Here is a 115343-nt window from a genome sequence, read left to right as displayed (position 1 = left end):
ACGCCACTTTCCACCCAGGCCCGGGCATGCTCGCGCAGGTAGTGCACGCCGGCCTGCAGCGCGCCGGCGGCAATGCCGGTGTCGATGGCGGCGTGGAGGATCTGCGGGAAGGTCAGGCCGGTGCGTTTCATAGGACCGCTACGCCGCGACAGGTAGCGCTCGTCGAGCACGATTTCGTCGAAGTTCACCGTGCCGCTCACCGAGTTCTGCTGCCCGAAGGCCTGCCAGTCGTCGACCAGGGTCAGCCCGGGCGTGTCGCGGTGCAGCAGGATACCGACGCCACCGTCTGCGCTGGCAGCGGTCAGCGATATCCATTCGGCCAGGTAGGAGCCGGTGGAGTAGAACTTGCTGCCATTGAGCACCAGCTTGCCATCGCCACGGCGCTCGACGCGGGTCTTGAGGGCGAACTTGTTCTTGCCGCCGACTTCGGCCAGGGCATTGCCGAAGCGCTTGCCAGACAGGACATCGGCGATCAGCCGATCACGCACGTCATCGGCGTAGCTGGTGTAGATGCCGCGCAGCATCACGTTATGGATCTGCAGCAACTGGCCGACGCCACCGTCCGCGGCGGAGATCAGGCGCACCGTCTCGACGAGGGTCTGCACGGAGGCGCCGAGGCCGCCGAACTCGGCTGGTACCCCGATGGCGGTGAGACCGCTGCTGGACAGCAACTCGGCCTGGCGGTACGGCAGTTGGCCATTGTTGATCGGGTCGGCAGCGAGTTCGGCGATCTGCTCGGCGACCTGGCGGGCAACGTCGATGGCTTCGGCTTCGCTGGTCAAGCGTCGGGCGGGGCAGGGTTCGATGGCGCTCATGAAGTGGTCTCAAGTTTGTTTGGTAGGGCCAGTGCGTTCCTTTCGCGGGCAAGTCGCATCGGCGAACCGCCGCTCTCACAGGTTTCGCGTCGACCTCGAACCTTGGAGGAGCGGCGGTTCGCCGATGCGACTTGCCCGCGATGGCTGCACCGCGGTCCTCAACCCTTGAGCAAGTTCTTTGCCATTACCCGCAATGCCCCATGCTCCAGGGCTTCGAGCCTCCGCCCTGTTGCTCCAGCACCACACCGTCACGCTGCGTCTGCTGATCTGGCAGCAGTCCACCCGCAGTCTTGCTCCCTGCCCAGCACTGTACGCCGCCCGGCGATCCCCGAAAGCCCGTAAACCGGGCCACCGAGCGGTTGGCACGCACGCTGCAATGGCCGTGTGACGACGCACAAAGGAGCCACCCCATGACCCTCGCCACGCCCACGCTGCAAGCGCAAGATCCCTCCGCCCTGGAGCGTATCTGGTTCACCCGCTGCCCCGTTCCTACCGCCTCGGGCATCGCCTACAGGCTTGGCTGGTTGGCGGAAGAATTCGCCCGCGACGGCCTGCCGGTCTCGACCCTGCAGGAGGCCCGCCAGCTCGGCCACCACCATTACGATCACCAGCTCCCAGGCCTGTTTCGCGAAGGCGGCAACGTGCCTGCCCTGGCAGCTCGCGCGTCGGGCTCGCCCAGCCAGCTGATCGGCCTGACCTGGATCGAGGAGTGGCAGACCATTCTGGTTCGCCCGGACTCCGGCATCCGCAGCGCCGCCGACCTGCGCGGCAAGCGTCTGGCCTTGCCGGCCTGGGCCGACAGCCGGCCCGGCAGCATCGCCCGCGCCATGAGTCTGCAGGGCTACAAGGGCGCTCTGGCCTCGGCGGGCCTGTACCTGGAAGACGTGCGGTTGGTCGAGGTGGCGCTGCTCGATCAGGCCGGTGCCGCCACGCCTCAACTGGGGCTGCAGCGCCTGTGGTCGGGCCTCGACTACCTGGCACGAGGTGAGGTCGATGCCGTCTACGTCAAGGGCGCAGCGGCTGCCGATGCGGCGCGCCGACTGGGCCTGGTGGTGGGAGTCGACCTCGACCTGCTGCCTGACCCGCGCCACCGAATCAACAACGGTACGCCAAGGCCGATCACCGTGCATCAGCACCTGCTCGACAACCACTTCGACCTGGTGGTGCGTTTCCTCGCCCAGACCTTGCGTGCCGCCGAGTGGGCCGCCGGCAACCGCGACGCGCTCAACGGCTTCCTCGAAGACGAGACCCGCGCCGGCAGCCAGGGCGTGGCCGACGCCTACCGGGGTGACTTCCACGCCACTCTGGCGCCGGACCTGTCCGAGCAGCGCCTGGCCTTCCTGAGCACCCAGAAGGACTTCCTTTACCTGCATGGCTTCCTGGAAGGCGATTTCAGTATCGCCGACTGGGTCGATCCACGCCCCCTGCACGCTGCTCATGAACTGCTGGCCCAGCGCCGCGCCTGACGTCGCAATCGAACCACCGTATCCAGAACAGGAAAACCGACATGACCGTACTGATCAAGGAACGCCCCGTCACTGCCGAGCTGCAAGCCTTTATCGACCACGTGGTCGCCGAAGCCGAGGCAGCCTTCACCGTGTTCCGCGAAACCAACACCATTACCGCCAACGGTACCGTGGGCTTCATCGAGCGGGTGCCCGGTGAGGAGCTGCTGGTGTCGGTGAACTACGGCGGTCCGTGGAATCATCGCAAGCCCTTGCAGGCCACCGTCACGGACTTCTCCGGCAACGTGGTCGTCGGCAAGGGCAAAGGAGGCCTGGGCCGCTACACCAAGCTGTTCCAGACCCACGCCGATGTCACTACCGTGTCTCACGTACACAGCCCGTACCTCGGCGCCTGGGCTCAGACCCACCGTACCCTGCCATTCCACTATGTGCCGGTGCAGCGCTACCAGCTGGCCCGCGAGCTGCCGGTGTACATCGACCGTCGCCAGGCGGAAGTGGACTTCATCCTCGACAAGATCGCCGAAAACCCGTTCAACCTGGCGATCCTCGAGGCCAACGGCGGCTCCACCGTGTGGGGCAAGCAGGGTCTGCGAGCGACTGCCGAATTCATCCTGCTGCTGGAGGAGGGAGCGCAGATCCAGCTGCTCGCCGACGCGCTGGGCGGTTCTCGCCCCTATGGTCCTGGCGTGCTCACCCAGCAATGGAAGATGAGCGGGTTGTACGAACGCGCCAGCGAACTGGGCCTGGTGCCGGGCATCGACCGGCGTAACTGATCCCCTCATTCGACGCAAGGAGCAGGCACATGGCGGTAAAGATCCTGTGGTACCTCACCACCCCCGACGGCCCCTATCCGTGGGAGCCCGAAGGGCGCTGGAAGACCGACTTCGAGCACCTCAAGCAACTGGCCGTGGCGGCTGATCGGCTGGGCTACTATGGCTCGTTGCTCGGCTCCAGCCCCAACGAAAGCCTGGCGGTGTCGGCTGCGCTGATCGACGCCACATCGCGGCTGCGCTTTCTCGTCGCACAGCATCCGGGCGAACTCTCGCCTGCCGTGTTGGCCAAGTGGGCACTGACCTTCGATCAGTTCTCCAACGGCCGTCTGCTGTTCAACGTGGTCAACGGCAACGACGCCGGCCTGGCGACACTCGGGGTGCACTACCCACACGATGAGCGCTACGACTTCAGCCTGGAATACTGGCGTGCCTTCCAGGGCTTCTATGCAGGGGAAACCGCTGGCTATGACGGGCGCTACGTCAAGCTCGCGCCGCGCGTGCCCGCGGCGGCCGGCCATCCGTTGGGCGGCTGGCATCCACCCCGGCAGAAGCCTGGCATCCCGCTGTGGGGCGCCGGTACCTCGGCGCCGGGCGTGGCCCATTCGGTGCAGTTGCTCGACGTCTACCTGAGCTTCGCCGACACCCCGCAGAAGCTGGGCGACAAGTTCCGTCGGGTCGCGGCCGAAGCGGCGAGGATCGGCCGCGAGCTGACCTACGGCACCCGGCTGCAGGTGATCGTGCGCGAGACCGAGGAAGAAGCCTGGGCGCATGCCGAGCGCCTCTTGCAGCGCACTTCGCTGGCGACCGCGCGGGCGGCTATCGAACGCCAGCTGCCGCCAGGCGAGACGCTCGACAGCTATGTCAGCGACGATCCACGCATCCAGCGCAACCTCGACAGCATCCGCGCCGGGCACCTGCCCACGGCGCGCGAGCTGGAGATCCATCCCAACGTCTGGCTGGGCCCCAGCCTGTTCGGTTTCAACATCCTCGGCCCGGCCGCTGGCACCTATCTGGTCGGCAGCGCCGAACAGGTCGCCGAACGTATTCGCGAATACGAAGCCCAGGGCACCTCGGCGTTCATCCTGTCGGGCTTCCCGCTGATCGACGAGGCCCATCGGGTGGCGGACCTGCTGTTCCCGCTGCTGGAGCTGGACCACGGTTTCGACGTACCGCGTCTGGCGGTCAAGACGCAGCCGACCGCGGTTGAACCTGCGTAAGGAGAGGGTAATGAGCGAGCTGTTTTCGCGCCGGGTGTTTCTCGGCAACAGCCTGGCCGCCGGCGGTGGTCTGCTGCTCGGCGGTGGGCTGCTCAGTGGCTGCGACAGCGGGGCGCCAGCGGCCACGGCCGCCGGCATGACGCTGTCGACAAACCCGGTGCGCGGTGGCCGCCTGCGGGTGGGCATCATCGATGGCGACCAGGCCGGCAACCTCGATGCGCACAAGCCGGTGGGCGGCGGCATCATCCGCGGTTGGGCGCTGTACGCCAAGTTCTGGGAGTGGAACCCGGACGTCAGCACGCGCCTGGCGCTGGCCGAGTACGCCGAGCCAAATGCCGACGCCAGCGCCTGGACCATCCGCATCAAGCCGGGGCTGGAGTTCCACCATGGCAAGAGCATCACCGCCGACGACATGCTGTTCTCGATCCTGCGCCTGACCGATCCACGGTTGGCTTCACCCTTCGCCGGACTGGTCGGCGCCATCGATCGCCAGGCACTGCGCAAGCTGGACGCGCGCACCATCGAGATCCGTTTCAAGCACGGCCAGAGCTTCTACCCGCTGGATGAAACGCTGATCAGCTTCGGCGGCATCGTGCCCACCGATTATCATCCGGTGACCAACCCCGTCGGGGCCGGGCCATACCGTCTCAAGCGCTTCGTGCCCGGCCAGCGTTCGCTCTACACCCGTTTCGAGCATTACTACAAAGCCAACCAGCCCTATGCCGAGGAGCTGGAAATCATCGAGTTCAAGGACCAGGTATCGCGCGCCGCTGCCTTGCGTGCCGGGCAGATCGACGTGGCCAGTGGCGTGCAGGCCGAGCACAGCGCGCTGATCAAGGCCGACCCCCGCTTGCGCCTGTATGCCTCGCCAAGCACCTCGTTCACCGGGTTCAATCTCAACCTGGCCAAGACACCTTTCCAGGATGTGCGCGTACGTCAGGCATTACGCCTGCTCGCCGACCGTCAGGAGCTGGTGGCGCGTGGGCTCAATGGCTTCGGCCGCATCGCCAACGACCTGTACTCGCCACATGACCCGACCTACAACCACGCCATTGCCCAGCGCCCCTACGATCTTGATCAGGCCCGTTCCTTGCTGCGCCAGGCGGGACAGGAAGATTTGCGGCTCGAATTGACCACCCCCTCCGGCCCTGGAGTGAACGCCGCCCTGGTGTTCGCCCAGCAGGCGCTGAAGGCGGGAGTGCAGGTCAAGGTCAATCAGGTCGATGGCTCGATGTTCAATGGCCCGCAGCGCGAGCAGTGGCAGCTGTCGCCAGGCTCGACCCCAGCCCGCGGCTTTCTCGCCTCGGCGCTGCACAACGATGCCCCTCAGGCCATCTACAACCGCAGCAACTTCCACGATCCACGCTTTACCGAGCTGTTCGACCAGGCGCTGGCCCAGCCGGATCTGGAAAAGCGCAAAGCCTTGGTGCACGAAGCCCAGGTCATTCAACACGAGCGCGGCGGGCTGCTGATCTGGGGCTTCTCGGACGTGCTCGATGCCGCGTCCGTCCAGGTCGGCGGGCTCACCCCGGAACAGACCACCTTCGCCTCCTGGCGCTTTGACGAACTCTGGTTGAACCATGCATGAGCCTCCTCTGCGTTCCCCCCGCGCGCCAGCCTGGCTGGCCTGGTTCATCGGTCGGCTGGGCTACGGTCTGCTGACCGCCTGGGTGATCAGCTTGGTGGTGTTCATCGCCACCCAGGCGCTGCCCTCGGACCCCGCGCGGGTGATTCTTGGGCCTGATGCGCCAATAGAAAGTATCCTCACCCTGCAGCGCCAGCTGGGCCTCGACCAGCCGATCCTGGTTCAGTACCTGCGCTGGCTCGGTGCGGCGCTCAGAGGCGACCTGGGTATTTCGCTGGATTCCCAGGTGCCGGTGGCCGACCTGCTGTTCGGCCGGCTCGGCCACACCCTGGCGCTGCTGGCCGGGGTACTGGCGCTGGTGGTACCGCTGGCGCTCGTACTGGGCGTGAACCTGGCCCTGCGTCGTGATCGGCCGCTGGACCGTTGGGGGCTGTCAACGCTGATCCTGTTCAAGGCCACGCCGAGCTTTCTGTTGGCAATCGGCCTGGTTCTGCTGTTCTCCATGCCCGGCATGGGCTGGCTGCCGGCAGTCTCGATCCTTGACCCACAACAACCGCTGTGGCGGCAGTTGCACTATCTGGTGCTGCCGGTGATTGCCCTCGGCCTCTCGGCGTTGCCCTACCTGACCCGGATGGTGCGCGCCTCGATGATCGAGGCGCTGGAGTCCGACTACGTGATCGCCGCACGCCTGCGTGGTATTCCCGAGCGGCGCATCGTCTGGCGGCATACCTTGCCCAACGCCCTGACCCCGGCGATCCAGGGCGTGGCCTTGACCCTGCGCACGCTGGTCGGCGGTGCGCTGCTGGCCGAGGTGATCTTCAGCTACCCAGGCATCGGCACCGCCCTCAATGCCGCGATCCAGGTGCGCGACCTGCCCATGATCCAGGGCATCGTGCTGGTGATCACGCTGGCCGTGGTGTTGATCAACCTGCTGGCCGATCTGTTCACCGTCCTGCTCACACCCAAGCTGCGCACCGCGCGCCGGGTCAAGATGATCCGGCGCAACCGGCGCGGCCTACGCCCCTGGTGGCGACGCGTCCGTAGCGCACCCGCCCAGGAGGCGACTCATGACTGATTCCCGCTGGCTGGCCGACCCACAGGTGCGGCGTGGGACCGTGATCACCTTGCTGGTGATGTCGCTGGCGTTGTTCGGCCCCTGGCTCGCGCCCCATGCGCCGACGGCCATGGTAGGCCCGGTCTATGGACCGCCGAGTGCGAGTGCGCCGCTGGGGCATGATTTTCTCGGCCATGACCTGCTGTCGCGCCTGCTCAGTGGCGGCCTGTCCGTGCTGTGGATGTCGCTGGCGGCGGCGACCATCGCCTTGCTGGTCGGCGGCAGCCTGGGCCTGCTGGCCGGCTTCTCGCGGCGCCGTCTCGACCAGGCGATCAGTTGGGCGACGGATGTCTCGCTGGCGTTCCCGGACCTGATCCTGGTACTGCTGATCGTCTCCATGCTCGGCCGGGCGCCATGGCTGATCGTGTTGACCGTGGCGATCGCCTTTACTCCTGGGGTCATCCGCCTGGCTCGTGGCAGCACGGTGGCGGTGGCCGGTCAGGAGTTCGTCGAGGCGGCGCAGATGATGGGCTACCCGCGTTGGCGCATCCTCTTCAACGAAATCCTGCCGAACATCCTCACGCCGCTGCTGGTGCACTTCGGCAACATGCTGACCTGGGCGGTGGGCATGCTCTCGGGCCTGAGCTTTCTCGGCTACGGGGTGGCCCCGCCGGCAGCCGACTGGGGCCTGATGATCAACGAAAACCAGGCGGGCCTGCTGGTCCAGCCGTGGGCGGTGCTGGCGCCGGCACTGCTGATCGGTGTGTTTGCCTATGGCACCAACATTCTGGCCGAGGGTATCGGCCGAGTCAGTGCGCGAATCGGGGAGAAACAGCCGTGACGGCAGCGTTAAGGGTCGATACCGAGGTGCTGCGGGTCAGCGACCTGCGGGTGGAACTGGCCGGGCAGGTCGAGGTACTTGCGGAGGTCTCGTTCGGCCTGACGGCAGGCGAGATCGTTGGCCTGGTGGGCGAGTCCGGCTCGGGCAAGACCACCCTGGCCACGGCCTTGCTGCGCCATGCCAGGCAGGGCGCGCGGATCGTCGGCGGCCGTATCGAGGTGGCCGGGCAGGCCGTGCTCGAGCTCGAGGGCGAGGCGCTGCGCCTGGCCCGTGGCGGGCTGGTGGGTTATGTCGCCCAGGATCCGGCAACGGCGCTGAACCCGGCGTTGCGTGTCGGTGCGCTGTTGCATGAAACCTTGTTGGCGCATCAACCAGGCGCGACGCGCGACGAGCTGCGCCAACGCATCGTCGAGACCTTGCTCGATGTCGGGTTGCCCGATGACAAGGCGTTCCTGCGGCGCTTCCCGCATCAGCTTTCCGGGGGGCAGCAGCAGCGGGTGATGCTCGCCCTGGCGTTTGTCCTGCGCCCCAGGCTGATCGTCCTCGATGAGCCCACCACCGCACTCGACGTCACGACCCAGGCGCATGTGCTGGAGACGCTGAAGCGCCTGTGCCGTGGCCATGGTGTGGCGGCCCTGTACGTAACCCACGACCTGGCGGTGGTGCGCGATCTGGTTGATCGCGTCCTGGTCATGTACGCCGGGCGCCTGGTGGAGATGGCGGGACGCGAGGCGTTGTTCGTACGGCCCGCGCATCCGTATACCCGCGCCTTGCTCGCCGCCATCCCGGATATTGCCCGGCGTCAGCCGCTGCAGGCCATTGCCGGGCATGCGCCGGCGCCAGGGCAGCGACCCGTTGGTTGTGCATTCGCGCCCCGGTGCCCAAGGCGCCGGAGCGAATGCCTGGTGGTCGAGCCCGCGCTGCTGGCGCACGACGGTATTCACCAGGTTGCCTGCCTGGTCCCGCACCAGGAGCCAGTGACCCTGACCGATACCGTTTCCGAGGCCGCTGCGCCAGTGCCGGAGGGCGAAGCAGTTCTGCTGGAGGTGCGAGACCTGGACGTTGCCTATGACCGCCAGGTGCTGTTCGATGTCTCGCTACAGGTGGGGCAGGGTGAGTGCCTGGCGCTGGTGGGAGAGTCCGGCTCGGGCAAGACCAGCCTGGCCCGGGCCATCGCCGGGCTGGGCGAGAACGTGCAAGGGCATCTGCGCTACGCTGGCGAACCACTGGCCTTCAGTGCAAGGCGGCGTGATGCGCGGCTGCGTCATCAGATCCAGTACGTTTTCCAGAATCCCTATCGGGCGTTGAATCCGCGTCAGACCGTGCTGCAAACCCTCAGCGCGCCGTTGGCGCACTTCTTCGGCGTACGTGGCAACGAGGCGCGCCGTCGGGTCGAGGCGGTGCTGGAACGGGTGTCGCTGTCAACGCGGGTGGCTCACCTCTATCCCCATAGCCTGTCAGGCGGCGAGCGGCAGCGGGTGGCGATTGCCCGAGCGTTGATCTGCGAGCCGCGCTTGCTGGTTTGCGACGAGATCACTTCGGCGCTGGATGTATCGGTCCAGGCGTCGATCCTGGCACTGCTGCGGCGCTTGCAGGGGCAGGGGCTGACATTGCTGTTCGTGACCCACGACCTGGGTGTGGTCCGCGCGATTGCGGATCGGGTGCTGGTGCTGCGCCAGGGGCGTGTGGTGGAACAAGGCACTACCGAACAGGTGCTGGGGCAACCGGCTGATCCCTATACCCGAACCCTGGTGGCGCACTCGCCCAGCCTGATCGATGCTGGCCAAACATAACCTGGTGATGTGCACCGTGTAGGAGATTCCAGGGTGCATGGGAAGCCTCTCCGGATTCGGTGTACCCCTTGAGAACTGGATCAACACCGATTCCCCTGGCTTGCAGGGCTCCAGATGGGAACAACGGTCTTGCTCAAAATTCGAAATGCATGCGTTCCCTGTGGGAGCGGGCTCGCCCGCGAACACGGGCGAAGCCCGTGCCATCCAACGCGTGGCCAGCTTCGCGGGCAAACCCGCTCCCACAAGGATTTTGAGCAAGACCGTTGCTCCCACCTGGAGCCCTGCGAGCCAGGAGCCAGGAGAATCGGAGTTGTACCCGATTCTCAAGGTGTGCATGGAATCCGGAGAGGGCTTCCCATGCACCCTGGAGTCTCTTACACGGGTGCGCGCTGCTCTTGGAACCGGTGGTTACCCGGCGAACCGAGCCTGGCGCCGCAGCACTTCCTCTCGCACCGCCGGAATCACCCAGCGCCCGTAGTCCACCGTGTCATACAGGGGGTCATACCCGCGGTTGAGGAAGGTGGTCACCCCCAGGTCGACATAATCCAGCAACGCCTGGGCCACGGTCTCCGGCGTCCCTACCAGCGCCGTGGTATCACCGTAGGCACCCACCGCCGTGGCGGTAGGCATCCACAACGCACGGTCATGCCGGTCGGCGCGGGCTGCGGCGGCGAGCAGACGCTCGGAGCCGGTGCCTTTGATGCGTTTCTGCCACGGACTGCTCGCCGCGAACTGGGGGTTGGCCTTGATCTGCGCGAGGATGGCTTCTGCCCGCTGCCAGGCCAGCTCCTCGGTGGCACCGAGAATCAGGCGCACCGACAGGCTTACCCGTGGTGCCGCAACGCCGGCGGCGCTGGCCGCGGCCTTGAGCTTGCCAATCTGTTCGGCGACGCCGCTCAGCGGCTCACCCCACAAGGCATACAGGTCGGCGTGCTTGACGGCGATCTGGTAGGCGATGTCGGAAGAACCACCGAACGAAATCGGGATATGTGGCTGCTGCAACGGCTTGACCGGCGAGAAGGCACCTTTGATGTTGAAGTAGCGCCCTTCGAAATCGAACGGCTCTTCGGCTGTCCAGGTACGCCGGACAATTTCCAGGTATTCGTCGGCGCGCCGGTAGCGCTCGGTCTTGTCCAGCAAGGTGTCGCCTTCCTGCGGCTCGGCGGTGATACCCGTGATCGCATGCAAGCGGATACGTCCCCCACCGGTGGTATGGTCGAGGGTGGCGAAGGCCCGCGCCGCCGCCGTGGGCGCGGCAAGGGCGGGACGGTGAGCGATCATGAAACCCAGGCGCTCGGTGTGAGCGGCGGCGTAGGCGGCGATCTGCAGGCTGTCGGCGCTACCAGGACCGCTGGCGATCAGCACCCGGTCGAAACCGGCGTGCTCATGGGCGCGGGCATGCTGGCGGATGAACGGCAGGTCGAAGTCAGGCGTGCGAGCGCCGCGAGTCTCGGACCATTGGCTGGGAAAGATCATACCGACGAATTCAATGGACATGACAAGTGCCTTTACTGTGGAGGAAGAGAATCAGAACTGGTAGTCGACCTGCGCCAGCAGGGTTCGACCAGGCATGGGTTGCAGGAAGGTATTGGTCGAGCCGGCCAGCCCGCTGACGAAGTTCAGCTCGTCGGTGACGTTGAGCATGCGCAACGTCACGCCCCACTGGGGGTGGCGGTAGTACACGGCGAGGTCGAGGTTGTATTCGTCCGGCACTTTCACTGTCTTGCTCAGGTTCAGGTACCAACTGCTGGTCCACCAGCCCGACAGCTCCACGCCAAGACCCGAGTCGAAGCGGTAGTCGAGGTAACCGCCAGCGTTGTACTCGGGAATCTGCACCGCATCGAACTTGCCGGATGGCCGCTGGTTGAGGCTGTTGTTGTCGCCGAACACGGTGCCGTTGTCGGGGATGAAACCCGCCGAGGCGAACCCGGCCTGGCTGGTGAACTCGTTATAGGCGCTGATGCGGCTGAGGTTGAGGCCGCCGCGCAAGTGTTGATCCTGATAGCGCAAGGTTGCCTCGAGGCCTTTGACGATCAGCCGGGCGATGTTGTTGTTGCTGTCGGGCGACTGGTCGCGCGCCTGTTTGTAGGCGGCCAGGGTGAGGAACAGCTGGTCGGGTACAGCCTCGACCTTCAGGCCGATTTCATGCAGCACGCTCAGGCTTTCGAAAGCCAGCGGATTGAGCAGGTTGGCCCCGGTGCCGCTGCCCCAGCCAAGGCCATTGGTGAAGAAGCCGGTGTTGACCGCCAGCGAGCGGTCGAAGGTGTAATACAGGGTGCTGTTGTCGGTTGGCTTGACGTAGGGGCTGACCTGCACCGAGAACAGCCGGTAGTTGTCCGAGTCCTTGCGCGTGTTGCCTCCCGCGAGGACCAAGGGGTTGTCGATGCGCGCAGCGATCCAGCTGCGGCTGGCACCGATGTTCAGGCCCACGCGTTCGCCCAGACGCAGGTTGTGCTGGGTGAACAGTGTCTTGGTGGTCCAGCTGCTGTCGGCGGTGTAGGGCGCCACGGATTCGGCGTACAGACCGTGCCCCGCCGGGTACATCGCGGGTAGATTGAGCCAGCCGTAGTCGCTCGAGAATTGCGCCACGCCAGGTTGACCGATCCAGGCGCCGTTGCCGCCCGCCGGGTTGCGTCCGGCAAGGCCGAGCAGGTCGCCAGGGTTCTTCTGCGAGGGGTCGAGGGTGAGGTCGTAGGCGTTGATGGTCGAGCCGAAGTTGTTGTTGGCAGCGATCGACTCGTTTGACTCATGGCGATAGATCAGCCCGGTGTTGCTGTCATCGACGAGAGTCAGATCGCCCAGCTGCCATTGCCCGCGTGCGCGCAATTCGAAGCGGTTGTCGAAGATGTCGTCCTTGCCCTGCACCTGGAAAGCGCCGACTGCGTCGGTGGTGTCGCTGGAGTGCTGGTAGAAGGTGCTGTTGGCCAGGGTGATCGCCGGGGTCAGCTCACCCTCGACACGCAGTTGCGTGGTGAAACGTCGCGAGCGGTTCTCGTCCTGGGCACGCTGGCCGGTTTGCGACGACATCGAGGTCTGGCCATTGCCCGCCAGGGACGGGTCGTAGACCCAGCCACGCAGGTTGCCGGGGTTGGCCTGGGTATTGGGCGAAGCCCCCTGGAAGCTGCCATTGACCACCTGGTACTGGCCCTGGGCGTTGCGCTGGCGCTGGACCCAGCCCAGTACCTGGGCATCGGCGGTGCCTGAAGACAGCACCGGCGACCACAAGGTGGTGCCGTTCTGGATAATGGGGGTAGCGCGACCGGCGTTGTACTGGCCGTGGTCGACCAGGTCCTGGGTGGCGCGGTTCCAGCCGTGTGTGATGTTGTAGTCGTAGTAGTCGTCGTAGGCCGCGTTCCAGTCCACTCGCACACCGTCGTTACGCCAGGCGAGGGCACCGTAGAAGGCGTCGAAGTTGTTCTCGACGTTGTCGTAGAAGTCCTCCTGTCGCTGACGGGTGATGCTGACTCGATAGGCCAGGCTGTCGCTCAGCGGGCCGGTGTTATCGATGCTGAACCGGGTGGCATCGCGCGATTCGCCATCGGGAATCCAGCTGCCGACTTCACCCGAGAGCTTGGTGCGAAAGTGGATGAAGTCAGGCTTCTTGCTCAGGTAGTTGACGTAGCCGCCGCTGCCGCTGACCGAGCCATAGGTCACCGAGGAGGGCCCGGCGACGATGTCGGCGCCTTCGTAGGCGTTGAAGTTGGCAGGGTGGCGCACGCCGTAGGCACGTTGGCCGTCCTGGAATACCTCGGAGTTCTGGCCGCGCATCTGCGGGGCGATGCCCGCGTTCTGGCCGCCGCCGCGGGTGATGCCTGGGGCGTACTTGACCAGGTCGTCGGAGCTGCGAATCGGATCGCGAGCCAGTTGCTCGGCGTTGACCTGGGTGACCGAGCGCGGCGTGTCGAGGACCTTGGCTTCGAGGCCTCCGTAGATCGAGGAAGGCGCGCGCGTGGGCAGGGCGTCGTCGTCGGTCTGTCGAGCCTGGACGGTGACCGCCTGCAGCACCGTATCCTCGGCGTACGCAAGCGGCACGTTTGCCGCGAGCATGGCCAGGACCAGCGAGCTGGGACGGTGTTTCGGGTGCAGCAAGGCAACGCGGGGCATGGGGCTGGGCCTCGTCAGGATCGGGGGAAATGGAAAGAACGAGGGCGCAGCCGCGCCTGCGGTTAGGGATGGGCAGGCATAGCCCTTGCTAGCGTTTCACGCGTTCAACCAGAGGCTCTCGAAGCGCCAGGTACTGAACAGCGACTGCTCTGCCAGCGCTCCGCCCACGCGGGTACTGACGCTGTCGAGCAGGTCGACGTAGCCCCAGATCAGCATGCCGCCGCGTTCGTACTGGATGCGTTGGGCGCGGTGCACCAAGGCCTTGCGTTTGTCCAGGTCCGGCTGGGCCATGGCAGCGAGAAAGGCTTCGCTGAATTCGGGGTCGTGGAAGTGGGTCTTGTTGGCCACGGCGAAGGGCGCGTCGGTGTGGATTGCGCTGGCCAGGAATGGCGCGCCGATGCTGCCACCGGTGCTCAGGGTCCAATCGTCGCGCTGCGGCCCCTGGAACGTCGCCAGATCTACCTGGCGGACCTTGATCGTCACACCGATGCGCCGTGCCTGCTCGGCCAGTACCAGGGCCGAAGCAAGCCCCGGCCCTGGCGTGGTCACGAGCTCGACTTCAAGCTGCTCGTGTCCGGCCTCACGCAGCAACCGTGCCGCCCGCTGGGGGTCATGCGGGCGTGGTCCCAGGCTGTGGTCGAACGTCGGGTCGAATGGCGCGTAGAGGTCGTTGGCCACCCGTCCCTGGCCGTTGAGTGCCCGACGCACCAGCTCGTCGCGATCCGCCAGCAGACGGAACGCCTCGCGTACCCGCGGATCGTCGAACGGCGCCCTGGACGTGTTCATGTCGAATGACAACCAGTTGCCACTGACCGATTTCAGCAGGCGCAGGCGCGGGTCGGCCTGAAGGACTTGCAGGTGCTCGGTGGACATCACGTTGGCCATATCGATCTGCCCGGCGCGCAGGGCTGCCAGGCGACCGGTCTGGTCCTTGAAGTCGATGATCTCCAGTTCGTCGGCATACGGCTTGCCGGGCTTGTAGTAATTGTCAAAGCGGGTGAACAGCGAGCGCTGGCCTGGGGTGAAGCTCTTGAGCTTGTAGGGCCCGGCACCGACCGGATTGCTCACCGGGTGATAGTCCACCGGCACGATGCCGCCGAAGTTGACCCAGGTCTCGGGCAAAGGCAGGTAGCTGCGCCCCTCACGAAAAGCCAGGCGTACGGTACGGTCATCGAGCTTGATCAGGTTGTCACGGTCAACCCAGTGCAGCAGCGCCGCATAGGGCGAGGCCAGTTGTGGATCGGTCAGGCGGCGGATGGAGAAGATCAGGTCATCGGCATCGATGGTCTTGCCGTGGTGGAATTCCAGGTCCGGCTTGAGCCGCAGTGTCCAGCCGCTGGCGTCGGCGTTGGGCTCGGCGAACTCGGCCAGGGCCAGGCGCGGCTGCATCTGCTCGTCCCACTCCCACAGCTTGCTGTACAGGGCGAAGCCGCGGACGATGCCGCTGCCGACAGGTTTGTGAGCGTCAAGGTTGCCGCTCTGGTTGCCATCGATGATGCCCAGGCGCAGACGTCCGCCATGGCGCGGCTGATCGGCAACTGCGTTAACTGGGCTGTCGCTCGGGCCGCAGCCGGCCAGCAAGCCGCCGGCCAGCAGGCTGGCGTTGCCGAGGAAGCTGCGTCGGCTGAGTGGATAACCGTCGCTGGCCATGGGCTCAGGCTCCGTTGGTTGCGTGCAGTTGCACGGGTGTCTGCGCTGCCCGGGTCAGGGCGGCCCGTTCGCCACGGAAGTGCGGCAGGATGTGTTCGCCGATGCGATAGGCCTCCTCCAGGTGCGGATAGCCGGCCAGGAAGAACAGGTCGATGCCGATACCGTGGTACTCACGGATACGCGCCACCACATTGGTGTAGCTACCCACCAGCGCGCAGCCCGGCGGGATGCCGATGTAGCCGAAGCCGGTCCACACATTGGGGTGGATGAAGAAGTCGTCGAAGGCCTGCTGCTCGTCGTCATCGCTGTAGCCATGCTCGTAACTCAGCTTGCGTGCCGTGCGCAGGCCGGCGTGGGCGGCGCGGGCCCTGACCGTGCCCTTGGCCACGCCCTCGTCGAAGAAGCGCTTGGCCTCGGCCAGCGCAGCCTCTTCGCTTTCGCGGGCAATCACATCGATGGACAGGCCGAAGCGGATGTCCGTGCGGCCCCACTTCAACGCACGGGCGCGTATGTCGGCGATGAGCGCGGCGATCTCGTCCGGATGTTCGGCGCGCATCAGGTAGAAGTCCGCATGCTTGGCGGCGAACGCTCGCGCCGCCGCCGAGGAACCGGCGGTGCAGATCAATGGCAGCTCGGCTTTTTTCAGGGGACCACGCAGGCCGCCGCCGTCGGCGCGGTAGTAGGTGCCCTCGTAGTGGAACTGCTCGTTGTGCCAATAGCCCCGGACCAGGTCCATGAACTCGGTGGCGCGGGCATAGCGCTCGTCGTGCCCTTCGAAGTCGCCGACCTGGCGCTGGAGGGCGTCGGAACCACCGCTGATGATGTTCCACACCAGCCGGTTGCCGGTGGCGCGCTGATAGGTCGCGGCCTGCTGCACAGCCACCCAGGGCGTGTAGTGATAGGGCTGGAACGCTGTAACGAACTTCAGCGTGCGGGTTTCCCGGGCCAGCAGCGAACATACCGTCCACGGCTCTTCGCCGCTGGGCGCATTGACCATCAACGCACCACCGAAGCCGTTGATTTCCGCCGCGCGGGCGATCTGCCCGAGGTAGTCGATATAGGTGAAGTGATCGCCCACGGCGAACCCAGACACCGCGCCCGTGCTGGGACCGCCGGCATGCCAGTCGCCGCGGTTGCGCGGGTCGCCCGGGAGGAACTGGGTTTCGCCATGCAGCGGCAGGCGGGTGAAGAACTCGATGCTCATGGGCGGGTTTCCTTACTGAACGGCAGGGCTGCAATTGGGGGTGACCGGCTGGCCGCTGATCACCTGGCGGGCGAAGGGGATCGAGTCCTTGAGCGAGGCGTTGACCGTTTCGCTATGCCCCAGGCCCTTGTACAGATGCCCCTGCACCACGGAACCTGCCTTGCAGGCGTCCTGCATCAGCGCGACCTGGGTCGCGGCGGTGGGGGTCTTGTCCTCGGCGCCAGTGCCGATGAAGATCGGCTGGGCCAGCTTGAGAGTCGGGTACGACACCTGCGCCAGCCAGGGCTTGAGTTTGTCTCCCTGGTAGTCCTTCTTGGCATTGGCTGGGGTCAGACCGCTGCCGACCACGTCGCTGACCAGCGAAGACAGGCAACTGGTGCGCGCCTGCTCGAACAGCGGCAGCGCCTTGTCGGTGTAGAAGTCGCGCGGATCGATACTGGGGTCGTACTGCTGGGCGGCGAGCAGGCTATAGAAACCGTAGGCCAGGGCCGGATCGACCTTGTTCTTATCCTGTTCGCCGACGTTCTTCGAACCCACGGTATAGATCACGCCGGTGCCGATGCTGCCCTTGACTCCCAGGTCGGGGGCATAGGTCGCCGCGTAGGCACCGGCGGCAAAGGCTCCAGCACCGCCCTGCGACTGGCCGATGATCAGCACTTTGTCAGCCAGCCCTGGCACGCCTGCGACCACTGCCTTGGCCGCATCGAGAATGCCGTAGGCCGCCATGCGGTTGTTCAGCAGCGGATGGCCACCCGGTACGCCCAGGCCCTGGTAATCGGTGGCGACGATGGCATAGCCCTCCTCGAGCCAGCGATTGAGGTATTGCACATCTCGGTATGACCGGCCTGCCCAGGACGGTGCGCAGATATCCGCGATACCGACGGTGCCGTGGCCCCAGCTGGCAACTGGCCAGCCGCCGGCTGGCGCCTTGCCCTTGGGAATGAACAGTGCGCCCGAGACCACGATTGGCGACTTGCCGTCGATGCCGTCGAGCGAGGTGTAGAGAATGCGTTGCGCACTGGCGGCGTTGGGCAGACTCAGGGCCTGCTCCAGCGGTTCGCTGCGCAGCAGTTTGCCGAGGATGGCGGGGATCGCCTTGGTCCAGGTGTAGAAGCTCGAGACACGTCCGTCGCCCTGTTGCGGGTCGGGTTTCGGGGCATGGCTGTCCGCGGCCAGGACGCCTATGGAAAAGGCCAGGGCGCTGAAGCCGAAAACGACTGAAGCAGGCAGTTTCATGTGTGATGCTCTCAAGGTTGTTGGCTGAGTTGAGCGTCCAGGGACGGCCAGTAGTGGGTGAGTTGCAGGTCGATCAGTGCCTGGCGGGTGAAGCCTGTGGCCAGGTCCGCAGCGATGTCGTAGGGCGTGCGAATCAGCCGGTTGTCCAAGGCGTACTGGCCCAGGGCGTCGTAATGGGCCTTGAGCTGGGTATCGCTCTTAGGCGCCCAGCGAGCCTTCCAGGCCACGGGGTCGTCCTGGTCGTCACGGCGCAGCACGCTTTCGGCGACGCCAGCACGGGACGACAGCGCGTAATAGGCGTCGCGGTTCTGCTCCTGGGAAATCCACCAGGCCGCGCGGACCCAGGCGGTGGCTACCAGCTGCGTCAGCTCCGGGTACTGCTCGACGAATGCGTCCGTACTCCACAGGTCGGAAACCAGCCGCCAGTCATTGGCGCCTTGCTTGGTCGACCAGAGAATGCGTGCCACGCCTTTGTCTTCGAGGGCGTAGGCCTCATTGAGCAGCACCGCCGCATCGACCTTGCCGGCCGACACGGCTGCGGCGCCCACCTGCGGATTGAGGTTGGCGATCTTGAAGTCGGTGAGTTTCAGCCCTTGGCTGGCGAGAAAGTTGTTGAAAGCGAACTCCCAGGGGCGTCCACGGTGCAGTGCCAGGCGTTTGCCTTTGAGGTCCTGGATGCTATGCACCGGGGAATCGGCCGGCACCACCAAGTAGATATTGTTGCCGTTACCGCCTGGCACGATCAGCTTGCCTGGCACTTGACCGGCCCCGGCGATCACCGAAGGCAGATCGCCACGTACGGCAAAGTCCAGGCTGTTGTTGCTGAAACCCTCGTTGATTTGCGGGCCAGCGCCTGCATGAGGCAGTGCGGTCCACTGCAGATGTACGCCACGAGCGACCAGTTGCTGTTCAAGCCAGCCTTCTTCGATCACGCGCCCGGGAATACCACCGAATACCGGCGCTCCGCCCTGGGTGAAAGCGACGATAGCGATGCGCACCGCTGCCGGTGGTTCAGCGGCCAGTGCGGTCAGGCTGAAGAGCAGGCCGCTCAGCAGGGCCAGGCCGTGACGCCAAAGATTGTTCATGTGCGGCTCCAGGCAATGATTCAACAGGCCCAGACCGCATACTTGAGCGGACCAGGCGTTGTGAGAGCAGGAGCGAAATGCATGCCATTTTCCTGAACATGGGCTGCAGGCCTTGAGGGGCATGGTTTTCAGTCATGAAGAGGGCGTGGTGGAGGGGTCCTTGCCTGCTGGTTGGCATGCAGGGGAGTGCTGGTGCGTTGCTGCTCCAGCAGCAGTCAACTGCTGAAAACTCATATATTCCATAAATGAATATATAAATATTAATTAATAATTTTTTGATCTAATTTGTTTCATGCACTATTGGAACGCGCTCCAACTGCCAGGAAAGCCCCATGTCGCTGATCACCCACCCCAATGCTCGAGAGCTGACCAAGTCGGTACGTGCCACCGTGCTTGTGTTCAAGGATCCACGCTCCCAGGAGCTGCTCAGCCGCATCGAGCGCCTGGCGCCTAGCGAAGCCAATACCCTGATAATCGGAGAAACAGGCACAGGCAAGGAGCTTGTCGCCCGCCATATCCACCACCTCAGCCGCCGTGGCCGCGAGCCATTCGTGGCCGTCAACTGCGGCGCGTTCGCCGAAACCCTGGTGGAAAGCGAGCTGTTCGGCCACGAGAAAGGCGCCTTCACCGGCGCCACCACCACCAAGGCGGGCTGGTTCGAAACAGCCAACGGCGGCACCCTGTTTCTCGACGAGATCGGTGACCTGCCCCTGAATATCCAAGTCAAGTTGCTGCGTGTGCTGCAGGAACGTGAAGTCGTGCGCCTTGGCTCACGCACCCCCATACCCATCAACGTACGGCTGGTTGCCGCGACCAACGTCAACCTGGCCGACGCAGTGGTGGCGGGGCACTTTCGCGAGGACCTGTTCTACCGCCTGCACGTAGCGACCATCCGCCTGCCGCCGCTGCGCGAGCGGCCCGGCGACATCCTGCCGCTGGCGGAATTCTTCATCGAAGAGCATTGCCGGCGGCTGGGTTACGAGCGGGCGTCACTGAGTCCGGATACCGAGCGCAAGTTGCTGGCGCACAGCTGGCCGGGCAACATTCGCGAACTGGAAAATGCGATCCACCACGCCTTGCTGGTATGCAGGCAGCAGGTGGTCGCACCCGCGGACTTGCACCTGGTGGACATGAGGCCGCAGGGGTCGCTTACGGCACAGGCCAGCCAAGTCGCTGCGCCCACGCTGATCGCCTCGCCGCCCAACCTGGAAAGCGCCTTGTTGGCGTTGTTCGAGCAGAATGTGCCGGACCTTTACGAGCATATCGAGGAAACCGTGTTTCGTGAGGCCTATCGCTATTGCCACGGCAATCAGTTGCAAACCGGGCGGCTATTGAACATAAGCCGAAATATCGTGCGTGCCCGGCTGGAGAAGATTGGCGAGTTGAGCAAAGTGTGAGGCCTGCAGGTCCAGGGCACCTTGTCGCTCGGCTCGCGCAACCGAACGCGGTATTGCTTGATTCAGCCTGGCAGGAGGTGATCGTCGCGACTCTATGAGCCTGGCCTTCGACACGCCGTTCACCGCCTGTGGTGTGCAGCCCCCTTCATGTCGCCACTGGTGGCGTAATCGGGTGATGGGGTCAATGCTGCTCATCGACTTCAGCGCCCTGGCGATCACTCTCCACCGTAAACTGCGTATCGATGCTGACCACCACCGACATGCCGGGCCGCAAGCGCTGCGCTTCGGGTTGCTCGGGATCGACGCTGATGCGCACCGGGATACGCTGGGCGATCTTGACGAAGTTGCCGGTGGCGTTATCGGACTGCAACAGGGCAAATTCGGAACCGGTGGCCGGCGAGATGCGCTGCACGTGGCCGCGCAACTTCAGGTGGTTCAGTGCATCGACGGTAAAGGTTACCGGCTGGCCCACGCGCACAGTGGCCATCTGGGTTTCCTTCATGTTGGCCATTACCCAATGGACATCCGGCACCAGCGCCATCAATTGTGCACCGGAGTTCACATAGGCTCCCAACCGAACGCCGATCTGCCCGAGCTGGCCATCACGCGGTGCGGTTACCCGGGTATTGTCCAGGTCGATGCGAGCCAGTTCCACCGACGCATTGGCATTCTCTACCGAGGCTTCAAGGGACGCGCGGTTGACGATCACCGTCTGCAGATCCTGGCGGGAGATTTCCAGCGCCGCCTTGGCCTGGGCCAGGGCGGCAACCGCCCGTGCATGAGCGGCGCGGGTGACGTCCAGGTCGCTGCGCGAGACTGAACCATCACGGACCAATTCTTCGTTGCGGCGCAGGTCGGCGTGGCTCTTGCGTACTTGCGCATCGTTGTCGGCAATCGCCGCCTGGCGTTGAACGATGGTGGCCTCGGCGCTCTTGCGCTGCTGCAGGTTATTGGCCAGTGCTGCCTTTTGCTGCTCCAGCTGGGCCTGGGCCTGATGCTGTCGCTGCCTGTAGATGCGGTCATCGAGACGCACCAGCAAGTCGCCTGCCTTGACGAACTGGAAGTCCCGCACCGGCACCTCGACTACGTAGCCGCTGAGCTGCGGCCCGATGATCGTGACCTGGCCGCGCACCATGGCGTTCTCGGTGCTTTCGATGGCGCTGCTGAATGGCGGCAGCTGCCAGGCATACAGCACGATCAACACACCGATGATGGCCACACTGGCAAAGATCAACGATGAGAGCACGCGCCTGCGCAGCGAGCGCGGTTTGCTGAGGGCAGCGGCAGGCGGGGTGGCCCCCTCGGGGGTTTCGGCAATGGCGGTGGTGGTCGTGGTGGTCGGTTGGGTCATTGAGCAGGAGCGCCGCGGCTAGGGTTCAGGGTCGCCACCGCGCGGACAGCGCGAGCGGTATGCCACAGCCACAGGCTGCGGATGAAAATCCAGATCATCGTGAGTATGGCGATGCTGCCGATCATCATGAAGACATCGTTGTAGGCGAGAATGTTCGCCTCACGTGTCGCCGCGTTGGCCAGCAGGCGACTGCCGACCGAGGTACGCAAGGCCGGGTCGGTGATGACACCGGCATAGGCCGCTGCGCCGCTTTCCACTCGGTTCAGCACCAGCGGGTCGAGTAGGGTCAATTGTTCGACCAGGTAGCTGGAATGGAACTTTTCCCGCGCGATCTGGAACGTGCCCAGCAAGGCTGCGCCAATCAGGCCGCCAAGGTTGTTGCAGATACCGAACATGACCGAAAAACTGACCAGGTTGCGCGGGTTGGTGAGGATATGGCTGATGCCCAGGACCATGGTCGGTCCGAGAAAGAACGTGCCGCCAAAGGCCAGCAGGAACTGACTGAAATACATCTGCGCCGGGCGCGTCAGGTTGCTCGATGAACTGTCCATGAACGACCCGATCGCCATCATCGCCAGGGAGATGAACAGCGGTATCACCAGGTGTTGCGGGTTGATGGTCAAGGCACTGACCGCCAAACCGCAGACCGCGCCCAGCAGCATCACCAGGTACAGGCTGCGCAACTGCTCGCTGCCCAGGTTCAAGGCTTGCAGAAAACCCACGGCGCCGGTGGACTGCTCGGAGGTGACCATACGGATAAGGATCACGCAGAGTGCCAGGCGCATGGCCACGCCGCTGCCCAGCCAGCGGGTCATGAGCAAAGGGTTGCGGCGATTGTGTTCGATGGCCAGGCCGGTGATGATCAGGGCGATCGAGGCGGCGAGGGCGACACCGATCCAGGGCGCTTCCAGCCACCAGTCGATGCGTCCCAACGACAGCACCGCGCAGAGCAGGGCAACGCCGCTGGACATGATCGCGAAGGTAAGGAAGTCCAGCGGCTCGAAAGTCTTGAAGCGATCACCCGGCGGCAGCTTGAGCATCAGCACGCAGCCCAGTGCCGTCAGCGCCAGGCCCAGTTCGAACAGGTACAAGCCGCGCCATTCGGCAATCTGCAGCAGGTCTTCGGAAAAGATCCGGGCCAGCGGCAACGCCAGTTGCGAGGCGCCCAGCCCCAAGACCAGGGCTTTCAAGCGCCACTTGGCCGGGAAGGCCTGGATCATGTAATACAGGCCCAGCGAACTCAACGCCGCGCCCACCATGCCGTGGGCGGCACGTACGGCGATAGCCGAATTCAGGTCATTGACGAACAGATGGGCGAAGGTCACCAGTGCGTACAGCGCCAGGAAGATCTCGGTAAAAGCGCGTAGGCCGAACTCTTGACGAAACTTCACCAGCAGCAGGTTCATCGACACGTTGGTCATCACGTAGGCGGCGGGCAGCCAGGCCATTTCCGCAGTGGTTGCGCCCAGGGCGCCTTGCAGGAACTGGAGGTTGGCGGTGACCAGGGCATTGCCCAGGCCACCCGTGATCGCCACCAACAGGCCTACCAGACCAAAGGCCAGGCGCTTGGAAGTAGAGTGCAGGGGTGTCGACGGCGAGCCTGGCATCGAAGGTTTTTCATGGGGAAGCCACTCGCGCGAAACAAATTTAGCCATTTCTTAGCCTTGGAATTCTGAACCGGCCCTGCGGTGAGGCGGCGAAATCACGATGTACTGCGTCCATCTCACCCAGACAAGTCGACAGGTCAACACCGAACCTGCGGCCCCGAAGTGGCGCGATTCAAGGGATGTCGAGGCTGCAGACGATTGTTTGATAGCGTAATCGACCTGGAAGTTCTCATTTCGGTAGGGAGTGTCTACTTTCCTGAACAGGCGTTTTAATTGGATGGCGCCGTCGCGACCCTGCATTCATCCAAGGTGCTTCGGATACTTTTTGCAGCGATGATCGCCCTGCGTATCACCGCCGTGCGCGGAACATCCGACATTCAGTTTGCCAGGATGGGATTGGTTGCGCTGACAGCCACGGCAGCCCAACAGCCCAGTCGACAGCCAACCGGACAATCGAGCGATCGACGTGTTCTTTTAATGTAAAGCGGCCACCTGTTTGCGTTCACCAATGGGTGATACACCGAAGAAGCGGCTGTAGCACTTGGAGAAATGCGCGGGTGACACGAAACCACAAGCGAGCGCGATGTCGCGTACTTGTGATTCACTGCGCAACAACAGCTGCCGAGCCCGCGACAGGCGTAGTTCGAGGTAGTACTGACTGGGTGTCCGTTGCAGATGTTTGTGGAACAGGCGCTCCAGTTGCCGAACCGATATCTCGTTCACCCCTGCGAGTTCTTCCAGTGTCATGGGCTCTTCAAGGTTGGACTCCATGATCGCGACGACCTGACTGAGTTTGGGCTGCGAGGTGCCCAGCTTCTGTCGCAAGGGCACGCGCTGTCGCTCTTGAGAGCCGCGTACCCGATCACACAACAACAACTCGGCTGCGTGTGCGGCTATATCCCGCCCACCAGGCTCTCGGGCGATCAACTGCAGGATCATGTCCATGGACGCGACACCACCGGAACTGGTGTAACGGTCCCGGTCAAGCTCGAACAACTGGTTGGAAATGATGATCCCGGGGAAGCGCTCTTTCAGCGCCTCGATATCTTCCCAATGGATCGTGCAGCGATAACCGGTGAGCAAGTTGGCGCGCGCCAACAAATGGCTACCGGTACAGATGCCACCCAGTGGCACCTGTTCATGCGCCAGCTTGCGCAGCCAATTGAGTAGTGGGCGAGTACTGTGGTTGGAAACGATGGGGTTTGGCCCAACCACGAACAACATGTCCAGCTTGGGAGCATCCTTGATGCTGAAATCCGGCAGGATGCGCATACCGTTGCTGGCACCCACCGGCTCCATGTCGGCTGCAATGATAAGGGTTCGGAACATGGGCCTGCGCGCCGCCAGATTGGCCATTCGCAAGGTTTCCACCGCCGAGGCGAAGCCAATGGTGGTGAAATTGGGCATCACCAGAAAACCAACGACTTTTACAGGGTTTTGGTCACTGACCGGGTATCCCATGGCGGGGGTCGAGGCCTTCAATTTCCCCATCGATAGTGCTCCTGGTTGTTATTGTCTGATCCTGCTCTTGACTGGATCTTACACCCGGCTTCCGGGCTTTGGGAGCTGTGCTGACGAACACCTGCTGGCCCGCGGCCTGCATGGGGATGCGAAGTTTCGCCTGTTCGTGCCCGAGAAAACCAACACCCTGCGAGCGCCTCCTTCTCGCAGGGTGAGAACGCTGTTATCAAGCGGGTCCGGCCCATTAGGCGGAACAGTCGGAACGACCTAAAAAGGAATGTGAGTCTTGGCGCAGTCCGTGGCGAGGGCTACGAATCTGTTCTATGCGGTTTCAGCCTGTGGCGGCCTGCTTTTTCTGGCCGAGGAAATCACGCTCATGCCCACGATAGACAGTGTCAGAACGCCTGTTGCCAGGACTTCCATCCGATGCTCCGGCAGCACCAGCATCATCGTGAGAATGCTCAGTATGGAGAAAATCACCAGATAACTGAGCCAGGGGAACAGCCACATCTTGAACGCCATCGCGTCACCCTGGAGGTTCGCCCGTTTACGCAGCAGCAGTTGAGAGACGGCGATTGCCAGATACACCAGCAGCGCTACAGCGCCTGAGCTTGCCAGCAGGAATGAGAACACTTCGTCGGGTGCGAAATAATTGAGTGCCGTGGTCAGAAAGCCCACCGCCGTGCTAGCCAGCACCGCAACATAGGGCACGCCAGCCGAAGAGGTGCGCTGAAGCATACGCGGACCATCGCCACGTTTGCTCAGCGAGTACACCATGCGTGATGCCGTATAAATGGCCGAGTTGAGGCAACTGGCGACGGCGATCAGGACAACGATATCCACGATCATCTTGGCGTGCGGGATATTCATCAGTTCCAGCGCTCTTTGATAAGAGCCGACCTGGACGAGCATGGGGTCGTTCCACGGGACGATGGAGACGATCAGGAACACTGACACGATGTAGAAGATGCCCATTCGCCAGACCACCGAATTGGTGGCGCGGGTGATCTGTTTGGACGGGTTCTTGGACTCGGCGGCGGCAATGGTCACAATTTCAGTGCCCATGAAACTGAATACGGTAGTGAGCATCGCTCCGACGACCGCTGTCATGCCGTTGGGCATGAAACCGCCGAATTCGTTACTCAGCTTAACGACACCACTGACCGTCAGGTCTGGCACTATCCCTGTCAGGGCCACGGCACCAAGGGCGATAAAACCCAATACCGCGATGACTTTGAGCATGGCGAACCAGAACTCGAACTCACCGTAGCGCGCCACGCTGAACAAATTGGTCAAGGTCAGGAGGCCGGTAACCGCCAACGCGAACTCCCACGTCTGGATAGCGGGAAACCACGTGTGCAGGATCGCAGCCGCTGCAATGGCTTCGATGGGAATGACCAATACCCAGAACCACCAGTACAGCCAGCCGATGGTGAAGCCCGCGGTGCGTCCCATCGCACGTTCGGCATAGGTCGAAAACGATCCCGTGTCTGGCGACGCGACGGCCATTTCTCCCAGCATTCGCATAACCAGGACAACCAGGGTGCCTGACAAGATGTAAGCCAGAATCGCCGCCGGGCCAGCTGCTGCGATGGCATGCCCAGAACCGATGAACAGACCGGCACCGATAGCGCCAGCGATTGACAGCATGGTCACGTGACGCTGCTTGAGGCCCGGGGCCAGAGCGGAATTGCTGGACATATGAGTACCCTTTTTATTATTGAAGGAGGGTGAACAGCTATCGGTAGCGGTGTCGTCGGCGTGTAATGAGCGCGTTACTGTTACAAGTCGAATGCCTCTCGCACGGCGGCGCTGATGCCCGTCACACAGACGCGCATGATCAACTCGCCTTTCTCTGCGCTGGAGCCTTTGGGCGATGAGAGGGTTCCGCACGCTGGCGTGCGCTCTGCAATGATGGGGAAAACATCGTAAGGCGGGAAAGTGGCGGGGGGGTGATCGATGGCGCGGCTCAGATCGACTTTGTCAGGGTGCAGGGCCAGCATCAACGAGGTCTCGAAAACGCCACCATGCTCTATATCCCAGCCGAGAAATCCATCGGGATAGAGTTTTTCGATCACGGCCGGGTCGTTGACGAAGTCCCAGTAAGACAGCACGACCACCTTGAAATTATCGATACCTCCATAGCGAAGTTCGCGAAGCGCCAGGTCGATGCCTTCAACGATGAACATCGAGTTCTCGTAGTGGCCGTTCATCATGACCAGCTTGCGCGCGCCATGGCGGGCAAGCTCTCTGATGATGTCCTGTATGGTATGGGTCAGCGTAGCGCCATCCAGGCTTGTAGTGCCGGGGAAATGATTGCCCCCTCCTGACTTTTGCTGTGACTTGTAACCGTATGCCAGGGCGGGAAGCACCAGCCCGTCAACTTCGGTCGCAACGGCCTTGCACAGGGCCGTAGGCAACAGAACATCCACCTCCATGCACATGTGATGACCATGCTGCTCCAATGCGCCTACCGGCAAGAATATCGGGCTGCCGGACGCTACCTTTTTCGCGTATTCGGGCCAGGTAAGCTCCCCAATCACTACGCTGTCGTTCATTGGTGTAGCCTCTTGAGGACTTGTATTTGTCAGGGTTGCCATCTGCAGCAAGCATTGCGAGAGCCGATTCGAACAGATCGCAAGGTGTCGAGATTGTCAGTTTCCGACCTGGAATTGACTAAATCTGCCGACACCTCCAAGGCTGCTTGCGCGAGCCCATATTGCGCTCTGCAAGAAGGGGGTAGCGAACATTTAGAGGTCGAAATCGGACAGTTCCGCAAAGGCGGCCGCGTCGACAATCAAGTCATTCGCGGACAGGTGCTAGCAGCATGCCCCGATGACGAATCTTCTCCAAGGCCTGGCTAACGGCTACCGAAGACTGATCCAACCTGATGCAGGAAACTGAACATGCGGCAGCTGACTGAAACCAGCCAAAAAACGCCTATCGTGCTGCGTGTGGGTTTCTGGCTGACGGAAGGGTTCGACTTTTACGCTTTGTCTGCCGCCCTGGAGCAGTTGCGCCTGGCCAAGGAAACTGCGGTTTACAGTGCCTGTGAATGGCAAATTCTCAGCCTTGAAGGCCAGCCTTTGAAGGCCAGCAACGGCATAGCGACCGCCACGGTACAACTGAGCCGGGCACAACCGCTGGACGTTTTGATTCTCTGTGGTGGCGACAATCTGCACCGGGTCGGTAACGACGAAGCGCTTCGCCAGCAAGTGCAGCATTGGGCGTCGCAGCCAATAGCGCTGGGTGCGCTGGGCCGAGCCGGGCAGCCTCCAATCAAGCTCAGTGACTTGGATGATCTGCGTTGCAGCGTGACGGGGCACGGCTCATTACTATCTTGCGCTCACTTCAACGTTCTGATGCCAATGGCCACGCTGTTTCGTATCGGCAATCAGCGCCTGGCCTACGGCGATTGCCAGGAAATCCAGCGACTGATGCGGGCCCTGCTTTTCGGTACGTACCCTCTCCATAAAAATGCGCCTTCGTCGTCATTTCACTGAGCACTTCCGCCTTTTTCCATACCCCTGAGATGCGGTCCGCAAGGCCCGCCCCAGGGGTATGTCGTTTCTATGGCGAAGCCTGGACGGGGAAGGCGGATCTGGTCATTTACAGGTCGGATGCGTGCAAAAAAAGCCGCGACAGATCTGTTCGAATGATCTCCAGCAGCACCGACAACTGGGCAATCTACCGCTCAACCCACCGAAGGATCAAAAGACATGCAAATGCCGAAAACAATTCAAATCAAGAACGGCGAAAAAGTTAAGCCGACGTTCTCTCTACAGGAATATGCCAATCGCCTGTCCACACTACGCAGTTACCTGGCCCAGAACGATATCGACGCTGCGGTCTTCACCTCTTATCACAACGTCAACTACTACAGCGACTTTCTGTATTGCTCGTTTGGCCGTCCCTACGCGCTGGTCGTGACGCCGGACAACGTCGTGTCGATCAGCGCCAACATCGATGGCGGCCAGCCTTGGCGGCGCACGGTCGGTACCGAAAACATCATTTACACCGACTGGCAGCGCGATAACTATTTCGTCGCGATCCAGCAGGCGTTGCCCAAGGCCGGACGTATCGGCATCGAGTTCGACCATCTGAACCTGCTCAATCGCGATAAGCTGGCCAGCCGTTATCCTCAGGCCGAGCTGGTGGACATCGCGGCACCGTGCATGCGCATGCGCATGATCAAATCGGCTGAAGAGCATGCCATCATCCGTCAAGGCGCCCGAATCGCCGACATCGGCGGCGCTGCGGTCATCGAAGCCCTGCATGATCAAGTGCCTGAATACGAAGTGGCGCTGCACGCCACTCAGGCCATGGTGCGAGAAATCGCCCGCACGTTCCCTGATTCCGAGCTGATGGATACCTGGACCTGGTTCCAGTCAGGCATCAACACCGACGGTGCCCATAACCCGGTGACCTCGCGCAAGGTCAACAAGGGCGACATTCTCAGCCTCAACTGTTTCCCGATGATTGCCGGTTATTACACCGCTCTCGAACGAACCCTTTTCCTGGACCATTGCTCCGATGAGCATCTGCGCCTGTGGGAGGTTAACGTGAAGGTGCATGAAGCTGGTTTGAAACTGATCAAACCTGGCATGCGCTGCTGCGATATCGCCCAGCAGTTGAACGAGATTTTCCTGGAGCACGACGTGCTGCAATACCGCACCTTCGGTTACGGACACTCGTTTGGCACACTGAGTCATTATTACGGTCGTGAAGCGGGTCTTGAACTGCGTGAAGACATCGACACCGTGCTGGAGCCAGGTATGGTGGTCTCCATCGAACCGATGATCATGCTGCCTGAAGGTATTCCGGGAGCGGGCGGTTATCGCGAGCATGACATTCTGATCGTCAACGAGCACGGTGGCGAGAACGTCACCAAGTTCCCATACGGCCCGGAACACAACATCGTCAAGAAGTAAAACGATCATGCCGCACAAGCCAATTGTGCGGCATTTTTTATTCCATTGTCCCGTCCTGAACAAGGTTCATACCTTCCAGGCCGAATTCCCGGAGGGGAAGATGGAGCAGGGTGTAACGCGAACGCAGCGCGAAGTCTCAGAGCTGGCTGATGCTTTCATCGGGTCTGAAGCCGGCGCGTCGCCAGTTTTCATCGCACCTGCGACAGGCTTATTCTATCTGGCCTCCAGCCTTCTTTTGGTGGCCTTCAATCTGCGCACTGCTTTTCCAAGTATGGGGGCCGTGCTTGCCGAGGTGAAAATCGATCTGGGCTTGACGTCTGTGGCCACCAGTGCGGTGACTACCTTGCCGGTCCTGTGCCTGGGATTATTCGCGCCGTTGGCACCATGGCTGGCCAGAAAAATCGGAGCGGAGCGTACTATTCTTGGATTGATGGTGCTGTTATCTGCTGGCCTATTGGGTCGTGGAATGGGGGGTATTCCTGGCCTCATCGTCGGCTCGGTCGTCGTCGGTGGCGCAATTGCCATCATCAACGTCCTTCTTCCCGGGCTCATCAAGCGAGACTTCCCCACGTCAACTGGCCTGATGACCGGCCTCTATTCCATGGCGCTCTTGGGCGGCGCCGCCACTGCCGCGGGTATTACCATACCGCTTAAACATGCTCTGGGCGGCGGCTGGACTATGGCTTTGGCGCTCTGGTCCTTGCCTGCAGCCGTAGCCTGCGCCTGCTGGTTCTTTCAGCTTTCCAAGGGGACGGCTGTTACGCGCATGGCGACACCCCATATAAGAGGCCTGTGGCGTTGCGCGCTTGCCTGGCAACTCACGCTGTTCATGGTTCTGCAGGCCATGTATTCCTTCACCGTCTTCGGCTGGCTTGCCCCCTTTCTACGGGACCGCGGATTGGCGCCGCTGGAGTCGAGCCTCATCGTGTCCAGCTCAATCCTCCTGCAAACCGCTACGTGCCTGGCCGCGCCATTGATAGCCACTCGATTGCCCAATCAATCCTGGTTCAATGTAATTGTGGTTTTGCTTACGACAATCGGTTTCCTGGGATGCCTGGCTGCTCCAATCCAGTCGGTTTGGTTCTGGGCTGGGGTGCAAGGCATTGGGCAAGGCGCATTGACGTCCATCGCTATCGCAATGATTGTCTTGCGCTCCGAGAATGCGCATGTCGCGGCTGAGTTATCCGGCATGGTACAAGGAATCGGCTATGGCGTAGGGGCGCTCGGGCCCCTGTTGGTCGGAATGCTTTACAAGCCGTCCATTGGTTATGCCCACGTAGAGATTTTCCTTTCTGCGGTAGGTGTGGCTTTGCTGTACTTCGGGTACACCTCAGGTCGCCCTCGGTTCGTCTCGGTCCAGTTCGAGGTGGATCAAGCAGAAGCGGCAGCCAGGGAATAATCGGCCCAGGCATCTGCCATTGGTTTCGTCACGTTGGCTGGATCAAGCCCCAGCGTTGCCATCCACTTGGCTTGGGGAACCGGGCCAGCCTATGCCGGATAGGCTGCTTGGTCGGTAGTATCCGCCCAAAATCTGTATAATCCGCTCGGTTCGTGTCAGAGCTGTTCTGATGCAGAACCTATCTTCCGGCTATTGTCGGCCATTGCTACAAGCACCGGGCTCAACGTGCTAGCGCACGCTTTGCCTTCAGACGTGGAGCGTCCTTTGCGCTCCGTCTCTTGTCAGCCTTCACGATACAACCCAGCGGACCGCTGTCCGCTCTTACCTGCCTGGCAGGAATCCTGGGTTGTTTTGCGCCTGTCGAGATCGGTCCCTCATTGCGTGTGGGGTGACCGTGGCGCACATAAAGGAGAAAGGAATGTACCAACTTTCCACCCCTACCGTTTTGCTGCTTCTGCTGTGTTTCTATGGCTTGACTTTTCTGGTGTCGTTGCGCGTGGGGCGCAAGGACGAAAACGTCGACGGCTATATGGTTTCCAATAACTCAATCGGTTTTGGCATGGCGGCTGCCAGCATGACCGCCACCTGGATCTGGGCTGCCTCCTTCTATGCGGCTGCCAGTTCTGGCTACAAGTTCGGCCTCTCCGGCGCGCTGCATTACGGTTTCTGGGGCGCGTTGATGATTCTGTTTATCTATCCCTTTGGCCGGCGCTTTCGCGCACTGGCGCCCAAGGCCCATACCCTGGCAGAGATCATGCACGCCCGTCATGGGCGTTCCAGCCAGATGATTCTGGCAGGCTCCAATATCGTCGGCAGCATGATCAGTTTGATGGTCAATTTTACTGCTGCCGGCGCCCTGGTTGCCGTGCTGTCTCCGCTGAGTTTTGTTCACGGGGTGTTGATCGCCGGTTTCGGGATTCTGGGTTACACCATTTGGTCAGGCTTTCGCTCTTCAGTCCTGACTGACTTCGGCCAGTTGTTCGCCATGATCTTCGCCGCGGTAGTGATCATTCCAATTATCTTCTTTCAGTTGGGCGGTCCGGAACTCTTTGCCCAAGGCATGCCGACCCTTTCCCCGGAGCAAGCCAGCTTTTATTCGAAAACCGCCATTCTGGAACAGGGTGCACCCTATTTCGTTGCAGTACTGGCTTACGCCATTGGTAACCAAACCATTGCTCAGCGATTGTTTGCGGTGCGTGAAGACTTGATGAAGTCGACCTTTGTCACGGCCACCATTGGCTACGCTTCGATTGTGATTGGTTTGGGCATGTTGGGTTTTCTCGCCTTGCTGGCCGGGGTGCAACCGGTGGAGGGTGACTTGAATAATCTGATTCCGCAAATGGCCTCGACCTACTTGCCGCCGTTTGCAATCGGGCTGTTTTTCATCATGGTAATCGGCTCGCTGTCATCGACCGCCGATTCGGATTTATCGGCGCTGTCCGCGCTGGTGATGACTGACGTATATGGCAAGAACCTGGCCAAAGGCAAGCCGAACGCCAAAACCATGTTGTTCGTAGGGCGCCTGACCATGGTCGTTGCAACGATGCTTGCCGTCGTATTCGCCAGCCTCAAGTTGGACATCCTGACCATGCTCATCTTCGTGGGCGCGTTATGGGGCGCCATCGTGTTCCCGGTCATCGCCAGTCTGTACTGGGGGCGGATCACCAATGCCGCTTTTACCAGTGCGGCCTTCGCAGGCTTTTTGATGTTTCTGGTCGCGCGCTTCGAGCTGCTCGAGTTAGAAGGTGTCGTGGCATTGTCTTTCGAGCTGTTTGCATCGATCGGTGGCGGGGTGGTAATTGGCTTGATGGCCTTCGGCTTCTTCGGGCGCAAGGTGGGATTCATACTGGGTGGACTCGCGTTCTTGATTCTCGCGCCTTTTGCGTTCGGCTTTTTGCGTGATTACCCGGTCTTGCTCAGCTCACTCACAGCCTATGGCGTCAGCACGGTGGTTTGCGTGTTGGTGAGCTTGTTGTCCAACGAAGATTTTGACTTTGACTGCATCAACGAGCGCGTCGTGGCCTTCCACGGGAATACCGATGCCGCTACTGAAGACGAAGGAGTTACCCCATGTCCAGTTTTGCGTTAACCCTGTATGTATTGATCTGGCCCGTTATTGCGGCAGCCGTGCTGATCACCTTGTGCGTCAGTTTGTACCGAGACATGCGCAAGGCTAAACGTGACGGCACGGATCTGGTGTAAACCGATTCGCTGTGCAGGCTAGCGACAGGCGCTTGTGCGACGCCTTTAGCGCCATCAAGCAAGCGCGAATCCCTTGAGCAGGTCACGGGATTCGTGCTTTGGCGGGTCTTGCAACGCTGTGGTTTGTATAACCAAAGCCTATGCGTTATTAATTTCCCGCGATCCTTTATAGGGTGTCGTCCGATCAGAAGCTTTGAGTGTAAAACAGTAATTACGACTCGATACCATCGTTGGGATTCTTGATCCTGCGTTAGAGAAGTGAATGGCAGGCCGACCTTCTGGCTGTCGGAAATCTTCAGCCCATGCCGATGAGCTCCTCGAAGTTGAACGAAGAGCCCAGCTGCTGTTCACCCATATCGGTCTTGGAGAAGAAGTCGACGCGATGCCGACTTCGATATAGGGCATATAGCGGTGGAGATCAACATGCCAATGGAGTCATTTCCGGATGGATTTCGCGCGCTTGTGATAGGTGCCTCTGGAGGCATCGGCGCGGCGCTGGCTGAAGCCTTGCGTAATAACCTGCGATGCGGCGCAGTGATCGAGCTCGGCCGCTCGACGATACCCACCCTCGATCTGTCCGATGCTGCAAGTATCGAACAGGCCGCTGGTGTGCTGGCACAGCAGGAGCCATTTCACCTGATCCTCAACGCCGCCGGCGTGCTCCACAACGCGGATTTCATGCCGGAAAAACGTCTTGATGATCTCGACCACGGCCAACTGCTTGCCACCTTCGAGGTCAACACCTTCGGTCCTGCATTGTTGCTACGTTATTTTACCGGGCTGTTGGATCGGCAACGTGGGGTGCTGGCAATGCTCTCGGCCAAGGTCGGCAGTATCGAAGACAACCGCCTCGGTGGTTGGTATAGCTACCGCGCCTCCAAGGCCGCGCTGAACATGTTGATCAAGACGGCTTCGATCGAAGTCCGACGCAGCCAGCCGAATGCGGTGCTTTTGGCGTTGCATCCGGGGACAGTGAATACGCGGCTTTCGCAACCCTTTCGTGGCGCCGAGATCGGTCGATCCGCTGGCGTTGCGGCGCAGGACCTGCTGCGGGTCATCGACAGTCTCGGGCCGGACGCCAGCGGCAGCTTCCATGCCTACGATGGAACGCCATTGCCTTGGTAGTGGCTGCGGATGGCGTCATGGTCTCGCGTAGGTGACACGAGCGACCGGCTCACCGCCGGACGCAAGCCAGACGCAGCTAGTACTGCTTGAGTTTGCGCCAGTCATCCGATGCCTCGGTGTTGGCGGTCACGTGGCGTCAGGTGATCTTGCGATAGTTCATGGCTACCTTGACCAGTTGAGTGTAGGAGGCGTTGCTGGGGTTCTGTGCGTGAGGCAGCACTGTACTGATGTCGACGACGATAGCGTCCTCGAGAAAGGTGGTGAATAAGTGCTCCTGCGTGCCATCGGTTGACGTGCGGTACCACATCACCTCTACCTCGGTCAGCATTTCGCCGGTGGCCAGCGCCCCATACAACAGTGGCGTGGCCCCAGCACTTTAGCGGCGTTTCTGCGGCGCAGTTGAGCAATGCCAAGGGTGACATCATCACGGCCGAGACGCCCGAAGCACTTGGCCAGTCCTTGGCGGAGCGGGAGTTCTGGCAGGACTACCTCAGGCAGATGTATCCATCGCGCTTCGATGCGGCCGATCGCACATTCTACGAACGCCTGGCGGCATTGGAAGCGCAAATGGATTGGACGTCTGAGCAGACCTGCCTGGAACGCGTCGAGGAGGTCGCAAGAGACCGGCGGGCGACACAGCATCGCTTGATCATCGAGCTCACCAAGGAAGCGCTAAGGCGCCATCGCGTTTAAGCATCGTTGCCAATGTGGTGTTTGCCAGGGCGGCGGATGGTGACTGGCAGTCATGCACCGCTTCGGTACTTCGCCCGAGACGAAACAGCCCGCCAGAAGGCGGGCTGTCGCAAGAACGATCGGACCGGAAGGGTAACCTGTGGGCGGTGGTTCGCCGATGCGATTTACCCGCGAAGCAGGCACACGCGGGTTATGGCACCAGCTTCGCCGTTGTTCACGGGTAATTCGCATCGGCGAACCGCCGCTCCCACAGGGTATGCACCGCACTTGAGAGGTTTGTTCTTTGTGCGACAGTGCCGCTCAACGGGTCAGACAGATTCTTACCCGTTGGGCGGCAATCCGCACGTTTTCCTGTAGGTACAAACGCCGGATCACCCACAACGACAACCGGATGGTTTCCTTGGTTGGCCTACCGTAACGAATCAGCGACGGCGGAACAGCGGCAGAGGCTCGTCGGCGGCCGCCTGGTAGGTCACCGAGAAGTCCTTCAGGCCTTGCAACGCATCTTCCGGGTCCTTGTCGGGGCGGATCGCGAAGGCATCGAAACCGCAGCGAGCCAGGTAGAACAGCTGGTCACGCAAGACGTCGCCGATGGCGCGCAACTCACCCTTGAACTTGTAGCGATCACGCAACAGACGCGCGTTGGAGTAGTTGCGCCCGTCGGTGAAAGCCGGGAAGTTCAACGCGATGACCTGGAAGTGCTCGACGTCGTCACCGATTTCCTCGGCCTCTTCGTCGCTGTCCAGCCATACACCCAGGCCGCCATCGCGGGCCTTGAGCGCGTGGCCGTGATCGCGCCACAGTTGCAGCGGCACGATGTAGTCGTCGCAGTTGGTCAGCTCGTCGAACGAGGCGTCCTTGGGCAACAAGTGCCAGGTTTCATCGACGAGCTGGTTGTTCTTAATGATTCGCTGCATAGACGCGCTCCTTGAAGGGGTCGATGCCGATACGCTGGTAGGTGTCGATGAAGCGTTCTTCTTCGGTGCGTTTTTCCACGTACACCGAGATGATCTTCTCGATCACTTCAGCCATCTGCTCCTGGGCAAAGGATGGGCCGAGAATCTTGCCCAGGCTGGCACCGCGTGCGGCATTGCCGCCCAAGGACACCTGGTAGAACTCTTCGCCTTTCTTGTCCACGCCAAGAATACCGATATGGCCGACATGATGGTGGCCGCAGGCATTCATGCAGCCGGAAATGTTCAGGTCCAGCTCGCCGATGTCGAACAGGTAGTCCAGGTCGTCGAAGCGACGTTGGATGGATTCGGCGATCGGGATCGACTTGGCGTTAGCCAGGGAGCAGTAATCGCCGCCAGGGCAGCAGATGATGTCGGTCAGCAAACCGACGTTCGGGGTAGCGAAACCTTGCTCGCGCAACACCAACCACAATGCATGAAGCCGACTCTGCTCGACGTCGGCGAGGATGATGTTCTGCTCGTGGGAAGTGCGCAGCAGGCCGAAACTGTACTCGTCGGCCAGGTCTGCCACGGCATCCAGCTGCTTGTCGGTCAAGTCGCCTGGCGCGACGCCAGTAGGCTTGAGCGACAAGGTCACGGCGATATAGCCGGGACGCTTGTGGGCCTGGGTGTTGCGCGAACGCCAGCGAGCGAAGCCAGGATGCTCCTGGTCCAGGGCGCTGTAGTCGACGTTGGCCAGGGCCTTGTATTCGGGATCGACGAAGTGGCGCGACACACGCTGCACTTCTTCCTCGGTCAGCGTGTTGCTGCCGCCGCGCAGGTGGACCATCTCGGCCTCGACCTTTTCGGCGAAGACTTCCGGGGTCAGGGCCTTCACCAGGATCTTGATCCGTGCCTTGTACTTGTTGTCACGGCGACCGTAACGGTTGTACACGCGCAGGATCGCGTCGAGGTAGCTGATCAGGTCCTGCCACGGCAAGAACTCGTTGATGAACGAGCCAACCACCGGAGTACGACCCAACCCACCACCGACCAGGACGCGGAAGCCCAGTTCGCCTGCTTCGTTGCGCACCGGCTCGAGGCCGATATCGTGCACTTCGATCGCCGCGCGGTCTTCCTTCGAGCCGTTGATGGCGATCTTGAACTTGCGCGGCAGGTAGGCGAATTCGGGGTGGAAAGTGGTCCACTGGCGCACGATCTCGCACCATGGGCGCGGGTCGATGACTTCATCGGCGGCCACGCCGGCAAACTGGTCGGTGGTGGTGTTGCGCAGGCAGTTGCCGCTGGTCTGGATCGCGTGCATTTGCACGGTGGCCAGCTCGGCCAGGATATCCGGGATGTCTTCCAGGGCCGGCCAGTTGTACTGCACGTTCTGCCGGGTGCTGATGTGCGCGTAGCCTTTGTCGTAGTCACGAGCGATCTTCGCCAGGGTGCGAACCTGGCGAGAGCTCAGCTGGCCGTAAGGCACGGCAACGCGCAGCATCGGGGCGAAACGTTGGATATAGAGGCCGTTCTGCAAGCGCAGAGGGCGGAATTCTTCTTCGCTCAGCTCACCGGCCAGGTAGCGGCGGGTCTGATCACGGAACTGCTTGACGCGGTCCTCGATGATCCGCTGATCGTACTCGTCGTATACGTACATAAAAGTCCTGTCTCAGGCTGCATGCAGCAAGTCGCGCGCACGGCCGCGCACTCCGGAACGGAGCCGAGGAACGATAGCAGGTTGTGTTTATGCGCTAAAGTGAAGTTTTAGCATATGCAAAGAACTATTTGGACTAAATAAGGCTGGTTGTATGGCCGCCAGTGCATGCCTTTGTTTTTATGGCGCCCTTGAGATCGAGCGCCGCCAGCGCGGCGCTTCGCGGGTAAACCCGCTCCCACGGCTCTGCATACCGCAGTTTAGTGTGATCGGCACGGCCGCAGTGGGAGCGGCTTGCCCGCGAAGGGGTCAGCTGACATAGCAAAGACAGTCGCCCCCACAAATTAGATTGCCCCCAAAAGTGGGACAGTTTCAGCCAACGGCATGCGCTCCGCGGCCATCACGCAACCCAAGCTCTGGATTTTTTGAGACAGATGATGCCCAAAAGCCGCACTGTCACCTGTCGCGTAATGAAAGACCCTGCTTGAGAGAAGGGCATTGCTAGGCTTAACTGCTGAGTGTGAGAAATGCATTCCCATAATCACTACAAGAGGCAATGCAATGGGAAACCCAACCAAGACCCGCAAGCCCGACAGTAGCGTCGATGCATGGGCGATCCTCTGCCTGATCATTCTGGTCGTCGTGACAGCAGTCTACTGGGTCAGTCACCAGTAGAACTCTGGGACCTGAGCGAAGCCTGGTCGCCTGCAGAACGCATCTGAGCGAGCTGCGGTTTCTAGTGGGCGGTAAGGTGCATTGCCAACTGGACCAGTCCGATCAGCACCAGGACGAATACCAGGAGGAACCCCGTGCCCAGCAGAATGAAATGACTGGCTTTCCCATGAGTGAAATCCCGCTCGCGGTTCTTTCCACTCTGCACGCCGAATGCGGCTGCAAGAATGCTCTGCAGCATTTGCCAGAAAGTGGGGGGTGTGCTCGGGTCACGTTCGTTCATCGAAGGTTCCAGATCAGGTGGCGATCAAGAACAGTGTAGGCAATCGACGAAATGCGTGAAGGATCACTCGGAGCGGTCTGAGGGAAGCTCGGGTTCTTTTATCGAACCTTGTAGCTGTCCGAATGGCGGCCTTCGATTGCGTCCGAAATGAAGGGGGCCGTAGAAACGGCCCCTGTCGGCATCAGCTGTCGTAGCCCAGGTTCGGCGCCAGCCAGCGTTCGCTCACGCTGACTTCCTGACCCTTGCGTTCGCTGTAGCTGTCGATCTGGTCCTTGTCGACCTTGCCCACCGCGAAATACTGGGCCTGAGGGTGAGCGAAATACCAACCGCTGACGGCCGCCGCCGGGAACATGGCGAAATGCTCGGTGAGGAACACACCGCTGGGCCCCGTCTCACCGATAGCCGTGCCGTCCAGCAGACGGAACAGCGTTTCCTTCTCGGTGTGGTCCGGGCAAGCCGGATAGCCTGGGGCAGGGCGGATGCCGCTGTATTGCTCCTTGATCAGCGCAGCGTTGTCCAGATGCTCGTCACGGGCATACCCCCAGTACTCCTTGCGCACCTGCTCGTGCAGCCATTCGGCACAGGCTTCGGCCAGGCGGTCGGCCAGGGCCTTGACCATGATCGAGCTGTAGTCATCGCCCTTGTCCTGATAAGCCTTGGCGACTTCTTCGGCGCCGATCCCGGCTGTGGTGATGAAGCCACCCACATAGTCGGTGACGCCGCTGTCCTTGGGCGCGACGAAGTCGGCCAGGGAGAAGTTGGGCTTGCCGTCGGGCTTGATGGTCTGCTGGCGCAAGTGATGGAGGCTGGCCAGCGGCTGGCCGTCGTCGCCATAGACCTCGATGTCATCGTCCCTGACCTGGTTGGCCGGCCAGAAGCCGAATACCGCACGGGCGCTGATGAGCTTTTCATCGATCAGCTTGTCGAGCATCTCGCGGGCGTCCTGGTACAGGGCGGTCGCTGCTTCGCCAACGACTTCATCGGTCAGGATGCGCGGGAACTTGCCGGCCAGGTCCCAGGAGATGAAGAACGGGGTCCAGTCGATGTACTCGGCCAGGGTGCGCAGATCGATGTCCTGCAGGACCTTGACGCCGGTGAAAGAGGGTACCGCCGGCGTGTAACCGGCCCAGTCGTACTGCGGTTTGGCGGCGATGGCCTGGGGATAGCTCAAGCGCTCGGTGCGGGTGCTGCGGCTGGCGGTACGTTCGCGCACTACCACGTATTCCTCGCGGGTCTTCTCGACGAACGCAGGCTTGAGCTCACGCGACAGCAACTGGGTCGCCACGCCCACTGCGCGCGAGGCATCAGTGACGTAGATCACCGCGTCGTTGCTGTACTTGGGTTCGATCTTCACCGCCGTGTGCGCCTTGGAGGTGGTGGCGCCGCCGATCATCAACGGCAAGTGGAAGTCCTGGCGCTGCATCTCGCGAGCCACATGCACCATCTCGTCCAACGAAGGCGTGATCAGGCCGGACAGGCCAATGATGTCGCACTTCTGCTCGCGAGCGGTCTGCAGGATCTTCTCGGCAGGCACCATCACGCCCAGGTCGACGATGTCGTAGCCGTTGCAACCCAGCACCACGCCGACGATGTTCTTGCCGATGTCATGAACGTCGCCCTTGACCGTGGCCATGAGGATCTTGCCCTTGGCCTCGGGCTTGTCGCCTTTCTCCAGTTCGATGAAGGGGATCAGATGCGCCACTGCCTGCTTCATGACCCGCGCCGACTTGACCACCTGGGGCAGGAACATCTTGCCCGCGCCGAACAGGTCGCCTACCACGTTCATGCCGCTCATCAGCGGGCCTTCGATGACCTCGATCGGCCGCGCGCACTGCTGTCGGCACTCTTCGGTATCCTCGACGATATAGACAGTGATGCCCTTGACCAGCGCATGTTCCAGACGCTTGCCGACCGGCAGCGAGCGCCATTCTTCGTTCTCCACTTCCTTGGCCGCGCCGCCGCCCTTGTAGTCGTCGGCAATGGCCAGCAGGGCGTCGGTGCCTTCCGGGGTGCGGTTGAGCACCACGTCCTCGACCTTTTCGCGCAGGGCCGGCGGGATCTCGTCATAGATCTCCAGCTGGCCGGCGTTGACGATGCCCATCGTCAGGCCGTTCTGGATCGCGTGATACAGGAACACCGAGTGGATCGCTTCGCGCACCGGGTTGTTGCCACGGAAGGAGAACGACACGTTGGACACGCCGCCCGATGTCAACGCGTGGGGCAGGTGGTCGCGGATATAGGCGCAGGCTTCGATGAAGTCCACGGCATAGTTGTTGTGCTCTTCGATGCCGGTGGCCACGGCGAAGATGTTCGGGTCGAAGATGATGTCTTCCGGAGGGAAGCCGACTTCATCGACCAGGATGTCATAGCTGCGCTGGCAGATTTCCCGCTTGCGTGCCGCGGTATCGGCCTGGCCGACCTCGTCGAATGCCATGACCACCACGGCCGCGCCATAGCGCTTGCAGAGTCGCGCGTGATACTTGAAGGCCTCGACGCCTTCCTTCATGGAAATCGAGTTGACGATGCCCTTGCCTTGAATGCACTTGAGCCCCGCCTCGATCACTTCCCATTTCGAAGAGTCGATCATGATCGGGACGCGCGAGATGTCCGGCTCGCCGGCGATCAGGTTGAGGAAACGCACCATGGCCGCCTGGGAGTCGAGCATCCCTTCGTCCATGTTGATGTCGATCACCTGGGCACCGGCCTCGACCTGCTGCAGGGCGACTTCCAGGGCCTCGGTGTAGTTCTCTTCGCGAATCAGCCTGGCGAACTTGGCCGAGCCGGTGATGTTGGTCCGCTCGCCCACGTTGACGAACAGCGAGCTGCGATCGATGGTGAACGGCTCCAGGCCCGACAGGCGGCATGCCTTGGGGATGTCCGGGATGACCCGCGGCGCGTATTTGGCCACGGCCTCGGCGATCGCCTGAATATGCGCGGGCGTGGTACCGCAACAGCCGCCGATGATGTTGAGGAACCCGCTGGCGGCGAATTCTTCGATCACTTCGGCCATTTCCGCTGGCGTCTCGTCATACTCGCCGAAGGCGTTCGGCAGGCCGGCGTTCGGGTGCGCCGAGACATGCGTGTCGGCCTTGGTGGCCAGCTCTTCGAGGTAAGGGCGCAGGTCCTTGGCGCCCAGGGCGCAGTTCAGCCCCACGGATATCGGCTTGGCGTGGCGCACCGAGTTCCAGAAGGCCTCGGTGGTTTGTCCGGACAAGGTTCGCCCGGAAGCGTCGGTGATGGTGCCGGAGATCATGATCGGCAGTTCGACGCCGTCATCCTCGAACACCTGCTGCACGGCGAAGATCGCCGCCTTGGCATTGAGGGTATCGAAGATGGTTTCGATCAGGATCAGGTCGGCACCGCCTTCGATCAGGCCTCGGGTAGCCTCGATGTAGTTCTCTACCAGTTCGTCGAAGGTAACGTTGCGGTAGCCGGGGTCGTTGACGTCCGGGGAGATGGAGCAGGTGCGGCTGGTCGGACCCAGTACGCCGGCGACGAAACGTGGACGGTCCGGCGTTTCCAGGGTCTTGGCATCGGCGACCTGGCGAGCGATGCGGGCGCCTTCGACGTTCAACTCGTAGACCAGCGACTCCATGCCGTAGTCGGCCTGGGAAATCTGCGTGGCGTTGAAGGTGTTGGTCTCGAGGATATCGGCACCGGCATCCAGATACGCCTTCTCGATGGCCGCGATGATGTCCGGCTGGCTGAGCAACAGCAGGTCGTTGTTGCCCTTCACATCGCTTGGCCAATCGGCGAAGCGCGTGCCACGATAGTCGTCTTCCTCGAGACGGTAGCCCTGGATCATAGTGCCCATGCCGCCATCGAGGATCAGTATGCGCTCCTTGAGGGCTTGCTGAAGTGCTTGGTAACGAGCGCTGCGATCGGACATAGGACTACCTGGTCGGGCATAAACAGAAGGTGCGGCATGATAGCAAAGCTGCGCGGTTTTTAGACGCACTGCGCTTTTGCATGAATTCTCTTCATGTTCACGCACTGGATACCAGTAGATTTCGAGACAGTAATCCCAGCTAGGACATTAGGTACATGGTGCACCGTTTTCTTGTCGGCGTTTTCGCCCTGCTCATCAGTGGCGTGACGCTCGCGCAAGCCACTCTATCGAGTTCAACGATTTCCTACACCCGCGACATCCAGCCGATCCTCACGGAAAAATGCGTGGCGTGCCATGCCTGCAATGACGCGGCCTGCCAGCTCAATCTGGGCAGTGCCGAGGGTGTCGAGCGCGGCGCGACCAAGGTGCCGGTCTACCAAGGCGAACGCAGCCAGGCGGTACCGACCACGCGGTTGTTCTACGATGCCCAGGATGAAGAGGCATGGCGCCGCAAGGGTTTCCATTCCGTGCTGGAGGGCCAAGGCAGTCAGGCGGCGCTGATGCAACGTATGCTCGAGCTGGGCCACAAGACCCCGCTGCAACCCAACGCGAAGTTGCCCGAAGAGATCGTTCTGGGCCTGAACCGCAACAACATGTGCCCCCTGCCGCATGAGATGGACGCCTATGCGGGCGCTCATCCGAAAGAGGGCATGCCGTTGGCCGTCACCGGTCTGACCGATGCCGAATATCAGACGCTGCAACACTGGTTGGCGGCCGGCGCCCCCCTCGAGCATGACGCGATCAGCCCCAGCGCGAGCGAAGCCAGTCAGATTGCCGAATGGGAGGCTCTGCTCAACCGTCCGGGCTCTACCGAAGCCTTGGTAGGTCGTTGGCTCTACGAGCACCTGTTCCTGGCGCACATTCATTTCGTCGGTGGCGAATCGGGGCATTTCTTCCAGTGGGTACGCTCGCGCACGCCAAGCGGCAAACCGGTCGACATCATCGCCACACGCCGTCCCAACGATCCGCCTGGCACCGATTTCTACTACCGGCTCATTCCGGTGCAGGGCGTGATCGTGCACAAGACCCACATCACCTACCCCATGGGGCCGCAGAAGCTCAAGCGGGTCAAGCAGCTGTTCTACAGCGGCGACTGGCACGCCAGCTCGTTGCCCGGGTATGGGCCTCGGCACCGTGCCAATCCGTTCGAAACCTTCGAGGCGATTCCGGCGGTGGCCCGCTACCAGTTCATGCTGGACAACGCCGAGTACTTCGTCCGCACCTTCATTCGCGGCCCGGTCTGTCGCGGTCAGATCGCCACGGACGTGATTCGCGACAATTTCTGGGTCCTGTTCCAGGAGCCCGCCCAGGACCGCTACATTACCGATGCCCGGTACCGAGGCGCGACGACCCCCTTGCTGGCCATGCCTGGCCAGAACGACGATGTCGGCAGCGTGCTGTCTCTCTGGTATGCCTACCGCGACAAGCGCAACGAGTACGAGGATTTGCGTCGCGCCACCTATGCGGCAATGCCGCCGCCCGGTTGGTCCACCCTGTGGGCTGGCAACGACAATGCCATGCTGAGCATCTTCCGCCACTTCGACAGCGCATCGGTGCACAAGGGCCTGGTCGGTGATGTGCCCCTGACTCTGTGGCTGTTCGACTATCCCTTGCTCGAACGCACCTATTACCAGTTGGCGGTCAACTTCGATGTGTTCGGCAATCTGTCGCACCAATTGCAGACGCGCCTGTACTTCGACCTGATCCGCAATGGCGCTGAAGTCAACTTCCTGCGCCTGATGCCTGCCGACCAGCGTGGAGCGATGCTCGGTGACTGGTACCAGAACGGCGGCAAGGTCAAGATGTGGCTGGACTACGATGACATCGACACGCGCACGCCGAGCGGGCTCAAGCTCGATCCGCGCGATCCGCGACGCGATTTCGCCCTCAAGCTGCTGCAGCGCTCCGCCAGTCTCGATGCGGCGCCCGACCCGATCAACCGCTGCAGAGGCGCTCATTGCTCGAGACCGGAGATGAGCGCCGAATTTCGCGACGTCGAACAATCGCTCAGCCGACTGGTCTCGCGTCCCGCGGCGGGGCTCAAGGTGATCGGCCAATTGCCCGAGGCGAGCATGCTGAGGATCGAAGGGCAGGGCGGTCAGCGCCAGGTCTACAGCCTGCTACGCAACCGGGCCCACAGTAACGTCGCCTTCCTGCTCAACGAGGCGCATCGCTACCAACCAGGTCTGGATACCTTGACCCTGTACCCTGGTGTGCTGAGCAGCTATCCCAATTTCATCTTCAATATCCCGGCCGCCGAGGTGCCGGAGTTCGTCGAGGACATGGAGGCGGCCCGAGACGACACGACGAAGTTCGAGCGCATTGTCCGGCGCTGGGGCGTGCGTCGCAGTCATCCACGGTTCTGGTACTACTTCCATGACCTCACTGCCTATATCCGGGAAACGGCCCCGGAGGAGGCGGGAGTGCTGGACATGAACCGCTACGAGAACCTCTGAAGATGGACCGCTGGGAAGGTCACCCGACCTTTCCCGGTTTTCCGCGGTCCCAGACCCACGCGGTTCCGGTTGGACACCGGAACCAGAATGGGCTTCAGATGTAGGTAAAGGCATGCTGTATTCGCTTCAGGCATTACGGGCGTTCGCCGCCTGGATGGTGGTCTGCCACCACTTCATGCAGATCTTCTTCGACTTTCACGCCAGCGGCCCCATCGGCCATTTCCTCTCCCACCGTGGCGCCGTCGGCGTCGACATCTTCTTCGTCATCAGCGGGATGGTGATCTACCTGTCGACCCGTGACAAACCGCAGGCACCTCATCGCTTCCTGCTCAACCGGGTGCTGCGCATCGTGCCGGCCTACTGGTTCTACACCGCCTTGATGACTTTACTGCTTCTTACGGCGAGCCGTTGGATGCCGCACCAGGTGTTCGAATGGCAGCACCTGTTCCTTTCGCTGCTCTTCATACCTGCGGAAAATCCAGGCGGCTACGGGTTGTATCCGACCCTCAACGTGGGCTGGACGTTGAATTTCGAGATGTTCTTCTACCTGCTGTTTTCCCTGGTGTTCGTGGTGCCGCAGCGCTTTCACCTGTTACTGGTGACGGGCGTGCTCCTGGTGGCCAGCGAGGTGCTGAGTCGATTCGGGTTGATCAGCGGCTTCTACGGTAATGACATCATCTATGAATTCCTTCTGGGCATCGGTATCGGCATGCTCCACCGACGCGGTCTGATCGTTGAAGGCCTGTGGTTGCCGATGGCGATCCTGGCCGCGGCCGGTCTGGCCATCTACCATCTCGACGCCTCGATGCGCCTGTTGCACTGGGGGCTGCCGAGTGCCCTGGTCGTGTTGGCCTGCGTCGCGCTGGAGCCCAGCTTCGCCGGCAATCGTGTACTCAAGGCGCTAGGGGATTGCTCGTACTCGGTCTACCTGATTCATGTACTGGTCCTGTATGGCGGCTGGTTCGCCAGCGAACGCCTGGGGCTCAACCCCTACGCCGTATTCGCCCTGTGCGTGCCCTTGATCGGTATCGCGTCATGGGTCAGTTACCAGAAGCTCGAGCGAGGCCTGTACCGGCGCATGAGTGCCTGGTGCGAGGCGCGACGGGTGGCGAGACCCGAGCTGGCGCTATCCCGAGTCAATTACTAGGACTTTGTTCGGCCGCCAGGTTGGCGTAAACTGCACGGCAAGTCTGAGAGGAACTTCCATGAGCGCTATAACCATTACCGACGCCGCCCATGACTACCTGGCCGATCTGCTCTCGAAGCAGAATACCCCGGGCATTGGCATTCGCGTCTTCATTACCCAGCCGGGTACCCAGTATGCGGAAACCTGCATCGCCTACTGCAAGCCGGGCGAGGAGAAGCCCGAAGACGTTGCCGTGGGACTGAAGAGCTTTACCGCCTACATCGATTCGATCAGCGAACCGTTCCTCGAGGACGCTCTGGTCGACTACGCCAGTGATCGCATGGGCGGCCAGTTGACCATCAAGGCACCGAACGCCAAGGTGCCGATGGTCAACGAAGACAGCCCCATCAACGAGCGAATCAACTACTACCTGCAGACCGAAATCAATCCGGGGCTGGCCAGTCATGGCGGCCAGGTGAGCCTGGTCGAAGTGGTCGAGGACGGGGTCGCCGTACTGCAGTTCGGCGGCGGCTGCCAGGGCTGCGGCCAAGCTGACGTCACCTTGAAGGATGGCATCGAGCGGACCCTGCTCGAGCGTATTCCCGAGCTCAAGGGCGTGCGTGACGTCACCGACCACTCGCAGAAAGAAAACGCCTACTACTGAGTTTGCGTAGCGGTACGGTCCGCGGGCCAGGCGGCGCCCACCCGACCTGGCCTTGTCTGGATCGACCCCGGTGCCGACCTCGACTCGGTCGATGCGATTGGTATCGGGCAGGGCGCCAGTCGACCACGCTTGCTGCTGTGGTCCCTGTCACCAGGACGCGCCTTGGATCAGTTGTCCTTAGCAATAAACTGTTACGGTTTCAATCCCTGCGACAACAGGCCGCAGCCCGTATTCAAAGGCTTGCGGCGTTATTCATCCCGCCTTGGGTAGATGCCCCCAGGGTGTCATGCCAGAATGCCCCCCGGTTTTTCGTCCGACCCTGCCCAAGGGCGGCACCTTCCCTGCAAAGGATGGTTACATGAATGATCTAATGACCCGGCGCACAGTGGTTGCCGGGATGGGCTTGCTGGGGCTTGGCTTGCTTGCCGGTTGCAGTCCGGCGCGAGGCCTGGAATTCAAGTACGGCAAGAACATGAGCAATGAAATCCTGGGCCGTTCCTTCAAGCTCAAGGACACCCAAGGCAACGTACGCACCCTGTCGAGCTACTATGGCTCGATGCCGATGTTCTTCTTCGGTTTCACCCAATGCCCGGCAGTCTGTCCGACGGCGCTGGCGCGCGCGGCGCAGATCAAGAAGCTGATGGGGCGCGACGCCGGCTTCCTGCAGGTGGTGTTCATCACCCTGGACCCGGAGCGAGATACCCCGGAAGTGCTCGACGCCTACGTCAAGGCGTTCGATCCGTCCTTCACTGCCCTGACCGGCACCCAGGAAGAGATCGATGCCGTCGCCAGGGAGTTCAAGGTGTTTCACGAGCGGATACCCGCGGGCGATACCTACACGATTTCCCATTCCTCCACCAGCTATGTCTACGACTCGCGCGGCACGCTGCGCCTGAGCCTGTCGCACTCCCTGAATGCCAAGGAATGCACCGAAGACCTGCTCACCCTCATGGAGATCTGCTAATGACTGTTTCGATGCGACTCAAGCGCGGCCTGGCCATGCTGGCCCTTCTGGGCATGGCGGTTCCGGCGCTGGCCGAAACCACGGTGAGCGATGCCTGGGTTCGCGCCAGCGTGCCCCACCAGCAGGCGACTGGCGCTTTCATGATCCTTACCGCCAGTAATGACAGCAAGCTGGTCGGCGTCGACTCCCCGATTGCCAAGACCGTGCAGATTCATGAAATGACCATGAATGGCGACGTCATGGGCATGAAGCAGGTGTCCGCCGTGGAGTTGCCAGCGGGCAAGCCCGTGGCGCTCGATCCGAACGGATACCACGTGATGCTCATGGGGTTGGTCAGGCAAGTCAAGGAAGGCGAACAGGTGCCTCTGACGCTGACCCTGGAAGATGCCAAGGGCGAACGTCAGACCCTCGAGGTCCAGGCACCGGTGCGTCCGCTGACGGCAGGCGCCGACCACGACCACTCGCACATGATGCATTGAACGAAGTCGCGCGGTCGCAAGGCTATCGAATAACTCAAGGGATGATGCACGGCGATCAAGCGCCTTGCATCATCAGGCGGCATGGCTACCAGGCGTCGATTGGTGAGGCCTGAAAGGCGCCGCGTAGCGGCGACCGATCAACCTGTCAACCACGAAACCGCGGCAAGGGTCTTTCTCGGGTCAGGGAAGTCAAGGTACTGCGGACCTGCCTTTCGTCAGCCTCCAGTGCCTTGAGACTGTCGCGAATCTTTCCGGCGCCAGACACATCACCCTGGCGGTCGATCCAATCGGCAATTTCCTTGCAAGCGCTGGTCAGTCGGACCTCGCGCTGGTTCATCAGAGTGAGAAGGGTGCTGAGCTCTTTTGCGGACATGACGGGATCCTCCGTTCAACCCAGTCAGTGTAGCAGCCGGCTGCGCGTATGCCCGTTCCAGGTCGGGGAACTGCCATCGAGCGGTATCGTCCGGTAGATCAGCCTTCTCGGTAGTTACTCAACAAACGCTGTTGCGCCGCCGCGCAGCCATTGATTTCCACTGCTTTTTGCAGCAGTGAACGCCGCTGTTGCAGGTCAAGATCGCCGAGCAGGCGATAGACTTCGGCCTGATAGTCACGCTGGCGTCCCCATTGCATTTCCAATCCTTGCGGGCGGCTGCGGCTGCACTCCAGGCGCACTGCCGGCTGAGGGTAGTAAGGTGCGTAGAGCGTCGCCATGCCCGGCAAGGCTTCCAGCGCGTCGCGGTAGGCTTGGCTGGCATTGTAGGGCGGGCACCAGGTGGCGATGGCCGGTGCGGGCGGAGCGAAGCCCTGATCAAGGCTCGCCTTGAGCAAGGGGCAGGCGGCATCGGGAATCTGGCTGGCGGGCAGGTAGTTCATGTAGTACAGCGCAAGACGGTACTGCGCCACCGGATGCCCAAGGGCCACCGACTTCTTCAGTAACGCCACCGCCGTGGGCAGGGTATGGGCCAGTGCCTGTCCCTGACGGCTGAGTTCGGGGTCATTCTGGGCCACGGGCCGTAGCGAGCTGGCCTCGTTTTCCTGGCTGTCGGCCTGCTCCAGCAAGGGCAGGGCCTGGCGATAGAGCAGGTCCGCATGCGGATCGATCCGCACGTCGAGCGCCACGGCAGTCAGCGGCGCAAGAGCGACGCACAGCATGGGCAGGCTTGCTAGACGGCTCAAAGGCCAGCCTCGCGGGGCAGCTGTCGGGTGCCCAGGTACGAATGGACGACATCGGTGTTCATGGCAGACTTGGGGTGCCTCGGGCATATCAGGACTACAAGGCCCTATTCTAGCCATGCAGAGGCCGATGCCGGAAGACAAATCCCGAACTCTCAGACGAGCTTGACGGACGCCAGCCTGCGATTGGCGTGTTTTTCCTGGGCCAGACCCAGTTTGGCGGTAATCACTTTTGCCAATGCATTGTTGCCCAGGTCGTTGAAGTGCAGACGATCGACGAACAGGTCCTCGGAAAAGACCGGCGAACTGCTGAACATCGAATTCATGTCATAACAGGGTACCGGATCGGCCTGACTCTTGATCCGGCGAAAGAACGCCGTGTGCATCTGGCTGTCCTGCACCCCAGCCAGCAGCAGGTCGAAGTTCGCCGGCTTCTCGTCCAGCCAGGCCAGCATGGCCCGCTCACCTTGCGGTAGCGATTCGCGGCACCAGGGTAGCAATGGCTGGAGGATGAAGGTGAGGGTCGTGTGGGTGTCTGTCATCAGACGATTCCATTGGCATAGGGTACGACCGATACTGTCGGCGGCGCGGATCAAGCGTTTGTCCGGTGATGACAGTCTCTCGATGGCCAGCGGTCTGGGTCCCCGACGAGGGGCCAGGGCCTGGCCCAGGCGCTGCCAGAGCGACTCGGGGCGAGCCTGCTCGGTCGGCAGCACGGCTTCGTGAAAACCATTGAAGGTCTTGACCATCGAAAGGCTCCGGTCGCCTGCCAGGATCTCGCTCAAGCCTTCATGCACCAGGGTGTTCAAGCCGCTGAGCACGACCACGTGACCTATCTCGCCAAAGCGATGCTGGTGGATCAGGAAGGTCATCAGCTCCTGGGTGGCATTGAGGCCGCAACCCGCCAGGCTCAGCCAGACTTCCCCCGTCAGCATCGACAGGCAGGAGGCCACCGTGTGCTCGTCCGAACTGGCGCCCAGGCCCAGCGCTGTCGAGCCGCCCACCAGCAGGTTGACTCGATTACGGCCGCCACGCTCGGCCACCGAGAAACGCCTGCCACTGCAATGGCTGTAGCGCAGGCCCAGCGCATCGGTGTTGATGGTGCCGGACCGATAGCCGCGCTCGTGCATGCAGTGGATATGCGGCGCGCGCCCCATGCCCTGCAGCAGGAAGCGCTGGTAATCGAGCTGCAACGGCTTGAACGGGCCTGGGGCATTCGCGGCTGGCTGATCGATCGGTCTCATGCGTATCCCTTCAAGTCGTTGGGCAATGTTCGGCGGTCAGGTACGTCGGGCTCAGCTCATCAGTTCGCGTACGTTGTAAGCCAGCCCGACGCCTGCGATCAGCAGCAGGCTGACGCCAGACCCCAGGGTGATCAGACGGTTGCTACGCTGGGAGGCGATCTTGCCGATGGCAAAGATGTACAGGCTCAACACGGCGAAATCGATGGCGATCCAGAGCAGCGAGAGCACCATCATGCTTTTCTCGAACGACTCGGTGATCTGGATGAATTGCGGGAAGAAGGAGATGAAGAAGATGATGTCCTTGGGATTGGAGATCCCCACCATGAACCCTTGCCAAAGACCGCCGCGAGCTGGTCTGTCGGCTTCGACGGGCGCTTGGACGGCAGGTGCCTGCAGCGCTTCGCGCAGGGTGCCCGTGGCGATGTAGCCGATGAACAGGCAGCCCAGCAGGCTCATGCTGTTGAGCCATGCCTTGTCGATCGCGGCGCTGGTCATGATGATCCACGCGGCGGCCGCGATCAGCACCAGGGACGCCCAGTTGGTCCCGAGGGCAGTGAACAACGCCTTGCGCGAGCCGGAAGCGGCGGCCGTGTTGACGATCAGCGCGACTACCGGACCGGGTGTCGCGATCAAAAGCAGGACAGTGAGGGCATAGCTGGCTATCAGGGCAGTATTCACGTTCAGTTCTCGATCAAGGTTTCAGGCATTGCATGGACATGGAAGGGGCACCGCGATGGTTTCAAAGAACCCGCCTCCTGCAGTTGATATTGCTTCCATTCGAAATTGTCTTCCTGGCCAAAGAATCCCAGGCTCTCGGGCATGACACCCTCGTTGTATTCACGCACCCGTTCGCGGATCCGGGCACGTATGCGCTGGCCACTTTCCGTTGTGGCGCTGGCGACCTCGTCGAAACTTTCCCGAGGGTTGATGACGAAGGCGATGGCATCGCCCAGGTTGCGACTCTTCATATGCACATGCCCAGGAAAACTCATGTTGATGAACAGCGGCATGCCGGCATAGCAGAAACTCCACTGGGTATCGTCGGGATCGCGCGGCACCTGTTGCGGCCAGGGTTGTGGGTCATGCAGGTGAACTTCCTGCATGACCGACCATGCCATGGCCTGCTGTTCGGCAAGGGTGCTGCCGGCCCTGGTCTCGAGAAAAACCAGCAGCGGACTGCCGATGCGCTGCTTGAGCGGAATCGGCTCGATGGTACGGATATAGTCACCCAGCCCTCTCGCGATATCGCTGGCCAGGTGTGCGGCACGGGCGAAGACGATATGGCAGGTTTTCGCGGCGACCGCCTTGCGTCCGAACAGACAAGGAAACTCGGGGTTGGCAAGCAGGGCGCGAAAGCGTTCCAGTGTGGCGAAGGTCCAATGCTCCTTGTGCCGTATATGTTCAGCGGTCAGCTCTAGCGCATCCAGGCGAAAGCAATTTCCATAACCCGTAAACATGGTGTTCCCCAGGAGATAATATGTAGTTGTTGCTGAGATATGAGCAGCGGCAGAGTTATATGTAATTATTATTTACAAGCATTTTCCGAGAAGGTCTCCAGGTTGTAAAACGCCTGAAACTATGACCTACTATTAGTCTCACTCATGATCAGGTGCGTCCCATGTCGGAACGGATTCAAGCGTTGCACGCCCTGCGGGCGTTCGAGGTGGCCTCTCGCCATGGCTCCTTTACCCGGGCCGCCGAGGAGTTGGCGTTGACCCAGGGTGCCGTCAGTCACCACGTCAAGACCCTGGAGGGGATGTTCGGCTGCGACCTGTTCGAGCGGCGCGGGCCCAGGTTGCGGCTGACAGAGCACGGTCGCTTGCTGGCGCAGGAGCTCAAGGTCGGTTTCAAGATCATCGAGAACGCCTGCGCACTGTTGCGCCAGGACCGCTACAGTCTGCGTCTCAAGGCGCCATCGACACTGACCGTGCGCTGGTTGCTCAAGGCCCTGGATGGCTACAAGAAGCTCGAAGACAGTGGTCCGGTGCAACTTTCCAGCGTCTGGATGGATATCGATACGATCGACTTCTATTCCGAGCCCTACGACTGCGCCATCCTCCTGGCTAGCGGTCGCTTTCCCGCGGATGTCGAGAGTTTTCGGCTGTTCGACGAGTGGCTGATCCCGGTCTGTCACCCCGACTACCTGGCGGACCCGGAACCGGAGCTATCGGTACTGCGCACCTGCGACTTCCTTCATCCATCCCCCGACCGGCGCGACTGGCGACGTTGGCTGACGCGCCTGGACGCGCTGGACATCAGCATCGATTCCGGGCAAGTCTTCGACACACTCGATCAGGGCATCTCCGCGGCCCAGCAGGGCCTGGGCATCTCCGTGGTCGACCTTGTCCTGGCCAGCGGCGACCTTGCCGCGGGAAGGCTGGTCACGCCGTTCAAGGATGCCGTGGCCACCGGCGACGGGTATTACATGACCTGGCTCAAGGGCAGCCCCAAGGCCCGGCAGATGTACAAGTTGCGTGACTATCTGCTGCGCCAGGTCCCGCCACTGGCCAGCAAGGACATCAACTACCTGTACGGTTGAAGCGAGGTAGCGGGGCATCCCCATCACCAGGCAAGTCGAGGTCGAAGCGGTGGACGTACAGCAGGGTTTCGTACTCACCCGACACTGGCATGACACGCCCGAGGGGACCTGCGTGGAGTTCTGGCTGGCCACTGACCAGGGACCGCGGCACGTGCGCCTGGCGCCGCAACCTTCGGTAGCGTTCATTCCGGCCGAGCAGGTCGAGGCGGCCAAGACTTTGCTGGCGGACGAGCAGGACGCGCAGTGGCGGCCGCTGAAGCTGCGCGACTTCCACTACCGTGAGGTCGTCGGCCTCTACTGCCGGCAGTATCGCCAGCTGCAGCACCTCGGAGCGCGCCTGCGCGGCGCCGGCATCGATGTCTATGAAGCCGATATCCGTCCGCCCGAGCGCTACCTGATGGAACGCTTCATTACCGCGCCCGTACTGTTCAACGGGCAGCCCGATGCACAGGGAGGCTTGCGCGATGCGCAGCTCAAGCCCCAGCCCGACTACCGTCCCGCCCTGCGCCTGGTGTCCCTCGACATCGAGACCAGCGAGCGCGGTGAGCTCTACAGCATCGGCCTGGAGGGTTGCGGCCAGCGCGAGGTGTACATGCTCGGCCCGCCTGTCGGCGACGCCACAGGCCTGGATTTCGACCTGCACTACTGCGACAGCCGTGCCCAGCTGCTGCACAGCCTGAACCAGTGGCTGGCGCGCCATGACCCGGACGCGATCATCGGCTGGAATCTGGTGCAATTCGATCTGCGCATTCTCCAGGCCCACGCCGAGAAGCTGCAGGTGCCGTTGTACCTGGGACGCGACGGCACACCCATGAGTCGACGCGAGCACGGCAGCCGCGCGCACTTTTTCGCCGATGCGCCAGGCCGTTTACTGATCGACGGCATCGAAGGTCTCCGTTCGGCGACCTGGAACTTCCCCTCCTTCAGCCTGGAAAACGTCTCCCGGACCCTGCTCGGCGAAGGCAAGGCCATCGACACGCCCTACCAGCGCATGGACGAGATCAACCGCCGTTTCGCTCAGGACAAGCCCGCGTTGGCTCGGTACAACCTCAAGGACTGCGAACTGGTCACGCGGATCTTCAGCCATACCCGTCTGCTGGAGTTCCTGCTCGAACGCGCCACGGTGACCGGTCTACCCGTGGACCGCAGTGGTGGTTCGGTGCCTGCTTTCTACCATCTGTACATGCCGCGCATGCATCGCCAGGGCTTCGTCGCGCCCAACCTGGGCGGTCACTCGGATGAAGCCAGCCCCGGCGGTTTCGTCATGGATTCGCGCCCCGGGCTGTACGAGTCGGTGCTCGTACTGGATTACAAGAGCCTGTATCCATCGATCATCCGGACCTTCCTCATCGACCCGGTCGGCTTGATCGAAGGCATGCGCCAACCCGATCCCGCTCATGCGGTGGAAGGTTTCCGCGGAGCCTGGTTCTCCCGCACCCGGCACAGCCTGCCGGCCATCGTCGAGCAGGTCTGGCAGGGGCGCGAAGCGGCCAAGCGGGACGGCAACGCGCCATTGTCCCAGGCCTTGAAGATCATCATGAATGCGTTCTACGGCGTACTGGGCGCCGGCAGTTGTCGCTTCCACGACCCGCGGCTCGCCTCGTCGATCACCCTGCGCGGGCATCAGATCATGCATCGGACCCGCACCCTGATCGAGGCTCATGGGCATGAGGTGATCTATGGCGACACCGACTCGACCTTCATCTGGCTGCGCCATGCCCATGACGAAGACGCGGCCGCCCGAATCGGCCAGGCCCTGGCGGCCGAGATCACCCAGTGGTGGCGTGAGCACCTGCATCAGACCCTGGGTCTGGAAAGCGCCCTCGAGTTGCAATTCGAGACCCACTTCAAGCGTTTTCTGATGCCCACCATTCGCGGTGCCGAGGAGGGCAGCAAGAAACGCTATGCCGGGCTGGTACAACGCGCGGACGGCTCCGAGGAAATGGTGTTCAAGGGACTGGAGTCGGTGCGTACCGATTGGTCGCCCCTGGCCAGGCAGTTCCAGCAGGAACTCTATGGGCGTATTTTTCGCCGCCAACCGTTCGAGGAGTACCTTCGGGACTATGTGCGGCGCACCCTGGCCGGCGAGCAGGACGAGCTGTTGATCTATCGCAAGCGCCTGCGCCGCGCCCTGGAGGATTATCAGCGCAATGTGCCCCCGCACGTACGCGCGGCGCGTCTGGCCGATGAATACAACCTCAGCCTTGGCCGCCCCACGCAGTACCAGAACCGCGGCTGGATCAGCTACGTCATGACCACCGCGGGACCGGAACCGCTGGAGAACCGGCAGTCACCCATCGACTACCAGCACTACATCGGCAAGCAGTTGCAGCCAGTGGCCGATGCCATCCTGCCGTTCGTGATGGCCCGAACCATCGACCTCCAGTCTCTCGACCAGTTGGGCTTCGACTTTTGACCTCGGCTAGGACGCCCTCTTCAAACACATCCGGCACCCAGTCCTGACGTACAGCTGATCGATGCACTTGTCCCGTTAAGGGGACATTGCATATGGCCGCCTGACGTAAAGTCGTCTCCACACCCAAGAGCCGTGAGCTCACACAACAATAAACAGGAGGTGCATGGCGATGCATCAGCCGCATGGCGAGCCGCGACGCTCCATTTATTTCAACTATCAAGTCTTCCCTGCATACACCGGCGCCGTTGGGGCGCCTCACATCGCGCGAAAGCCGGTGGTAGTGGTAGGGGCCGGGCCCATAGGCCTTACGACTGCCCTGGATCTGGCTCGTCATGGCATCCCCTGTGTCGTGCTTGAGTCCGAACAGCAGGTCAGCGAAGGCAGCCGCGCAATTGTCTTCACGCGCCGGTCGATGGAAATTCTCCAGCAGGTGGGGGTGGCCGATCGGGTCAGCGGCATGGGTCTGCCTTGGAACTGTGGTAATTCTTTTTATCGAAACCAGCTGGTGTTTCGTATGGAAAGTCCACAAGCCCCTGATGATCGCTATGCGCCGATGACCAACCTGCAACAACCTTATCTTGAGCAGTTCCTCGCCGAAGCCGCCGAGGCTAATCCGTTGGTGGAGGTTCGCTGGGGCAACCGAGTCACCGCGCTAGCGCAAAATTCCGATTTCGCTCGCCTGGAAATCGATACCCCAGCCGGTAGCTATGAGCTGGACACTGACTGGGTCGTTGCAGCCGACGGCGCCCGCTCGGCAATTCGCACGTTGCTCGATCTAAAGCTCGAAGGTACCTCCTACGAGGGACGTTTCGTGATAGCCGACATCAAGATCGACCTGGACCTGCCGACAGAGCGCCTGGCCTATTTCGACCCGACCTGGAACCCGGGTAACACTGTGCTGATGCATCGAGAGCCTGGCAATATCTGGCGCATCGATTATCAGCTGCCGGAAGATGAAACCCCAGAGCAGGCGCTACAAGCCGAATCATTATGCGAGCGCATCAATGCCCAGCTGGAGATGCTCGGGTTCAAGGACGTGCCATGGGAAATGGACTGGAGTTCGGTCTATTCGGCCCGCGCCTTGACCTTGTCGGATTACATCCACGAGCGAGTCATATTCGCGGGGGACGCTGCGCACCTGTTGCCGATCTTCGGTGTGCGCGGAGCGAATACCGGCTTCCAGGATTGCCATGATCTGGTATGGAAACTGGCATTCACCCTCAAAGGGCTGGCAGGGCCCAAGCTGCTCCCGTCCTATACTGACGAACGGGTCAGTGCAGCGCGAGAAATCATCGACGAGGCGGGCAAGAGTACAAGGTTCATGGCACCACCCACGGCTGGCTATCGCCTGGTGCGGGATGCCGTGCTGTCCTTGTCGCTGACACAAGAGTTCGTCCGTCCGTTGTACCACTGGCGTACTTCGCGCCCGCACGACTATGCAGAATCGGTGCTCAACTGCCCGACAGACGACAACGATCGTTTCGCTGTCGGACCCCGTAATGGCGCTCTGTTGCTCAATATCAAGCTCGGCGAGAACGACTACCTGTTCGACCGTCTGGGTGCTTGCTTCCACCTGCTCTACTTTACCAGCGCCGCGTTTATCCCAGATGCGCTGCTGGCCCAGGTGCAAGCGATTCGCAGCAGTGGCGTACCGTTCCAGATCATCGCTGTTACGCAGAACGCACAGACCCGCGTCGTTGGAGCAGACCAGCTGATCGAAGACACTTCTGGTCACATCGCCAGCAAGTACGGCATCACCCAGGGCGGCGCCTACCTGGTCCGTCCGGATCAGCATATTTGCGCACGCTGGCACCAGCTGTCCGCAGGGCAACTGCACACCGCCATCGACATTGTCTTGGGCAAGCACTGAGAGGAATGACAATGAACACAATGACCGTCCACGATCTGGAAGTCGTCTACGACGTGCTGGCAGACGCTCTGGACAAAGCCTCTGCGGCAAAGGCCGAACTTTTTCTGGTCAAACTGGCATTACTGAGCGCCCAGGCACTCGGCAGCGCCCAAACCTTTAATGAACTGGCACAGTCGGCGTTGCAAGACCTGTAAGACTTACAATTGCAGGCGGACGCGGGCCACCTGCCAGAACCAGCCGTGCCGCGTGACGGCGTGGAAAGTCAGCGTTGATACCGCGGTCGGTACAGCTCTATCTAATAATAATCAGGAGCTGAGATGCATCAGGACTCTGTCGACACTTCAATGACAACTGCCGTCGGCCACCCCCAGCATGAGGTCATGCGAAAGGTATCCAGACGCCTGCTCGGGTTTCTCTTTCTGTGCTTTGTGCTGTCCTTTCTCGATCGCATCAATATCGGCTTTGCCGGCCTGACCATGATGGGCGACCTGGGGCTCAGCAGTACTCAATTTGGCATGGCCACCACGTTGTTCTACATCGCCTATGTCGCCTGCGGGATTCCCAGCAATATCGTCCTGGCCAGGGTTGGTGCGCGCAAATGGATAGGCTGCTTGATGATTGCCTGGGGACTGGCTTCCACGGCCACGCTTTTCGCCACCAGCGCCAATAGTCTCTATCTGTTGCGAATTCTGGTAGGTATTACCGAAGCTGGATTCCTACCAGGCGTTCTGCTTTACCTGACCTTCTGGTTTCCTGCCGCCTACCGTGCACGTGCCAATGCGTTGTTCATGATCGCCATGCCGTTTACGGCGGGCTTCGGCTCGGCCATTTCGGGCCAGATACTGGGTCTGAATGGCATAGGCGGTCTGCACGGTTGGCAGTGGCTGTTCCTGCTCGAAGGGATGCCTTCGGTGATCATGGGCGTTGTAGTGTTCTATTACCTGGACGACAAGCCTCATCAGGCGCGCTGGCTGGACGCCTCGGAAAAGCACCATCTGCAGCAGGCCTTGGCCGCGGACACTCCGGCGTCAAGGGATGCTGCAGAGAGCGGGACCGTCAGTGCGCTTCGCGAAATGCTCTCACCCGCGGTGCTGATGTTCAGTCTGGTTTATTTCTGCCTGGTTAACACCCTGGCCATGATCGCCGTATGGACACCGCTGATTATCAAGAGCATCAGTGCGGCCGGCAGTGGTAATAGCGTGATCGGCTTTCTGGCCACCATTCCTCAGGTCTGCACCATCATCGGCATGGTTTTCTGGGGCTTGCATTCCGATCGCACTCAGGAGCGCAAGTGGCACCTGGTGCTGCCCATGCTCCTGGCCGCTGTCGGCTGGCTGTTGGCCGCCTACGCAGGGAACCCGCTGATACAGCTCTCAGGCATATGCATGGCTGCTACCGGCTCCTACACGGCCATGTCGATCTTCTGGACGACCCCGGATCAGGCGATCAGTTTCAAGGCGCGTGCCATCGGTATTGCAGTGATCAACGCGTTCGGAAACATAGGCTCGGCACTGAATCCGCTGGTAGTCGGCTGGCTCAAGGACCTGACCCAAAGCTTCAGCGCTGGCATCGTCTACTGCACGATACTGCTGTTGGTCGGCTCGCTGCTGATCTTCCTGCTGCCCATTCCAGCCCCGACTCAGAGAACGGCGCGCCAACGGTACTGATAGCGATAGCCAAGGTTGCCTGGCGACTTCTTATCTTTCGCGGATGTCGCTAGAGTGCCGACGTCAGTCGAACTTCCTTATTCATGCAACAAGCACGTGCCCATCCGCAGGGCGTCGGGGATGCATCATGGAATATTGGCCCTTGCGAGTGTCCGATACCGAGTTCCGCCTGAGTGTCGAGCAGACCGTCAGCCTGCTGTCGCGAGTGGGTGAACGGCACGGCAAGATGCTGGCCGCGGACATGCTCAGGCTGATCAGCGCCCAGGTGCCATTGGCGCAGTGCACCATTTTCGCCTACAGCCCCAATCGCAGCCCGCACATCGTCTCCTTCGCCAACCGCGCGCGGATGATCGAACTTTCGAGAATCTCCAGCAATTATGCCGAGCGCTTCTACAGTCTGGATGGTAATCAGCAAGCCATGGGAAAGCGCTCGAGCGCATCGGGTAGCGAGCCCATTCTGGTACAACGCCAGTCGGTTGACGACATCGTTCACCGGGACTACCGGCGCATCTGCTACGAACTGCCGCAGATATCCGAGCGCGTTGCCCTGCTCAACCACTGCGAAGATGATCGCTGGCTGTCGGTCAATTTCTATCGTGGCCGCGAACATGGCCAGTTTTCAGCCAGCGAGATCGACTTCATCGAAGCCGCAGCGCCTCTGATCATCCAGATCGTTCGCCTTCACTACCGAGCTTATCTGGAAGCTAACGAGATGCCGGCACTGCTCAGTGAACGCGTCATTGACCTGTACCCGGAACTGACCCGACGTGATCAGGAGCTGCTTAGACTGATGCTGGCCGGTGGCGAGATCGAGACCATCAGCACGTGTATGGGTATTCAAGTGTCTAGCGCTGCCACCTATATCAAACGCCTGTATCGCAAGCTGGGCATATCGGGCCAGCGCGAACTGCTCGCGCTGGCCACCCAGCCCAGGGGGTTGGTCATGCGCCACTAGGATCCAGGGAGCAAGCGTACTGGATATCCTCGGATACCTGCTGGCAGCCTGCGTCAACTGTCCTTGCAGGTACCCGTTAGCCGACAGTCAGGATCGGCTTTTCATTTTCGAATGTCCCCGGCAAACAAGCACAAGCAATGCCCCCGCTGCCGCCAGGGCCATGTCTTTCTGCGCATCCCAGGCATCGCCCTGAGCACCCACGACCGTCGAATTTTCGCCGCCCATGTACTGGCCGCCGATCCACTCCATCAGTTCGTAGAGCATGGACGTGGACAAGACGAACGACCACGCGATCAGTGACGCCCAAGCTCCCGTCAAGCGACACTTGGCCAGGACGATTTCTCGAAAGGGCAGGGCGGTCAGCAGGCCATAGCAGAGGTGCACGAAACGGTCGTAGTGGTTGCGGTCCCATCCGAACACCCCCCGGAGATCGGTGCCCGTCAACGCCGCAATCGCCGGCTCGTAAGGCACCTCGGGATAGGTGTAGTGGGTTCCGACTTCGTGCACACAGAGAAACAGCACGATCAGCAACCAAGACCTTGGCGACCAGTAGAACAGGTGCCGGGTGCACCAGACCGCCAGGGCGCCAATGGCTACCAGGCTGTTTTCGATCATCCAGGCATGGCGGTCCACCGGCGCCCATCCCAGCAGGACGAATACAACCAGAAATGCGCCCTGCAGCCATGCGCTGATCGTCTTAGTGCTTCCTGCCACCGTGCTCTCCTGACAGCTGAATGCAGCATCGCTCATCTTCAGAAAGCACGGGTATCGCGAAATTCATTTCCTCCAGGCCAGTGGCCAGCGCCATCAGGCGTATCGAGTCGGGTGTCTGCGTCAGCCTGGCGGATCCCATTCATGCGATGAGCGGAGCCAGCCTAATTTTCCGTCCCCGCCGCGCGTCTTCGATCCTGTGAGTCACGCACTTTCGCCTTCTCGGTGCCTTGTAGTCGCGCGTTCCGGCACGGCTCTCTTCGCCACCTCATGCAGGCCGACGGGTGCACCGAGGCACACCCTCGGTTTTTATCTTCCCCTCAGGAGCACAACGATGAGCACAGTGTTGGCCGAAAAGCCGGACGTCAGCCTCGACGAGGAAAAGGAATACCACTTCGAGGACAATCCGATCCTGGCCCGGCAGAAGCTCCAGGAATCCAATGCGCGCAGTTACCCGCGGCGTATCCCCCTGGCACTCAAGCGCGGTCGCGGCATCCATGTCGAGGATGTCGAGGGACGAGTGTTCATCGATTGCCTGGCCGGCGCGGGCACACTGGCGCTGGGGCACAACCACCCGGTGGTGATCGATGCCATACGCCAGGTGCTCGACGACGAATTGCCCCTGCATACCCTGGACCTGAGTACCCCGGTCAAGGACCGCTTCGTGCAGGATCTGTTCGCCGCGCTGCCACCGACCTTCGCCAGGCAGGCCAGGATCCAGTTCACCGGACCGACCGGCACCGACGCGGTAGAGGCGGCGCTGAAACTGGTACGCACGGCCACCGGCCGCAGTACCGTGCTGGCCTTCCAGGGCGGCTACCATGGCATGAGCCAGGGCGCGCTGAGCCTGATGGGCAACCTCAAGGCCAAGACGCCGCTGGGCTCGTTGCTGAACCATGGGGTGCAGTTCATGCCCTTCCCCTACGATTATCGTTGCCCGTTCGGGCTGGGTGGCGAGCAGGGCGTGCAGGTCAACCTGCGTTATCTGGACAACCTGCTCAACGATCCTGAGAGCGGCGTGCAGCCACCGGCTGCGGTGATCCTGGAAGTGGTACAGGGCGAGGGCGGAGTGATTCCCGCCGCCGACACCTGGCTGCGGGGCGTACGCGAAATCACCGCCAGGGCGGGTGTGGCGCTGATCGTCGATGAGATCCAGACCGGCTTCGGCCGCACCGGCAAGCTGTTCGCCTTCGAACACGCCCACATCGTGCCGGACGTGGTCGTGCTGTCCAAGGCCATCGGTGGCAGCCTGCCGTTGGCGGTGATGGTCTACCGCGACTGGCTGGACACCTGGCAGCCAGGCGCTCATGCCGGTACCTTCCGCGGCAATCAGATGGCCATGGCGGCTGGCTCGGCGGTGATCCGTCATATCCGCGACGAGAATCTGGTACAGCATGCTGCCACGGTAGGCCAGCGCCTGCGCGAGCGCCTGCTCGACCTGCAGCGGCATTTGCCCCAGGTGGGCGATGTGCGTGGGCGCGGGCTGATGCTGGGTGTCGAGGTGGTCGATCCACGCGGCCAGCCTGACGTACTCGGCCATCCGCCCGCGGATCCGGTGCTGGCCGGCCGCATCCAGCGCGAATGCCTCAAGCGCGGGCTGATCATCGAGCTGGGCGGTCGACACGGTAGCGTGGTGCGCTTCCTGCCCCCGCTGATCATTACCGGCGGGCAGATCGACGAGGTCGCGACGATATTCGACAAGGCCATGCACGCGGCCCTGATCGCGGTCTGAATTTCCTGACGCGCCGCTCGTATTGATAAAAAACCGGCACTGGCCGCCTGGCTATCCGACGTTCACCTTACGGAGAAACACTATGACCTCGGTATTCGATCGCGAAGACATCCTCTTCCAGGTAGTGGTCAACCATGAAGAGCAGTATTCCATCTGGCCCGATTACAAAGACGTCCCCAACGGCTGGCGCACCGTGGGCAAGAGCGGTTTCAAGAAGGAATGCCTGGCCTACATCGATGAAGTCTGGACCGACATGCGTCCGCTGAGCCTGCGCAAGCACATGGAAGCGCAGGCGCTTGGGAAACCGACGGCTGTCTAGGATGTAGGAGCGGTCTTGAGATCGAGTCACTCACGGGCGAAGCCCTTGCCATCCACCGCGTGATCCCTGTGGGAGCGGGTTTACCCGCGAAGCAGGCCACGCGATGCCTTGAGCCCGCGCTGCACATTCGGGCCCTGATAGTGTTTGTTCCCGCCATGGCGTATCCAGTAAAAGACTGGACACCCTAGCGGTCATGACGCGTCTTGACTCCCCCTCTGTCGGTCCTCGGCCGATCACCCTGAACCCATGGGTCCCGTCACGCCCCAACTGCTCCACCAGCCCGAACTCCCAATCCAGATACCCCTGCATCGGCTCGCGCGGGTTATCGGTACCTTCATAGGGCCGGCGATAACGGTCGGTACGCGGCACCGCCAAGTGCGTTTCGCCGCTCTCCAAGGCAAGGCCTGCCTCGATCCAGCGCGCGGTACCGCACTCGAGCACGTGCACCGGCTTGCCGGTCAATGCCTGCAGATCGACAGCTGCCTACGCGTACCGCTCGCCCTCAATCCAGTGCCCGCCCCAGACGCCAGTACCCCATGGAGGTCATGGCTCGTCGATCCAGGCCTCGTTCCCCCACCAGGTGTCTGCGAATGGCCATGACGGCTGCCGACTCGCCCGCCACCCAGGCGTACTGGGTCTCCCTCCTGATCGTCCGGGGCAACCATCTGCAACCGATCGCCTGGCTGGGCATGAGTCGCCCAGCGCGAGGCCGGGCCATTCTCGCCATGCAGCACAAAGTCCACCTCCACCTCACGGGCTTCGCTGCGCAGGGCACGGAGGGTGTAAGTGCGCATCGGCGGTTTGCGGGCCGGGTCCAGCGCACGCAGGCTTTGCTGCCAGTTGCCCGAGAGGGGCAGCTGCGACGGTTGGCCATCGGCCGTGGGGAACAGCAGCTTGATGCGCTGATCCGGCGCGAGGGTGCGCATACGATCGACCTGCGGGCCGGTAAAGACCAGGCGCGTGAGCGAAGGGCCGAGCACGATGCGCTGCTTGAGCTGGACATCGAAGATCCGGTAGCTGGGGCGCTTGGCAGGGAGCGCTTGAGTGACCCGCTCGCGCAGGGTCTTGGGCAGGTTGGTGAGCATTGCAAGAGCCGCCTTTGGAAGAAGGGTATGACCTACGGACGAGACGCTCGACTGGCGATTTAACGCCAGGCGCCTGCATGGATCAGGCATCGCGAGGCACGGCCCCCGAGGCCATGTCGGTAGCTGGGCCTTGGGCTAAATCGACTCGCGGCTGCTTCGTCTTTGAGGGATGACTGGGCCCTGTGGTCCCGCTTCCTATCGCTAAGGACGCATCGCATGAATGCCGAAAACTCGTTGAAACTCGCTCGCCGCTTTATCGAACTGCCGCCGGAAAAACGCCGTGTGTTCCTGGCGGGGCTACAGGCCGAAGGCGTCGATTTTTCCGTGTTTCCGATTCCGGCCGATGTTGCTCGCGACGACCGCGATGGCTTGTCCTACGCCCAGCGGCGCATGGCCTTCCTCTGGCAGCTGGACCCGCAAGGCGCTGCCTACAACCTGCCCATGGCGGTGCGCCTCAGAGGCGTCCTCGATACGCGTGCGCTGCAGCAAGCTTTCGACCGCCTGGTGGCGCGCCATGAGAGCCTGCGCACGTGCTTGCGCGTCGAGGGCGAGCAGCTGTGGCAGGAAGTGATGGCGTGCGCCGAGGTGGCCATCGTGGAGCATGACCTGAGCGCCCAGGACCCGGTACAACGCGAGACACGGGTCGCGGCGCTGGCCGAGGCCGAGGCGCAAGCACCCTTCGATCTGTCGCAGGGGCCATTGCTGCGCGTGCGACTCTTGAAGCTGGCCGCCGATGAGCACGTGCTACTGCTCACCCTGCACCACATCGTCGCCGATGGCTGGTCGCTCAATGTGCTGATCGATGAATTCGTGCGCTTGTACGATGCAGCCTGCCAGCACACCGAAGCGGCACTGCCGCCGCTGCCGATCCAGTACCGTGACTATGCCCTGTGGCAACGCAGCTGGCTGGAGGCTGGTGAACAGGACCGGCAATTGGATTACTGGCGCAACAAGCTGGGTGATGACCATTCGCCGCTGGACCTGCCGCTCGACCGCCCCCGTGGCGGTAAGCCGAGCTATCACGGGGCGCGTCACGAAATGCACATCGAGGCGGCGCTGGCCGAGCGCCTCAGGACCCTGGCCAGCGCCCAGGGCATGACCCTGTTCATGGTGCTGCTGGCATCGTTCAAGCTGCTGTTGCAGCGTTACAGCGGCCAGCGAGCGATCCGCGTCGGGGTGCCCGTCGCCAATCGCCATCGCACCGAGGTCGAAGGCCTGATCGGCTGCTTCATCAACACGCAAGTGCTGCACACCGACATCGACCCGATGCTGGACGTGAGCCAGTTGCTGAGCCGGATCAAGGACACCGCCCTGGGTGCCCAGGCGCATCAGGACCTGCCGTTCGAGCGGCTGGTAGAGGCCCTGGAGCTCGATCGCAGCGGCGCCCACAGTCCGTTGTTCCAGGTGCTGTTCAATCACCAGGCGGCCATCGCCGACGCCGGCCAGATCCGCCTGGGCAGCGGTTTGACGCTGGAAAAGGTCGCGCTGGACAAGCACAGCGCCCGGTTCGATCTGGCCCTGGATACCTACGAAAGCGCCGGGCGCCTGCATGCCGTGTTCACCTACGCGCTGGACGTGTTCGAAGACGCCACGATCGCCCGTCTCGGCCAGCATTGGCTGCGACTGCTGGAAGGGCTGACCCAGCCGTCGACAGGTCTCGTCGGCGAACTGCCCCTGGCTCTGCAGGCGTGTCCGCCCGCGGAGCACCGCGGCACGGCGGTGGAGGCCCACCTGGGCATCCACGACCTGATCGAAGCCGCCGCAAGCCGCGAGCCGCAGCGCCTGGCCGCGGTCTGCGAAAACGGGCGGATCAGCTACGCCACCCTGTGCTCACGTTCGGACGCCCTGGCGCAGGTGTTGCTGGATCGGGGTGTGCAAGCGGATCAGCGCGTCGGCGTGCTGGCCGATCGAACCAGCGAAATGCTGGTGGGGATCCTGGCCGTGCTCAAGGCCGGCGCAGCCTACCTGCCTCTGGACCCTGAACAGCCACGGGCGCGCTTGGACTTCATGCTTGCCGACAGTCACGTCCACTGGGTGCTGGGCCGGGCAGGGCAGGTCAGTCTGCCTCAGGGCGTCGCACTGATCGACCTGGAGAGCGACTATCCACCGGTTGCCCTGCGCAAGGCGCGGGTGCACGCCGACAACCTGGCCTATGTCATCTACACCTCCGGCACCACGGGCCAGCCCAAGGGCGTCGCGGTCAGCCACGGCGCCCTGGTCAACTACGTGCGCGGCGTGACCCAGCGCTTGCCGATGGACGAGATCCACAGCCTGGCGATGGTCACCACGCCGGCGGCCGACCTCGGTCACACCATGCTGTTCGGCGCATTGTGCTCCGGCAAGACCCTGCACCTGCTGCCCAAGGCGTCCGTCCTCGATGCGGAAGCGTTCGCCACCTACCTGCAAGCGCACGCCATCGATGCGCTGAAGATCGTTCCCTCGCACGTGCAGGCCATGCTGGCCGAGGGCGCGCGCGCCTTGCCCCGGCGCTGCCTGGTGATCGGCGGCGAAGCGTGCACCGTCGCCCTGCTGGGCCGGATCAAGACGCTGGCGCCGGCCCTGAGCGTGATCAATCACTATGGCCCCACCGAAACCACGGTCGGCGTCCTAACGCATGCCCTGGAAGACCAGCCGCTGCTCGGTCGCCCGCTGGACAACCTGCGCGCCTACACCCTGGACGGCTGCCTGCAGCCTGTTCCCGGCACGGCCAGAGGAGAGCTGTACATAGCTGGCGCAGGGCTCGCGCGCGGCTACCTGGGCCAGGCGGAACTGACCGCCGAGCGCTTCGTACCCGACCCCCACGGCGCTCACGGCACGCGGATGTACCGTACAGGTGACTGGGTACGACAGAACCGCGACGGCGAGCGGGTGTTCGCCGGGCGTATCGACGGTCAAGTGAAGATACGTGGCTACCGCGTCGAACTGGCGGAGATCGAGAGCTGCCTGCGTACGTTGCCGGGGATCGACAGCGGCGTGGTGCGTCTGCTGGGCGAAGAGGCCAATCGGCAACTGGTGGCCTATCTGGCGCCCCAGCACTGGCCGGTGGAAGAGGACGCTCGACAGGCCGTCGTCGACAGCCTTCGCGCGACGCTGAAGCAGACGCTCCCCGAGCATATGGTGCCGCACTACCTCATGCTGCTGGAGCGTCTGCCGGTGACCGCCAACGGCAAGGTCGACCGCAAGGCCCTGCCCGAACCCGTCGCCGCCACGGCCCGTTATCGAGCGCCCGAGACACCACTGCAAAGGCAGGTCGCGGCCATTTGGGCCGATGTGCTGCAGGTGCCGCAGGTCGGTCTTGACGACAATTTCTTTGCCTTGGGTGGGCATTCGTTGCTGGCCACCCAGGTGGTCTCGCGAATCAGGCAACAGCTGCATCTGGAGGTCGCGTTACGGCTGTTGTTCGACACACTGGATCTGGCAGGCTTCACGCAGGCGCTGCAGGCGCAGGATAAGGTCGAGGGAGGTGAGTTCCAGGTACTGGATCGCAATGAGCCAATGCCGGTGTCACATGCGCAGTATCGTCAGTGGATGTTCTGGAAGCTCAATCCTGACAGTACTGCCTACAACACACCGCTGGCAGTCAAGATCCGAGGCGTGCTCGACCTGGCAGCGGTACAGGCCGCAGTCGACGCGCTGATTGGTCGCCATGAAACATTGCGCACGATCTTCGTCGAGCAAGATGGCGTGCCCTGGCAGCGAATACGCCCTGCGCAACCGGCGACTATCGAATTCATCGACCTGGGTGTCGCTTCACCCGCGCAGGTGACTCGACAGCTGGATGCGTCGTTCTCATGCCCCCTGGATCTCGCACGCGGCCCGTTGATCCGAGTCAGCCTGTTCAAGACGGGCGAAGACGAACACCTGCTGGCAGTCCTGCTTCACCACATCGTATCGGATGGCTGGTCGATGAGCGTGATGGTTCGCGAGCTTGCGAGCAGCTATAACGCCCTGGTCCGCGGCCAGTCCCTTGCTGCCCCCGATCTGGCCATACAGTACGCTGACTATGCGGCCTGGCAACGACAGCGCCTGGCCGAGGGTCAGTTGCAGGCCCAGCTGTCTTATTGGAAGACGCGGCTGGAAGACGATTTCTCGGTCCTCGAGTTACCCGCCGATCGCCTTCGGCCTCAAGTCCAGAGTCACCGAGGCGGACGCATCGATGTCCGATTGCCCGCCGAGCTCACTGCCTCCCTGCGCCGGCTGGCGGTCGAGGCCAATGCGACGCTGTTCCACGTATTCCTGGCATCCTTCGCACTGCTGCTGTCACGGTACAGCGGCCGTGACACCCTGAATATCGGCATTCCGGTAACCAATCGCAATCGTCTCGAACTGGAAGGCTTGATCGGCTTTTTCGTCAATACGGTCATTGCCCGCCTTGGGGTGAATCCTGCACAGACCTTCAGTCAACTACTCGCATCGGTCAAGGAAACCACACTCCAGGCGCAGGCCAACAAGGATCTCCCGTTCGACGTATTGGTCGAGTCACTCAAGCCGGACCGTGGACTCGGCCACAATCCGCTGTTCCAGGTGATGTTCAATCATCTCCTGGACCTCGGCGAGCGTGTATCGCACGACAGCGTGCAGGGACTGCATGTAGAGGAAGTCCACTGGATCGAGCGGACCACGCAATTCGATCTGTCCCTCGATACCTTGGAGCGTTCCGACGGGGTGACTGCCTCGTTCAACTATGCTTCGGACTTGTTCGACGAGGACCGTATCCAGCGTCTGGCAGGACACTGGTTGACGCTCCTGCACGGTCTCGGTCAGTCCAGGGTCGCGGTTGCGCAGTTGCCCTTGCTGGATTCTCGGCAACATCGCCAGCTGGTTGAGACATGCAATCCGGCACCGCGGCCGGTCGCCGACCTGCAGTGCACCGTGCAACTGTTCGAACAGCAGGCGGCGTGGCGGCCAGAAGCGACCGCATTGGTGCTCGACGAGCAGAAACTGACGTACGGAGAGCTGAATCGCAGGGCCAACCGTCTTGCTCACCAGTTGCGCGAATGGGGCGTGGGGCCTGAAGTCCGGGTCGGCATCGCGATGGAGCGCAGTCTCGAACTGATCGTCGGTCTGTTGGGAATCCTCAAGGCCGGTGGCGCCTATGTGCCTCTGGACCCGGAATATCCTCATGACAGATTGACGCATATGGTGCTGGACAGCGGCATCCGTCTGCTGCTGACCGAGCCTCACATCAAGCCACGGCTGCCAGCGACCGAAGGTCTGGAGTGCCTTGAACGGATGGCCGATGAACAGGGTCTGGCGGCTTTCGATGAAAGCGATCCGGTACCGATAACGGCGCCAGCCAACCTTGCCTACGTGATCTATACCTCGGGGTCCACCGGCATGCCCAAGGGTGTGGCTATCGCTCGAGGCGAGCTGTCGACGTTCTGCCAGGTGGCCGCGGACTACTCGCGATTGACCCCTGAAGACAAGGTGTTGCAATTCGCCACGGTGAGCTTCGACGGTTTCGTAGAACAGCTCTATCCGGCGCTGTGCCGCGGCGCGCAGGTGGTCATGCGTGGCCGGGACCTGTGGGACATCGAGACACTGACCGACACGCTCCTGCGCCAGGGCGTGACCGTGGCGGACCTGCCGACCGCCTACTGGCGGCTGTTTGCCGCGCACATGCGCGGCGTCTCCTCGTGTGGGTCGCTGCGTCAGGTCCACGTGGGAGGCGAGGCCATGCCCCCGGAAGGGCTCAATGACTGGTTTGCCTCCAGCCTCAAGCAAGTCCGGCTGCTCAATACTTATGGCCCCACCGAGGCGACGGTAGTGGCGACCGTGTTCGACTGCACCTCGATCGAGCATGAACAGGTGACCAAGGCCAGCGTGCCGATCGGCAGGGCCATCGGAGGGCGCGCGACCTACCTGTGCGATAACGGCTTGTCGCTCGCTCCTGTCGGTCAGGTATGCGAGTTGCTGATAGGCGGGCGTGGTTGCCTGGCACGAGGGTATTTCAATCGTCCCGCCTTGACCGCCGAGCGTTTCATACCCGATCCATTCGATACCAGCGAAGAGGGCGGTGGTCGCCTTTACCGTACCGGGGATCTGGCCAGCTACCGTGTGGACGGTGTGCTCGAATACAGCGGGCGTATCGATCATCAGGTCAAAGTGCGCGGCTTCAGGGTCGAGCTGGGTGAAATCGAGGCCAGGCTGCTCGAACACGCGTCGGTTCGCGAGGCGGTGGTGCTGGCGCAGCCGACACCGAGCGGGGCGCAGTTGGTGGGTTATGTCGTGCCCGTCGACGCGCAGGCAGTCGCCGACGTCGAGGCGCAGCGGGCCTTGCGCGAGACGTTGCGTTCTGCTCTCAAGAACGACCTGCCCGACCATATGGTGCCCGCCCACCTGCTGCTGCTCGTCAAGCTGCCACTGTCGCCCAACGGCAAGCTGGATCGCAGGGCGCTGCCACAGGCCGACGCCAGGCTCTTGCAGCATGCCTATGTAGCGCCGAAAACCCTTTTGCAACAGCAGGTGGCGACGATCTGGGCGCAGGTCTTGCAGCTGGATAAAGTGGGCCTGGACGATCATTTCTTCGAATTGGGCGGGCACTCTCTGCTGGCGACGCGAATGATCTCGCGCTTGCGCCAGGCGCTTGGCATCGACGTATCGCTGCGGAGTGTGTTCGAAGCGCCAGTGCTGGCGGACTTTGTCGAACAGGCCACGCAAGGCGGCACGAAGGGTATCGGCGCTATCGAGCGCGTTCCACGCAGCCAGCCTCTGACACTTTCCTACGGCCAGCAACGTTTATGGTTCCTCTGGCAGCTCGACCGCCTGAGTGCCGCCTATCACATTCCCGCGGTGCTTCACTTGCAGGGCGCACTGAATGTCGAAGCCCTGCGGCAAAGCTTCCAAGCCTTGATCGCTCGACATGAACCGCTACGCACGACCTTCCTTCAGGACGGCGACCACGCCCGCCAAGTGATCCATGACTACCTGGAACTCGATTGGGAGCTCGAGACGCTGGAAACGGCTGATAGCGATGAAGCGGGAGCAAGGGTGGAGGAGGAGGTCCTGCGTCCGTTCGATCTGGAGCATGGGCCGCTGCTTCGCGTCCGATTGTTGCGACGAGCCAGTGACGAGCATGTGCTGGTGCTCACTCAGCATCACATCGTTTCCGATGGCTGGTCGATACCGATCATGGTGGATGAGCTTGTCCAGCTCTATGAAAGTCACCGAGAGGGTCGGGCATCGACACTGCCGGCGCTACAGATCCAGTACGCCGACTACGCGCGGTGGCAACGTAGCTGGATGGACAACGGTGAACGCGACCGGCAATTGGCCTACTGGCAGACACAGCTGGGAGGCGAGCAGCCGGTACTGCAACTGCCGATCGATCGCCCGCGTCCTGCCGTCCAGAGCCATGCCGGTGCACGGCACTGTCTGGTACTGGACGAGGCACTGGCACAGCGGCTCGCAACCTTCGCCCGAGGCCAGGAGGCGACGCTGTTCATGGTCTTGCTCGCGAGCCTGCAGGCACTGCTTCATCGGTATTCGGGGCAAGCCGATATCCGCTTGGGCGTACCTGTTGCCAATCGCACCCATTGGCAGACTGAACGGCTGATCGGCTTCTTCGTGAACACGCAGGTCATGAAGGCGGAATTCGATTCGCGGACCACCTTTGCCACCTTGCTGCAGCAGGTCAAGCAAGCGGCGTTGGGCGCGCAAATGCACCAGGACCTGCCTTTCGAACAATTGGTCGAGGCCTTGCAGCCTGAGCGCACCCAGAGCCACAGCCCGCTGTTCCAGGTCATGTTCAACCATCAAGCCCTCATTCAGCGCGAGCCGCGCAGTTTGCCGGGTCTGACGCTGCGCGACTGGCCACGGGAACAGCGTACGTCACAGTTCGACCTCACGTTCGATACTGCAGAAGCCGACGGCACGCTGCAGGCTTCGATCACGTATTCGACCGCTCTGTTCGACGGATCCACCATAGAGCGCCTGGGCCGACACTGGGTGCACCTGCTTGAAAGTATCGTCACACAGCCGCAGCGACGTGTCGCCGAGTTGCCGTTGCTGCGCGCGCATGAACAGCGGCAGATCATCGAACAGTGGAACGGCCCCCATGTCGATTATGCGCAGGATCTTTGCCTGCACCAGTTGATCGAACGACAGGTGCAGCGCACACCGCAGGCCACAGCCTTGAGTTTTGGCACCGAGCGATTGAGCTACGACGCTCTTAACCGCAGAGCCAATCGACTGGCGCATAGGCTCAGGCAGTTAGGTGTCGGTCCGGACGTATTGGTAGGCGTGGCGCTGGAACGAAGCTTCGAGATGGTGGTGGGCTTGCTGGCGATACTCAAGGCGGGAGGTGCTTATGTGCCCCTTGACCCGGAGTATCCACAGGATCGTCTGACGTACATGTTGAAGGACAGTGGCGTCCGGCTGTTGCTGACGCAACCCCATTTGCAGGTGCCGATCATGCCAGGGGTGCACTGTCTGGACGTCGGGGGCGGGGAACGCGCTTGGTCAGACTACGACGACGCCGACCTGGTCAACGAGGCCGTCGCGCTGAATCTGGCTTATGTGATCTATACCTCCGGATCTACGGGAAGACCCAAAGGCACGCAGCTGACGCATCATAATGTCGTGCGTCTGTTCCAGGCTACCAGGGAGGGGTTCGCGTTCGACGCCGATGACGTGTGGACGGTATTCCACTCCTATGCCTTCGATTTCTCCGTCTGGGAGTTGTTCGGCGCACTGCTGCACGGTGCGCGTGCAGTCATCGTGCCCAAGGACATAGCCCGGTCGCCGGAAGAGTTTCATGCCTTGCTTGTCCGTGAGCAGGTCACCGTGCTCAACCAGACGCCGTCGGCATTCAAGCAACTGATCCCGATTGCCTGTCAAGCCGGCATGACCGATCGCCTGGCGTTGCGCTATGTGGTGTTTGGCGGTGAGGCGCTCGATGTAGGCAGTCTGGCCCCTTGGTTCCAGCGCTTTGGCGACAACCGCCCGCACTTGATCAACATGTATGGCATCACCGAGACGACCGTCCATGTGACTTATCGCCCGTTGAGTAAGCAGGACGTGCGACGGAGCATCGCCAGTCCGCTGGGCACTGTAATTGCGGACCTGTCATGGTACTTGCTGGACCATGACTTCGAGCTGACCTTGCAGGGCTGCCATGGTGAGCTGCACGTGGGCCAGGCCGGGCTGGCCCGAGGTTACCTGAACCGTCCGGGATTGACCGCCGAGCGCTTCGTACCCGACCCGTTCGATAGCCATGGAAAAGGAGGAGGGCGGCTATATCGCACCGGGGACCTGGCGCATTATCGAGCCGACGGGGTCATTGAATACACTGCTCGCATCGATCATCAGGTAAAGGTGCGTGGTTTCCGCATAGAGTTGGGTGAGATCGAGGCCTGTCTACGTGGCCAGAGCACCGTGCACGAGGCCGTGGTGCTTGCCCATGAAGGGGCGAGCGGAGCGCAGTTGGTGGCTTATATAGTGCCTGCTGACAGCACAATCCTGCACACCGCGCAGCTACAGGCCGCGGCTCGTGACACGCTGCGTGGCGCGCTCAAGTCGGCACTCGCGGACTATATGGTTCCGGCCCACTTGATGTTCGTGGACAAACTGGCACTCACGCCCAATGGCAAGCTGGATCGCAAGGCACTTCCCAGGCCTGAGGCGAGCCAGCTGCAGCAGGGCTACAGTGCGCCCCATGACGGATTGGAAGAACGGGTAGCGGCTGTCTGGGCCGATGTCCTGAAACTGGAACGGGTAGGCCGAGACGATAATTTCTTCGATCTTGGTGGGCACTCCCTGCTGGCCACGCAAGTGGTAGCACGAGTGCGCCAGCGGTTGGCATCCACCCTCGAGCTCAGAGACCTGTTCGATCATCCGAGGCTGGCGGACTTCGTGGCACGGATCACACCCGCCGTGCAGGACTGCGCTCGACATGGCGTGGCCTTGCGCGCCTGGCCAGGCAAGCGCACTGCGCCCTTGGCGCTGGTGCAACGCAGGCTGTGGGTGGTCGAACAGTTGTCACCAGGGACCGCTGCCTACGGCATGCCGATGGCCGTGCGTCTGCGGGGTGAGCTATCCATCAATCTCTTGCAGGCCAGCTTGCAGTCGCTGATTCGCCGACACGAGGTGCTGCGCACGACCTATGGTCAGGACGAAGAGGGCGAGCCGATCGCCTTGATCTTGCCGCAGCTCACGCTCGACCTGCCGTTCACAGACCTGTCCGAGATGAGCCGTGCCGAACAGGCAGTGCAGATTGCCGCGCTGGCCCTGGAAAACGAAACTCATCCTTTCGTGCTCGAACAGGCACCGTTGTTGCGCATGCAGGTTGCACGGCTGGGTCCTCAGGAGCATGTGCTGTTCTACTCCATGCACCACATCATCTCCGATGGATGGTCGATGGCGGTGCTGGCCAACGAGCTGGTCGAAGTGTACGGCCGCCTTCGCGCAGGCCATACGACGCCGTTGCCCGAGCTTGCCTTGCAGTATTCGGACTTCGCCCTCTGGCAGCAGGAGCTGCAACGCACCGGCTTGCTGGAGAAGCAGGCGGCATATTGGAAAAGTGCGCTTGGCGGGTATTCCGGGTATCTGCCATTGCCGGTACGCCGGCCACGACCCACGCAGCCGTCTCACGCCGGTGGCTGTGTATCGTTTGCCTTGACGCGTGCCACGAGCGAAGGGCTCGCGGCGCTTGCCGCTCAGGCTCAGGTGACCCTTTACACCGTCATGCTGGCGGTATTCCAAGCGTTTCTGCACCGTATCGCGCGCACCCAGGATGTGGTGGTCGGGGTCGACTTTGCCGGTCGCCAGCAAGCTGAGCTCGAAGGCTTGATCGGTTTCTTCGTCAATGTCCTGCCGCTTCGCTCGCAGCAGGCCCCCGGCGAGTCCTTCACGACGCTTCTTGGCAAGTGCCGTGACCAGTTGCTCACTGCATTCGAGCACCAGGACCTGCCATTCGACATGATCGTGGAAGCCGTCCAGGCGCCTCGGCACAAGGGCATCAGCCCCTTGGTGCAGGTGCTCTTCGTGATGAACAACGTTCCCTTGGGCAGCCGTGGCATCGAGGGATTGAGCGTGGAGCCGCTGCCGAGCCTGTCGGAACAATCGAAGTTCGACATAGCCTTGTTCATCGAGCAAGGGCAGGACCAGGGAGTGAGCGGCCAGTGGCGATACGCTTGTGCGTTATTCGAAGAGGCCGAGATCCAGACGTTCGTGGACGGCTGGGTAGGAATGCTCGAACAGATCGTCAAAGACCCAGGTATCAAGATGAAAGACATGAACATGCCTATGGAGAATGCCCAAGCGCCGACGCCGATGCCCCCCGGCGCGGGCAGCAAGAGCAACAAGTTGGACAAGTTCCTGAAAAAATCTCAGGTGCGTACGACGACTGAAACACTGCGTCCGATTCGCGAGTCGCTGCTGGTACCTACCCAAGACTTTCCCCTGGTGCTGGAGCCTACTGATCCGGACCTGGATGCAGTGCGCTGGATCGAAGCCAACCGACCCTACCTCGAGGAAAAGCTGGCGCGTCATGGCGGCATCCTGTTCCGTGGGTTCTCCATACGTGACAGCCAGGCCTTCGAGGCCTTCGCCGAGGCCGTGCAGCCAGGTCTCTATGGCAATTATGGTGACCTGCCGAAGCAGGAAGGTGGGCAAAACACCTATCGCTCCACGCCTTATCCCGAAAAAAAGATGATCCTGTTCCACAACGAAAGCGCTCATCAGGACAGCTGGCCGAGAAAGCAGTTGTTCTTCTGCGAACAGCCATCACCGGTCGGTGGCGCGACTCCGGTCGTCGATTGCCGACAGATGTACCTCAGGCTTCCGGAGACGCTGCGGCACACGTTCGAGCGCAAAGGGCTGCTCTACGTGCGCACCTTCACCGGCAAGCTGGATGTTTCCTGGCAGCACTTTTTCAAGACGCAGAGCCGCGACGAGGTAGAGGCGCGTTGCCGTGCCTCGGGCATCGATTGGCGCTGGCTGGCCGATGACGAACTGCAGATCCGTACGCCATGCCCGGCAATCATTACTCACCCGTTGACCGGGGCACGCTCCTTCTTCAATCAGGTACAGCTGCACCATATCCATTGCCTCGATGCTGACGTGCGTGAAGACTTGCTGGCCATGTTCGGCATCGAGCGTATGCCGAGGAACGTCTACTACGGCGACGGCTCACCCATCGAAGACGAGGTCATGTCATTGATCGGGGCGCTCTACGAGCAATGCGCAGTGCGGTTCGACTGGCGCAAGGGGGATGTGATTCTCCTGGACAACATGTTGGTCGCCCACGCCCGTGATCCATTCGAAGGGCCACGCAAGATCGTGGTTGCCATGGGCGACATGGTCGATCGTTCCAGCTTGGCGGCGCCTTGCATGTCGCTGTCCAAGCCCACCGCGGAGACATCAGCATGACTGAAGCGATGGTAGGAACTCGGAACAGTGGCGTGGCGCTTTGCCCGGAGCAGCAACGTCGGGTTCGGTCGCTGGCAAGTGCTCGTACCTTTGGCGAAGCGGTACACGAAGTCATGCTGGAGATCCATGGCGAGCTCGACCTCGCGCGTTTGCAACGGGCAGTGTCGGAGCTGCCAAATCTGCATCCGGTGCTCGCTGCACGCCTGCGCCAGCTGCAGGGCTTCCATGGTCTGCGCTTTTGCGAGGGTGCGGGAGCGACGCCTGCGCTTGGCGTGGAACCGACCGTTCTGCCTGCCCAAGCCCTGGAGCGGCGACTCGAAGCCTGGCGCGGACGTGCATTTTCGATGGAGCAAGAACCCTGGGTCGATGCACTGCTGCTACAGCGCGATGAAAATCTCTGGTTACTGACGCTGGCCATACCCTGTTGCTTGGTCGACAGCTTTGGCCTGGCACTCATCGTCGACGGGCTGGCAAGCCTCTATGCACGGGCTGGAACTGCCCTGCCTGCAGAGGCTCCACGCGTCGAGCAATACCTGGAGTGGCGTGCCGAGACAGCGATGGACGAAGACGCGGAGACTGCCGCGCACTACTGGCGCAGTTACATGCACAAGAATGCCGACTTGCCTGGGCAATTGCCTTATCGTCTGGGCGAGCCCGAGGGACTGAGGGCTGAACGCGCCCAGCTTGCCTTGACTCCGTTGTTGCGCGCCGGCCTGCAACGCCAGGCCGCGGAGATGGAGGTCACCCCGACACAGCTGCTGCAAGCGGCCTGGTGGGCACTGTTGAGCCGGATCAGCGAGCACTCCGCGTTCCTGGCCCATTGGACGCATGACAGCCGAGAAGACTACGAGTACTTCGCCTCTTGCGCAGGCGTGTTCGAAAAGGCATTGCCGTTGCAGGTGAGCATTGATCCCGCACAGGCATTCGGTCATTGGGCAAAAGCGCTGGCTGCGGTTCAGGAACAGCACATTGTCTGGCAGGAGTACTGGACTGCTCCGCAGGGTGCGCACCCTGCGTTCGGCTTTGCCACGCTGCGCGACACGCCGGAGTCGATCGCTGCATCGCAGGGGTGGATCGCAGTGCGCGCGCCGCAGCAATGCCTGGCTTACGAACTGCTGTTGCAGGTTCGGCTATCGGCGGCGGGGGAATGCAGCGAACTGCTGCTGGATTTCCTTCCCGAGTGCTACAGCGCATCGAGCGTCGAACGGCTGCTTGGACACTATCTTGCCTCGCTGCATGCCCTCATCGCCGACCCCATGACTGCTATCGGTGAGATCAATCTGGTGGACGAAGCGGAGCAGGTTCGTCTACTGGCATTGAATCCGCCCGCCGAGAGCGAGGCGCCCAGGCTTTTGATGCAACAGGTGCGACACTGGGTAGCCTGCAGGCCAGAGCACGACGCCGTGGTCTGCGCTGACGAACGCCTGACTTACGCTACGCTCGACCTGCGCGTGCGTGCGCTTGCGGCAGCGCTTGCCAGGCATGGCTTGAGCGAGGGTAGCGTGGCCGCCATCGCCTTGAGCCGATCAAGCGACTGGGTAGTCGCAGCGCTTGCCACCTGGTGGATAGGCGCCGCCTATGTGGCCGTCGATCCACAATGGCCAGTGTCGCGGCAACTCGAGAGGATAGCTCAGGCCGATGCCCATCTGGTGATCGGCAGGCAGGCGACGTGCGCAGCGCTGTCTGGACAAGGTCTGCCGCTGGTTGATCCCCGATCCTGCTCAGGCATGTCGCCCAGCGAATGCCCCCCTGCGCACCCTTGGCAACGGCACGAAGCGGCCTACGTGCTGTTCACCTCGGGTTCCACGGGCATGCCCAAGGGCGTGGTCATCGAGCACCGACATCTGGCCAACTATCTGAGCGGAGCAAGCGAGGTCATGGGACTGCAAACGTGCTCGCAGTTCGCTGTGACCTCTACCGTAGCGGCCGACCTGGGCTACACCACGCTCTTTGGCGGACTCTACAGCGGCGGCTGTCTGCACATAGCGGACGAAGACATCCTGCGCAGGCCCGATCGTTTTGCCGCGTACCTGGAAGAAGAAGCGGTGGACTGCCTGAAGATCGTTCCTTCGCACCTGGCGGCCTTGTTGGAAACCGAGCATCCTCGCTTGCCCGCGACGCTGATCCTGGGTGGAGAACCACCCGCACCCAGGTTGATCGCGCGTATCTTCGAAATACGCCCGGATTGCCGGCTTTACAATCACTACGGCCCCACCGAGGCCACCGTCGGCGTGATGGTCCAGGCGCTGACACCGCCAGTTGGCGAGCAGGCCAGGATCGCGCTCGATACCGTGCTGCCCGGCAATCAGGTATACGTGCTCGATTCAAGGCTGCGGCTCGTACCGCCCGGTGCTTTGGGCGAACTGTACATCGGCGGTCAGCAGGTATGCCGTGGCTACCTGCAGGCCGACAGAGAAGGCGACGTGTTCGTCGATAGCCCCTTTGTGCTTGGCGAGCGGCTTTATCGTACCGGCGACCTCGCACGTTACCGGCCGCAGGGAGGCCTCTATTTGCAGGGCCGAAAGGATCAACAGTTCAAGGTCAATGGCTTCCGAGTCGAACCGGGTGAGATCGAAGCCGAGCTGTTGCGCCAAGCGTTTATCAAGGAAGCAGCGGTGCTGGCAGTGCCGGTCGATGCCGACCCCGGCGTCATGCAGCCGGTCGCCTTCGTGGTAGTGCGAGAGGGCGAGGCAGATCCACTCCTGGCGATTCGTAGCGAGCTGGCTTCGCGGCTGCCGTCAGCATTGGTGCCACGACGCATCCATGTCATGGAGGGCCTGCCGCGGTTGGCCAATGGCAAGATCGACCGACAAGCTCTGGCGATGCTCGGTGCGCCTGAGGAGCACGAGGTCTGCGACCCTCCGCGCGATGCATTCGAGGCGCTCCTGGTAGCGCGCATGTCGCGATTGCTGGGAAAGGAAACGCTGGGGATTCACCAGGACTTCTTCGCGGCCGGCGGTCACTCCTTGCTGGCCATCAAGCTGGTCGCCGGGATTCGCAAGGTCCTGCGTTGCGAAATAAGCCCAGGCGTCGTTTTCGACCATCCCACAGTGGCCAGCTTGACCCAGGCCTTGCGTGAGCTTCCGGGGACAGACCCGCAACAGATGGAAGCTACGGCGCGGGCCTACCTGCAACTGGAAACACTGTCGCCAGAGCAACGCGCCGTGCTCGAGGAAAAGGCTCGCCAACTGCGCGAAACCCACGTCTGATCGACGCTGCAAGCGGACCCTGAGGCGCAGGGCCCGCTCACTGCAGGCGCCTGGGAAAAATTGTGAATAGGTTTGATTCCGGTTTCCAATTACTCGTGCGTCTTATCTACGCCTTTATCCAGACGCGATTTCCGACACAGATCGGGACGGCTCAAGGCAGCTGCAAAAGATCGCGCCTCCATTCAAAAAACTCGACAGCAGGGTAATTTCATGAGATTTGGGGATCGACAAGGACAGGATAAAGCGGTTCCGATGCCAAGGAGGGCACAGCTCCGCTTATCGGTGGCTGCCGCGCTATTGACCTTGGCCCATACGGCGCTCGCCGCGCCGGTCAGCATCAATATCCCCAAGCAGCCGCTGGACAGCGCATTGCGCGAGTTCGGCCAGCAGACTGGCTTGCAGCTCCTCTACTCCGCTGATCTGGTTCGTGATGCCCACTCCTCGAAGGTGTCCGGCACGCTGGAATCGGAAACCGCCTTGCAAATGCTCTTGAACGGAACCGGCTATGGCTTCCGCATCGAGCAGGGGACGGTGATCCTCGAGCCTGCGGCTGCCCATACAGGCGGTATCACCTTGGAGTCGACAGCCATTACCAGCCAGGGGATGGGTGAAATGACCGAGAATAGCGGCTCCTATACCACTGGAGCCGTCAGCGTAGGCTCCAAGACGCCGACCAGTTTGCGCAACACGCCTCAGTCGGTCACGGTGATGACCAGGCAGCTGCTTGAAGACAAGAGCGTCAACAGTCTTGAAGATGCACTGAAGTCCGCACCGGGGGTGACCGTTCAAAAGACTACCAGTGATACCTACGAGTTCTACTCGCGCGGGTTCAATATCGACAGTATCCAGATCGACGGCGCGGCGCCCATGGCGTTGTCGTCTGTCGCTACCAGTTTCTATTCCCGCAGGCTTTACAACCTGGTCGAGTTCGACCATATCGAAGTACTGCGCGGATCCGGCGCCTTGTTCGGTGGTGTCGGCGACCCAGGCGGCGTGGTCAACCTTGTACGCAAACGCGCGTTACCTGACTTCCAGCTGAAATTCGAGGCGGCGGCAGGCTCCTGGGACAATTATCGCTCGCAGATCGACTTGACTGGCCCCTTGACCGAAAGCGGAAACGTACGGGGCCGTCTGGTCACCGCCTATGCGGATCGACAGTATTTCACCGACAACCTGGCGACTGAAAAACCGACGGTCTACGGGGTCATGGAAGTCGACCTGACGCCGAACACGACGTTCACCCTCGGTGGCATGTACGAACGCACGCATTCCAATTCGTCCCTGGGTCTGCCGCGCTATACCACCGGCGCCGACATAGGACTGCCGCGTCACACCAGTCTGGGCCAGAATTGGTCCTACATGGACAATACCTCGCAAGAGATATTCACCAAGCTGGACCATTACTTCGATAACGACTGGAAGCTCAACGTTTCCTATACCAATACCCGTGACGCCGGCAAGGCGCTGGCCGCGGTGACCGGCAACGCGGTGAACCCTGTGACTCTGGCCGGTCCGGTATGGCGAGCCAGCTACAACGTGTACTCGACCAGTCAAGATCTGCTCGACACCAACCTGTCCGGCCACTTCGATGCGTTTGGTCGTGAGCATGAGTTTGTCATCGGTAGCGATTATCAGCGGGTGACGAGCCGTTGGCAGGGCGCCGGCGTGTTCACGGGTACCGGAGTGCCGCTGGACGTGTTCGATCCCGGTTATTGGGAGCCGACCTCGATTTCATTGGCCACGGCCCGCGACTATAGCCCTAACACGCAGGAACAGTACGGCCTCTATACCCGGCTGTCCTTGCAGGTCGCCGACCCTCTCAAGTTCATCCTGGGTGGTCGTCTGGCGCGCTACCACTTCGAGCAGACGTACACCAACGCGGGTGTCGTGCAGAGCGATATCGACATGCGGGAACCGAGTCGCTTCGTCCCTTATGTAGGCGCGATCTATGACCTGGACGATCAGTGGTCACTCTATGGCAGCTACTCGAAGATATTCAAACCCCAGCAGAGCTATCTGAAAGGGCCGATTGGCAGCAACGACGTACTTGAGCCACTGGTCGGTAATACCTCTGAAGTGGGCATCAAGGGCGAGTTGTTCGATGGTCGTTTGAACGCCAGCATGGGCGTGTTCTATACCAAACGTAAACATGGAGCGGTTGAAGACACCAACTATCCACAAGCCTCGGTACTTTACGGCGGTAGTTGCTGTTACCTGAACCAGGGTGAAGTGATCAGCAAGGGCGTCGAGATGGAAGTTTCGGGCGAGCTTGCGGAACACTGGATGCTCATGTCCAGCTACGTTTACAACTACAACAAGAATCGCTCTGACAGCAATGCCTTGAGCACCATCACGCCCAAGCATCAGTTCAAGCTGTGGACGACTTATCAAATGCCTGGCGTACTGTCTGACTTGACCGTGGGTGGCGGGGTCAACCTGCAAAGCGCGACATACGTCAGCGGCACAACTTCTCGAGTGGATGGCGAGGGTACGGTGGTTGAACGCAATATCCCGTTCGACTACAAGCAAAGCGGCTATGCCGTCTGGGATGCCTTGGTCAAATACCGCGTGGATGACCACTGGACCCTGTCCTTGAACGGCAACAATCTCTTTGACAAGCGCTACTACCAGACGGTCTCCAGCGCAGCGAACGGTAACTTCTATGGTGAACCTCGTAACTACATGCTTACCCTGCGCGGCGAGTTCTAGTCACGAGGAATTCGACGCTTATTGATACGCGCCTTAAATAAAGCAAGTCATGCCGTGCAGCGATGGATGCCAGACGCTGCGCGGCTTTTTGCGATTGTAGAACGCCCGCGAACTTCTAAATTTCCCGGTTGGCCTTTCGTTTCTTGGTGAAGATAAATTCCTGCGCCATTCGAGACGAGGCTGCCCCGATGTCTTCCAATCCCCTGACTGACAATGATCTATTGGCGCTGTTGCTGGCTGACGACAACGACGATCCGACCGTTATCCGCGGCCTGGGACGATCATCCGTTTGTCAGGCATCCTATGCTCAGCAACGTCTCTGGTTACAGCAGCAGATCAATCCCGACAGTTCTGCGTATAACCTGACGCGCGCGTTGAGACTCAAAGGGCGATTGCAACCGCAATCACTCCAGGCAGCCTTGGACAAGGTGGTCGATCGCCACGAGATTCTCCGTACCCGCTTCAAGGAAGTCGATGGCGCGCCCCTGCAGGAGGTCGTCCCCGATGCACGGCCCCCTCTGCCGATCGAGGACCTGAGCGCGTATCCCGAACAGGTTCGGTACACGCGCCTGATGCAACGGCTGCACGAGGAGAGTCGTCGAGCATTCGACTTGAGCCAGGCGCCACTGATGCGTTGCCTGCTGCTGCGTCTGAATGCGGATGAGCATGTCCTCTTCCTGAACATGCACCATATCGTTTCCGACGCGTGGTCGAACCCGATCCTGTTGCGTGACCTGATGACCGCCTACGCCCAAGCCCTGGAGGGTGACGAGTCCCCTTTGCCGGGCTTGGCGATCCAGTATGCCGACTATGCCCACTGGCAGCGTACCGCGTACCCGCAGACCCCTCAGTACGCGCGCGCGATGGCGTACTGGCAGGCATACCTGACCGACGATATTGCCCCGCTCGTGTTGCCAGTCGACCAGACCGTCGCATCCGCGACGCAGGCCAGTGCAGCGTTTTATCACAACAGTGTTCCGCCGGCTTTGGTCGAGCGCTTGCATCGGCAGTGCGAGCGCCTTGGGCTCACGCCGTTCGTAGTCGTCCTGGGCAGTTGGCAGTTGTTGTTGGCCCGCTACAGTGGCCAGTCGGATTTCTGCGTTGGCGTGCCCAATGCTGCCCGAGACCGCGCCGAAACTCAGGAACTGGTCGGTTATTTCGTCAATACGCAGCTTTACCGAGTTCACGTCGAGGGCGCCAGGACAGGGACGGAGTTTCTGCAAGCCCTGCGACGACACTCACTCGCGTTGTTGGAGCATGCCGATTACCCCATCGAACTCCTGGATCAGCAAGGACACCTTGCGGCAACGGGCGCGCAAATCCAGACATTGTTCAACTGGAGAGTCGAGGGTGAGCAAGCATCGGCGCTACGGTTGGGGGATCTTGCTGTCGAGTTCATGCCCACGGGCCCGCAGCAGGCCAAGTTCCCGCTCTCGCTCGATATCGACTACGCCCTCGACAAGATCGGTGCGGTTGTGGAATACGATTGCGCACAGTTCACCGAAAAGACCGTAGCGCGCATGACTCGCCACTGGCTGACATTGCTGGACGACCTCGTCAGCGAGCCAGGCCAGCGCCTGGGGGAACTGGTCATGCTGGAGCCGCAGGAGCAGCGACAGATCATCAAGGACTGGAATCCGCTCGGCATTCGTTTCGAGGACGAGGCATGCCTGCACCAGATGATCGAGGCCCAGGCGGCAACAAGGCCTGACGCTACCGCCGTGGTATGCGGCGAGCGAAGACTGACCTATCGCCAGCTGAACCAGACCGCCAACCGGTTGGGCAGGAAGCTGCGCGAACTGGGTGTCGGCCCTGATGTGCGCGTCGGTATCGCCGTGGAGCGCAGCGTGGAAATGGTGGTGGGACTGCTGGGCATTCTCAAGGCCGGTGGCGCCTATGTGCCGCTTGACCCCGAGTATCCGCAGGAGCGTCTGGACTACATGCTCGATGACAGTGGCATTGCGCTCCTGCTCACCCAAGGTGAAACGCGGCAGCGTCTGCAGTTGCCCGAAGGCGTGTACAGCCTGGACTTGGATAGGCTTGCGCCGGATCTGGCCGAGTACAGCGATACTGATCTTGAAAACCTGGCACATCCCGCCAACCTGGCTTATGTGATCTATACCTCGGGTTCCACCGGGAAACCCAAGGGCACATTGCTGCCTCACCAGAACGTCATCCGCCTGTTCCAGGCGACGCAATCGGACTTCCAGTTCGAAGCGAGCGACGTCTGGACCGTCTTCCACTCCTACGCATTCGATTTCTCTGTCTGGGAACTGTTTGGCGCACTCTTGCATGGAGGCACTGCAGTCGTCGTGCCGCGGGATGTGGCGCGCTCGCCTGAAGACTTTCATGCCTTGCTGGTGCGCGAGCAGGTTACCGTCCTGAACCAGACACCCTCCGCGTTCAATCAACTGATCCCCGTGGCCTGTGCCCCGGCCAAGGCTGAGCATGCCCTGGCACTGCGCTATGTCATCTTCGGTGGCGAGGCCTTGGACGTGGCCAACCTGGCACCCTGGTTCGCCCGTTTCGGCGACAGGCAGCCGCAACTGGTCAACATGTACGGCATCACCGAGACCACGGTCCACGTCACCTATCGACCCTTGAGCCATGATGACCTGCGGTTGGCCAACGCAAGCCCCATAGGCCAGGTACTCGCCGACCTGTCCTGGTACATGCTCGATGGTGATCTGAATATCGTGGCGCCCGGATGCCAGGGCGAACTGCACGTCGGTCGCGCAGGGCTCGCCCGGGGTTACCACCAGCGTGCAGCCTTGACTGCAGAACGCTTTGTTCCCGATCCGTTCGACGACAGCGCCAAGGGAGGCGGTCGGCTGTACCGCACCGGTGACCTGGCGCGGTCTGGCGCCGACGGCGTGATCGACTACCTGGGGCGTATCGACCATCAGGTGAAAATCCGGGGGTTCCGCATCGAGCCAGGCGAAATCGCGGCCAGGCTGCAGGAGCATGGCGATGTCGAGATGGCCGTTGTGCTGGATATCGACGGCCCTGTCGGCAAACAGCTCGTCGCCTACGTGGTAGCCGGCGCGGACGTCGCTGCAGACACGACCCAGCAGACGCGCTTGCGCGGCACATTGCGCGAGTACCTCAAGGCGCAGCTGCCTGACTACATGGTGCCGGCACACTTGGTGATCGTCGAGCGCCTGCCGCTGACCGTCAACGGCAAGCTCGACCGCAAGGCACTACCCGTGCCGCACGGTCACATGCGTGCGGCATACGCGCTCCCACAAGGGGAGCTGGAGCTCAAGATTGCAGCGATCTGGGTCGAAGTCCTGCAAGTCGAGGAGGTGAGCCGTGACGATAATTTCTTCGATCTGGGCGGACACTCTCTACTGGCTACGCAGGTGGCCTCTCGCATGCGTCAATCCTTGAATATCGATATTGCGTTGCGCACGGTATTCGAAGCACCCACGCTGGCTGAACTCGCCTCCCTGGCGAGGCAGGCAAGGGCGCTGGCAGCGCCGAACATCCCCTGTGCAGACCGGACCGCATCGCTGGCGCTGTCTTACGCACAGCGTCGACAATGGTTCCTCTGGCAGCTTGAGCCCGATAGCTGCGCCTATAACATTCCAGCGGCGCTCAGGCTGCGTGGCAATCTGGACGTCCAGGCGCTGGCCGACAGCTTCGGTGCGCTGATTGCCCGACACGAGCCATTGCGCACCACGTTCGACAGCGACGATGCCGAACCCGTGCAGATCATCCATCGACCTGCAACCTTCGAGCTTCATGCCGAGTCGATCGACCTGGGCCTGGGCGCCGAACAGGATCGCGCGCTCAGGCAACTGATCGAGCTCGAGACCCAGCGCCCGTTCGATCTGGTACAGGGGCCTTTGATGCGTGTAAGGCTTCTGCGCCTTGCTGCCGAAGATCATGTGCTGATCCTGACGCTGCATCACATCGTCATCGATGCCTGGTCCATGCCGATCCTGGTGGAGGAACTGGTCAAGCAGTACGAAGGCCTGCGCGCAGGTCAGCCGGTGCAGATGCCCGAGCTGCCCGTCCAGTACGTCGACTACGCGCTCTGGCAGCGGCAGTGGATGGAGGCCGGGGAGCGGCAACGGCAGCTGAGCTACTGGCAGACACAGCTGGGCGATGAGCACCCTGTACTGGAGCTGCCGACGGATCGTCCACGTCCTGCGGTGCAAAGCCTGGCTGGGGCGAATCTGGAATTCGAACTGGACCCCGAGGTCTCGCGTGCGCTCAAGATTCTGGCCCGGGAGCACCATGCGACGGTGTTCATGGTGCTGCTTGCCAGTTTCCAGGCATTGCTCCAGCGTTATTCGGGCCAGAACGATATTCGTGTCGGCGTACCGGTTGCCAATCGCAACCATGCGCAAGTCGAGGGGCTGATCGGCTTCTTCGTCAACACTCAGGTGCTCAAGGCCCAATTCGACAGCCGGACCACCTTCGGTGAGTTGCTGGATCAGGTCAGGCATACGGCATTGGCTGCGCAGGCGCACCAGGATCTACCGTTCGAGCAGGTGGTCGAGGCCCTGCAACCTGAGCGGAACCTGAGCCACAGCCCCTTGTTCCAGGTGATGTTCAATCACCAGACCGTCATGCAAGACGATCGCAGGCAGTTGCCGGGTCTGACGCTGGAAAGCCTGTCGTGGGAAAGGGGAACGGCGCAGTTCGATCTGACGTTGAATACCTTCGAGCACGCGCAGGGCATCGGTGCCTCGTTGAATTATGCCAGCGCATTGTTCGATACCGAGACCGTCGCTACGCTGGTCGACAACTGGCGCACCTTGCTGGCTGGCATCGTACAGCAGCCTTGCCAGCGGATTGCCGAGCTGCCTCTGCTCAGTGCAGCCGTTCAGCAGCGTCTCGTCCATTGTTGGAATCCGGCGTCCTTCAGCTATCCGGTCGAAATGTGCATCCATCAGCTGATCGAGGCACACGCCGCGCGTGCGCCGCAAGCCACCGCGCTCACCTTCAACGACCGGCACATGACGTATGAGCAGCTCAATCAGCGTGCCAATCAACTGGCCCGCAGACTACGCGAGTACGGGGTAGGGCCAGAGGTGCTCGTAGGTATCGCAGTGGATCGCAGCCTGGAAATGGTGGTGGGGCTGCTGGCAATTCTCAAGGCCGGTGGTGCCTATGTGCCCTTGGATCCTGAATATCCGCAAGAGCGTCTGGCGTACATGATCCAAGACAGCGGGATCGAGCTGTTACTGACGCAACCCCATGTGCTGAAACGCCTCTCTGTGGCGCAAGCCCCGCGGATCGTGCTGTTGGATGAAACAGACGAGGCGGTGTCCGCCTACAGCAGCGAAAATCTCGACAACCTGGCCGCACCGGGCAACCTGGCCTACGTCATCTACACCTCAGGATCCACCGGCAAGCCGAAGGGGACATTGTTGCCCCATCAGAACGTCATGCGCCTGTTCATGTCGACACGGGATTGGTTCGAATTCGATGCCGATGATGTCTGGAGCGTATTCCATTCCTATGCGTTCGATTTCTCGGTGTGGGAGCTTTTCGGGGCACTCCTGCACGGCGCCAGGGCGGTCATCGTGCCGCGTGACGTAGCGCGTTCGCCCGAGGATTTTCATGCATTGCTGGTGCAGCAACAGGTTACGGTCCTGAACCAGACACCTTCGGCATTCCGACAGTTGATTCCCGTTGCCTGTCAATCCGCCGATGCCTCGCAAGCCCTGGCATTGCGTTATGTCGTCTTCGGCGGGGAAGCACTGGACGTGGCAGGCTTGACACCTTGGTTCGACCGCTTCGGTGACTGCCATCCGCAATTGATCAACATGTATGGAATCACCGAAACCACCGTTCACGTCACCTACCGCCCCTTGGGCAAGGGCGATCTGCGTCGCGAGGGGGTGAGTCCGATAGGCCGCGTGATACCTGACTTGTCCTGGTACCTGCTCGATGCCAGCCTCAACCTGGCTGTCGCCGGTAGTCATGCCGAGCTTCATGTAGGGCAGGCAGGGCTTGCCCGTGGCTACCACCAGCGTGCTGGATTGACGGCCGAGCGCTTCGTTCCTGATCCATTCGATCGCAGCCCGCAGGGTGGCGGACGCCTGTATCGAACCGGCGACCTGGCACGCTACCGGGGCGAAGATGTCATCGAATACGTAGGACGTATCGATCATCAGGTGAAGATCCGTGGCTTCCGAATCGAACTTGGCGAGATCGGCGCCAGGTTGCAAGAACATCCAGCCGTCCTCGAGGCCACCGTACTCGACAGGGATGGGCCCAACGGCAGGCAGCTGGTTGCTTACCTGATCGCGCGTGACTCACAGGGCACGGATCCCGAGCACCTTGCACAGCGGCGTAACGACATCCGTGAGCACCTGCTGGCAACGCTGCCCGACTACATGGTTCCGGCCCATCTGGTATGGCTGGAGAAATGGCCTCTGACCGCCAACGGCAAATTGGATCGCAAGGCCTTGCCCTCAGTCGAGACAGGCTTGCAGCACACGGCCTATGTGTCTCCCCGCACAGTGCTGGAACAGCGGATCGCAGCCATCTGGGCCGATGTATTGAAACTTGAAAAGGTGGGTCTGACGGACAATTTCTTTGAACTGGGTGGCGATTCGATCGTTTCGATTCAAGTAGTCGGTCGTGCACGCCAGGCCGGCATTCTCATCACACCCAAGGAGCTGTTCCAGTACCAGACGGTGCAAGGCCTTGCCTCGGTGGCCAGGCAAGGAGCAGCCGCGGCCTTGTCTATCGACCAAGGGCCTGCGACAGGCCGCGCGGCGCTGTTACCCATTCAACGGTATTTCTTCGAGGCGCCCATTGCTGAGCGGCACCACTGGAATCAGGCGCTCCTGCTTCAGCCTGGCAGTTCACTGCAGGAGGACGTGCTGGAGCACGCTCTGCAGGCCCTGATTACGCACCATGACGCGTTGCGGCTTTGCTTCGCGCAAGACGCCAACGGTAGCTGGAGCGCACGCTACCGTTCGCTTGACGAACAGCATCGGCAATGGAAAGCGCGTCCGTTTTTCTGGAGCCAGCCTGTATCGGATACCGGTGCATTGGAAGCATTGTGCGAGAAGGCCCAACGCAGCCTCGACCTCGAGCAGGGTCCATTGTTACGCGCTGTGTTGGCAACCCTGCCGGATGGTAGTCAACGACTGTTGCTGGTGATTCACCATCTGGTGGTGGACGGTGTGTCCTGGCGGATTCTTCTGGAAGACCTCCAGACCGCCTATGGACAACTGCACGCGGGTCAAACGGTCAGCCTGCCGAGCAAGACGAGCTCGACCCAGGTCTGGGCCGAGCATTTGCGCCAATACACCTCGAGTGCAGCGCTGCAGGAGGAACTGCTGTACTGGAAAGGCCTGCTCGACGATGTGGATACCGACCTGCCGCTGGACAACCCGCAAGGTTCGCTCGACGGCAAGCACGTCGAGGTGGCCAGGACCCACTTGAACCAGGAGTACACGCGCGCACTGTTGCAACGCGCGCCCGCTGCATACCGCACCCAGGTCAACGATCTTTTGCTCACCGCGCTCGCTCGGGTCATCGCTCGCTGGACCGAGCGCGACCAGGTACTGGTCGAGCTCGAAGGGCACGGCCGCGAAGACCTGTCGGAGCGTATCGACCTGACGCGTACCGTGGGATGGTTTACCAGCATGTTCCCCGTGAAGTTGAGTCCCGCCCAGACCCTGGAGGAGTCGATCAAGCATATCAAGGAGCAACTGCGGGCCATTCCGCACAAGGGCATCGGCTTCGGCGCGCTGCGTTATCTGGGTAGCGAGCAGGCTCAACAGATGCTGGCGGGGCTCGCCATGCCGCGGATCACTTTCAATTATCTGGGACAGTTCGATGGCAGTTTCGATGGCCAACACAGCGACGCGCCAGACCCCATGCCTGCGTTCCTGGCGCCTGCGGCCGAAAGCTCGGGTGCGAGCCTGAGCGAATCGGCACCGTTGTCCAACTGGCTGTCGATCAATGGTCGCGTCTACGCAGGCGAGTTGAGCCTGAACTGGAGCTTCAGCAACGACATGTTCGAAGCCGAAACCGTCCAACGCCTGGCAGAGCAATACACGGTCGAACTCAAGGCAGTGATCGACCATTGCGTTGCCCAGAACGGGTCCGGCCTCACACCGTCCGACGTGCCTCTGGCCAGTCTGAGTCAAGCCGAGCTGGACCGCCTGCCGATACCTGCCGCGCAGATCGAGGACATCTACCCGCTGTCACCCATGCAGCAGGGAATCTTGTTCCATGCCACGCAAGACCCCCAACTGGACCTGTACATCAACCAGACCAGTGTCCCCGTCACCGGCCTTGACCCGCAGCGGTTCATCGCTGCCTGGCGGCAGGTCGTCGAGCAGCACGCAATCCTGCGTACCAGCTTCCATAGCGGGGCTCGATTCAGCGAGCCTGTACAAGTGGTGCACCGTCAGGCCGAACTCGATATCAGTCTGCTCGACTGGTCCGACCGGACGGACTGCGAGGAAGACCTCGCACGGCAAGTGCGCGATGATCGACAACGCGGCTTCGAGCTGGCCCAGGCACCGTTGATGCGTCTGACCCTGGTGTTGCTGGCCGACCGTCAGCATCTGATCTGGACCAGCCATCACTTGTTGATGGACGGTTGGAGCGCTTCACGGCTGATCGGCGATGTCTTGGCGCATTATCGGCAAGCACCGGTCGAACCGCTGACGTATCGGTATCGTGATTACATCGCCTGGCTGCAGCGCCAGGACGCGGCCGCCAGTGAAGCGTTCTGGCGCACCAAGCTAGGGGGGTTGGAGGGCGCCACCTTGCTGGTTGACGCCTTCCCCAAGCCTGCTCAAGGGCGAGGAGGGCATGCGGCGCTGTACCTGAAATGGGACGAGGTACAGACGCAGTCACTGCAAGAGGCCGCGCAGCGCCTGAGGATCACGGTCAACACCCTGATCCAGGCAGTGTGGCTGCTGGTGCTCCAGCGCTGTACCGGTCAGCAGAACGTCTGTTTCGGCGCGACTGTCGCCGGGCGTCCGGCGGATGTCCAGGGTGCGGACAAGCTGCTTGGGCTGTTCATCAACACCATACCGGTCATTCAGAGTCCTTCCGCTACCTCGTCGGTAGCCCAATGGCTGCAGGTGCTGCAGACCTACAATCTGGAAGCTCGGGACTTCGAGCATACGTCACTGGCCGATATCCAACGCTGGAGTGGGCGCAGTGGCCAGGCACTGTTCGATAGCATCATCGTTTTCGAGAACTATCCGATCGACGATCGGCTGCAACAGGGTATGGAAGGGGATCTGAGTTTCGGCAAGGTCGAAACCCGTGATGTCACCAACTATGCGATGGACCTTGCTGTCAATCTCGGGGCGACCTTGAGCGTAGAGTTTCTGTATCTGCGCAGCTGCTTCAGCGAGGCGTCGGTCGGCCGGATCGTCGAGTCCTTCGATACGCTGCTCAATGCGGTGCTGGATAACCCGCAGGCCTGCGTCGGCAACCTGCCGATGGTGCGCGAGCCCCTGCCATTGCCTGCGGTCAGCCAAGTGCCGCGTCCGTTGCTTGCCGAACTGATAGGCCGGCATGCCGAGCAATCGGCGAATGCGGTCGCCGTGACCTGCGCAGGGCAGAGCTTGACCTACGGGGTGCTGGAGCAACGTGCCAATCGTCTGGCACATGCCTTGCGAGCCCATGGCATTGGCGCGGAGAGCCGGGTCGGTGTTGCGTTACAGCGATCCGTGGAGTCGATCACGGCATTTCTTGCAGTCCTCAAGGCAGGCGCCGCCTACGTTCCGCTGGATATCGACTACCCGGCGGAGCGCCTGGAATGGATCATGCGCGACTCGGGCATGAGCATGCTCCTCAGTGACACCGAGGTGATCAAGCGCCTGCCGATCGCGACGCTGCCAGCCTGCCTCTGCCTGGATGAACTGGCGCTCGAGCGCTACGCTGACACCCCACCACAGGTACAGGTACTCGCCGAAAACCTGGCTTACCTCATCTATACATCGGGCTCGACAGGCCTGCCCAAGGGCGTCGCCGTCAGTCACGGGCCCTTGAGCATGCATTGCCAGACCATCGTCGGGCGTTATGAAATGGGCCAGCACAGCCGCGAGCTGTTGTTCATGTCGTTTGCCTTCGATGGGGCACAAGAGCGTTGGTTGTCGACTCTTCTGGCGGGGGGGCGATTGGTGATGCGCGACGGCCAGCTCTGGACGGCCGAGCAAACCCTTCAGGCCCTCCACGAGCACGCCATCACGGTCGCCTGTTTCCCCCCGGCGTACTTGCAACAGTTGGCCGAGCATGCAGCCAAGCTCCAGACCGCGCCGCCCGCCGTGCATACCTACTGCTTCGGCGGCGACGCGGTTGCGCAGGCGACCTTCGACCTCGTCAAGGCCCATCTGCAGCCGCGGTACCTTACCAATGGCTATGGGCCTACCGAGACCGTGGTCACGCCCCTGCTCTGGAGGGTCGACGCTGCCCAGGAGTGCGAGGGGCCGATCGCCCCTATCGGAAGCGCGGTTGGCGCGCGTGAGCTGTACGTGCTGGACGCCCAGCTCAATCGCTTGCCCGAAGGTGCAGCCGGAGAACTGTACATTGGTGGAGAAGGGCTGGCGCGAGGCTACCATGACCGTCCAGGACTTAGCGCGGAGCGTTTTGTCGCCAGTCCCTTCGCCCGGGGCGGCCGGCTCTATCGTACCGGAGACCTGGTACGGCGCCGCCCTGATGGGAACTACGAGTACCTGGGACGTCTTGATCAGCAGGTGAAGATCCGCGGGTTCCGTATCGAATTGGGCGAAGTCGAGGCGCGGCTGCGCGCGCAGGCGGGCGTACGCGATGCGGTCGTGGTGGCGGTGGACGCTGGAGAAGACAAGCAGCTGATCGGATACGTGACTGCACGCTCTTCAGCTGCCGGGCTTGGCACCGTCTTGCGTGATGCATTGCGCGCCAGCCTGCCGGATTACATGGTGCCCAAGCAGATCGTGTGCCTGGAATCCTTGCCGTTGAGTCCTAATGGCAAAGTGGATCGCAAGGCGCTGCCTCGACCCGACTTCAGTGCGCAGGGAGAGGATTACGTAGCGCCTCGTAATCTGCTCGAAGAACAGTTGGCGCAGATCTGGGCCGACGTCCTCGGCATCGAGCGCATAGGGGTGACGGATAATTTCTTCGAGCGTGGAGGGGATTCGCTTCGCAGCCTAAAGGTCGTGTCCAGGGTCAGAAGCCTTGGATGCGAAGGCTTCGAGTTGAAACTGCGAGACCTGATCAGCAAACCGACCATTGCCGAACTCTCCGGTTACAGCGAAGCGGCGACGGCAACACTGAATCCGCTATTGCTCCTCAACCGCAAGGTGACCGACCAGCCGCCGCTGTTCTGCCTGCACGCGGGCTTCGGCACGGTGTTCGATTATGAGCCGCTTGCACGCCTGCTTGGCGGCGAACGCAGTGTCTATGGCGTGCAGTGCAGGATGCTGCTGGATCACCAGTGGCAGGACGAATCGCTGGCGGCGATGGCAATCGACTATGCGCAATACATCCGGCAGAAACAGCCGACCGGACCCTATCGTCTGCTTGGCTGGTCACTGGGCGGTGTCTTGGCCGTGCTGGTGGCCAATGAGCTCGAACAGCAAGGGCAAGTCGTCGAGCATCTATCGCTGGTGGACAGTTTTATCCCCTGCGCTGCGACGCAACGGGTACAAGCTTTCGACTGGCGAGAAGAGCTCGCTGGTTTCGTCGGCGTAATGTGCGCCGAATCGAGGCTTGCGCAACCCGCATGGCCTGCAGGCGCATCCGAGGTCCCCTCCCGCGAACAGCTGGCGAGCCACTTCTCGACGATCTGCTCGAGCAACGCTGGATACGATGCCGAAGACCTGGTGCAGGGTTTCATGACCGGCATGCGTCTGCGCGCGCTCAGTGCCGGACCGCTGACATTGCCACGCTTGAACGCGACAGTGCGTTTCTGGTGGGCGCGGGAAAAGAGTGACGCGGTTGTCGAGCTGTTCGAAGAGCAGATTGCCGAACATCGACTCAGTGCCTGTGTAGCCACCGACCATTACAGCATTCTCGAGCACCCACGGTTCCTGGACGAAGTCAGTCACTCACTGACCGCAAATCTGGTTTCTCACTAACGCGCTTGAGTACGTGAAAGGCCAGTCGCTGCCTGGCTGGCTTTTTTGGAAGAGGAAGTTCTACATGTCGCTGCATCCCGATCTGGCTGCATTCCTGGAGTTGGTTGAGTTGGGCAGAGCCTCCGGGAAGATCCTGCCCATGCATGAGCTGGGCGTCGAGCAGGCACGCCGCGAGTTCGAACTCAGCGCGCAGCTGCTCGATCCCGACCCACCCTGCGATCTCAGCGTCACGCCGCTGGCGATCCAGACGCGCGATGGCGCGGTTCTGCAGGCCCGGCTCTATCGGCCAGCTCAGGCCGCTAACGCCCATTGCCCGGTCATCCTTTACCTGCATGGAGGCGGCTACGTGGTAGGCAGCCTGGATTCCCATGACACTGTGTGTCGGCGTCTGGCGCTGGCGAGCGGGCATGCCGTGCTGGCTCCGGCCTATCGCTTGGCGCCGGAGCACCGTTTTCCCACGGCGCTACAGGATGTGCAGGACACCACTGATTGGCTGGTCAGGCACGCGCACGCGCACGGCCTGGACAGTGCAAGGACAGTATTCGCCGGTGATAGCGCCGGCGCGACACTGGCCACGCTCCTGGCCATCACAGCGGCGACAGAGCCATCATCGGGCGTGCTGCAACCTTGCGCGCAGCTGTTGTTCTATCCGGTGGCAGACGCGTCGACGCGCTACGCCTCCTATCAGACGTTCGCCGAAGGGTATCTGCTGGAAAGCGCTACCATGGACTGGTTCTACCAACACTACCTGCCTGATGAGACCAAGAAGCATGACTGGCGGGTATCGCCCATGCTGGCACCTGTCGTGGGTGCATTGGCCCCGGCCTATGTCAGCGTGGCCCAATATGATCCTCTGCACGACGAGGGGATAGCGTATGCGGAGTATCTGCGACGTACAGGCACGCGGGTCGAGCTGATCGTCGAACGAGGTTTGACCCATGATTTCCTGAGGATGTCGGGGGTGATCGAGCGTATCGATACTGTTTATGGCGCGGTAGCACAGTGGCTACGAGGTATTGCCTGATGTGGGCCGAATGCCAGCTGTCTCGTACAGCTGGCATTCACCGCACGGACCCGATCAGGCGAGGCAGGCTTCGCTGTACACGCGACCTGCTTCCATGCGGACCAGTTGATCGGCTACCTCGAAGTAACGGTCATCATGGCTGATGACAATGATGGTCTTTCCTAGCTTCTTCAATTCCGGCAGCAGTTCGGTATAGAACACCCGGCGGAACGTCGGATCCTGATCGGCTGCCCATTCGTCGAACACCAGCACCGGCCGCTCTTCGAGCCAGGCGCTGATCAAGGCCAGGCGTTTGCGCTGGCCCGTGGAAAGATCCGTCGTGGTGAATACCCCGTCACGAATGCTGACCTTATGGGCAATCTCCAGCCGTTCAAGGTACACCTGGGCGCTTTCGGACACATGCTGCGGCCCCATGGCCGGGTCGTCGAACAGGTGATAATCGGCAAACACCGTGGTGAACAACTGGCGATAGTCGTCACGGCTGGCCGGGACAATAGGCTGCCCATCGATCATGATTTCACCTTGTTGCGGGACGTAGAGCCCCAGCAGCAATTTGATCAGGGTTGTCTTGCCGCAACCGTTCTCGCCAACGATGAACACGATGTCGCCCTGGTCGATTTTCAGGTTGACAGGCCCTAGCACGAACGGTGCCTGTCCGGGCAAGGCGGGGAAGGCATAGCGAACATTGCGCAACTCAAGCGTGTGCAACGACGGCAACGAGCTCGGACGATCCTCAAGCAGCAAATGAGGCTCGGGAGAGGAGAATTGTTCGGACAACTCGGCGATTCGCCGGAACGCGATCTGCGCGCGGCTGACGACGGGCAGCGTACCGATCACATGTTCCAGGGGCCCTTTCATGTAGAGCAGGACCAGGACAAAGCCACTCATCACCGACACGTCCGCCGCGGGCCAATACGATTGCAGTACCAACGCCAGACCGATCACTACGAAGAACAGCATGGAGCCAAACGTCTTGGCGATGACGAAGGTATTGATGGACCGTATCTGCGTATCGCGAATGCGATCGGCCGCTCCCTGGATATTGCGGCTGAACATGCGCTGGCGACGCGGGCGATGGATCCGCAGTTCCTTCGCTCCACTGGCGATCGCATTGTAGTGCTTCTGCAGTTCGTCCTCGGCATCGCGCGCAGCCAGGAAACCTTTGATCCCCCTGGCGCGGGCGACATACTGCGCCCCGGACCCCAGCGCGATCGCTACCAGCATGAGCAGGAACATCGGCCATGACAGCATGGCCAGATAGCCAAGGCAGCCCAGACTGACCGTCAGGGAGATGGCCAGGGGCGCGAAGGCGAAGGCAAAGGCGCTTATGGTGTCTACGTCATGGGTCAGCACCGGAATCAGGCGATGGCTACGGTAGCGCTCGATCTGCTCGATAGGCGCGCAGAGCACTTTCTCGCCCAGTTCCTTGCGCAGCGCGGCAATGATGTGCTGGCCGATCCGGTTGGTGCTGATGTCCGAGAAGATCGAGCCGCACAGCGCCACGACGCAAAGTCCGGCAAACAGCCAGACGGCACCCTGGCTCATGCCAGCTTCGGCATGCAGGGAGCGATTGATGGTGGCCAGCAGGAGGGTGATGCTCAGCCCTCCTGCCATGCCTAGGACAATGGAGCAGATGACGGTGAGCTTGAATGGCCGCAGCAGGACGAACAGTTCCTGCAGTACGCTTTTGGTCGGCTGTGACATGGTGTGTTCCTTGATGTGCCTCAGGCGCTGGCTAGAGCGCAGACCTTGGTTTCGCTATGAGCGATGGCAGTGTCCAAGGCTTGGTACAGAGCGCGACCGATATCCTCGCTGCGCATGGGCAACACCGACAGGAGCGTGTCGCTGAGCCCATGGGTCGCTTCGCAGAAACCCTGCAGGAAGACCGGAGCTTGCAGTGCGGGCGATGCCAGCGCGCGGTAATTACGGTCGACCTCCAGGCCGTGCAGGTAACCTTCGAGCGGCGCCAACAGCGCTTGATGGCTTTGTCGCTCATAACCTGTGGCGAGGATCACGGCATCGTAACGTTGGGTATGTCGCTGTTGTGTCGCCAGGTCGCGCAGCGTCAGCTCGATGCCTTGCTCGGTAGCGATGGCAGCGTCAACCTGCTGCCTGCACCGCACGGCATGACGGGTTCGCTGCGTGATTTTCTGGCGGTACAAGACGGCGTATATGCGTTCGATAAGATTGAGGTCCACCACTGAATAATTGGTGTTGTGGTATTCCCTGATCAACTTTTCCCGATCCTCGGGTTGCTGCTGGAACACCAGGTCGGTATAGGCCGGGGCGAAGATCTCGTTGACGAACGGCGAGTCGTCGGCCGGCTTGAGCGCCGAACTGCGCAGGATCATCTCGGCCCGCACCGACGGGAAGCTGTCGTTGAGGTCGATGAAGGCTTCCGCGGCGCTCTGCCCGGAGCCGATGATCGCGATCCGCATCGGCTTGCCCTGGCCACAGCCCAGGTTCTTCATGCCGGTGAGGTAGCGGGAATGGTGGAAGACCCGCGAGTCATCCTTGAAGGGCGCGAAGATCGTCGGGATTTTCGGCGAGCCGCCGGTGCTGATCACCACGGACCGTGTACGCCGGGCCCGCTCCATGCCTTGGGCGTTGCGCGAGATCAGCTTGAGGTGGTGGATGACGCCGTTGTCGAGCTCGGGCTCGATGCGCAGCACTTCTTCGCCGTACAGCGCCTGATCGGCGAATTGCTCGGCGACCCAGCCCAGGTAGTCGTTGTATTCCACGCGGCACGGGTAGAAGGTGCCCAGGTTGATGAAATCGACCAGGCGGCCCTGATGCTTGAGGTAGTTGACGAAACTGTAGGGGCTGGTGGGGTTGCGCAGCGAGACCAGGTCCTTCAGGAAGGAAATCTGCAGTTCGCTCTGCGACGACAAGGTATCGCCATGCCAGCGGTAGTGTTCCTGCTTGTCCATGAACAAGGCATCGATCGCCTTGCCACGGCTCTGCGAGAGCTCCTGCAGGGCGATGGCCAGCGCCAGGTTGGAAGGGCCGAAACCTACGCCGATCAGGTCGTGAAGGGTTGAAGCGCTCATGTCGTTGACTCCTGATGTGGGTGGTTATCCAAAGGCTGGTAAAGACGGTCTTCGAAGAAACGCTCCCGAGACAGCATCACCAACAGGGCACGCTTGTGCGGGAAGTCGAAATGCTTGACGCCGGTAAAGCCACTGCGCTCGAAGTTGGCGATCTGCCGGTGGTTGTCGTGGCGCGGCTCGCAGACGATGCGTTGCGTGCGCGGATCGTCCAGGAACAGGTAGTGGCACAGCGACGAGAACCAGGCCGTGTAGAACGCCTTGCCGCGAAATGCCTCCTCGCCGACTAGCAGATGCAGGCCTCGATCGAAATCGTGGGGTTGATAGAAAGGGGCGATCCGGTCTTCCTTGGCCCAGTAGGTTTCGAAATAGCCAAAGGCAACGCCATCGAATCGACCGATGACGGGCTGCGCATGGGAATCGTCCAGCAACGTTTGCAGATAGGCGTGGTGCCGTTCCAGGCTGCCTTGCTCTTCCCAGAATTCGGCGACCCGGGGGCTGTTCATCCAGCGGTTGAAGGCAGGCAGGTCGCGATCGGCATCGGCGATCTCGAAGGTCAGAGTCTGGCCCAGCCAGGGGATGAAGCGTCGGTACAGCAGCCCCGAGCTCGGCATGGGGCGCAGTGGGTGACGCGTTTCACCCGTGGTCACGAACTCGACCGGGGGCGCGACGAACGATGCCTTGGGCAGCCAGGGACGAGGCGATTGCCAGAATGCCTGGGCGGTACAGATGAACAGGTCCTGGCCGCTCTGGCGCAGCAGACCCTCGCACGACAGCGTGGTGACGGCGGTTGAAAGTGGGCCTGTCAGTGACAACTGCTTGAGGCCAGGGGCCTGGGTGAAAGCAGCCTCGCAGACGGCCAGCAGCGCTTGCACGCTGGCCGTTTCATCAAACCTGTGAACGGCCTGTGCGCAGGCATTGGCGGGAGCAGGGCCTGGCGTATTCGGATCGTTCATCTCTACGGTTCCTGGTCAGAGGTGAGTGAGAGATAAACGAAGCCAGATAGCTTGGATTTAGCCGTTGGGCGGGCGGGCCAATGATAGGTGGTATGAATCCATCCAGCCCCTCTGGTCAAACCCGGCAGCCAAGGAAAGCAATCCCCTTGGATGCTGGAGCTTGTTTCAGCTTGGGGATGTTCTGTGAAGCCACTGTCCTCGTCGCGGGACAAGCCCGCTCGCCACCGGTAGGCGTCGCAGCGAAGGCCCGTTTCTGTGGCGAGCGGGCTTGTCCCGCGACGAGGACAGTGGCCTCACGGAAGATTTCAAAAGCCGAAAGACATCTTCAGCATGACTGACGGCCTGGCGCTTCTCGTTGCGCGGTCGCGCAGAAAGAAGGCCGCAAGTCCTCCGCTCCCATGAGGGGCCGCCAAGTCAATGAACCCTGTGCTGTGACATGAAAAGAACCCGAGATCAGCGTTTCATCACCTCAAGAAACGCTCCCATAAACGCCTGCATCTGCGCCTGCGTACCCACGCTGACACGCATCCACTGCGGCCATGCTCCGAACACTCGACCCACGCGAATACCCCGTTGCGCCAGTGCTTCGATCACAGGTTTGGCGGGTCGACCAAGCGCCACCATGAAGCAGTTGGCCTGCGCCTCGGTACACTGGTAACCGGCCTTGCGCAGGGACTCGGTGGTGGCCTGGAGGACACGTCGGTTGAGATTTTTGCGCTCTGTCACCAGATCCTTCTGCTCCAGGCTGGCGATACCGCCCATGGCCGCGGCGAGCGGGATGAAGTTGTAGCCATTGAGGCGCTGCAGGTCCCGGAGCAATGCCGGTTTGCCGATCGCCAGGCCCAGGCGGGCGCCCGCCATGCCGTAGAGCTTGGAGAAGGTCCGCAGCACCAGCACGTCCTCATGCTCGACCGCCAGCTCCAGGCAGGAAGGCACATCGGCAAAGTGGATATAGGCCTCGTCGATGATCGCCAGGCAACCTTTCGGTTTGTTCCTCACCAGATGCTCGATGTCGGTGCGCGGCGTCAAGGTTCCGGTGGGGTTGTTCGGGTTGCACAGGTACAGCACGCCGGCCGCCGGATCAGCGGCCAGCATGCCGCGCACGTCATGGGCGTGACGGGCATCGAGCGCCACCTCGCGCACGGTCGCGCCCACCGCCCTGGCACCATTGGCCACCGAGTCGTAGGTCGGCGCCGCGGTGACCACGCCGCGATGGCCGGCATGGCGCGCCAGGGCGTATTGCAGGGGCGAACGCGAGCCGCAGAATACCGCCACATGGTCGCTGGGTACCTGGTTCTGTTCGGCGAACAGTTCGATCAGGCGACCTTCGTGTTCAGGAAAATAATGCCCACTCTGGCGCACGCCCTGACTCATGGCCTGGATCGCCGTGGGGCAGGGACCGTAGGGGCTTTCGTTGTAGTCCAGACGGATGATGTCATCGCCCACCGCCGAGTCGGTGACGCCGGGCGTCGAGGTGTCGACCGCCCAGGCGGGTAGGGCGGGTGCAAGCCCGCTCAAGGTGGCTGCGGCTACGAAACGGCGTCGGCTCAAGGCGGACATGGGCACTCTCCCTGCGGGTTATCGGTTTTCGTCACTGTCCTTGAGCACGCGGGCTACACGAAAGCCCAGCCAGTCGCCACGCACTTCGGGCTCGCGCTCGTTGCGATTGCCAGAGCGGGAAAAGATCGGCGGCTCGAGGTAATCGTTGCCGCGAATCTGGCGGTGCGTGCAGGTACCGCCAGTGGTCCAGGCACTGCCGTCGGTGGGCGCGCCGACATAGTCGGTGTGCCAGCAGTCTTCGACCCACTCGTAGATATTGCCGTGCGCGTCGTACACGCCGAACGCATTGGCTGGGAAGCTGCCGACCGGCGCCGTATGGGTGAAGCCATCGCGAGGTCCGTAGGTATTGGCGTGCTTGCTGATCTGGTACTCGCCTTCCTGGTCGAAGGGGAACGGGAAGGGCCCGGTCGAGCCGGCGCGACCGGCGTATTCACGTTCGGACTCGCTGACCATGCGATAGGGTTGGCCGGTCTTTTTCGCCAGCCAGTCGATGTAGCCACGGGCTTCATCCCAGGTCATGCAAACGGCCGGCTGGGTCGGGCCCTGCGGGTAGCTGGGCTTGCCGTTCCTGCACAGGCGGCCCGGACGCAGGTCGCCGTCCGGCAGCACCGTGCGGGTTTCCCGGGCATAGACCTGCCATTGACCCGCGGTCACGTGGAATCGACCGATGGCGAAGGCCTTGGCGAAGGTCACCTCGTGTAGCGGGCCTTCATCTTGCTGTTTGCCCAGTTCATCGTCGGGAGTACCCATCTGGTAGCTGCCGGCGGGCAGTACGACCATTTCCGGGCAGTCCTTGCAGTCCTTGAACACCTCGCCGGGCGTGGTCGGATCGGCGGCAAGCGCCTCGAACGACAGCGACAGGCAGCCGAGGGCAATCAGTGAGGTGAGCCTTTTCATGGGATTCCTTGCGAGTGTCGAGCGACGGGAGGGGCGGCCGGCTTGGCGGCCTGTTGGGCGGCTTCCCACACACGCAGGAAGTTGCCGCCCCAGAGCTTGGCGATGTCTTCGTCGGAATAGCCACGCTGCATCAGTTCGGCGGTGACGTTGCGACTCTGGCTGACGTTCTCCCAGCCGACCACGCCGCCGCCGTCGTTGAAGTCCGAACTGATACCGACGTGGTCGATGCCGATCTTCTTCACCGCGTAGTCGATCGAGTCGACATAGTCGGCCAGGGTCGCCTCGGGTTCGGCGCCGAGGATGTCGTAGAAGGGCGTGAGGTATTCGCCGAACTTCTTCTCCGACCAGATCGAAAAGACCGGGTCGGTAGTGGTGCCCATCTGGGTCTGGTTCTGCACATCGGGCAGGCCATAACGGGCACGCAGGGCGTTCATCTTCTCGATGGTGAGGCGCGAGAACGGCTTGAGGTAGTGCGAGTAGGCGACGATGTTGACCAGGCCGCCGGTGGCCTTGATATGCGCCAGGTCCGCGTCGCCGAGGTTGCGGCGGATGTCCATCAGGCCTTGCACCCCGGTGTGCGAGGCCATGACCGGCGCCCGGCTCAGCTCAGTGACCTGGGTCAGGGCCTGGCTGGACATTTGCGACACATCGATGAGCACACCGAGGTCGTTGAGCCGGGTCACCGCCCGGCGGCCGATGTCCGACAGGCCGCCCAGCGGGTCGACCGAATCGCCCAGGAAGGGCAGCGGGCGGGCCGAGTCGACCCAGCGGTTGTTGCCCACGTAGCCTGGGCCGAATACCCGCATGCCGCGCGCGGCCCAATGGTCGAGCTTGTCGATGTCATCGCCCAGGGGCGCGGCGTTGAGCAGACTGATGACGATGGCGAACTTGCCTTCGCTGGCCAGCCGGCGGAAGTCGGCCGGGGTACGGGCAATGCCGGCTTGGGCGGGGAAATCCTTGGCGATGCTGGTGATGATGCGGTAGCGCACCTCCAGTTCATTGGCCATCGCCGCCTCGAATCCTGGGGTGGGGCGATGCGGCCAGTGGGGCCCGCTCCAGAACTCCGGCCAGGACCAGATAGCGATCGAAGCCCCGCTCAGGCGTCCCTTGGCTGCTTTGACCAGGTCGAACTGGGTCGGGCCGTCACGATCCGCTTCCTGACCGTCGCTGCCGTAGCTCAGCGGCACATCCAGGTGCGCGTCCAGGGCCAGGATGCGGGCTTGCAAGGCATTGGCCCGTTGTTCGATCTCGCGGCTATAGGGGTGTTTTTCCAGATAGACCCAGTACCACCAGGCGCCTGCGGCCAGCAGGAGCAAGATCAGGAGCGCCAATGCCAATAGCCACCTGCGCGAGAAAAGAGACTGCTTCTTCATTTGCCTATGCGACCCGCTTGCGCGACGGCCCCATGCCGTTCGAACGTGTTGGGTGAAACGAGCCGAGGCCGGGAGAATTTACAAACCCTCTAAATCGCGCCTTCGACCATTCGTTTTCGCAGCAGTAGTCACGTCATGAGTACAGTGGATGAAGGTGTCACGTCGAAAGATGCTGGCCGGCCTGGTGGCCGCGAGTGTAGTGCTGCCTGCTGGCTATTACGCGCGGCGCGAATGGGAGCGGGCCCGGGAGGCGGAGCTGAGCAGCGACGAGCCCGCGGTGCCGGTCGACGACCTGCCCAACGCCTTGCTGGGCGAACGCCTCGTGGGCATCTGGGACTGGCGCCTGGTGGACGAGCATCCGGCATTGGTCGAGCTGGCCCGGCCCTTGGAACTGCTGCTGGACGTGGGGCAGGGCGCTCGGGCCCTGCGCGGCTACCTGGGTCGCGCGCCCTATGGCGACGATGGCCTTCAGGTCTATGGCCCCCTGGCCGCCGAACGTCTGCCGGCCGTGCGCTGGAAGATGGTGGCACCCTCCGGGCAGGCGTACGACTGCAAGGCTGTCCTCGATGAGATCTGGGGCGACTGGAGCGAGGGCGGTGGCAGCGCGACGCTCAGTGGCCAGGTACGCCTGGCCGGTACGCAATCCGGCTACTCCGGGCCGCAGGCGCGCTTCGTGGCCACCCGCAGGCCGTTCGTCCAGGCTTGCGAACGCTTGCCTTTCGTGGCCGCCCTGCATGAAGACCTGATTTCTCCGCAGCGACGCTACTACCATCAGCTATGGCACGCCGGTCGAGATCGCTGGCACCGCATCGACGACTCGCGACGGCAGATGGTCCGTGCGTTGGGGTGGCAAGTGGGGCCATTGGGCAAGGAGCGCAATGCACGCGGTCATGACCGCCATCGCAACGGCTCGGGCGAGGACTTCCTGTTCATGCACCGGCACATGTTGCAGGGCGTGCGCGAAGTCCAGGACCTGCGTTCCTGGACGTGTCTGCCCGCGCCTCGGCCGTCCTTGGCGCAAGGCACCCAGGCATTCGTCGACTACCTGAGCAATCGCGATGGCTACAGTGTCCCGCCCAACTGGCAGGCCAGTGACGACGAGGCCTTCACCCAGTGGCTGTATTACGTCAAGAGCAGCCACGGCCTGTACGCCAACTTCCAGCTCTGGGAAGCCCAGCTGCACGACCCGCAGTACCTCAGCACCCTGTGCCTGGGGGAGCTGGGTTCGCGCATCGAACTGGGGGTTCACGACTGGCTGCACATGCGCTGGGCGTCATTGGGGCGCGACCCGGATTCGGGCTACCCGATGGCTTACGCCCGGCGCAATTATGACTTCTCGGACCGCTGGTTTCGCGCCGAGAACGACTTTCTCGGCGATCCGTTCTCCTCCCACGTGAACCCGGTATTCTGGGCCTTCCACGGCTGGATCGACGACCGCCTGAACGACTGGTACCTGGCTCACCAGCAGGCGCACCCTGGCGAGGTCCGGCAGCGGATGGTCGACGGTATCCCCTGGTTCGCGCCAGGGCGCTGGGTGCGCGTGGCCGAGCCCTGGCTGGGGCCGACCCGTGATGGCTGCGGTGCCTGGGGACTGGGCAACGGTGGAGGCACCGGCAAGCTGGATATCGAGACCATGAAGCTGGCGCTGCAGGTCATCTTCAGTCCCGAGGAGGAGGCCGATCGCTTGGCCGATCGAGTGCCACGCCGGCCCTGGTACGGTCGACACCTGGCATCTGGTCCGCGGCGCGATGGTCTGTGATATGTCCGGCAGTGTCACGGCCCTCTTGCTGTCGAAGAGATCCAAGCAAATATGTCCACTCATGACAGGGCATACGTGTGACAAGCTCTTTAAACTTCATGAGAATTATTATAATTTATGTGTCCTGCCGTGCCATTAATTGGCCTGCATCCAGCTTCACTCTCCATCGGACTACAAGGAACGCGCTCTCGATGCCGTCTTCGGGTGTACTGCTCGAGCATTACTACCGTGAACTGGTCAGCTACCTTCGTTTGCGGCTCGGCAGCCGCCATGCCGCCGAGGATATCGCTCAAGAGGCTTATCTGCGGATCCTGGAGCGAAGCGACGATACGCAGATATCCCATCCCCGCGCATTCCTCTATCGGACTGCCCTGAACCTGGTCACCGACGGCCACCGTCGCAACAAGGTCCGCCGATCGGAGACGCTGGAAGTCCTGGAAATCGATGAGCGTTTTTTCGTCGCACCCGCGCACAATGCTTTCGGGCAGGAAGAGCGTCTCGAATTCCTGCAACGGGCGCTGGGCGAACTGAGCGAGACATGCCGCGAGTGCTTCCTGCTGCGCAAGCTCGAAGGCTTGTCGCACATGGAGATCGCCACGCGCTTGAACCTGTCTAAGGCCATGGTGGAAAAGCACATCGTCAATGCCATGAAGCATTGCCGTGTGCGCATGCGCGAATGGGCCGAGGCTTGAGCGGACGCTGACAAAGCTGCGACGCAGGCCGCCGTGGCTCGCGCCACGGTTTCACCTTCGTTGTCGTCTGCCGCTTCAACCGCCGAATGTCAGCACGCCTTTCATCATGCTCGAGTGGAAGGGATAGGAGCAGAAGAACTCATACGCTTCACCGGTTTTCAAGACACTGGTGTCGAACGTGATCGAATCCGTTTCGCCACCGGCGATCAACCGCGTGTGTGCCAGCACGCGACTGTCGCCCGGCTGGATGTAGTCGGCGGCCTCGCCTGCCTTGGCGCCATCGTCCGCCACGCCTTTCATGTCGTCCCTCCTCGTCAGTACCCAGTTATGCCCCATGATGTTCCTGGGCAGGGTGCCCGTGTGTCGCAGGTTCACGGTGAACGCCTTGCAGCTTTCCGACACGGCGATGGTCTTCAGGTCGTAGGTCATCTGGTCGGTGCTGTGAATCACGACCGAGCAAGCGTCGGCGGACCACGCGGCGCTGGACAGGGTCAGGGCGAAAAAGGCGAGGGCAGGGCGAAACATCTGTGATCTCCGCAAGTAGGTGAGACTGTGCCTGGGGTGCATCAGCCCTTTCCTAGACGAAGCGCACACGTCGGAGTTTAAAGCGCCATTGCACGGATGCTCGGAACGAGGCGTGCGGCGCGCATTCGCAGGGCGCCGCGCCCACTCCGTGACTTGCCGTAAAAAATCCAAGTCATTTCCTTAACCCGCCGTAGCCAACTGGTTTAGGCTTATGTAGGAGTTTTCAGCATTACACGTAGTCACTTGTAAGGAGATGCCCATGCTCATCCGGTCATTGACCCTCGCCGTATTGTTCGCCATGGCCGGCCCGCTCTGCGCCGCCGACAGCGATGCCCCCTTGGCCAAGGAAATGGGCAAGTCGAGGCCGCTGGTCGTCATTGCCCCCAGCTCCGCCGACCCGACCCTGCGCGGGCTCAACGAAGCCCTGAAGGATCCGGCCACCCAGGCGGGTTTCGCCGAACGCAACCTGGTGCTGTACAGCGTTGCCGGGATGGTCGGCAAGCGTGAGGACAAGAACCTGGAACAGCAGACCACCATGGCGCTTATCCGCGAGCTTAAGCTGGGCGCGAGCAAGGGTACCAAGGTGATCCTGGTGGGCAAGGATGGGGCGCGGCATGTGCTCAAGGATGACGACAAGGGCGAAAGGCTCGAACCGCAAGTGATCTTCAAGGCCGTCGACGAGTTGCCAGCCACCGAGAAGGCCGTCGCGGCGCCGGAACCGGTGGCAGCGGTGCCCAGCGAGCCGCAGAAGGGTAGCAAGCCTGCCAAACCCGTCAAGCCGGCGGGCCCGGCGAAACCGCCGAAGCCTTTGGAAGATTGAGACGGGCGGGGTAGCTGACCGCCATTCGGTTGGGGGCGCTCGGGCGGCGATAGGCAAGCCATCCGTCATGTCGCCCCATCCCGATCCTCGATCTACTCCCCTAAACGCTGCTCCCGCGACGGCGAATAACCGAAATATGCCGCATAGCACTTGCTGAAATGCGACACCGAGACGAATCCGCAGGCGATCGCCACATCCATCACTGGCAGGTCGGAATATTGCAACAGGCGGCGGCTCTTGGTGATGCGCAGCTCCATGTAGTAGCGACGAGGCGAGGTGCCCAACTGGGCCTGGAACAGGCGGTCTATCTGGCGCCGTGAGCGGCCGCTGTAGGCGGCGAGCTGATCCAGGCTGAGGGTTTCCTCCAGGTTGTTCTCCATCAGCTCGACGATGGTGCGCAGGTGCAGGCTCATGGACTTCTTGGCACCCGGGCCGACCTGGCGATAGCGGGCGCCTGAGAACGAAAGGATTTCCTCGACCCCTTCGGCCAGGGCATCGCCGTCCAGGCGACGCACCAGGCTGAGCATGAGCTCCATCGCGCCATTGGGGCTCGCGGCGGTCAGGCGATCGCGGTCAAGGATGAAGCTCGCCGGAGTGATCCGGCTTTGCGGGCTGCGTTCGGCCAGGCTGGCGCGCTGCTCGGGGTGAACGCTGCAGTCATAGTCCACCAGCACGCCGGCGCGGGCGAGGAAGTAGGCACCGTTCCACAGGCCGCCCAGGGCCAGGCCATGCGCCGCGCAGTCGGCCAGCAGACGGTCGAGCACCGGATATTTGAGCGGTGTGCGCAGCCCTCCACAGATCACCAGCAGGTCATGGTTCTGAAGCGTGCGAGGATCGAGTTCGGTAGCGACCAGTTCAAGGCCGAGATCGCTGAGCACGCGCTCGCCCGACAACGACAGCGCGCTGAAGCGGAAACAGTCGTTGCGCAGCAGGTTGGCGGTCACCAAGACATCCATGGCCACGGTGAAACTGGCCATGGAGAAGTGCTCGAGCAAGACGAAGCCCACCCGGTAAGCCGCCTGACCTTCATCTTGAGAAGACTTGAGCCGCAGCATGTTGGTGGTGCCGGACTTCTTGCTGAAATGGCGGGGGGTGGTCACGGGTAGCTCCCAAGCGATGCAGACAGTTGAGTGTGCGGTGCAGCCAAGGTAAAGACAACTGCACGAAACGTGATGTCGCGCAGTCTGCCGGTCGTTGCGCTCGGCTATGCTGGCAGCTTTCCGATACCCGAGGACCCTTGCTGATGAGATACGTCGCCACGCTGCTGCTGACCCTGCTGCCACTCATGGCTCAGGCCCTGGACTCAGGCGAGCCGCTGGCTCCCTGGACACTGCTCGACCAGTACGATCAGCCTTACAGCCTTGATCGGGAAACCCGCATCCTGCTGGTCGCCCGCGACATGGACGGCGCCAAGCTGGTCAAGGCTGCACTGGCGGATCGGCCGAAGGGCTATCTCGAGGCACGCGATGCCGTGTTCGTGGCCGATATTCAGCGCATGCCCTCACTGATCAGCAAACTGTTCGCCATCCCGGCCATGCGTGACTACAACTACCGCGTGCTGCTGGATCGGGAAGGGCGTGTGTCCAGCCGTTACCCGGCACAGGAAGGAAAAGTGCTCTGGCTGCAACTCGACCACGGCAAACGGGTCGCTCAGCAGACCTACGAAAGTGCGACTGGCTTGAAGACCGCCCTGGAGCGCGCTGCGGTGCATTGATCCGCGCACCAAACTCAAGCCTCCAGGCTCGAAAACAGGGCGTGGAGGTGCCTTCGGCACACGAAAATTCGCATCGAATATGCCTAACTACTTGTAAAGCATGGTTTTTTAGAAACTGGCATGGTCTTTGTCTGTTGTCTTGCATCAACTTGGATACAAGACGGAACTCAGACTATGCCCGACTTTCCCCTTACCTTGGCTGGCTGGCAAGATGCCTACCGTGCCGGCGCCACCCCCGAGTCTCTGTTGACCGATCTGCTCGACAGTTTCGCGGAGCAGGACAACGCCTGGATCTGCCGCGCGACCACGATCCAGTTGGACGCACAGCTGAAGCACCTGGCCCAGTTGCTGGAGCAGGCCCAGGGCGACAGCTCGAAGCTGCCGCTGTACGGCGTACCTTTCGCGGTCAAGGACAACATCGACGCGGCGCAATGGCACACCACGGCGGCCTGCCCAGCGTTCGGGCATGTGGCGCAGGCCGATGCCACGGTGGTTGCCCGCCTCCGGCAAGCGGGGGCCATCCTGGTCGGCAAGACCAACCTCGACCAGTTCGCCACCGGGTTGGTGGGGACACGCTCTCCATACGGCGCGGTACCCAACAGCTTCGATCCGGCCTACGTCAGCGGTGGCTCCAGCGCCGGCTCGGCCAGCGTGGTAGCACGCGGCCTGGTGCCGTTCGCGCTGGGTACCGATACCGCCGGCTCGGGACGCGTGCCGGCCGGTTTCAACAACATCGTCGGGCTCAAGCCGACCAAGGGCTGGCTGTCCACTACCGGGCTGGTGCCTGCCTGTCGCACCCTGGACTGCATCTCGATCTTTGCCCTGACGGTCGCCGATGCCGATCTCGTCGCCCAGGTCGCGGGCGGCTTCGATGCCTCCGATGCCTATGCGCGTCGCAACCCGCAGCGAGCGCCGGTGGCCATCGCGACGGCGGCAAGACTGGCGATTCCGGATCGACTGGAATTCTTCGGTGACAGCCAGAACCAGGCCGCATTCGAACAGGCGCTGGTGCATTTGCGCGAGCAGGGCGCCACGCTGACGCCAATCGATTTCGCGCCGTTTCGCGCCCTCGCGCAGGAGCTCTACCAAGGCCCTTGGGTCGCCGAGCGCACGGTTGCCACCGAGGGCGTGGACCCGGCCGATATGGACCCGGTGGTCCGCGCAATCGTTGCGAATGGCCATTCATACAGCGCCTGCGACAGCTTCAAGGCCGAATACCGGCGCGCCGAGCTGGCGCGTCTGATCAACGAAGCGCTGGCCGATTTCGACGCGCTGGTCGTGCCGACTTCGCCAACGATCAGGACGCAGGCCGAAATGACCGAGGAGCCGGTACTGTTCAACAGCCAGTTCGGCACCTATACCAACTTCACCAACCTCGCCGACCTGGCAGCCCTCGCCGTACCGGCCGGCCTGCGCGATGACGGCCTGCCCAGCGGCATCACCCTGATCGCGCCGGCCTGGCATGACCGCGCCCTGGCCGATCTTGGTCGACGTTGGCAGGCCTCGCTCGAGCTGCCGTTGGGCGCCACCGACAAGCGCCTGCCGCTGGCGAGCGGTTTGCCGCGGTCGACCGACTGCGTTCGAGTGGCCGTCGTGGGTGCGCACTTGAGCGGCATGCCCCTCAATCATCAACTGACCAGCCGCGATGCCGTGTTGGTCGAGCAGACCTTGACCAGCCCGGATTACCGCCTCTACGCGCTCGAAGGCACCGTGCCGCCCAAGCCCGGGCTGTCACGCGACAGCGATGGCAGCGCGATCATCGTCGAGCTCTGGGACATCCCGCTGGCGCGCTTTGGCGAATTCGTCGCGGAGATTCCAGCGCCCCTGGGCATCGGCAACCTTGAGCTGGCCGGCGGACGCTGGGTCAAGGGCTTCATCTGCGAGGCGCACGCCCTGGGCAGGGCCCGCGACATCACCAGTTTCGGTGGCTGGCGCGCCTTCATTGGCGCGCAATCATCCCGTCCAGGCCAGGCTTGAGGAGCACACCATGTTCACTACCGTACTGATTGCCAACCGTGGCGAGATCGCTGTCCGCGCCATCCGCACCCTCAAGCGCCTGGGCGTACGCAGCGTGGCCGTGTATGCCGATGCCGACCGCAACGCACCGCACGTGGCGATGGCCGACCAGGCCATCGCGCTGAATGGCGACAAGCCCACCGACACCTACCTGCGTATCGACAAGATCCTCGACGCCGCGCGTGCCAGTGGCGCCCAGGCCATTTACCCCGGCTATGGCTTTCTCTCCGAGAGCGCGGAATTCGCCGATGCCTGTGAGGCAGCCGGGTTCGCTTTCGTCGGGCCGACCGCCGAGCAGATCCGCCAGTTCGGCCTCAAGCATCGGGCCCGTGAGCTGGCCAGCGCCGCCGGCGTGCCCATGACCCCGGGTACCGGCTTGCTGGAAAGCCTCGAGCACGCCCTGGTCGAGGCCGAACGCATCGGCTATCCGGTGATGCTCAAGACCACCGCGGGCGGGGGAGGTATCGGCCTGACCCGGTGCGACGATGCCCAGGCCCTGCGCGCGGCCTATGACAGCGTCAAGCGTCTGGGCGAACAGTTCTTCAGCGACGCCGGCGCCTTCATCGAGCGCTTCGTCGACCGGGCACGGCACATCGAAGTGCAGATCTTCGGCGATGGCCAGGGCAGGGTGTTGGCGCTGGGGGAACGGGACTGTTCGCTGCAGCGACGCAACCAGAAGGTGGTCGAGGAAACCCCGGCGCCCTGCCTGCCGCAGGCGACGCGCGAGGCGCTGCACCGTGCCGCCGTTCACCTGGGAGAAAGCGTTGCCTATCGCAGCGCCGGTACCGTCGAGTTCATCTACGACGCCGAGCATGACGCGTTCTATTTCCTCGAGGTCAACACGCGGCTGCAGGTCGAGCACCCGGTCACCGAAATGGTCACCGGGCTGGACCTGATCGAATGCATGCTGCAGGTCGCCGCGGGCGACCGCCCGGATTGGCCGCGCATGGCGCAGGCGCCTCAGGGCAGCGCCATCGAGGTCCGCCTGTATGCCGAGGACCCGCTGAAGAACTTCCAGCCAAGTCCTGGAGTGCTGAGCGAGGTGCATTTCCCCGAAGACGTGCGCGTGGATGGCTGGATCGCCAGCGGTACGCAGGTCACGGCGCATTACGACCCGATGATCGCCAAGCTCATCGTGCATGGCGCCGATCGCGCAGAGGCACTGGTCAAGCTGCGCGCAGCGTTGGACGCCACGCGCCTGCACGGGATCGCCAGCAACCTCGACTACCTGCGCCAGGTCGTGGCGGAACCGCGTTTCCTGGCGGGCAAGGCGTGGACGCGCCTGCTCGACGATTTCAGCTATCGGCCCAGCGCCATCGAGGTGCTCGAGCCGGGCACCTATTCCAGCGTGCAGGACTTCCCGGGCCGTCTCGGCTACTGGGACATCGGCGTGCCGCCGTCCGGGCCGATGGACGACTTCGCCTTCCGCCTGGCCAACCGTATCGTCGGCAACCACGAAAGCGCCGCCGGGCTCGAGTTCACTTTGCAAGGCCCGACCTTGCGCTTTCACTGCGATGCCACGATTGCCCTGACAGGAGCCGATTGCGATGCCGAACTGGATGGCCAGGCGGTTGCTTACTGGCAACCGCAGGCCGTGAAGGCCGGTCAGGTACTCAAGCTCGGGCGCGCCAGGCATGGCTGCCGCGCCTATCTGGCGGTGCGCAATGGCATCGATGTGCCCCTGTACCTGGGCAGCCGGTCGACCTTTGCCCTGGGCCAGTTCGGTGGGCATGCCGGACGCACGCTGCGGCCGAGCGACATGCTGGCCATCTCGCAACCGCACCTGGCGGCCTGCACCACGCCGGCGCCGGTCAGCCAACCCCAGGCAGTGGATGCGAGCCTGGTTCCGACCTATGGGGATACCTGGGACATCGGCGTGCTCTACGGACCCCACGGCGCCCCGGACTTTCTTACCGAAGCGTCCATTTCGTCGTTCTTCGAGACCGAATGGCAGGTTCATTACAATTCCAACCGGCTCGGCGTGCGCCTGTCCGGACCCAAGCCCGAATGGGCCCGCGAGGACGGGGGGGAGGCGGGTCTGCACCCCTCCAATGTCCACGACTGCGAATACGCCATCGGCGCCATCAATTTCACGGGGGACTTCCCGGTGATCCTGACCAAGGATGGGCCGAGCCTGGGCGGTTTCGTCTGCCCGGTGACCATCGCCAAGGCCGAGCTGTGGAAGGTCGGGCAGGTCAAGCCGGGCGATCGCCTGCGCTTCCACCCCATCAGCTTCAAGCAGGCCCAGAGCCTGGAGCAGGCTCAGTTGGGTAGCATCCAGGCCATGGCGGCGATCAGCGCCGTGACGCTTGCGGCGCCGACGCTGCAACCGGTCGAGACGTCCTCGGCGACCATTCTCGCCGAGCTGCCGGCTAGCGGCGCGCGGCCACGCGCGGTCTATCGTCAGGCAGGCGATGCCTACATCCTGCTCGAATACGGCGACAACGTGCTCGACCTGGCGCTGCGTCTGCGTGTGCATCTGCTGATGGAGGCGTTGAAGGCCGAGGCCATTGCCGGGCTCGAGGAACTGGCGCCAGGCGTGCGCTCGCTGCAGTTGCGCTACGACAGCCGCGTGCTCGATCAGCAGGCGCTGATGCAGGTTCTGTTGCGCCTGGAGCACACCCTGGGCGATGTGGCCAAGGTCAAGGTCCCCAGTCGCATCATCTATCTGCCCATGGCCTTCGAGGACAGCGCCACCCTGGGCGCCGTGACCCGCTACCGTGAAACCGTGCGCGCCGAAGCGCCCTGGCTGCCGAACAACGTCGATTTCATCCAGCGCATCAATGGCCTCGACACCCGCGAACAGGTGCGTGACATCCTCTTCGACGCGAGCTATCTGGTACTCGGCCTGGGCGACGTCTACCTGGACGCGCCGTGCGCCGTGCCCCTCGATCCGCGTCATCGGCTGCTCAGCTCCAAGTACAGCCCGGCGCGTACCTTCACCGCCGAAGGCACCGTCGGCATCGGTGGCATGTACATGTGCATCTATGGCATGGACTCTCCGGGCGGCTATCAGTTGGTCGGACGCACCTTGCCGATCTGGAATACCTGGCGCAAGAACGCCCAGTTCAAGGACAACCAGCCCTGGCTGCTGCATTTCTTCGACCAAGTCCGCTTCTATCCGGTCAGCGAGGCCGAACTGGACACCTTCCGCGAGGCCTTCCGCGAAGGGCGAGCGCAGATCCGCATCGAAGACGGCGAATTCGATTTCGCCCGGTACCAGCGCTTCCTGGCGGACAACAGCGCCAGCATCGGCGACTTCCAGCGACGGCAGAAAGCGGCGTTCGAGGCCGAGGTGCCGTTGTGGCGCGAGGCCGAAGCTGCGGCGCAGGTCACCGAACAAGCGCCGGCACCGGACATCGAAGGGCTCGATGGACACCTGGTCAGCGCGGACATGAGCGGCAGTGTCTGGAAGGTCCTGGTAGAGGATGGCCAGTGGGTCGCCGCGGGCACGCCGCTGATGGTGGTCGAGGCGATGAAGATGGAGCTGGCGGTCACAGCTCCGGTGGCCGGGCATGTCAAGGCGCTGTACAGCGCGCCAGGCAAGGCGGTCACTCCCGGTGACGCGCTGATCCTGATCACGCCTTCGGAGGCCGCCTGATGCAGCTGCTGGGGCCTCATGGCGGGGGCAGGCCCCGTCCGGAAAACCTGGTCGAACAGATCTACGCCCAGCTCAAGGACGACATCTTCGAGTTTCGCCTGATTCCCGGTGACCGCTTCAGCGAGACCGAAGTGGCCGAGCGCATGCAGGTCAGTCGCACGCCGGTGCGCCAGGCGCTGCATCGCCTGGAGCGCGAGGGGTACCTGATCGTGCTGTTTCGCAGTGGCTGGCAGGTCCGCGCGTTCGATTTCACGCACTTCGAGGAGCTCTACGACGTTCGTATCGTCCTTGAACTGGAGGCAGTGCGGCGGCTATGCGAACGGCCCGAGGGAGAATGCCCCGCCGCGTTGGAATCCTTGCGAGCGATCTGGCTGGTCGCGCCCGAGGCACGCTTGCGGGATGGGCGAGAAGTCTCGCGTCTCGACGAACGTTTTCACTGCCAGCTCGTGGAGGCGGCGGGCAACGCTGAGATGGCCAGGTTGCATGCGCGCATCAGCGAGCAGATCCGCATCATTCGTCGTCTAGACTTCACCCAGGGCCCACGTGTCACGCTGACCTATGAAGAACACGGACGGATTCTCGCCGGCATTCTCGAACGTCGCAGTGACGAGGCCCAGCGAATGCTCCAGGCGCATATCGAGGTCAGCAAGGCAGAGGTGCGCAAGATAACCTTGCACATGCTGCACACCACGCGAGCGCGCGCAATGGCGGGAGGAGAGGGTTAGGCGCGCGGTCTCGATGACACTTGCGAGCAGATAAGAGTGAACCCTCTGCGATCCTGGTGACCAAAGTGAGTACACGCTCACAGGAGATACCTTATGGAAGTCGGAACGATCTGGATCATCATTGCTGCCGTTGTCATCCTGCTGGAAATCTGGGCAATCTGGCACATCATCGGCAGCGACCGTCGTGCTGAACGCAAGATGTTGTGGGTCGTCTTCGTGGTTTACGCGCCTGTTCCCGGGCTGCTGGTATGGCTCTTCATCGGCCCGCGCGCGGTGAAGGGGAAGGTGGTGCTGGAAGAGAAGTGAGGTGTTGGTCGGGGTGGGGTTCGGTCGCTGGCGCGACATGTGCCTGGAAGGCGGAGCGGACTTCGTGCATTCCGACCAATAGGGCAGGGCATGTTCACATCCCGTACTTCTGTTTTTCTCTCGACCTTTCCATGAAGCTCAAGGCCTCGTCGCGGGGCAAGCCCGCTCACCACCTGTGTTCAAGTGGCGAGCGGGCTTGCCC

Annotated in this window: 71 protein-coding genes and 3 pseudogenes (1 of these 74 running past the window's edge); 41 read left to right on the top strand and 33 right to left on the bottom strand. The window is 62.1% G+C overall.

Going from position 1 to position 115343, the window contains the following annotated elements; translation table 11 throughout:
* A protein-coding gene (locus G7009_RS04455) for an acyl-CoA dehydrogenase family protein (protein WP_181128810.1) crosses the window boundary here: on the bottom strand, positions 1 to 815 show its 5' portion. 418 nt of this gene lie to the left of the window's left edge; the window shows 815 of its 1233 coding nt (coding positions 1-815); the start codon lies at positions 813 to 815; its stop codon lies off the left edge, out of view.
* A 410-nt stretch (positions 816 to 1225) separates the two neighbouring features.
* Here G7009_RS04455 and G7009_RS04450 point away from each other — a divergent pair, with 410 nt between their 5' ends.
* From G7009_RS04450 to G7009_RS04420, 7 genes are read left to right on the top strand one after another with little or no spacing between them, the layout of a single operon-like run.
* Positions 1226 to 2281, top strand: a complete 1056-nt coding sequence (locus G7009_RS04450) for an ABC transporter substrate-binding protein (RefSeq protein WP_181128808.1) — start codon at positions 1226 to 1228, stop codon at positions 2279 to 2281.
* 41 nt (positions 2282 to 2322) lie between these two features.
* Positions 2323 to 3054 (top strand): class II aldolase/adducin family protein, encoded by a 732-nt coding sequence (locus G7009_RS04445; RefSeq protein WP_181128806.1) that lies wholly within the window; start codon positions 2323 to 2325, stop codon positions 3052 to 3054.
* A 29-nt stretch (positions 3055 to 3083) separates the two neighbouring features.
* Positions 3084 to 4271, top strand: a complete 1188-nt coding sequence (locus G7009_RS04440) for an LLM class flavin-dependent oxidoreductase (RefSeq protein WP_181128804.1) — start codon at positions 3084 to 3086, stop codon at positions 4269 to 4271.
* Between the two features lie 10 nt (positions 4272 to 4281).
* Positions 4282 to 5859, top strand: coding sequence for an ABC transporter substrate-binding protein (locus G7009_RS04435; RefSeq protein WP_181128802.1), 1578 nt, complete (start codon positions 4282 to 4284; stop codon positions 5857 to 5859).
* Entirely contained in the window at positions 5852 to 6931 is a 1080-nt protein-coding gene (locus tag G7009_RS04430; protein WP_181128801.1) for an ABC transporter permease, read from the top strand. Before G7009_RS04435 ends, G7009_RS04430 begins: the two co-directional genes overlap by 8 nt.
* Positions 6924 to 7751: an ABC transporter permease gene (locus G7009_RS04425; RefSeq protein WP_181128799.1), complete on the top strand. Its 828-nt coding sequence runs from the start codon at positions 6924 to 6926 to the stop codon at positions 7749 to 7751. The genes G7009_RS04430 and G7009_RS04425 overlap by 8 nt, the downstream gene beginning before the upstream one ends.
* Complete coding sequence (locus G7009_RS04420) at positions 7748 to 9544, top strand: dipeptide ABC transporter ATP-binding protein (RefSeq protein ID WP_181128797.1); 1797 nt, start codon at positions 7748 to 7750, stop codon at positions 9542 to 9544. Before G7009_RS04425 ends, G7009_RS04420 begins: the two co-directional genes overlap by 4 nt.
* Positions 9545 to 9952: 408 nt before the next feature.
* On the opposite strand, the gene G7009_RS04415 is transcribed toward G7009_RS04420, so the two are convergent.
* The 6 genes from G7009_RS04415 to G7009_RS04390 form a co-directional block, all read right to left on the bottom strand.
* A complete protein-coding gene (locus G7009_RS04415; RefSeq protein WP_181128795.1) occupies positions 9953 to 11041 on the bottom strand; it encodes an LLM class flavin-dependent oxidoreductase in 1089 nt (362 codons plus the stop codon).
* A 30-nt stretch (positions 11042 to 11071) separates the two neighbouring features.
* The gene (locus tag G7009_RS04410; RefSeq protein WP_181128794.1) at positions 11072 to 13648 is read right to left on the bottom strand and encodes a TonB-dependent receptor plug domain-containing protein; all 2577 of its coding nucleotides are present in this window, start codon (positions 13646 to 13648) and stop codon (positions 11072 to 11074) included.
* 96 nt (positions 13649 to 13744) lie between these two features.
* A complete protein-coding gene (locus tag G7009_RS04405) occupies positions 13745 to 15298 on the bottom strand; it encodes an ABC transporter substrate-binding protein (protein ID WP_181128792.1) in 1554 nt (517 codons plus the stop codon).
* A 4-nt stretch (positions 15299 to 15302) separates the two neighbouring features.
* Positions 15303 to 16502: an LLM class flavin-dependent oxidoreductase gene (locus tag G7009_RS04400; protein WP_181128791.1), complete on the bottom strand. Its 1200-nt coding sequence runs from the start codon at positions 16500 to 16502 to the stop codon at positions 15303 to 15305.
* 12 nt (positions 16503 to 16514) lie between these two features.
* On the bottom strand, positions 16515 to 17738 hold the full coding sequence (locus G7009_RS04395) for a lipase family protein (protein WP_181128789.1): 1224 nt from the start codon (positions 17736 to 17738) through the stop codon (positions 16515 to 16517).
* Positions 17739 to 17749: 11 nt separating this feature from the next.
* Positions 17750 to 18823, bottom strand: coding sequence for an ABC transporter substrate-binding protein (locus tag G7009_RS04390; RefSeq protein WP_181128787.1), 1074 nt, complete (start codon positions 18821 to 18823; stop codon positions 17750 to 17752).
* Between the two features lie 332 nt (positions 18824 to 19155).
* Here G7009_RS04390 and G7009_RS04385 point away from each other — a divergent pair, with 332 nt between their 5' ends.
* On the top strand, positions 19156 to 20220 hold the full coding sequence (locus tag G7009_RS04385) for a sigma-54 interaction domain-containing protein (protein ID WP_181128785.1): 1065 nt from the start codon (positions 19156 to 19158) through the stop codon (positions 20218 to 20220).
* 181 nt (positions 20221 to 20401) lie between these two features.
* On the opposite strand, the gene G7009_RS04380 is transcribed toward G7009_RS04385, so the two are convergent.
* From G7009_RS04380 to G7009_RS04360, 5 genes are all read right to left on the bottom strand, one after another.
* Entirely contained in the window at positions 20402 to 21571 is a 1170-nt protein-coding gene (locus tag G7009_RS04380) for an HlyD family secretion protein (RefSeq protein WP_181128783.1), read from the bottom strand.
* On the bottom strand, positions 21568 to 23226 hold the full coding sequence (locus G7009_RS04375) for an MFS transporter (RefSeq protein ID WP_181128781.1): 1659 nt from the start codon (positions 23224 to 23226) through the stop codon (positions 21568 to 21570). The genes G7009_RS04380 and G7009_RS04375 overlap by 4 nt, the downstream gene beginning before the upstream one ends.
* A 426-nt stretch (positions 23227 to 23652) precedes the next feature.
* Positions 23653 to 24669 (bottom strand): GlxA family transcriptional regulator, encoded by a 1017-nt coding sequence (locus tag G7009_RS04370; RefSeq protein ID WP_181128780.1) that lies wholly within the window; start codon positions 24667 to 24669, stop codon positions 23653 to 23655.
* 291 nt (positions 24670 to 24960) lie between these two features.
* The gene (gabP, locus tag G7009_RS04365; RefSeq protein ID WP_181128778.1) at positions 24961 to 26340 is read right to left on the bottom strand and encodes a GABA permease; all 1380 of its coding nucleotides are present in this window, start codon (positions 26338 to 26340) and stop codon (positions 24961 to 24963) included.
* An 80-nt stretch (positions 26341 to 26420) separates the two neighbouring features.
* Complete coding sequence (locus G7009_RS04360; RefSeq protein WP_181128776.1) at positions 26421 to 27197, bottom strand: creatininase; 777 nt, start codon at positions 27195 to 27197, stop codon at positions 26421 to 26423.
* 348 nt (positions 27198 to 27545) lie between these two features.
* Between G7009_RS04360 and G7009_RS04355 the strand changes: the two genes are divergently transcribed.
* The 6 genes from G7009_RS04355 to G7009_RS04335 all read left to right on the top strand — a co-directional run bounded on the left by G7009_RS04355 (position 27546) and on the right by G7009_RS04335 (position 34296).
* Positions 27546 to 28142: a hypothetical protein gene (locus G7009_RS04355; protein ID WP_181128774.1), complete on the top strand. Its 597-nt coding sequence runs from the start codon at positions 27546 to 27548 to the stop codon at positions 28140 to 28142.
* A 216-nt stretch (positions 28143 to 28358) separates the two neighbouring features.
* Entirely contained in the window at positions 28359 to 29570 is a 1212-nt protein-coding gene (locus tag G7009_RS04350) for a M24 family metallopeptidase (protein ID WP_181128772.1), read from the top strand.
* Positions 29571 to 29577: 7 nt separating this feature from the next.
* Positions 29578 to 30969 carry a CynX/NimT family MFS transporter gene (locus G7009_RS04345; protein ID WP_258197861.1) on the top strand — a complete coding sequence of 464 codons (1392 nt, stop codon included), beginning with the start codon at positions 29578 to 29580 and terminating at the stop codon, positions 30967 to 30969.
* A 418-nt stretch (positions 30970 to 31387) separates the two neighbouring features.
* Entirely contained in the window at positions 31388 to 33058 is a 1671-nt protein-coding gene (locus tag G7009_RS04340; protein WP_181128771.1) for a sodium:solute symporter family protein, read from the top strand.
* Positions 33040 to 33171: a putative transporter small subunit gene (locus G7009_RS27465; RefSeq protein WP_219856434.1), complete on the top strand. Its 132-nt coding sequence runs from the start codon at positions 33040 to 33042 to the stop codon at positions 33169 to 33171. The genes G7009_RS04340 and G7009_RS27465 overlap by 19 nt, the downstream gene beginning before the upstream one ends.
* A gap of 423 nt (positions 33172 to 33594) precedes the next feature.
* On the top strand, positions 33595 to 34296 hold the full coding sequence (locus G7009_RS04335; RefSeq protein ID WP_181128769.1) for an SDR family NAD(P)-dependent oxidoreductase: 702 nt from the start codon (positions 33595 to 33597) through the stop codon (positions 34294 to 34296).
* 136 nt (positions 34297 to 34432) lie between these two features.
* On the opposite strand, the pseudogene tssD reads toward G7009_RS04335, so the two are convergent.
* Positions 34433 to 34663 (bottom strand): annotated as a pseudogene (gene tssD, locus G7009_RS04330) (type VI secretion system tube protein TssD); the annotation flags it as partial.
* On the opposite strand from tssD, the gene G7009_RS04325 reads away from it, so the two are divergent.
* Entirely contained in the window at positions 34654 to 34989 is a 336-nt protein-coding gene (locus G7009_RS04325; RefSeq protein ID WP_308813308.1) for an NEL-type E3 ubiquitin ligase domain-containing protein, read from the top strand. The pseudogene tssD and the gene G7009_RS04325 sit on opposite strands and share 10 nt — an antisense overlap.
* Before the next feature lie 422 nt (positions 34990 to 35411).
* On the opposite strand, the gene G7009_RS04320 is transcribed toward G7009_RS04325, so the two are convergent.
* The 4 genes from G7009_RS04320 to metH form a co-directional block, all read right to left on the bottom strand.
* On the bottom strand, positions 35412 to 35906 hold the full coding sequence (locus tag G7009_RS04320) for a DUF934 domain-containing protein (RefSeq protein ID WP_181128765.1): 495 nt from the start codon (positions 35904 to 35906) through the stop codon (positions 35412 to 35414).
* Positions 35890 to 37542 (bottom strand): nitrite/sulfite reductase, encoded by a 1653-nt coding sequence (locus G7009_RS04315; RefSeq protein WP_181128764.1) that lies wholly within the window; start codon positions 37540 to 37542, stop codon positions 35890 to 35892. The genes G7009_RS04320 and G7009_RS04315 overlap by 17 nt, the downstream gene beginning before the upstream one ends.
* A 733-nt stretch (positions 37543 to 38275) precedes the next feature.
* A complete protein-coding gene (locus tag G7009_RS04310) occupies positions 38276 to 38494 on the bottom strand; it encodes a DUF2970 domain-containing protein (protein ID WP_181128763.1) in 219 nt (72 codons plus the stop codon).
* Between the two features lie 181 nt (positions 38495 to 38675).
* Positions 38676 to 42383 (bottom strand): methionine synthase, encoded by a 3708-nt coding sequence (gene metH / locus G7009_RS04305; protein WP_181128762.1) that lies wholly within the window; start codon positions 42381 to 42383, stop codon positions 38676 to 38678.
* A 155-nt stretch (positions 42384 to 42538) separates the two neighbouring features.
* Between metH and G7009_RS04300 the strand changes: the two genes are divergently transcribed.
* The 5 genes from G7009_RS04300 to G7009_RS04280 all read left to right on the top strand — a co-directional run bounded on the left by G7009_RS04300 (position 42539) and on the right by G7009_RS04280 (position 48072).
* Positions 42539 to 44839, top strand: coding sequence for a fatty acid cis/trans isomerase (locus G7009_RS04300; RefSeq protein ID WP_181128761.1), 2301 nt, complete (start codon positions 42539 to 42541; stop codon positions 44837 to 44839).
* A 112-nt stretch (positions 44840 to 44951) separates the two neighbouring features.
* Entirely contained in the window at positions 44952 to 45986 is a 1035-nt protein-coding gene (locus tag G7009_RS04295; protein WP_181128759.1) for an acyltransferase family protein, read from the top strand.
* Between the two features lie 58 nt (positions 45987 to 46044).
* Complete coding sequence (gene nfuA, locus G7009_RS04290) at positions 46045 to 46629, top strand: Fe-S biogenesis protein NfuA (protein ID WP_181128757.1); 585 nt, start codon at positions 46045 to 46047, stop codon at positions 46627 to 46629.
* Between the two features lie 358 nt (positions 46630 to 46987).
* A complete protein-coding gene (locus G7009_RS04285) occupies positions 46988 to 47593 on the top strand; it encodes an SCO family protein (protein ID WP_181128756.1) in 606 nt (201 codons plus the stop codon).
* Positions 47593 to 48072 (top strand): copper chaperone PCu(A)C, encoded by a 480-nt coding sequence (locus G7009_RS04280; RefSeq protein WP_181128754.1) that lies wholly within the window; start codon positions 47593 to 47595, stop codon positions 48070 to 48072. The genes G7009_RS04285 and G7009_RS04280 overlap by 1 nt, the downstream gene beginning before the upstream one ends.
* Positions 48073 to 48217: 145 nt before the next feature.
* Here G7009_RS04280 and G7009_RS04275 read toward each other — a convergent pair whose 3' ends face one another.
* From G7009_RS04275 to G7009_RS04255, 5 genes are all read right to left on the bottom strand, one after another.
* Positions 48218 to 48445, bottom strand: a complete 228-nt coding sequence (locus G7009_RS04275; protein WP_181128753.1) for a hypothetical protein — start codon at positions 48443 to 48445, stop codon at positions 48218 to 48220.
* A 98-nt stretch (positions 48446 to 48543) separates the two neighbouring features.
* Positions 48544 to 49224: a sel1 repeat family protein gene (locus G7009_RS04270; RefSeq protein ID WP_375139534.1), complete on the bottom strand. Its 681-nt coding sequence runs from the start codon at positions 49222 to 49224 to the stop codon at positions 48544 to 48546.
* A 176-nt stretch (positions 49225 to 49400) separates the two neighbouring features.
* Positions 49401 to 50489, bottom strand: a complete 1089-nt coding sequence (locus G7009_RS04265) for a hypothetical protein (protein WP_181128749.1) — start codon at positions 50487 to 50489, stop codon at positions 49401 to 49403.
* Positions 50490 to 50540: 51 nt separating this feature from the next.
* Entirely contained in the window at positions 50541 to 51167 is a 627-nt protein-coding gene (locus tag G7009_RS04260; RefSeq protein WP_181128747.1) for a LysE family translocator, read from the bottom strand.
* A gap of 2 nt (positions 51168 to 51169) precedes the next feature.
* Positions 51170 to 51946 (bottom strand): YqcI/YcgG family protein, encoded by a 777-nt coding sequence (locus G7009_RS04255; protein ID WP_181128746.1) that lies wholly within the window; start codon positions 51944 to 51946, stop codon positions 51170 to 51172.
* Positions 51947 to 52107: 161 nt separating this feature from the next.
* Between G7009_RS04255 and G7009_RS04250 the strand changes: the two genes are divergently transcribed.
* The 6 genes from G7009_RS04250 (at position 52108) to G7009_RS04225 (ending at position 59936) form a co-directional block, all read left to right on the top strand.
* The gene (locus tag G7009_RS04250; RefSeq protein ID WP_181128744.1) at positions 52108 to 53028 is read left to right on the top strand and encodes a LysR substrate-binding domain-containing protein; all 921 of its coding nucleotides are present in this window, start codon (positions 52108 to 52110) and stop codon (positions 53026 to 53028) included.
* 49 nt (positions 53029 to 53077) lie between these two features.
* On the top strand, positions 53078 to 55444 hold the full coding sequence (locus G7009_RS04245; protein WP_181128742.1) for a DNA polymerase II: 2367 nt from the start codon (positions 53078 to 53080) through the stop codon (positions 55442 to 55444).
* 163 nt (positions 55445 to 55607) lie between these two features.
* Positions 55608 to 57314 carry an FAD-dependent oxidoreductase gene (locus G7009_RS04240; RefSeq protein ID WP_258197859.1) on the top strand — a complete coding sequence of 569 codons (1707 nt, stop codon included), beginning with the start codon at positions 55608 to 55610 and terminating at the stop codon, positions 57312 to 57314.
* 11 nt (positions 57315 to 57325) lie between these two features.
* Complete coding sequence (locus G7009_RS04235) at positions 57326 to 57508, top strand: DUF2783 domain-containing protein (RefSeq protein ID WP_219856433.1); 183 nt, start codon at positions 57326 to 57328, stop codon at positions 57506 to 57508.
* Positions 57509 to 57694: 186 nt separating this feature from the next.
* Positions 57695 to 58981, top strand: coding sequence for an MFS transporter (locus tag G7009_RS04230; RefSeq protein WP_181128739.1), 1287 nt, complete (start codon positions 57695 to 57697; stop codon positions 58979 to 58981).
* Between the two features lie 127 nt (positions 58982 to 59108).
* Positions 59109 to 59936, top strand: a complete 828-nt coding sequence (locus G7009_RS04225; RefSeq protein WP_181128738.1) for a helix-turn-helix transcriptional regulator — start codon at positions 59109 to 59111, stop codon at positions 59934 to 59936.
* A gap of 87 nt (positions 59937 to 60023) precedes the next feature.
* Here the strand turns inward: G7009_RS04225 and G7009_RS04220 are convergent, their stop codons facing one another.
* Positions 60024 to 60650 carry a DUF2238 domain-containing protein gene (locus G7009_RS04220; protein ID WP_308813307.1) on the bottom strand — a complete coding sequence of 209 codons (627 nt, stop codon included), beginning with the start codon at positions 60648 to 60650 and terminating at the stop codon, positions 60024 to 60026.
* 331 nt (positions 60651 to 60981) lie between these two features.
* On the opposite strand from G7009_RS04220, the gene G7009_RS04215 reads away from it, so the two are divergent.
* Both G7009_RS04215 and G7009_RS04210 read left to right on the top strand, forming a co-directional pair.
* Positions 60982 to 62379 carry an aspartate aminotransferase family protein gene (locus G7009_RS04215; protein WP_181128734.1) on the top strand — a complete coding sequence of 466 codons (1398 nt, stop codon included), beginning with the start codon at positions 60982 to 60984 and terminating at the stop codon, positions 62377 to 62379.
* A gap of 82 nt (positions 62380 to 62461) precedes the next feature.
* Positions 62462 to 62698 (top strand): MbtH family protein, encoded by a 237-nt coding sequence (locus G7009_RS04210; RefSeq protein ID WP_181128732.1) that lies wholly within the window; start codon positions 62462 to 62464, stop codon positions 62696 to 62698.
* 231 nt (positions 62699 to 62929) lie between these two features.
* On the opposite strand, the pseudogene G7009_RS27460 reads toward G7009_RS04210, so the two are convergent.
* Positions 62930 to 63181 (bottom strand): annotated as a pseudogene (locus G7009_RS27460) (rhodanese-related sulfurtransferase); the annotation flags it as partial.
* A 19-nt stretch (positions 63182 to 63200) separates the two neighbouring features.
* Positions 63201 to 63783: pseudogene (locus G7009_RS04205) on the bottom strand (siderophore-interacting protein).
* Between the two features lie 216 nt (positions 63784 to 63999).
* Between G7009_RS04205 and G7009_RS04200 the strand changes: the two are divergent.
* From G7009_RS04200 to G7009_RS04180, 5 genes are all read left to right on the top strand, one after another.
* On the top strand, positions 64000 to 76152 hold the full coding sequence (locus tag G7009_RS04200) for a non-ribosomal peptide synthetase (RefSeq protein WP_181128731.1): 12153 nt from the start codon (positions 64000 to 64002) through the stop codon (positions 76150 to 76152).
* The gene (locus tag G7009_RS04195; protein ID WP_181128729.1) at positions 76149 to 79361 is read left to right on the top strand and encodes a non-ribosomal peptide synthetase; all 3213 of its coding nucleotides are present in this window, start codon (positions 76149 to 76151) and stop codon (positions 79359 to 79361) included. Before G7009_RS04200 ends, G7009_RS04195 begins: the two co-directional genes overlap by 4 nt.
* Before the next feature lie 252 nt (positions 79362 to 79613).
* Complete coding sequence (locus G7009_RS04190; protein ID WP_181128727.1) at positions 79614 to 82070, top strand: TonB-dependent siderophore receptor; 2457 nt, start codon at positions 79614 to 79616, stop codon at positions 82068 to 82070.
* 188 nt (positions 82071 to 82258) lie between these two features.
* Positions 82259 to 94126 carry a non-ribosomal peptide synthetase gene (locus tag G7009_RS04185; RefSeq protein WP_181128725.1) on the top strand — a complete coding sequence of 3956 codons (11868 nt, stop codon included), beginning with the start codon at positions 82259 to 82261 and terminating at the stop codon, positions 94124 to 94126.
* Between the two features lie 64 nt (positions 94127 to 94190).
* Positions 94191 to 95150, top strand: coding sequence for an alpha/beta hydrolase (locus G7009_RS04180; protein ID WP_181128723.1), 960 nt, complete (start codon positions 94191 to 94193; stop codon positions 95148 to 95150).
* A gap of 54 nt (positions 95151 to 95204) precedes the next feature.
* Here G7009_RS04180 and G7009_RS04175 read toward each other — a convergent pair whose 3' ends face one another.
* From G7009_RS04175 to G7009_RS04150, 6 genes are all read right to left on the bottom strand, one after another.
* Complete coding sequence (locus tag G7009_RS04175; protein ID WP_181128721.1) at positions 95205 to 96854, bottom strand: cyclic peptide export ABC transporter; 1650 nt, start codon at positions 96852 to 96854, stop codon at positions 95205 to 95207.
* A 20-nt stretch (positions 96855 to 96874) separates the two neighbouring features.
* A complete protein-coding gene (locus G7009_RS04170; RefSeq protein ID WP_181128720.1) occupies positions 96875 to 98200 on the bottom strand; it encodes a lysine N(6)-hydroxylase/L-ornithine N(5)-oxygenase family protein in 1326 nt (441 codons plus the stop codon).
* Positions 98197 to 99153, bottom strand: a complete 957-nt coding sequence (locus G7009_RS04165; RefSeq protein ID WP_181128718.1) for a GNAT family N-acetyltransferase — start codon at positions 99151 to 99153, stop codon at positions 98197 to 98199. The genes G7009_RS04170 and G7009_RS04165 overlap by 4 nt, the downstream gene beginning before the upstream one ends.
* A 453-nt stretch (positions 99154 to 99606) precedes the next feature.
* Positions 99607 to 100713, bottom strand: coding sequence for a pyoverdine biosynthesis transaminase PtaA (ptaA, locus tag G7009_RS04160; protein ID WP_181128717.1), 1107 nt, complete (start codon positions 100711 to 100713; stop codon positions 99607 to 99609).
* 18 nt (positions 100714 to 100731) lie between these two features.
* On the bottom strand, positions 100732 to 101610 hold the full coding sequence (gene pvdO / locus G7009_RS04155; protein WP_181128715.1) for a dihydropyoverdine dehydrogenase: 879 nt from the start codon (positions 101608 to 101610) through the stop codon (positions 100732 to 100734).
* Entirely contained in the window at positions 101607 to 102983 is a 1377-nt protein-coding gene (locus tag G7009_RS04150; protein ID WP_181128713.1) for a dipeptidase, read from the bottom strand. The genes pvdO and G7009_RS04150 overlap by 4 nt, the downstream gene beginning before the upstream one ends.
* Positions 102984 to 103131: 148 nt before the next feature.
* Between G7009_RS04150 and pvdP the strand changes: the two genes are divergently transcribed.
* Both pvdP and G7009_RS04140 read left to right on the top strand, forming a co-directional pair.
* On the top strand, positions 103132 to 104742 hold the full coding sequence (pvdP, locus tag G7009_RS04145) for a pyoverdine maturation tyrosinase PvdP (protein ID WP_181128712.1): 1611 nt from the start codon (positions 103132 to 103134) through the stop codon (positions 104740 to 104742).
* Between the two features lie 191 nt (positions 104743 to 104933).
* Positions 104934 to 105434 carry a sigma-70 family RNA polymerase sigma factor gene (locus G7009_RS04140; protein ID WP_181128711.1) on the top strand — a complete coding sequence of 167 codons (501 nt, stop codon included), beginning with the start codon at positions 104934 to 104936 and terminating at the stop codon, positions 105432 to 105434.
* A gap of 75 nt (positions 105435 to 105509) precedes the next feature.
* Here the strand turns inward: G7009_RS04140 and azu are convergent, their stop codons facing one another.
* Positions 105510 to 105959, bottom strand: coding sequence for an azurin (azu, locus tag G7009_RS04135; RefSeq protein WP_181128710.1), 450 nt, complete (start codon positions 105957 to 105959; stop codon positions 105510 to 105512).
* A gap of 259 nt (positions 105960 to 106218) precedes the next feature.
* Here azu and G7009_RS04130 point away from each other — a divergent pair, with 259 nt between their 5' ends.
* On the top strand, positions 106219 to 106779 hold the full coding sequence (locus G7009_RS04130; protein ID WP_181128709.1) for a DUF4174 domain-containing protein: 561 nt from the start codon (positions 106219 to 106221) through the stop codon (positions 106777 to 106779).
* Positions 106780 to 106871: 92 nt separating this feature from the next.
* On the opposite strand, the gene G7009_RS04125 is transcribed toward G7009_RS04130, so the two are convergent.
* Positions 106872 to 107879, bottom strand: a complete 1008-nt coding sequence (locus G7009_RS04125; RefSeq protein ID WP_181128708.1) for a GlxA family transcriptional regulator — start codon at positions 107877 to 107879, stop codon at positions 106872 to 106874.
* Between the two features lie 143 nt (positions 107880 to 108022).
* On the opposite strand from G7009_RS04125, the gene G7009_RS04120 reads away from it, so the two are divergent.
* The 5 genes from G7009_RS04120 (at position 108023) to G7009_RS04100 (ending at position 115141) form a co-directional block, all read left to right on the top strand.
* Positions 108023 to 108493, top strand: coding sequence for an FAD/FMN-containing dehydrogenase (locus G7009_RS04120; protein WP_181128707.1), 471 nt, complete (start codon positions 108023 to 108025; stop codon positions 108491 to 108493).
* Between the two features lie 174 nt (positions 108494 to 108667).
* Positions 108668 to 110470 (top strand): allophanate hydrolase, encoded by a 1803-nt coding sequence (gene atzF, locus G7009_RS04115; RefSeq protein WP_181128706.1) that lies wholly within the window; start codon positions 108668 to 108670, stop codon positions 110468 to 110470.
* Between the two features lie 10 nt (positions 110471 to 110480).
* On the top strand, positions 110481 to 114110 hold the full coding sequence (gene uca / locus G7009_RS04110) for an urea carboxylase (RefSeq protein WP_181128705.1): 3630 nt from the start codon (positions 110481 to 110483) through the stop codon (positions 114108 to 114110).
* The gene (locus tag G7009_RS04105; protein ID WP_181128704.1) at positions 114110 to 114835 is read left to right on the top strand and encodes a GntR family transcriptional regulator; all 726 of its coding nucleotides are present in this window, start codon (positions 114110 to 114112) and stop codon (positions 114833 to 114835) included. Before uca ends, G7009_RS04105 begins: the two co-directional genes overlap by 1 nt.
* Positions 114836 to 114928: 93 nt before the next feature.
* A complete protein-coding gene (locus tag G7009_RS04100; protein ID WP_181128703.1) occupies positions 114929 to 115141 on the top strand; it encodes a PLD nuclease N-terminal domain-containing protein in 213 nt (70 codons plus the stop codon).
* Positions 115142 to 115343: the final 202 nt, after the last annotated feature.

Source organism: Pseudomonas capeferrum (genome assembly GCF_013523055.1).
GTDB lineage: Bacteria > Pseudomonadota > Gammaproteobacteria > Pseudomonadales > Pseudomonadaceae > Aquipseudomonas > Aquipseudomonas capeferrum_A.
This window is presented reverse-complemented; position numbering and strand designations above follow the sequence as displayed.

Bases quoted from the DNA above. Each gene is read 5' to 3' on its own strand.
- G7009_RS04230 (WP_181128739.1), top strand. From the start codon at position 57,695: ATGCGAAAGGTATCCAGACGCCTGCTCGGGTTTCTCTTTCTGTGCTTT.
- G7009_RS04380 (WP_181128783.1), bottom strand. From the start codon at position 21,571: ATGACCCAACCGACCACCACGACCACCACCGCCATTGCCGAAACCCCC.
- pvdP (WP_181128712.1), top strand. From the start codon at position 103,132: ATGAAGGTGTCACGTCGAAAGATGCTGGCCGGCCTGGTGGCCGCGAGT.
- G7009_RS04175 (WP_181128721.1), bottom strand. From the start codon at position 96,854: ATGTCACAGCCGACCAAAAGCGTACTGCAGGAACTGTTCGTCCTGCTG.
- G7009_RS04285 (WP_181128756.1), top strand. From the start codon at position 46,988: ATGAATGATCTAATGACCCGGCGCACAGTGGTTGCCGGGATGGGCTTG.
- G7009_RS04235 (WP_219856433.1), top strand. From the start codon at position 57,326: ATGAACACAATGACCGTCCACGATCTGGAAGTCGTCTACGACGTGCTG.
- atzF (WP_181128706.1), top strand. From the start codon at position 108,668: ATGCCCGACTTTCCCCTTACCTTGGCTGGCTGGCAAGATGCCTACCGT.
- G7009_RS04265 (WP_181128749.1), bottom strand. From the start codon at position 50,489: ATGAGACCGATCGATCAGCCAGCCGCGAATGCCCCAGGCCCGTTCAAG.
- G7009_RS04275 (WP_181128753.1), bottom strand. From the start codon at position 48,445: ATGTCCGCAAAAGAGCTCAGCACCCTTCTCACTCTGATGAACCAGCGC.
- G7009_RS04190 (WP_181128727.1), top strand. From the start codon at position 79,614: ATGCCAAGGAGGGCACAGCTCCGCTTATCGGTGGCTGCCGCGCTATTG.
- G7009_RS04150 (WP_181128713.1), bottom strand. From the start codon at position 102,983: ATGAAGAAGCAGTCTCTTTTCTCGCGCAGGTGGCTATTGGCATTGGCG.
- G7009_RS04440 (WP_181128804.1), top strand. From the start codon at position 3,084: ATGGCGGTAAAGATCCTGTGGTACCTCACCACCCCCGACGGCCCCTAT.
- G7009_RS04255 (WP_181128746.1), bottom strand. From the start codon at position 51,946: ATGTTTACGGGTTATGGAAATTGCTTTCGCCTGGATGCGCTAGAGCTG.
- G7009_RS04270 (WP_375139534.1), bottom strand. From the start codon at position 49,224: ATGCTGTGCGTCGCTCTTGCGCCGCTGACTGCCGTGGCGCTCGACGTG.
- G7009_RS04345 (WP_258197861.1), top strand. From the start codon at position 29,578: ATGCCGCACAAGCCAATTGTGCGGCATTTTTTATTCCATTGTCCCGTC.
- G7009_RS04445 (WP_181128806.1), top strand. From the start codon at position 2,323: ATGACCGTACTGATCAAGGAACGCCCCGTCACTGCCGAGCTGCAAGCC.
- G7009_RS04185 (WP_181128725.1), top strand. From the start codon at position 82,259: ATGTCTTCCAATCCCCTGACTGACAATGATCTATTGGCGCTGTTGCTG.
- G7009_RS04225 (WP_181128738.1), top strand. From the start codon at position 59,109: ATGGAATATTGGCCCTTGCGAGTGTCCGATACCGAGTTCCGCCTGAGT.
- G7009_RS04250 (WP_181128744.1), top strand. From the start codon at position 52,108: ATGTCGGAACGGATTCAAGCGTTGCACGCCCTGCGGGCGTTCGAGGTG.
- G7009_RS04370 (WP_181128780.1), bottom strand. From the start codon at position 24,669: ATGGGGAAATTGAAGGCCTCGACCCCCGCCATGGGATACCCGGTCAGT.
- gabP (WP_181128778.1), bottom strand. From the start codon at position 26,340: ATGTCCAGCAATTCCGCTCTGGCCCCGGGCCTCAAGCAGCGTCACGTG.
- G7009_RS04165 (WP_181128718.1), bottom strand. From the start codon at position 99,153: ATGAACGATCCGAATACGCCAGGCCCTGCTCCCGCCAATGCCTGCGCA.
- G7009_RS04315 (WP_181128764.1), bottom strand. From the start codon at position 37,542: ATGTACGTATACGACGAGTACGATCAGCGGATCATCGAGGACCGCGTC.
- G7009_RS04280 (WP_181128754.1), top strand. From the start codon at position 47,593: ATGACTGTTTCGATGCGACTCAAGCGCGGCCTGGCCATGCTGGCCCTT.
- G7009_RS04435 (WP_181128802.1), top strand. From the start codon at position 4,282: ATGAGCGAGCTGTTTTCGCGCCGGGTGTTTCTCGGCAACAGCCTGGCC.
- G7009_RS04350 (WP_181128772.1), top strand. From the start codon at position 28,359: ATGCAAATGCCGAAAACAATTCAAATCAAGAACGGCGAAAAAGTTAAG.
- G7009_RS04450 (WP_181128808.1), top strand. From the start codon at position 1,226: ATGACCCTCGCCACGCCCACGCTGCAAGCGCAAGATCCCTCCGCCCTG.
- nfuA (WP_181128757.1), top strand. From the start codon at position 46,045: ATGAGCGCTATAACCATTACCGACGCCGCCCATGACTACCTGGCCGAT.
- G7009_RS27465 (WP_219856434.1), top strand. From the start codon at position 33,040: ATGTCCAGTTTTGCGTTAACCCTGTATGTATTGATCTGGCCCGTTATT.
- G7009_RS04130 (WP_181128709.1), top strand. From the start codon at position 106,219: ATGCTCATCCGGTCATTGACCCTCGCCGTATTGTTCGCCATGGCCGGC.
- G7009_RS04120 (WP_181128707.1), top strand. From the start codon at position 108,023: ATGAGATACGTCGCCACGCTGCTGCTGACCCTGCTGCCACTCATGGCT.
- G7009_RS04335 (WP_181128769.1), top strand. From the start codon at position 33,595: ATGCCAATGGAGTCATTTCCGGATGGATTTCGCGCGCTTGTGATAGGT.
- G7009_RS04210 (WP_181128732.1), top strand. From the start codon at position 62,462: ATGACCTCGGTATTCGATCGCGAAGACATCCTCTTCCAGGTAGTGGTC.
- G7009_RS04100 (WP_181128703.1), top strand. From the start codon at position 114,929: ATGGAAGTCGGAACGATCTGGATCATCATTGCTGCCGTTGTCATCCTG.
- G7009_RS04140 (WP_181128711.1), top strand. From the start codon at position 104,934: ATGCCGTCTTCGGGTGTACTGCTCGAGCATTACTACCGTGAACTGGTC.
- G7009_RS04180 (WP_181128723.1), top strand. From the start codon at position 94,191: ATGTCGCTGCATCCCGATCTGGCTGCATTCCTGGAGTTGGTTGAGTTG.
- G7009_RS04240 (WP_258197859.1), top strand. From the start codon at position 55,608: ATGGCGATGCATCAGCCGCATGGCGAGCCGCGACGCTCCATTTATTTC.
- G7009_RS04320 (WP_181128765.1), bottom strand. From the start codon at position 35,906: ATGCAGCGAATCATTAAGAACAACCAGCTCGTCGATGAAACCTGGCAC.
- G7009_RS04200 (WP_181128731.1), top strand. From the start codon at position 64,000: ATGAATGCCGAAAACTCGTTGAAACTCGCTCGCCGCTTTATCGAACTG.
- azu (WP_181128710.1), bottom strand. From the start codon at position 105,959: ATGTTTCGCCCTGCCCTCGCCTTTTTCGCCCTGACCCTGTCCAGCGCC.
- G7009_RS04310 (WP_181128763.1), bottom strand. From the start codon at position 38,494: ATGAACGAACGTGACCCGAGCACACCCCCCACTTTCTGGCAAATGCTG.
- G7009_RS04170 (WP_181128720.1), bottom strand. From the start codon at position 98,200: ATGAGCGCTTCAACCCTTCACGACCTGATCGGCGTAGGTTTCGGCCCT.
- uca (WP_181128705.1), top strand. From the start codon at position 110,481: ATGTTCACTACCGTACTGATTGCCAACCGTGGCGAGATCGCTGTCCGC.
- G7009_RS04300 (WP_181128761.1), top strand. From the start codon at position 42,539: ATGGTGCACCGTTTTCTTGTCGGCGTTTTCGCCCTGCTCATCAGTGGC.
- G7009_RS04430 (WP_181128801.1), top strand. From the start codon at position 5,852: ATGCATGAGCCTCCTCTGCGTTCCCCCCGCGCGCCAGCCTGGCTGGCC.
- G7009_RS04360 (WP_181128776.1), bottom strand. From the start codon at position 27,197: ATGAACGACAGCGTAGTGATTGGGGAGCTTACCTGGCCCGAATACGCG.
- G7009_RS04340 (WP_181128771.1), top strand. From the start codon at position 31,388: ATGTACCAACTTTCCACCCCTACCGTTTTGCTGCTTCTGCTGTGTTTC.
- G7009_RS04105 (WP_181128704.1), top strand. From the start codon at position 114,110: ATGCAGCTGCTGGGGCCTCATGGCGGGGGCAGGCCCCGTCCGGAAAAC.
- pvdO (WP_181128715.1), bottom strand. From the start codon at position 101,610: ATGAAAAGGCTCACCTCACTGATTGCCCTCGGCTGCCTGTCGCTGTCG.
- G7009_RS04375 (WP_181128781.1), bottom strand. From the start codon at position 23,226: ATGGCTAAATTTGTTTCGCGCGAGTGGCTTCCCCATGAAAAACCTTCG.
- G7009_RS04195 (WP_181128729.1), top strand. From the start codon at position 76,149: ATGACTGAAGCGATGGTAGGAACTCGGAACAGTGGCGTGGCGCTTTGC.
- G7009_RS04295 (WP_181128759.1), top strand. From the start codon at position 44,952: ATGCTGTATTCGCTTCAGGCATTACGGGCGTTCGCCGCCTGGATGGTG.
- G7009_RS04425 (WP_181128799.1), top strand. From the start codon at position 6,924: ATGACTGATTCCCGCTGGCTGGCCGACCCACAGGTGCGGCGTGGGACC.
- G7009_RS04390 (WP_181128787.1), bottom strand. From the start codon at position 18,823: ATGAACAATCTTTGGCGTCACGGCCTGGCCCTGCTGAGCGGCCTGCTC.
- G7009_RS04410 (WP_181128794.1), bottom strand. From the start codon at position 13,648: ATGCCCCGCGTTGCCTTGCTGCACCCGAAACACCGTCCCAGCTCGCTG.
- ptaA (WP_181128717.1), bottom strand. From the start codon at position 100,713: ATGTCCGCCTTGAGCCGACGCCGTTTCGTAGCCGCAGCCACCTTGAGC.
- G7009_RS04355 (WP_181128774.1), top strand. From the start codon at position 27,546: ATGCGGCAGCTGACTGAAACCAGCCAAAAAACGCCTATCGTGCTGCGT.
- G7009_RS04405 (WP_181128792.1), bottom strand. From the start codon at position 15,298: ATGGCCAGCGACGGTTATCCACTCAGCCGACGCAGCTTCCTCGGCAAC.
- G7009_RS04400 (WP_181128791.1), bottom strand. From the start codon at position 16,502: ATGAGCATCGAGTTCTTCACCCGCCTGCCGCTGCATGGCGAAACCCAG.
- G7009_RS04415 (WP_181128795.1), bottom strand. From the start codon at position 11,041: ATGTCCATTGAATTCGTCGGTATGATCTTTCCCAGCCAATGGTCCGAG.
- G7009_RS04385 (WP_181128785.1), top strand. From the start codon at position 19,156: ATGTCGCTGATCACCCACCCCAATGCTCGAGAGCTGACCAAGTCGGTA.
- G7009_RS04395 (WP_181128789.1), bottom strand. From the start codon at position 17,738: ATGAAACTGCCTGCTTCAGTCGTTTTCGGCTTCAGCGCCCTGGCCTTT.
- G7009_RS04215 (WP_181128734.1), top strand. From the start codon at position 60,982: ATGAGCACAGTGTTGGCCGAAAAGCCGGACGTCAGCCTCGACGAGGAA.
- metH (WP_181128762.1), bottom strand. From the start codon at position 42,383: ATGTCCGATCGCAGCGCTCGTTACCAAGCACTTCAGCAAGCCCTCAAG.